The following is a 101,265-nucleotide window of genomic DNA, read 5'->3' on the forward strand; positions in this document are numbered from 1 at the left end:
CGGACGCTGCGCAGGTCGTGATGCAGGATGCTCGAAGCTTTCGAAGAAATCCTCGTCGGAAAAGTCCGTGTAGCGGATCGGCTTGTCTTTGCTGTTCCGCGACTTGCTGACTATCGTAGTCTCTTCGAATCTGCGGTCAGGCGCAGGTCTGCGGTTCCTGCGCTTTTTAGGCGCGGGAGCGGCCTTCGGAACGGCGCGGAATATCTCTTCCGGATCCTCCATTCCTCCGCCTTCGAGTTCCTGTTCGAATTCGCCCTTCTTGTCGAGCCGTATCGCAAAGCTGGCGTTCTGCCGTGTATCCGCGGCTTTAAGGAATGCCAGCAGTCCCCACGAGGCGATCATACTTGTTCCTCCCGACGATACGAAAGGGAAGGTGACGCCGGTCAGCGGGAGCAGGTCTACAGATCCGAACACGTTGAGTATTGCCTGGAAGATGAACATCGAGGTAGCAGCACAGGCTGCGATGCTGTAATACGTGGATCTTCCGGCGATTATCGCTCTTACTGCAAAGACGCCGAGCGTTATTATGCAGAGTACTGTGAGTATCGCTATTATCAGTCCCCATTCTTCACTGAGCAGGCCGAATACCAGGTCAGTGCTGGCGGCAGCCACATCGCTGAGGTTGCCTTCGCCTGCGCCCAGTCCCGGCAGTCCGCCGCTGGCGGCAGCCGTCATCGTCTGCACCTGCTGGAAACCGCCGCCTGTAGGATCGTCCCACACGTGGCCCCACGTTGCAAAACGCGCGCCGATATAAGGTTTGAATCGGAGCACCATGAGCCCCATCAGACCGGCAGCTCCGACGATCAGTATCAGCTTTGAGAAGTCGCCGCTTCGCAGGAACGAGATCACGAGGAAGGTCACGAAGAATATTATCGCGGTACCGAAGTCGCCCATGATCGCGAGACATCCCAGACAGAAGACGGAAAACGCCATGAATATTGTCAGGTTTTTCTTCTGCTGCAGTTCGTCAAGCGTTGCAGCACCTACATATACGAAGACTATCTTTACGAGCTCCGAAGGCTGGAACGAGAACCCTCCGATCTGCACCCAGTTCTGAGCTCCGTATTTTATAGTTCCGAGGGCGAGGTTGATTATCAGCAGGAACACGCTGACGCCCATGAGTATGTACGTTATTTTCTTTGCTCTGTTAAGATCGCGCAGATACCAGCAGAGCCCGAAGAACAGGGCAAGTCCCAGTACAACGCAGACTGCCTGCTTGAACACCGATCCCGGATATGAGGAGGCGGTGACCGCAAGACTCAGCGTAGAGAGGAAAAATGCGATGATCTCCATCTCGAAACCGACTCTCCTGAGCATGCGCATGAAGATCACATAGAACCACATCAGTCCGCATAGCAGGAAAAATGCCATCGGCAGGTTCGCAGGGAAGTCTTCTCCGAGCGAGACCTTGAACTGCATGATCGTCAGCATCTGGAATATCGTCAGTGCGATGAGCGACGGCCACGGTGATACCGGGCGGCTTTTTCGCTTTCTCTTCTCGATGTTGGCCATGCGCTCCTGCAGACTTACAGGGTAGAGCGTGAAGTCCGAGCCTCCGATGCTCAGTATGTCGCCTGCCTTGAGGACGGTAGGCTCCGAGACGGGTCTGCCGTTGATCCTTGAGCCGTTTTTCGAATCGAGATCGTTATACTTCCAGACGCCCTCGGAGTCTCTTATCAATGTGGCGTGGCTCCTGGAAACGCTGTTGAGATTCAGGATGATATCGCATCCGCGGCCTCGTCCGATCAGGTTTTCCCAGTGAGTCAGCGGCACGCTGGAGCCGTCGGGGCAGCCCAGATAGGCCCAGATCTCAGACGGGTTGCGTGCCTGTAGCAGCGATCGTATCTGCCGCATCAGTATGAATGCCGCGAGGATCAGGAAGATCCAGCGGGCAGCTGTTGTAAAGTATATCCCGGCCATGCCGGCCGCTGTATTTAGGAGTCCCATATGCATTCTCCTTACTTTTCTCTAAAACACATTATATATCAGTAATTATAATAAAGATTTTTGTCGGTGCTGTGATGATACAGAAAAGTACGGACTTGCGAAGGGGAGGACAAAATGTTAATATATGTTAAAAGGTCTGGGAGTGGCAGATATCGGAAATGATCACAGGTTATATTCAGAGAGGTGTTTATGTTCAAGTTTGCGTTTTTTATAAATGTGCCGGGTGTTTCACCGGAGACGTATTCGAAGGTGTTTGAGAATGAGGAATGTTATGGTCTGGTGGCCGGTGTGGATGGCGTCGATGCTGCGAAGCAGTATGCTTCAAGGCTGGCCGGAGACGGATTCATGGCGCTCGATCTGAGCGGGAATTTCAGCAGTAAGGCAGTTGAGGAGATAAGCGAGGCAGCGGGAGAGAGCATCAGAGTCTGCAAAGCGCAGTACACGATAAACGGGCTCACGAGACTGAGTCATATCACTTCGGCAAAGGAGTACGGTGTGATCGTGAAGGTGGACGGCCTGGAAAAGCCGCGCGGTGTCATGATGAAATCCGATAAGAAATGCACGACGGTGATCTTTGTGAACGATATGGCTCAGGCGAAAAAGGCTGCCGTAAAGCTTGTGGCGATGCGTGTGTCATATATAGAGCTATGCAGCTGGTTCGACCAGCTCAGGATGGAAGCGCTGGACAGGATCATAGGATCCGCGGTGCCGATCGGAACGTGTGGGGAAGTGTATCTCAGCCGCAAGGCAGAAAGAGACTGAGTGGCCTGCATTTGCAGCACGGAACTGCAGATGCAGCACCGCATACGGCATCATGCAGAGTGATACTGATGATAGGTCACGGATAATGAAACAACGAAAAAAGCTCCTGCCGGAGCGGTCAGCACAGTGTGCCGACCTTTGCCGGGGGAGCTTTTTCCTATGATTAAAGCTTTCGTATATATGCTGTGTCAGGACTACTTGTAGTGGAGGAGTCTGTGAGCGTTGTGGCCCGACAGGATAGCGCCGTCTTTGTAAAGCGCTTCTACTACAGGGTTTGCCTGTGATGTACGAACATTCGACATCTTATCCGCATTGTATATTCCTTCTGATCTCTCAGGTCTTGCTCTGCCGATAACGAACGGCTGGCCTGCGCCTGCGATACATCCGCCCTGGCATGCCATTACTTCGACGAAATCATAGTAAGCTTCGCCTGCCTGTATCGACTGGATCAGATTTTCTGTGTTTTTCAGACCGTTTACGATAGCGATCGAGAGAGTAGGCTGATCGCCGTCTTCAGCAGGTTCGCCGAACGGCAGTTTGACTTCCTTGACTCCTTCGAGACCTCTCACGCCTGTGAATGCGATCTCGTCGAGTTCAGTTCTGTTCTGAGGATCGACTACATTTCTGATAACGGCTTCAGTTACACCGCCTGTAACACCGAAGATGACGCCGGCGCCGCTTCCGATACCGAACGGCATGTCCACAGCTTCAGGCTCGATATCTTCGAAGTTGAGTCCTGCCTCGATGATCAGTGAAGCGAGTTCCTGAGTAGTGATAGTCAGATCCACCGCACGTTCGCCGTCAAGCAGGAGATTTTCTCTGCCGACTTCGTATTTCTTTGCAGTACAAGGCATGATAGCTATATTCTTTACGACCTTTGCCTTTTTCTTGTCAGTGTTGTTCGCAGCGTCGAGCTTAGCTCTTTCCTTGAGCAGTGAACCGAACATCTCCATAGGCGATTTGCAGCTCGAAATGTTGTCGAGGAGCTCAGGGTGCTTGTTTTCTGCGTATTTCACCCATGCAGGACAGCATGATGTAAAGAGTGGCAGCTTGCCGCCTTTCTGCAGTCTTTCCACGAACTCCTTAGCCTCTTCGATAACTGTGAGGTCGGCACTTGTAGTAGTGTCGTAAACTTCATCGAATCCGAGCTTTCTGAGTGCCGCAACGATCTTGCCCATCACGTTTGTTCCGTGAGGGAAGTTGAATTCGTCGCCGAGAGCTACTCTTACCGCAGGAGCCACCTGTGCCTGAACGATAGTGTTTTCGTCGTTCAGCATTTCCCATACTTCCTGGACGTTGCTCTTGATAGTGATGGCAGCTGTAGGACATACGGCTGCACACTGTCCGCAGTTCACGCAGTCTGTTTCAGCGAGAGGCATGTCGAATGCAGGACCTACGCCCATTCTTGAACCTCTGTCCGTGAAATCTATAGCGCCGACATTCTGGATCTCGTCGCATATACGGATACAGTCACCGCATAAGATGCACTTGTCAGGGTGTCTGATGATGGCAGGGGACGACATGTCTTTTGTTCCGTCCATGCTGTAGGTTTCGAATCTTACAGTATCCACTCCGAAACGTTTTGCGAGATTGAGAAGTTCGCAGTCACGTCTCTTTTCACAAGTGACGCAGTCTCTGTTGTGGTCTGCGAGCATGAGCTCGAGGATCATCTTCCTGTATTCTCTGATCTTAGGTGTGTTTGTCTTTATTTCCATTCCTGCTTTTGGAGGAGTGGAGCATGAAGCGATGATGCTTCCTCTTTTATCTTCAACTATGCACATTCTGCATGCGCCGAATGTCGAAAGATGTGAATGGTAGCACAGTGTTGGTACTTCGAAACCGGCCTTGCGGATAAGATCCAGAAGGTTTTTCTCGCCCTCGATAGGAACGGGCCTTCCGTTTACGGTCATAGTTTTTTTATTATTAATCGTACTCATCTTTAGCCCTCCTTAATGGCGTTGAACTTACATTTTTCCATACATGCACCGCACTTGATACATTTAGCCGGATCGATCTCGAACGGTTCCTTGACCTTTCCGGAGATAGCGTCCACAGGACATACTCTTGAGCAGAGTGAGCAGCCCTTGCACAGATCTTTTTCGATGTAGATAGTCTTCAGTGCCTGGCAGTTCTTAGTTCTGCACTTCTTCTCGACGATGTGTTCGATGTATTCGTCTCTGAAGAACTGGATCGTTGATTTTACAGGGTTTGCAGCGGTTTTTCCGAGTCCGCAGAGAGCTGTCGCAGTAACTGTGTCAGCCAGCTGCTCCAGTGTTTCGAGATCGGAAAGCTCGCCGTTTCCTGCAACGATCTTTTCGAGGATGTCGAGCATTCTTCTTGTACCTTCACGGCAAGGCACGCATTTACCGCATGACTCGTTCTGAGTGAAGTTCATGAAGAATCTTGCAACTTCTACCATGCATGTGTCTTCGTCCATAACTACCAGACCGCCTGAACCGATCATAGCGCCTGCCTTTTTGAGGCTGTCGAAGTCGAGCGGGAGATCGAGGTGTTCTTCTGTCAGACATCCGCCGGAAGGTCCGCCGATCTGTACGGCCTTGAATTTCTTGCCGCCTCTGATGCCGCCGCCGATATCGTAGATTACCTGTCTTAAAGTAGTTCCCATAGGTACTTCGATAAGACCTGTGTTCACGATGTTACCGGTCAGTGCGAACGCCTTTGTTCCGGGGCTCTTTTCAGGTCCGATCGACTTGTACCAGTCTGCACCCTTCTGGATGATGATAGGTACGTTTGCAAATGTTTCAACGTTGTTGAGGAGTGTAGGCTTGCCGAAAAGTCCGTGTTCAACAGTACGCGGAGGCTTTACACGAGGCATACCTCTGTTTCCTTCTATAGATGTAGTCAGGGCACTTCCTTCACCGCAAACGAATGCGCCTGCGCCCTTTACGATATGTAAATCAAAGCAGAAGTCGGTTCCCAGGATATTGTCTCCGAGAAGCCCGATCTCTCTTGCCTGCTTGATGGCATTGTCGAGTCTCTCTACTGCGAGAGGATATTCAGCTCTTACATAGATGTAGCCTTCTTTTGCTCCTGAAACGTAGCCGGCGATCATCATACCTTCGAGCATCTTGTGAGGGTCGCCTTCCATGATACTTCTGTCCATGAATGCGCCGGGGTCTCCCTCGTCTCCGTTACATACGACGTATTTCTCAGCTGATTTCTGGTTCTTCACCTGCGACCATTTTCTGCCTGCAGGGAAGCCTGCGCCGCCTCTTCCTCTCAGGTTCGAATCAGTGATGATCTTGATAGTTTCATCAGGTGTCTGCTCGAACATTACTTTTTCGAGGGAAGTGTATCCGCCGTAAGCTATGTATTCCTTGATGGACTCAGCGTCGATCTGTCCGCAGTCCTCGAGGACGATCCTCGTCTGGTGCTTGTAGAACGGGATCTCTTCCTGTTCTGGATATTGTATACCGTCTCTGTGATAGATGAGTCTCTCTACTACGTCATCCCCTACGATGGATTTTTCAACGATCTCTTTACAGTCGTCTACTGTGACCTTGAGGTAGAAGAGCTTTGAAGGTTCTATCCTGAGTACAGGTCCCATTTCGCAGAAGCCGTGGCATCCGCTCTTCTTGAGGCCTATACTGCTCTGACAGGCGTCTGAATCGAGAGATACTTCGCAGTTGAGGCCTGCTTCTTCAACGAGTTTTTTTATTTCCTCATAGATATCCATCGATCCGCCGGCAACGCATCCTGTTCCGCCGCAGACATAGATCTTCTTTTTCTGTGTGTCTATGTGGCTCAGAAATTCTTTTCTGTATTTGTCTAAATGACTTCTATCTGTTATTTTCATGCGTTCCTCCTATTCCAGTTCTTCCAGTAAGGCTGTAGCCGATTCGGGGGTCATTGCAGGATATACCTTATCGTTTACGGTCATTACAGGAGCAAGTCCGCATGCTCCGAGACATGAAACCGTTTCAACGGTAAAGAGTCCGTCGTCCGTAGTCTTCTTGTCATTTGAAAGATTGAGACTGTTTCTGAGCGCGTTTAAAATAGGAATGGATTTTCTGACATGACATGCAGTTCCATCGCATATTTTGATAACGTATTTTCCTTTTGGTTCTAATGAGAAGTTTTCATAGAATGTTGCAACGCTGTAGATCTTGGCAAGACTTACATTGATTTTCGCTGCAAGATACACAAGCGCTTCTTTCGGAAGGTATCTGTACTCTTCCTGGATGTCCTGTAAAATAGCGACAATTGGTTTTCGGTCGCTGTGACGAGCAACTATTTCGTCGATCGTCGCGGTCATTTTTTCGTGATCCATGTTGGTTTGCCCTTTCTGCATTGAAGTTTGTTAACGGTGTTCTGAGTTTTCAATAAACTTTGATAAATGATAATACAAAAATATTTTACAGTATAGTTAAAAAATTGTCTATAGTTTTACTCGGAAATGTTAATTTTCTTGCGCAAAAATTGCAATTAAAGGTATTGAGTTGCGGTGCGGAAACTACTTTTCTGGGTTAGCGAAGGCTTAAAGTCGCACAGAAATCTCTCCTGAGGTCAGAGTTTCACGTTTTCCGTCGGTATAGATCACTTCAAGACCACCGTCGTCATCGATGCCGAGCACTTTAGCAGGCATGCCTTCGAGCTCTTTTTCCGGCGCGACGCTGTAGACTCCTTTGTACACTGTGACGTTTTTTCCGATCACCATGCTTCGCTTTCGATAATCCTGAATGAATTCACGGGATTCTATATTTTCTGCAAAATTGAGCATCCTTGATATTATTTCGGCGGTGAGAGCAGATCTTGAGTAGTCCCCGTCGACAGCTCCGACAGTATCGCGGAGCTCGTCAGGGAAATCTTTGACAGAAGTGTTAACGCCGATCCCGATGACGAGCGATTCGATGTGACCGGTCTCAAAATCTGAGATGCCTTCGGTAAGTGTGCCGCAGATCTTTTTTCCATCAAGATAAACGTCGTTCACCCATTTTATCTGGGCATGTCTGCCGCATACGCTTTCGATGGCCTGTGCGACTGCGACTGCTGCTGCTGCTGTGACGAGCACGGATTTACTGAGGTCGAATGTCGGTTTGATGATGATACTGAGATATATGCCTTCGCGCGGTGAGAAGAAGCTCCTGCCGAGACGACCCTTGCCGGCAGTCTGCTGCATGGCAATGACTGTGGTGCCGTGAGGTGCGTTTTCCAGCGCGAGCTGCTTGGCGCGGTTGTTTGTTGAATCCAGTGTATCGTAAATATACAGTCTGTTATTTTTATATCTTGTGAAAAGGTGCTCTCGGAGGCTTTTTTCGGTTATTACGTCTTCTTCATGGATCAGATGGTATCCGCGGTTCGTCACAGCCTTTATGGTGTAGCCTTCATCGCGGAGTATGCGGATGGCTTTCCATACGGCGGTGCGCGATATGCCGAGCTCTTCGGAAAGCGCTTCTCCTGACAGATAATTTTCGCCGCTGCGCTGCAGGGCTTCTAATACGAGGTCTTTAGTTGCCATGTTTTTCTCCTTGAAAAATTGATTTCGTTCATGTGAGCTGCGTATGGTCACAGACGGTATGTTATACCGGCGCCCGGCAGCCTGCCGTCAGGCGATCGGGCAGCCGGACGATCGGACGATTGAACAGCCTGCGGCCTGCGGCACACAGCCTGCACTCGCGAACGGGTGCGCTTTGCATATGATCAGTCGAGCTCCTGCTGGAGCATCTCCAGGAATTTCCCTGCTGCCGCGGAAAAGAACTGGTATTTTTTCCACGCGATGAACAGCTCTGCGTCTATAGCCGGCTCGAAAGGGCGGAAGCAGACCGCGCTTTCGCCTGACGTGTCCAGCAGCTTGTCGATGCATACCGCGCAGCCGAGACCTTCCTCGACCATGATCGCGGCGTTGTATATCAGGTTGTATGTCCCGGCCGGATTGAGTTCTTCGAACGGCCGGCCGAGCCATCCGGAGAGCTCGTTCTGGATCAGCGCCTGCCGCGAGCACAGGATCGGGACGTTCATCAGCATTTCGGGCGTTACAGCTTCGTGAGCTGCGAGAGGATCGTCCTTGCGGAGTATCAGTCCCCAGCGGTGATGATAGGGAAGTTTGAGATAGTCGTACTTTTTCAGATCGGTCATGCCGACGAACAGCGCGAAGTCGATGAGCCCCTTGTCGAGGCGATCGGACACATCCTCGCCGTTGCCGCTGAACAGGTGGAAGCGTATGCCGGGATAGCGGCTGCGCATTTTGTAAAGCGTCCTGCCGAGGTAGCGCACGGCTCCGGTCTCTCCGCTGCCTATGAATATGTCGCCTGAAATGGAGCCTACTCCCGCGGCGAAATCGGCTTCTGTCTTGTCCGCGAGCTCTACGATCTCCTGGGCGCGCTTCCTGAGGAACATGCCTTCCTCGGTGAGCGTGATCTTCCGGTTGCCTCTGGTGAAAAGCTTCTTGCCGAGCTCTTCTTCTAGCTCCCGTAGCTGTTTGGACAGGGTAGGCTGTGTGATATGGAGTGTTTCGGCGGCGGCGGTGATGCTCTGCTCCCGTGCCACTGCGAGAAAATATCTCAAAACGCGAAGTTCCATGGGCGGTCTCCTCTCTGAAAATTTTTCTATACATTATTATAAGTATTCATATCAGCTATGACAAGCCATACTTTATAAGTATTTGTTATTGCGCGGCGGCGGGGTTAAAATACCGGTGTAGGAGGCAGAAGATGAGATCGATGGAAGGAAAAACTGACAAGATCAGGCAGATCCTGGCGGATGCAGGATGTGACGCTGACGAAATAGAAGCTTTTATCGACTGTCACCGCAGCTGCAGCGCAGACGAGCAGATGAGGATGCTCTGCAGGTACAGGAAGGATCTGCTGTGCAGGACGCACGAGGCTCAGCGGCAGCTTGAGTGTATGGATCATTTCATATACCAGATGGAAAACGGCGGCCCGGGCGTCTGCGAGACTGTGTGCGGCACGTCGTGTGACGGCAGAGAAGGCAGAAAGAAAAGCCGCGATAAAAAGAAGAAAAACGATAATAATGAAAATGATAAAGAGGAAGATGAGGAGGGAGCGGAATGAAACCGTATGAAGAGAGCAGCATTTTCCCGGTTGGTGGGGAGAACACAGCGTTTGCACAGTATTTTGACGGCACGAGCTATCTCAACATGCTGTCGCTGGAGCAGGTGGTCGTAGGAAATGTGACGTTCGAGCCGGGCTGCCGCAATCACTGGCATATACACAAGGCGTCGGAAGGCGGCGGTCAGATACTGCTGGTGACGGCAGGTCGAGGATATTACCAGGAATGGGGCGAGGAGCCTCAGGAGCTTCACCCGGGAGATGTAGTGAATATCTCGCCGAATGTAAAGCACTGGCACGGAGCAGCGCCGGACAGCGCATTCCAGCATCTGGCGATAGAAGTGCCGGGCAAAGACACAGCGAGCGAGTGGTGTGAACCGGTAGATGAGGCTTTTTACAAAAGCCTGAAATAATATCGGAAGGCGGCGCAGCAGGCTCCGCCAGTGTAATGTGCTGAATTCAGAACAGCGGCGCAGGCACATTGTGCTGAAGTCGAAGCAGCGCATGCAGCGGCACGGCAGGTGCCGCAGGCATTCCGGCTCCCGTCAGGGAGGCGGTACCGAAGTGAGGAGGTAATGACATGGTAAAACAGACAGCAGGAAGAGACGCGCTTGGCGAATTTGCACCTAAATTCGCAGAGCTTAACGATGACGTATTATTTGGAGAGGTGTGGAGCCGCGAAAGCGAATTATCACTGCGCGACCGCAGCATCGTGACTGTGGTTTCGCTGATGGCGCAGGGGCTGGTGGATTCATCATTTGAATATCATCTGCAGTCCGCAAAGAAAAACGGCGTGACTAAGACTGAGATCGCGGAGATAATCACACACGCAGCGTTTTACGCCGGCTGGCCGAAAGCATGGGCAGCATTCAACATGGCGAAAAAAGTGTGGACTGACGAGGAATAATAAAACAGGCGGCATGGCCGTGGCGGCCGCAGCTTCAGCAGTCGCGGCGGCCGGGAAGAATGATCGCAAATAGTAAAAACGGAGGAAACTATGATATATAAGGATTTTCAGGGGAAAAAGCTTTCGACGCTCGGAATGGGCGCGATGAGACTGCCGGTGATCGACGGTGACGACACTAAAGTCGACAATGACAAGGTAAAAGAGATGGTGGCGTATGCCATGGAAAAGGGCGTAAATTACTACGACACCGCGTGGGGCTATCACGGCGGCAATTCGGAGCTGGCGATGGGCGAGGCGCTGAGCGCATATCCGAGGGAGAGCTTCTATCTTGCGGATAAATTCCCCGGATACGATCTTTCCAATATGGACAAGGTGGAGGAGATATTCGAGAAACAGCTGGAGAAGTGCCAGGTGGAGTATTTTGATTTTTATCTCTTCCATAATGTATGCGAGATGAATATCGAGCAGTATCTCGACGAAAGCCACGGTATAATGGATTATCTGTGGAAGCAGAAGCAGAACGGCAGGATAAAGCACCTGGGATTTTCCGTACACGGCAGCTTTGATGTAGCTCAGAAATTTCTCGAAAAGTACGGCGACAGGATGGAGTTCTGCCAGGTGCAGCTGAATTATCTGGATCTGACGTTCCAGAAGGCTGATGCAAAGCTTGAGCTGCTCAAGGAGCGCGGCATTCCTGTATGGGTCATGGAACCGCTCCGCGGAGGTCGTCTGGCAGAGCTTTCCGAAGAGCATACTGCAAAGCTCAAGGCTCTCAGACCTGACGAGACCGTTCCTGCATGGGCGTTCAGATTCCTGCAGTCGTTCCCGGAAGTAGTAGTGACGCTGTCAGGTATGTCGAATTTCGATCAGCTCAAGGCCAACATCGATACGTTCGAAACGGACGCACCGCTTGATGAAAAGGAAATGGAAACTATCTCGAAGATCGCTGAGGAGATGCTGAGCGTGGAGACTCTGCCTTGCACTGCATGTCACTACTGTACGAGCCACTGTCCGAAGGGCCTCGATATCCCTGAACTTCTCAAGCTGTACAATGAGCACAGCTTCACGGGCGGCGGGTTCCTGGCCCCGATGGCTGTAAGTGCTCTGCCGAAAGACAAGCAGCCGGGCGCATGCATCGGATGCAGGAGATGCGAGAAGGTCTGTCCTCAGCAGATCAAGATCTCAGAAGCGCTGGCTGATTTCGCGGAAAAGCTCGGGAAGAAATAAGAAGACAGGAGACTGCAAGTCGCGGGCTGCGAGATGGCAAAGCGGGCGCGGGAGTCGCTGGATCTCTGAGGCGTTGCTTTGCGGATCATGAAGCCGGGCTCGTGTGGATATGCGAGCATGCAGTATCGCCGGGTGCCACAGGATTTATGTGAAAACCAAAAATCATTTGCCGGATGGCTGTTGTTGGTAAAAACAGCAGTTATCCGGTTGTTTTTTTGATTGTGAATACCAAGAATGAAAAATTGATGAGCTGTTCTTGGTATTTTTCATGCAAAAATGCCGAGATTTTCATGAGAAAGTTACCAAAAAATCGCAGGTCAAATCAGCATCTTGGTAAACGGCTTTTGCATAAAATTCAAAACGGTCCTTGACTATACGGTAACCGTACAGTTTAAAATTTACGCAGGAGTTTTAAAAAAGGAATTTTTTCACAAAAAATCTTGCAGAAAGGATGATATTGTTTGTTAGAGAAATTAGCGGGAAAGCACGGATCTTCGATAGGAGTGACGTGTCTTATAGTGTCTGCTCTTTTATGGGGCGGAGAGTATGTGGTAGCAAAGGACGTGCTGGACGTGATCCCGCCGAACTGGAGTAACGCGATCAGAGCGTTTTTTACGACTGTGTTTGCAGTCATAATATGGCGGAAGCATTTTAAAGAGGCTAAACTTCAGGACTGGATAAGAGGACTCGTATGCGGCCTGTTTTTCGGTATGGGCTCGGCGCTGCAGTTCATGGGCCTCGAGATGATAAATGCCGGCGTCAATGCGTTCATCGCTTCGGCGTATGTCGTGATGGTGCCGTTCATGGTATGGGCGGTGGACAGGAAAAGGCCTGCGGGCAAGGTGTTCATCAGTGCGCTGGTCGGGATCAGCGGAGTGACGATAATGTCCGTGACGGGATTTTCGACGGGCAGTCTGCACATAGGTCTGGGCGAGATACTGACGCTGCTGAGCGCGATCGGATACGGAGGTGCGATGGTGACTGCGGATTATTTCACGGAAAAGACGAGCGTGGAGTTCATCACGGCGTGCCAGTTCATCATGACGTGCGTGATCGGACTGGTTTTCGGACTGGCGATGGAAGAATTCCCGCATGTGGCGCTGACTACGCCGATAGCGCTGGAATTCATATACCTCGTGCTGTTCGGGACGTTCGCGACGCAGCTGCTGTTCACGTTTGGCGTGAAATACGCTTCTGCAAATCAGGCGGGCGTGATCTTCCCGCTGGAGTCGGTGTCGGCGACGGTATTCGGGTGTCTGTGCCTGCATGAGCAGCTCAAAGCAGTGCAGGTGATAGGCGGCCTGCTGATCATCGCTGCTGTAGTAATCAGCAATGTTTCATTCGGAAAGTCGCAGGAGCCGAAGCTGCCGGCGGAGCAGTAGAGGCCGCGGGGACTGATGGCTACGCGGACTGAGGCGATGTGAGGGCAGCCCGGAAAGCTGATGATCGAAAATACGGCAGCGCGAAGAGCTGGCGGGCCCGAAACTGAAGACTTTGATAAAATAATAAAAAGTGCCGGGCTCCGGGAAATGAGGTAATCCTCAAGTTCCCGGGGCACCGGCACTTCTCAGTTTCCGTCTGACGTCAGGCGCTGTGCTGCTGACACAGCGCGTGCGCATTATTGCCTGCAGCTGTCGTCTGTCAGGCGGTTGTTCGATGTATGCATCTGCCAGTGCATCATCGCCTGCCGCTTTGCCTGGCAGAGCGCTGTCTCCAGCCTTTGCAGGACCTACAGCATGCCTTTCTTGCCTGTCATATGATCGATAGTGAGCTCGTAAGCAACAGAACCGCAGCCCTTGCTGATCAGCTCTTTGCCGCTTTCCATGAACTCAGCCGAATACTTGCCGACCATGGCCTCGAGCACAGGGATCTTTTCTTCCATAGTATCAATGACTCTGATGGTTCCGAAAGCTATCACGCTTGAGAACAGCGTCGTGAAGTTTTCCTTCGCGATGTCATCCTTGCCGATAACGCTGAATGAAACGTGCGGATCCTTTTTCATGCAGTCGAGCTTGTAGCCCTCAGCTGCGCCGTGGAAATAGATCTTGCCGTCTGAATATACGAAATTCACCGGTACGGAGTAAGGGTAGCCGTTTTCGCCGTAAAGCGCCAGCGTTCCGTTTGGTGAAGTCTTCAGGATGTTTTCGACTTCTTCATTTGTCAGCATGTTTGCTTTTGATCTCATTTCTCTGAACATAGTTTTTCTCCTTTTTAATAAATTCTATAAATGATCGGAAATGCAGGCGGTCGAGTGTGAGCTGCGGTTTTACATGAGCTCGTCGCCGTCTCCCCATGCATCACCGACTTTTTCGCCTATCCTGTAGTAGCCGCTGCCGAACGGATCGAATGCGAATGCATTGAGCTTTGAGATGTCTACGATACCGTCTTCATCGAGGACTTTTTCATCTGCGAGCACGTCTACGATCTCGCCGACGACTCTGAATCCGGAGATACCGTGCTGGAGCTCTGCGACCCTGCACTCGAGCGTCAGCGGGAATTCTTCCACGACAGGAGCATCGACTTTTTCGCTCTTCACTGCGTGAAGTCCGCTTCTCTCGAACTTGTCATCCATGTCGTTGCCGCTGGCGATGCCGAAGAAATCAGCTTCTTTCAGGTGATCGACGTCAGCGATGCTGAGCGTGAATGCCATTCTTTCCTTTATGTTCTGCGAAGTTTTGTGCGTTTCCGTGATGTTGAGCGCTACCATGTTGTTCGCGCACACGCCGCCCCATGCCATGTTCATTACATCGACCTTTTCGTCAGCGCCGTAAGTCGCGATCATCAGCACCGGCATCGGGAATGTGTAAGGGTTTGCACCAAGACTCTTTTTCATTGAGATCCCTCCTTGAATATTACTGTTATCTATACTACCATCATAATTTAAAAAAATATCAAAAGCAAGTGAAATGATACATCACATTTCCCACGCATCGTGCAGCTTAGCCATGATCCCGGGGAAGGCCGCTCCCGGCTCTGGCGGTGATGTAACCCTCGCCTGCAGGCTGTCGCTCTCGCAACCGGCTCCTGCGAAATATTTGCAACTGGCTCTTTCGATGGGTACGATTTTATTGTACTATAAAACAGAGAAGAGAGGAAGAATGTGGAGGTGGATGCTTGAATTTTTACGGCGTTGTGATCGCAGTGATCACATTTATGATAATAGGAGTGTTTCATCCGATAGTGATAAAAGCTGAATATCATCTGACCGAAAGGTGCTGGCCGCTTTTTCTGGCGGCGGGGATCGTGCTGATCGGGGGCAGCGTGCTGGCGTCGAACACGATGCTTTCGTGCGTGCTCGGCGTGACGGGATGCAGCTGTATGTGGAGCATAAAGGAGCTGCGGGAACAGAAGGAAAGAGTCAGAAAAGGCTGGTTCCCGGCAAACCCGGCGAGAAATGGAGATGCAAAACGGCAGGACGCCGGCAGATCCGGATGTGACGGCACATCGTCATGTAGCGAAGGAATGGCAGAGGAGTACGCGGATAACGCGGTGAACTGCCGTAATGATAACGAAAAGAAAGGAAGTAAGGTCATGGAAATGAGAAGAAAAGAAAAAATGATATCGCAGGAAGAGATCATGGAAGTGCTTGAAAAGGCCGAATACGGCGTGCTTTCCACGGTGAGCGGAGACGGTATCCCGTACGGGACTCCGGTAAACTTCGTATTCATGGACGGAGCGATATATTTTCACTGCGCGACTGAGGGCCACAGGCTCGATAACATCGCGGCAAACGACAATGTATGTTTCACAGTCGTGGATTCGGTCGAACTCATGCCGGAGCAGTTCAACACGAGATACTGTTCGGTGATCGCGTTCGGCAAAGCCGAGGTGCTGGAAAACGAAGAAGAGAAAAAGGCTGCACTGCTCGGCATCGTGAAAAAGCTGAGCCCGGGATTCATCGAGAGCGGCATGAAATACATAGATTCCAGCGTGAACGAGGCGCATGTGATCAGGATCTGCGTTTCAGAGATGACAGGCAAAGCGACGCGATAGAGCGGCACCACAACGGAGGTATATCACCGCGGCAACACATATTATCCTTGATTACAACAGATCCAGGTGCTAAAATTCAAGAGTGAAAAACAGCGGCACGCAGCTTTACATTTGTCTGCATGCCGCTTACTACAGGAAATGGAGAATTTGAAATGAAAGAAGAAATAATGGAAATACTGACCGGCGTAAGAAGCGATGTGGATTTTGAAAACAGCACAAAGCTGATAGACGATGGGATCCTTGAATCCCTTGATATCGTAGCTATCGTCGGCGAATTCAATGAGACTTTCGACGTGGAAATATCGGTGGAGGACCTCGTTCCGGAAAACTTCAATTCCGTGGATGCGATGGTCGAGCTGATAACCAGAGCGCAGGAATAGACGGGTGATGCAGGAAAGGGAGAACTGTTAAATGGCATTTACTTCGTTGTATTTTCTGATTTTTGTCGCAGCGGTCACCGGCTGCTACTATGCTGTGCCGCAGAAGAACAGATGGGTCGTGCTGCTGGCAGCCAGCTACGTGTTCTATCTTATATCGAGCCCGAAAACTTTTGTTTTCATACTATTCACGACGGTCGTGACCTTCTTCGGAGGCAGGTACATAGGCAGGCTCAATACGGAGCACAAAGAATATCTTGCAGCCCACAAAAGTGAGCTTTCCAGAGATGATAAAAAAGAACTAAAAGCCGCAGTGAAAAAAAGGAAGAGAAAAATGGTCCTTCTCGTACTGCTGGCTGATTTTGGCGTACTCGCGGCGCTGAAATATTTCAGATACTACATAGAGATACTGGCACAGGCGTACGGTGGCGTGCAGCTCGATCTGGGAATACTGATCCCGCTGGGGATCTCGTTCTACACGTTCCAGTCGGCGGCATACATAATAGATCTGTACAGGAGCAAGATCGAGGCGGACAGCAGTCTGCCGCGATTTGCGCTGTTCCTTTCGTTTTTCCCGCAGATCGTACAGGGGCCTATCGCGCGCTATGACCAGCTCGCCGGGCAGCTTTACGAAGGGCACAGCTTCTCGTATACGAATTTCACGCACGGAATGCAGCTGATACTGTGGGGGTTTTTCAAGAAACTCGTGATCGCTGACCGGGTAGCGGTGCTGGTGAACCAGGTATTCGACAACTATGGAGACTATCACGGAGCGATAGTGTTCGTAGCGCTGCTCGGATACAGCGTGCAGATATATGCGGATTTTTCGGGCGGGATCGATATCGCCAGGGGAGTCGCAGGCATGATGGGCATAGAGATGTCACACAATTTCATGCGGCCGTATTTTTCGGACAGCATTTCGGAATTCTGGCGCAGATGGCACATGTCGCTGAGCTTCTGGTGCAGAGACTATATATTCTATCCGATATCGCTTTCGAAGTTTTTCGGAAAGGCCGGCAAGAGCCTGAGAAAGGTTTTCGGCGATCGCATAGGCAAGCTGTTCCCGGTGCTCGTCGCGCAGATGGCGACGTTCATCACGATCGGGATATGGCACGGCGCCGAGTTCAAATACATAGCGTACGGCCTTTACAACGGCGGGATCATAATCCTCGGACTGCTTCTCGAGCCTCAGCTGAAAAAACTCGTGCAGTTCTTTCATATAAATGTGCAGAGCGAGGGCTGGAAAGTGTTCTGCGTACTCAGGACGTTTTTCCTGATCGTCGTCGGAAGGATGTTCCCTAAAGCCGCGTCGTTCGGGGTGGCGATGTCGATGTATGCGTCGATATTCAGTTCCGGAGGAGGCAGTGACGCCGGGTTCTGGACAACGCTGATGTCGCTGGGCCTGAACTGGGGCGATCTCATTATCATCATCCTCGCATGCGCAGTCTGGTTCAGGATAAGCTGGCTGCAGGAAAAGGGCGTGAAGATACGCGAGTCGCTGGGAGAAATGGCATTAAAAAAGCGCTGGGCAATCCTGCTGCTGGGATTCGCAGCAGTGCTCGTACTGGGCGTATACGGCCCGGGGTACGATGCCAGCGCGTTCATATACCGTGGATTCTGATCGGGATCGGCGGAGTGCCGCTTAGGCACGGCAGACCGGTCACTGATCCTTATCGCGGTCTGTAAGCAGATTCCGTCTGATCTTCCCGTTGAAGGTCCGCGGGATCTCTTTTATTGTCTCTATATATTTCGGCTGTTTGTTTGCGTCCAGATGGGATGCGAGGAACGACTTGAATCCCTTCTTGTCATAGGAGGTCTCTCCGGCTTCGCTGAGTGCTATGTAAAGCTTCGGAGCCTGACCGGTAAGGGCATCCCTGACAGGCACGCAGGCGCAGTCCTTTATCAAAGGGTTCTGCATGACGATGCTCTCGATCTCTTCAGGCGAGATCTTGATGCCACCGTAGTTGATCACGTCGTCTTTCCTGCCGAGCATGTATATGTAGCCGTCTTTGTCGATGTAGCCCAGGTCTTTTGTGTAAATGTAGCCGTTCTGCATAGTCTCGGCGGTGAGCTCCGGTTCCCGGAAATACTCTTTCATGTTTATCGCGCCGGAGCTTGCGAGGAATCCCGGATTCTCCGGTGATGAAGCGATCTCTCTGCGGTCCTCATCGACGACGATGAACTGTGCGTTGACTGCAGGTTTTCCGATGCATCCCGGTCTTCCGGCCATCGAGTTGAAGTCGAGAAGGCATGAGCAGCCGGCTTCCGTGCTTCCGTAAAAATTGTAAAGTCTCGTATCGGGCAGTATCCTGCTCAGATGCAGCTTGTCCTCTTCGGGGAGCGGCGCCGAGCCGAGCTGGATGTAATCGAGCCTGTCCGCATATTCGCCCAGCCTGTCTTTTGAAAGCTTGAATATGATGGAAAGCATGCTCGGGGACAGATCCATCGCGGTCACGTGGTATTCGTCCATCAGCGTGAAGACTTTCTTGAGCAGTGTTACGCCGTCTGAGAATACTGCGGCGCTGCCGTTCACCATGTTGGCGTAAGTCCTTCGAAGTCCGTGCGAGTGGCTGAGCGGCATGGGGATCAGTTCGATGTTGTTCTTTTTCATGCCGACGCCGCACATCACGTTTTCGGCGATAGCCATGTCGTTTCCGTGCGTCAGGACGATACCCTTGGATTTGCCGGTGGTTCCGGTGGAAAACAGTATTTCCGCAGTCTGCTGTGCTTCGGGGAAGCTTATCTCTCCGAGAGGCGGGAGGTCTTCAGGTGTACATGCAAAGTCTGCAGCCCGGCTGATGTCCATGAATCCGGGAGTCGCGCTGTGCTGTGACGGTCCGCATGATGTCTGTATGGTATCGAGCGCGGCACTGAGCTTTGCAGCATCCTTCCCTATATAAAGGACAGCCTGTGTATCGCCCAGGATCTCTGCGAGCCTGCCGGCTGCAGCATTTTTCTCGATGGGCACGAATATACCGCCGAGAAGCTGTATGGCGAACTCGCATATCATGTATCCTGCGTTCTGGCTGCATTCGACTGCGACGCATCGTTCGCGCGTGACGCCCAGCTCCTGCAGCCTTTGCGAAAGTCCGTAGATCCTGCTCCAGACTTCGCCGTATGAAAAGGCGCTGCGGCTGTCTGCCATACAGAGCCGTTCGGGATCGGCATATGAATTGTGAGCTATGTGTTGTACGACTGACGGGTACAGTTTCATTCGGTTCCTCCTTGTGGCAGCTGCCTCAGAGACAGCTCTCCGTTTTCTTGCAGGACCATGATATCACATGGAGCCGTACATGACGTGGTTTTTTTGTGAAACTTCGATGTTATCCTACAAATTTTAAAATTGCTGTGATATTATATTCCGGTGATTACAGAACGATACACGAAGGGTTGCGGGATTGGATGATTTTTGGACTGTGCATGCTGTGCGGAGACGGCTGACAGAGCCGGTGCCTGAGATGGCTGAAAGGGCCGAGGCGGCAGAGCCGGCGGCAGGCGCAGAATATTTATCGGTAAAAGGTGGATAGTATGAAAAAAATCAGAAAAGCATTGGCGCTGCTGCTGGCGGCAGTGATGATAGCAGGACTTTCATCATGCGGCGGCAGCGGTGACGAGTCGGGTACGAAGCTCAAGATCGTCCAGCAGTATGGTATGGCATATGCTCCGTTCAAGATCATGCAGGAGAAGCAGCTGATAGAAAAGTATTATGACGGCGTCGAGGTGGAATGGAGTGTGCTCAACTCTGGACAGGCGATAAATGAAGGTTTTGCATCGGGGGACATCGATATCGGAGCCATGGGTCTGGCGCCGGTCATAACGGGAGTGACGAGCGGAGTTCCGTATAAGATATGTTCCGGTGTCTCTGCGCAGCCGAACCGGCTGATGACGAGCAGCAAAAAAGTAAAATCTCTGAAGGATATAGGTAAAAAGAAGATCGCCCTTGTGAATATAGGCAGTATCCAGCATATAATACTGGCGATGGCAGCTGAGAAGGAGCTCGGAGATGCGCATGCTCTGGATCACAACATCGTCGCAATGTCGCATCCTGACGGTATGTCGGCGCTGCTTTCGGGAAGCGTCGAGTGCCAGCTGACAACAGCGCCTTATGTATACAAGGAGGCGACTGATGACAGCATACATGAAGTTGAAGGCGTAGCTGACGCGTGGCCTGACGGTAATTCATTCATAGTGGCGGTCGCATCGACAAGTCTCAAAGAGAAGGATCCGGAGCTTTACGACGCATTCATAAAAGCCCTGGAAGAGGCGATAGACTATATAAACAACAACAAAGAGGAAGTCGCGCAGATGCTTTGCGCAGAAGAAGGCGTAGAAGCCGAAACGATGCTCGGATGGCTGAACGACCCTGCGTGCGTGTACTCGACGAAGACGAAGGGCGTGCTTTATATGGCGGATTTCATGAAGAAAAACGGATTTCTGGAAAATGAAGGCGTGGAGTCGCTGAGCGACCTGGCTTTTGATAATGTTGAAGGGGACTGATCGATGAAAGAAATAAGGACACAGATAATTTTTATCATTTGTTTTCTGGCGGTATGGCAGATTGTGTATCAGATGCAGGCGTTCCCGGAGCTGCTGTTCCCGTCTCTGAAGGAGATCGGCAGCAGTTTTGTCACGGGCTTTAAGGACAACAGTCTGCTGGAGTACACGCTTTATTCGATGTCGCTTATCGTAAAAGGCATGGGTATAGCCGTGGTGCTGGCATTCGTGTTTTCTGGACTTGCCGTAGTGAACGGGATATTCCATTCGATCTACAATCTGATAGTGTCTATCTGCGACCTGCTGCCCGGTGTGGCGCTGCTGCCGCTGGCTATCCTGTGGTTCGGTATCGGCGAGGGCACGATAATCTTCATAGTAGTGCATTCCATCCTGTGGCCCATGTCGCGCAGTATAATGGACGGCTTCAGCTCGGTGCCGGATATATATGTGGAAAGCGGCAGGAATATAGGTCTGCACGGGCTCTCGCTCGTAACGGGCGTTTATCTGCCTGCGGCATTCAGCAGTGTGCTTTCGGGTCTGAGAGTCGGCTGGGCGAGAGCCTGGAGAGGACTGCTCAGCGTAGAGATGATATTCGGCACGACCGGTGCGGGTGCGGGGATCGGATACTATATTTTTATGCGAAGGACGAATTTTGACATCGCCGGCGTATTCGCTTCGCTGATAGTGATCGTGATAATAGGCGTGATAATCGAATATGGCGTTTTCAGGATAATCGAGAAAAACACAGTGAGGAAATGGGGGATGGTGCGATGAGCAAACTGCTTGAAGTCAAAGGGATCACGAAGAATTACCATGATGCGCCGGGCTCGCGCAACATAATCAGCGACCTCGATCTTACCGTGGAAAAGGGCGATTTCATATGCATACTGGGACCGTCGGGCTGCGGCAAGACGACGCTGATACGCTGTATCGCAGGTTTTGAATCGTGTGAAGGCGAGATCCTTGTCGACGGGAAAAGGGTGGATGGACCGGGAACGGATCGTATAATGGTGTTCCAGGATTTCAACCAGCTGTTCCCGTGGAAGACGGTGAAGAAAAACATTCAGTATCCGCTGAAGATAAGCGGTATCAGGGATAAGGAAAAGCTCGAGCAGATCGCGCAGGAGCATCTTGAGCTGGTAGGCCTGGGTGACAAGGGGGATCTCTACCCGCATCAGCTTTCCGGCGGCATGAAGCAGCGCGTGGCGATCGCAAAGGGGCTGGCGCTCAATCCTAAGATGATCCTGATGGACGAACCGTTCGCAAGTCTCGATGCGATGACGAGGAACAAGCTGCAGGCGGAGCTCTGGAGGATAAAGGAAAAGGAAAACGCAACTGTCATTTTCATAACTCACAATATACAGGAGGCACTCGTACTCGGTACGAGAGTCATACTGATGTCGCGAAAGGGCGAGATCAAGATCGATATGAAAAACGACATACCGAAGCCGGTAACGCCTGCGTCGGAGGGTTACGGGCAGATGTGGAAAAAGTTCAATGATGCGTTATGGGAGGAAAGTGAGACAGATGTGTGATGCAAATGTGCAGAAACCGCTTTCGAAGAAGAAAATGCTACTGCGCGCAGTGATTTTTGCCGTGGCTGTGGTGCTGGTGTTTTTATATCTCAATGCGGTCTTCACGATACCTAACTCGGATCCGAACAGGCGCATATTCAATGCGTTTTATGCGGAAAAAAAGGATACGATCGATGCAGTGTATCTTGGGACGAGTGCGACCAACAGGTATTTCATAGGTCCGCTGGCATACGAGGAAACGGGACTTGCGGAGTTCGATCTGGCTGCTATGGGAATGCCTCTGATCTTCATGCAGAACCTGATGAAGGAAGTGGAAAAGACCCAGGATCCCGCGCTTTACATAATAGAACTGCGAGGAGTGCTGAAGGGCAGGGAAGATGTGGCGGATGCTCATATACGCAGGATAACGGACAGCATGCATATATCGTCGAACAAGTATGATACGATAAAGCTGGCGCTGGAGTATGCCGGTGGTGGCACTGATGCCGGCGATTCTGGTGATGACTCGGGGCAGACTATGTTCCTGTCAGGCGGCAGTGTGGATGACGGCCCGCTCGATTACTACGTGCCGATTTTGAAATATCACAATCGTATCACGGCCGGGAACCTTACTCCGAAGGATATTTTTCTGTGGAGGAGCAAAAATAAAGTAAAGGGCTATGTTATCGGTCCGAAGACGCTGACGAGCAAAGCTCAGAAAAAGCCTGTGTACTCTGATGAAAGGGCGGCGCTGGAGCCTGAGACGGAGCAGACGCTGAACGAGCTGCTGAATTACTGTGACAGCCTTGGTGATGACAAGCAGGTGCTGTTCGTGCTGTCTCCGTATTCTATGAAGAGTGGTGAAGCGGAGAAGTTCAACACAGCGGCGGACATAGTGCAGGCGAGAGGATATGATGTCCTCAACTGCAACCAGCCGGATATCGCTAAGGAAATCGGTCTGGACTGGAAAAAGGATTTTTACAACAGCAAGCATGTGAATTATATGGGTGCGGAGAAATACACGAAATATCTCGCAGAGTATATCAGCGAGCATTATGATATGCCTGACCGACGCGGTGATGAGAAATATGAGAGCTGGAGCGAGGCATACGAGCATTACAGGGAATTCGTTGCGCCGGGCATACAGCCGGAGGGTTCTGAGCTGCTGAAGTGATGTACTGCGGTTGCAGTCTGTGGAATGACTGTAAGATCGCGTGGTATGCGGTGAGCCGTAGTACGAATGTGAGGATGCCGGATCTGTTTCGGGGTTCAAAGCGTATGAGAAAGAATGCGTGAGGTGGAGCGCAGGATACAGAAATATGTAAAAGCAGTACCGACGCTTTGCCGGGCCCGTGCGAGCCGGTCGATGTTCGATGCGGATCGATAAAGATGATCGAATGATCGAAGTATAGAGTCTACGGGCCTCGGCTAAGCGGCGGTCAGCTCAGGCTTGCAACGGCTGCAGATGTCAGAGTGTTATCTGTAGTCGCTCCTGTGGTACTGCTCAGCTTTGCTGCGCTGATCCTTTTCGTTTCTTTCGCTCTTTTCGATTTTTTCATTGCGTTCGTTTTTTTCGTTACGCTCGCTTCTCTCGCTCTTCTCGTTGCGATACTTATTGTTCATTTTGTTGTTTTTCATGATCTATCCCTCCCGAATTTTATTGTGCTCTCAAATATTTTTAATATGTCAGGTAAATAATTGATTTTTTTGTTGACAAAGCATTCCCGAAGTGATAAAATTTATCTTGTTCGACGGCAAACGCTGAAGATAAAAACTTAAAACGGTGAGCACCATTAGCTCAGCTGGCAGAGCACCTGACTCTTAATCAGGGTGTCCAGGGTTCGAACCCCTGATGGTGTACCAAAACGTTCCTATTCGAACTACTACTTCTACAGACGTGGGTTTGCGACGATAGTATGGTTTGAGTAGGAGAGACAGAAGCGACAATAGAGTCGCTTTTTTCTTTTTTGAAATAGCAACGGGAGCCATATGACTCCCGTTAAATTTTAACAAAAATACTTTGTTAAAATCATTGTCAACTTCATTAAATCGCTTTCTTTAAGTCGTGATAGTTGAATCTCTTTTGCGATACATTCTCTTACCTTATTCTTTACAGTCTCATTTTCTGAAAGTGTTCGAATTATTTCTTCTTGCCAATTCAACAACCATACTACATCAAAATTGGTAAAATCGAACTTCTCAAATTCAATAAATAAGTCAAACATCGGACTACAATTTAAAAAGCTCGAGAAATCTTTTTTCTTTAAAGATCCGGTTCTACAAAAATAACCTACAAGGTTTAGTGCTGCAAAATAATCATGTTTAGGATATGTTTGTATAGGAGAATCTTTTGTAGAAAGTTCAATTTCTTTTTCTAAATACGTCGTTAGTGCTCCCAATGTTTTGGTATCAATTTTTGCATTATGGTTTACAAGAAACAAAAAATCGTCAAAGTTAAATTCCTTTGTCAAGTTCTCGCGAATCCATTTTATTACATTTCTCTTTTGCGCTACTGAAAGATGAGAATAATAATGCCATAAAATTTCTTTCTTGAACTGCATATATGAGTTTTGGATGATTTTCGTAATGCGGTATGCCAATTTTCTCGATTTGTAACCATCATTGGTATTAATGTAATGTATTAAATTCGGGTAGTTTAAACTTGAGTGTTTTGAATATAATTCGAATTTTTCGTTCCTGTTTATTGCTTCAATATGTTTGTCGATATAATAAGTCAGTTTATTTTCGATGATAGTGGCCGTTGATACACTACATCTCTTTCTTACCCATATTTGTGAGTCTAAAAAAAGTATTTTATCGCCAATGCAAATTTCGCGAAACTCATATTTGAAAATAAAATCACATATGAAGTCAACAAGTTCCTGAGAAATATCTATGTATCGCAATAAATTCAAACATCTTCCAATTTTATTTTCAACTGATAGAATCTCAAATTTATCATTTGTTTTTAGTGCTTCGGAATAGTAAGAAAAAAGATTTTTAACCGATTTCTCTATAATCTCGTTTCCTTCAAAATCTAATTTCTCTATTGAATGTTTCCGTAACAATCTATTGAATTGTTTAACATCAAAATATTCAACAAAACAATAAAAATCGATGTTATCAAACCAAATCTTATTAGAAGCTACTCCTAAGAAATCATCATCTGTGGATTTCTTCGTTTGGACTGAATATTTGTATATTAATGTTGACATCAAGTTTCGTATGGTTGTTTTGAATTCTTTAAACTCCTCCATATATAACCCGTTACCCAAGAAAAAATGAAGATTTTGATTTATTCTTGATATCACTTTATCTGTGCTAGTTAATCCCCACTCTTGAGTATTAGAGTCAATAGCATCTTGCAATTTCATCGCATCTAAAAATGAATAATACGAATTCTCATATAGCATATTGAAAGAAGCAATGTCTTTAAAACATCGAAACTCGTTTTTAAATTCAATTGGCAAATTTTCAAATATGCGCGCAACTTGTTCATCACTAAGGATGCCTCCTTTTAATCCTTCAAAATCAAAAGAGTCGTGATACATCAAATTGTTTTTTGCACTTTCCATAGCTTTATATACTACATAACGGTTTGCTTGTGCTAAAAAGTGTAATAAGTAATCATTTGCAATATATGCTTCCGTTGCCACACATACAAATAACTCATATGATTCTTTATAGCGATTAAGTTTTGCTAAATAGTATGCTTTTTTATAATTGTGATGATAATCTACATATTCTTCAGCAACATACTTTTGTAATTTTAAATAGTCAAATTGCATGCAATATGGATTGGCAAAAATTAAATCATCATTAGTAAATGTTCGCTGCTTATGATCGGGGCAAAAAATACTTTTAATTTGAGCTTTTGAAAGCACGGATATAATAATCTTATATTTTTGAATTGCATTGTTGCTAAGTTTTTCTCTTTCAAATTCATTCATATCAAATATCGATACAAAGCGTTTAAATAATAGATTTTCACCAAAAGGTATATTAATTTCTCCATGACTATCAATAACAACCTTATTATGCAGCTTCGCTTTTATATCTTGTATGCGAAGAGCTTCCATATTATCTAAAGGCGACAACCACTCATACAGCAATTCAAATGCTTGCATTTCGTCTTTCCCTTTTAATGAAATTGTTGAGCAATCATTTATACGATTCAAAACACATCTGTATCTATCAATGAAACTGACAGATGCATCTTCACCCTCAAGACAATGCCTATAGTCAATGACATACAATCCCTTAGATTCATGGTATCTCAATTCATCTTTTGACAGTTCTGATTCATCTGTATATATAAATATTGGCTTGTTAAACTTTTCCTTAAGGAGCGTCTTCGTCCAATTCAAGATGAGTTTAATATTGTAATCATTAAGCCCATAACCTATAAATACCACGGTATTTTGAGCAAAGATTGATTTTAAAAGAGTTTCTACTAATTTGAAATTATCACTATAATTAAGATAGTCCTCTTCTTTTAAAACAATATTTCTATGCTCCAAATCTCCATGCAACTTCAATATGAAGCGATTTCCACCAATTTGTGATATTTCATCATCACAAGCAACAACTTTAAAGGTTTGACAGTTTTCTGACGCTGCTTTTTCAATCAAATTATCAAAATTGGTTGTTATAAAAGCGCAGGGATTTAAGTCCAGTAACATTTTATGAATAGAGTTAGGAACAAGTTGTTTACCATCAAAACAATCATTTATAAAATCATAATACCGATTTTCATCTTGATTTATTGAATAATAGTACATTTGAGGTATGCTTAAATAGTCCTCATTGCTATAATTTTGTTTTTTTGTACGTCCAAGACTAACGCAAAACGCATCTATCAATTCGGACCATTTGGGTGCATCTGAAAGTTTTGATACGCCAGCACCAACAAAAAATACCAAAGATTCTGTTTGCGAAGCAACTATAATTCTTTTAAACAACTCTTGATACATATCGGTCTCCTTTATTCAGTTAGTTTTCGATACATCTTCATAAGTTCGGCCACACATCTATTCTCTGTCATTTTTTTTACATCAAAACCGTAAGCCTGCATAACAGCTCGGTCATTTGCTTGGTGAGCACGACGAAGCTCAAGCGGCATAGTAATTTCATCATAAAGATCAGCAAGAGAAGAACCTGGATAGAGTGCTCGCACATCAAGTATCGCTTGAGCAGTTTGTTTAATTTTTATTATTTGCTCTTCGGTAGGAGCAGGCCATGGAAAGTTGTTGTAAACAACATCTTTAGAGTAACGATAATCGCTCTTAATACGTCCACAAACAGCACGAGTCCAAGCCATGTGAACATTGGACATCATAACTCCGAAATGGTACAGATTCGCATTGGGTACTATTTGCACTGCATCGTTAACTATTATTTCAGGACTTACAAATCCAAACGGAATGTACCTTCTGTTTTCAGATGAGTGTCGCGGGATAATAATATACGAAGTGTCAGGCTGTCTAATTTCTTGAAATAATGTCGGAGTATCGGCGCTTCTACGAGTAGCCTCTTTATTGCTATTCAACCGAAAATCTCTTACTCTTTCAACTCTGTCTCGTATAAAAGCTGAGTTTCTCATTTCTACAGGTGAAATCCCAACAAGCCATAGACAGTAACGAATTTTATTGTTAATGTATTCGCTTGCACCATATATTTGACGCACATATTTAAACGCTACAGGATCATTAATCGCTAATTCATCTCGTTCTTTCGCAGTTAATAACAGATGTCCACCATCAGTTGGTTTATTTCCGTAAATCATTTGTGGAACATCGCACAAAGCCTTAGTTCTGCTTTCTATAAACACATTTGGAGCTTCTATTAAATATGCATTGATATTATCAACTAATTGCACTTTATCTGTCGAATATAATTGCTTTTGTTTCATGCTATATACTGTGCTAAAGTACAGTTTACAAGGGGCTACACAGGGTAGGTATCTGACGGGAGGGGTTCCGCCCGTCAGATTTTCCATGTGATATTCAAGCTGTCGCTTGTGGCGGCTACGGTGGTAATCATCAAATCCACCACACGCCGCTTGTCGTCAAAAGATACATTCTCCCAAGTGTCGAGGTAGCCGGAAATCTGATTGACCTGTTCCGGGCTGATGGCTTCCACCGTTAGTTCCGCTATCCTCGCCAGAAGTTCCTGTTTGCGCCCGTCCAGTTCTGCTATCTTCACATTCACATAGGAGAGCAGCACATTGTTTGCGCCCGTCAGACTGTCCACCAGCTTTTCAATCTCGCTGTCCACATGGAGAAGTTCCACTTGCAGGGCGGCAATTTTCGGGTTTGCCTTTGCCGCTTTCTTCCTGCCCGTCAGCGTCTTGTGCTTTTCCAGCTTTTTCACCATCTGCTGGTAAACCACCGCTTCCAGTTCCGAAGTGATGATTTTCCCGCACCCGGCACAGCTTTTATTGTCCAGCCGCTTTGTGCAGCGGAGATATTGCTTTCCCACAGGATTGTTAATGCTCATAAGGGCATACCCGCAGTTTCCGCACTTGATTTTTCCCGCCAGCCATGTATGGGTAGCTTTTCGGGCAGACTGGATTTTCATGTTGTTCATCAGCTTCTGCCAGATGTCGGAGGGAACAATGCCCTCATGGGGAGCCAGTACCAGCATTTGGTCTTTCAAGTCGTTCTTTTTGCTGGGCTTCACATCCCGCCCTTGATACAGATAGCAGCCATTCATGCCGGTAAAATCGGCAGCGTCATTGGCAATGACTGTCCCTTGACTTTTGAAAAATTCGTACACATCAAGGTCTGCCTGCACATAGACAGGATTGCGTAACATCTGCGCCAGCGTGGGGCGTATTAGTTCCTTGCCGTTGAATAAAATTCCCTGTTCGGCAAAGTACCGGGTAATGTCCCCGTAGGAGGTTGTGGGCTGGGCGTACATCTCGAACATCAGCCGGATATTTGCCGCTTCGTCTGGGCTTACCACCAGCTTCTTTGTGTTGATACCGTCCATCTTGATTGGCTCTGTATGGAAGCCGTAAGGGGCTTTTCCGCCCATCTTAAACCCTCGCTGGCTGCGGGAATAATAAGCGTCCGTCACCCGCTTCTGTATCGTTTCCCGTTCAAGCTGGGCGAACACGATACAGATATTCAGCATCGCCCGCCCCATCGGCGTGGAGGTGTCAAACTTCTCCGTAGAGGACACAAACTCTACATTGTACTGTTGGAACAGCTCCATCATATTGGCAAAGTCCAGAATGGAACGGCTGATACGGTCGAGCTTGTAAACCACGACTTTTGCAATCAAGCCCCGCTTGATGTCCCGCACCAGTTCTTGAAACTTCGGACGGTCTGTGTTCTTGCCGCTGTACCCCTTGTCTGTGTATTCCTTGCAGTTACCGCCTTTCAACTCGTATTTGCAAAATTCAATCTGGCTTTCAATGGAAATGCTGTCCTTTTTGTCCACCGATTGTCTTGCATAGATTGCGTCTATTCGATTATTCATATTGTCGCTCCTTTTCTTAAAAAAGAAACGGAGCTGCTGACAGCTTTATTATACCGCCAGCAGCCCCGCAAATCAACGATGGCTTTGGAAAACCTTATGCCCCGGCTTCCTCACTCTGCCGTTTGTCGGCATACTTGCGGAACACCTCATAAAGCTGCTGTTCCAGCTCTCGGCGTTTTGCCGCTTCCTGCTCCGGCGTGAACACCGGGGAGAGGTTTTCCAGCGTGATTTCCCTGCCTTGAAAAGTCACGACTTCCGTTTCCTTTTTGTATCTGATAGTGGTACTTATAAAATCACCTTTCCTTTCCATGCTGCCGCTGCTGCCGTTTCAGTTCCGCCAGTATATCCGGCGGGATACGGTCAACCAGCCGCTGTAAATTGTCCAGTTCGCTTTTCAGCTTTGCCCGTTCCATCGTATCTTTCATCTTGCCTTTTTCACTGGCTTTTGCCCTTGCTTCCAGCTTTTCATTTTCCGCTAACAGGTCATTGATTGTGACCTTGTATTTTTTCAACTGCCCGGAGAAATTCCCCATCTGTGGGAACCACTTTTTCAGCATGGAGAGGGCTTCCTCTTTTTTCTTTCCGGCATTCAGCGGGTTAATGCCGTCCAGCGTGGCTTCAATGGCTCTTGCCTGTTTGGATAGATTGACCGCCTGCTTGAACAGACGGGTGGGGATATGCTTGCTGGCGCTCTCCCCACGCTCCAAGTCGAGATATTTCTCCACCATATAGGCGTGAAAATCGTCCTGCCACTTTGTTAAATTCGCCCGGTTGCCTATGATTTCTTTAGCGCACAGGCGGTTGTCCTTAGTAAGCGGGACAAAGCTCAAATGCAGGTGGGGCGTTTTCTCGTCCATGTGTACCACAGCAGACACGATATTGTCCTGCCCTACTCTGTCAATGAGGAAATCAGCCGCCCTATGGAAAAATTCCTGTATCTCCTTTGGGGGCTTGCCCTTGAAAAACTCCGGGCTGGCGGTGACCAGCGTGTCCACAAACCGGGTGCTGTCCTTACGGGTGCGGCAGCCAGCCTGTTCAATGCGGTTTTGGATAAAGTGGTAATAGCGTCCCTCTGGCTTGACAATGTGGAAGTTGTACTTGCTCCGGCTGGTGTCAATATCCGGGTTGCTGGCATACTGCTCTTTCTGCCTTTCGTGATGGGCTTCCAGCGGTCTTGCCGGATTGCCCTTGTGTTTTTCAAATCGCAAAATTGCGTGTTGTGCCATAAACTCCTTTCCCCGTTCCTTTCCCTTCCGGGATTTTTTTCACAGGAAAATCCCGCAGAAAATATCTCGGATAGGAAGGGAATGGATAGAATATAAATCAATCTTTTTATCTTTGTATTTCTATATACCGTCCGATTTTCGTACTTCAAGAGGATTGATTATCGTACTCTATGAGTGCGGTTTTCAGTCCTCCGGCGTTCCATAACCGGATTTCTTGAAGTCGGTGTTTGAAACCGCTTCATAGGATTTTGGATAAATGCGGTTGGGTTTTCCACAGCCCTGCTTCTGAATCTCCACCAGTCCGGCGTATTGCAGCTCCCGCAGGGTGTTCACCGCCTTTTGCCGTCCGCAGTGAAGCAGCTCCACTACCTCGTTGATGGGATAGTAGAGGTAAATACGCCCGTATTCGTCCGCCCAGCCGTTTTTCCGGGACAGGTCTGTCCGGCTGATGAATATAAATCGTGTTTGTCATGGTGTGTTTTGTGGACGGTTAGAAGCCCGTTTTCCGGGGTAGTTAATACTTTATACTACCCGCCCCGGTTTGGGGCTTGCAAAGCCTTGTAAAACAAGGCTTTTTTCCTGCCTAACTGTCCACAGCAGACCTCCTTTTCCGTTCACTTTCTGTTTTCTGCCGCCTGTGAACTCTGGCGGCGCAGTCGGGGCAGTATTTCACCCGGTTGGACTTCGGGACGAACACTCTGCCGCAGACCGCACAGCGTTTTAGCTCCCTATCCCGGAAAATCTCCGCTTCCAGCGTCCCGTCCAGCGGCAAGACCGACCAGCGGAACCACTTACAGCAGACCGAGAAAGAAATGGTCTGGGGGCAGGTGTGGGTGTCCCCATCGTCAAGAACGATGCAGTTGCCGTCCTCACAGCAGCACTTCCGGCGTATCAGGCTGGCCGCCTGTTTCCTCTGTGCCGGTGTCATGCGGTAAAGGGAACCGTCCGGCCTGCGTTCCAGCGGGGGCAAGTCTTTATAGGGGTTATCTCTCATGTGTTCCCTCCATTTTTCGCTTTTGCCGTTCGCCCCGAAAAGGCTTCCTGCCCCATTCCTGCGGCGTGTTCCGGCGTTGGCACGCTCCCCGCAGCTTCTGGACACTTGTCCCGAAGTGACCTCTGGACAAAGTGTCCAGAAGTCCGGCTCCTTGCGATGCTTCCCCGGCCGGGGTATTCCTTTTCGGACGGTCATTCGGTTTTCAAGGTGCGGCTCACCGATGAACTACCCTAAGTCTACACCTAAAAGACAGCCCGTCCCGTATATCCGAAAGGTAGGAAATCCGCCAAAAAACTGCCTATTTCCACGCTCTCGGAATTGTGGTAGAATGAAAAAAAGATATGTAGCAGGAGGTGGAAATGAAATATATAACCTAAATTGGTCAAGAAGTGACCTCACCCGGCAAAAGCTGGGGACGTTCTGTGAATACTACGCAAAAATGTCATTAGCCTCTTATGGAGTGAGCATTTATACTTCCGAGGTTGATGACCATGGAATAGATTTTATTGCAGAAAGCAAGAGAGGATTTTTGAAGTTTCAAGTTAAAGCCATTCGCAAAGGAACAGGCTATGTTTTTATGCGGGAGGAATATTTTGATATTTCAGACCAATCACTTTACTTGTTCTTGCTTTTGCTAAATGATGGCGAACACCCCATAGAATATTTAATTCCTGCGACCACATGGGATAACGACAGTAGTAATACTTTTGTTTACCATTCATATGAGGGTAAAAAGTCGAAACCAGAATATGGCCTAAATATTTCTGCCAAGAACATTCCGCAGCTCGAAAGATTTAAGTTAGAAAATATGATAACGGCAATATAATGAGGAACAAAATATGGCTTTAACCATTCAAGAGCGCCTAAAAGACCTGCGTGTAGAGCGTGGGCTGACGCTGGAACAGCTTGCGGAGCAGACCCACCTCTCCAAGTCTGCGCTGGGCAGTTATGAAGCGGAGGATTTTAAGGACATCAGCCACTATGCCCTTATCAAGCTGGCGAAGTTTTACGGCGTGACCGCCGATTATCTGCTGGGGCTGTCTGAAACAAAAAATCACCCAAACGCCGATCTTGCAGACCTGTGTTTGAGTGACGATATGATTGAACTGCTGAAAAGCGGGCGAATTGATACCGCCCTATTGTGTGAACTGGCGGCGCACCCGGATTTTGTGAAGCTACTGGCCGATATACAGATTTATGTGGAGGGTATCTCCGCCACACAGATACAGAACCTAAACGCTTGGGTAGACGTGGCGAGGGCTGAAATCATGGAGAAGTACCAGCCGGGAGAGCATGACAAAACTGCCGGTGTGCTGCAAGCCGCCCATGTGCGGGAGGGCGACTATTTCAGCAGCCGGGTACATCACGATATTGACGCTATCATGGAGGACATACGGCAAGCCCACAGGGGCAGGAGCGACGGCGCCCCGGAGAATACCATTGTGGACGAACTCAAGCGGGATTTGGAGGAAGTGGCGAGTTTCAAAGGCAGCCGGGCGGAACAACTGCTGATAGTGTTCTGCAAGCAGACAAAGCTGCGCTATACCAAGCTGACAGAGGAAGAAAAACAATGGCTGACCCGGATTGTTCAAAAATCTGAACTGGCGAAAAGCTATGTGACACAGAGAGGTAAGAGAAAATAACAAGTACGCCTTAGGCGGATAAGGCGTACATAGATTATTTGACGAAGGAGGGGGCATCATGTCGGAAAAATATATTGTTGAGCTTATTCAAAGAATTAATACAGAAGAAACGTTTACAGACTCATCAACAACAACGACCAGCTGGAAGGCTCTTCGTGAGGCGGAAACTCTTTCTAATCCTGCTTTTTACCCAATTTTAAAAAAAATAATTTTAATAAACCCAAAACCGAAGGACAAAAAGATTCGTGATGCCGCATATTTCATTTTAGGAAAACTGCTGAAAAACGAGCCCTTAGATGAGCAAATTTGCTTCTACTTGCAACAGCTGGAAGTAGAAACCGATAAGTACATCCTCTCTGGCATGCTGGACAGAATAGCTGACATTAAAATTCCGTCGGATATTTCCGTTAAACCAATCGTCCGACTGGCGATGAATGAAAAATGGCTGATTCGCCACAGTGCAATTCGTGCGCTCGGCGCATCTGCAACACTGGAAAGTAAGCAAGCCCTTGCGTATTACATCAATCAAGAGGATGTAAAGCGCTACAAGTATGAAATAACCTATGCAAATGCTGCGCTCGGCGAAATTGGTTCTGTAGAAGATATTCCTCTTTTGGAGCAACATATAAATAACAGAATTAGCGATGTCCGTGGCAGTGCCGTTTTTGCGATTGAGCGAATTCAAGCACGAATAAAATGAGCATTTAACGTAGTGCGCCTTATTGGCAAAAGGCGTACTTGCATAGATGGGGAAATAGCAAAGCCAGCCGAGCCAGTCAACGGTCAAGATGAACGGCACATTTCATGCGCCGCCGTTGACAGTCCCGCCCATTTCAAAATTTAGAAAAATTTGGTTATGGAGGGAGTTGCAATGTGTGACTACTGTCATAATATTCAGAAATGGAAGAGATTTAACGCACCGAAAGATTATCTGGCGTGTATCAAATACATCCAACAGCTTGTGACAAATGGCGGTTTTGAACTGCTTGAGGAAGAATCCACTTGCCCGTTGAATCAGGTAAAGACCGAAGATGGATGGGCGGATGAAATTATGGTTCACATGGTACGGTGCAAACACTGTGGACAAGTCTTTACCTGTGTTGTCAACACTTATCGTGGTAGTGGTTCTTTCAAAAAGGGTAAAGGTTGACAAGTACGCTTGCTTATCAAAATGGTTCGGGACATTTTGTCCCGTAGTCCGGCGTGGGACGAGGGACGGGGGCTTTCATATCCGCCCTGTCTGCTGATGAAACCAGTCCTGCGCTTGCGGCTCCACGCCACGCAATCACAGCCCTGTTTTCCTGCCGTTTCAAATGCCCTTGCCCTCCCCGGCGGCAACGGCATTTTCGCAGCAACGCCGACAGAGCGTATAACACACTACACTTTGCAAGCAAAGTCGTGTGCCAAAGGGAAAGCCCCTTTGGAAACCCCGGACAACAAAACAGGCTGAATATCCCGCGCTTTCCCGGTGCTTGATATTCAGCCTTTATTTGTTGTCAGCAGCCCCCGTTTCGTGGTCTGCGTGTAGTTCCTTGTAAACTGACCTAAGTGGAATTGTAAGTATCATATAGTGTTTGCCCCAAAGTATCGTAGGAAAGTGATTTATTGAAAAATACGGGCTGACATTGGGAAGATATTAAGATTATTATGTGATCGAAAAGGAGTAGAGATCATTGAAGCCGAATGCTGTCCTGATCATATCCATATGTTGGTAAGAATACCGCCAAAGTATAGTGTTTCCTATATTGTTGGATATCTCAAAGGGAAAAGCTCACTGATGATTTTTGATAGACATGCAAATTTAAAATACAAGTATGGGAACAGACATTTCTGGTGTCGGGGTTACTATGTAGATACAGTTGGAAAAAACACAAAGAAAATAGAAGAATACATACGTACACAATTGCAGGAAGATATTGCTGAAGATCAAATATCCATGAAAGAGTATATAGATCCATTCGTGCAAAATAAGGAATAACCCTTTAGGGTTTGTAGAGAAGTTAGTGCAATTGGCGAACCAATTCAGTGCATCTTGAGATGCTGCTGGCAACAGACCCTTCCAGGGTCTAAACATACCGCCGACTCAGCCGGCGGTTATGATTCTATACCTTCTTCGGGTGTTGAATCGCTTTGACGATCACTCCTGCTGCATCATCTGCTGCTCCATGATATCATCCCATTCGAAACCGCAGTTTCTGCATCTGGTCATATGCGATGAAAGAAATCCTGCACACCCGCAGCTGACTACAGCAGTCCCGTCCTCGACCTCCTGTTTTATCTCTGGTATTACAAGTGCTTTTGCCGGCACTACTTTAACGAGTTTTTCCGAACCACATCTGAAACATTTTTTAGCCATATCTTCACCTCCCCTTCTGACCTTTTATTTTTCCCGGTATCCGCCGCATCATGATCTGGCGTACCATCCTGAAGAATATATCTAGATTATACACGAAAACAGCATGCCGCGCTCTGATTTTTCTGAATTTTCCTGACATAATAATAGAATTTTCTTCAGAAAAAGAGCTGAGAGATCTTCTGGGTCGTTAAGGCTTGTTATATGGAACAGAGATATGTATAATAAAACTCAAAAGTGAATTTTTATACATCATTTTATGAGCACGGCCACTTGCGTAACCTCGACTGTCGGCGCATCGTTATGCATTCCGGTGATGAAGTGCAGGGATACTTTTTTCGTGCCTTTTTTCGACAAATCCGACAATACGCATTTTTGTATACACTTTATGCACTTTTTTGCATATGTGTTTGAAATTATTCCCTGTCTATAGTATAATACAAGCGACTGTAATTATTGTGTAACTGTAGAGTTTGAACACATTTTACGATATTTTGATATAAGACATACTAAATAGGAGAATATTACATGACGACAATCATAGTTGTAGTTGTTGTGGCCTTGGTTTTTTTTGTTGCAGTATGTGTTGTGGCTTTTATGATCTGGAAACGAGAAGCAGAGATGCGAACGGACAGTATCAGGGCCATAGAGGAAAATCTGGAAAGGTTGACGCAGGAAATGTCTCCGGGGCAGGAGGCGCAGGACCGGCAGGGTTTTGCGGAAAAGGAAGCGGATATTTCGTATATGGAATCGCTTGTCGCGCAAAGTGCCGCAGGCAGGTCATCCGGCAGAAGGGCAAGGAGCCGCGTACAGGATCCTTTCGAATGGGTCAGAGCGAACGGCGAGACTGTCCGGAGCAGCAGCGGATCAGTGCAGGAAGAACCTTTTAGAATACATCCGGTATCGGCTTCTGAAGAAGAATGGCAGAAAACGCCGGATCGCGATGAAGAGTTCTACGTAACCACAGAACCTGTTGTGCATGAAATGGATAATGGTGACGGCATGGCAGGGATGCCGGCGGGCGATACAGATGTTTCTGAGACAGCAGATGGACAGCAGCCGTCAGAGGGACATGACAGATATGAAGATTCAGGCACTGGTGAGGATACATGCAGTGATGAAGGTGATCTTACAGAAAAAACGGAAACAGAGGTATGCAGGAAAAAGTCAGCTCTCACGGAAATGCATAAAATGCTGAAAGAGCTGGATGTGCCGGAGATGAGAAAGATGCCGGGAACGCCGGCAGATGAAGATGCGGCAGAACCTCCGGAAGCAGCAGGCGCCGAAGGAGAAGAAATGCAGGAAACCGCAGATGGAGATCATGATGATCGCGAAGAACAGCACGATGAAAAAGAAAGCTATGAGATCAGTCTGGATCTCATAGATGAAATGGATATAGACAGCGAGCAGGAACAGATGCCGGCAGCCCGGATGGGATACGACGTGGGGAGAAGCGGTCGTAAATACACGGCGTCAGAGCTGGAAAAACTGATCAAGGAATGATATCCAGAAGGAGGAATATATGTATTGTAAGAATTGCGGAAACGAGATCGCAGACAGCTCAAAGTTTTGCAGTCACTGCGGACAGCTTGTAGAACCGGAAACGTCCGTGCCGGATAATGCCCCGGCTGCTGCACAGAGACATAAAGCTGTGCAGACAGGAGCTGACAAGAACGAAGAAAACATCGGCAGCGCTTCTAAAAAGCCGATGTTTGAAGAGTTTCAGTGGAACGTGGATGACTATCCGGGAAGAAGAAAATACGAAAAGACCGAAGATGTGGATTTTGACTGGAATGCAAAGCCTCAGGATATACCTGATACAGTAACGGGACAGCCGGCCGTGCAGCAGAACGATGCAGCGATAGAAAGAAAAACGGCGGAACAGATAAGAACTGTGCAGAATTATGCATCAGCGGGCAAGACAGATGCAGCATCCGGGATCGGTAAAGCAGAAGAAGAACAGAAGCCGCTGAGCGCAGCAGACAGAATAGATAAATTCTATACTTTCAACAGGAAGAACGAAGAATTCCAGCAGCTCCTCAACAGAGAGTATGAAAAGGTCAAATCAGGGAACCCTATCAGGCAGGAACTGTCAGAGGCGGAGAAGCTCGCAGACAGGAGATTCGAAGCAAAACCTGAAGATCCGTCGATGGACGCTTTCCTTGAGAAGGAAGGGATAGTGAAACCTTATCAGCCTAAGGCATTCGAATCTGACGTGCTGCAGAGGATCGAAGCCCAGGAGGCAGAAAAAGAAGCGAAGAGACTTGAGGAAGAAGCAAGACTTGCCGCTATAGAAGCTGCGAAAAAAGAGGCTGAAGCCGAAGCAAAGAGAAAGGCGGAGGAAGAGGCAAGACTCGCAGCAGAAGAAGCAGAAAGACAGAGAGCGGCAGAAGAAGCACGCCGCGCCGAGGAAGCTAAAATCGCAGCTGCCGAGGAAGCCAGAAGAAAAGCGGAAGAAGAAGCTGCAAGGCTGGCCGAGATCGCAAGGCGCAATGCTGAAGAGGAAGCCCGCCGTGCAGAAGAAGCACGCGTGAAGGCGGCAGAGGAAGCAAGACTCCGTGAAGAGGAGGCTGCAAGACTTGCAGCTGAGGAGGAAGCAAGGAGAAAAGCTGAGGCTGAAGCTAAAGTAAAGGCTGCAGAAGAGGCCAGACTCAAGGCTGAAGCGGATCTCAGGGCTGCACAGGAAGCTGCAAAGATCAGAGCTCAGCAGGAAGCCAGAATGGCGGCTGAAGCTGAAGCAAGATTCAAGGCTCAGCAGGAAAAGAGACAGCTTGAGGCGATAGAGGCACAGAAACGTCTTGAAGCACAGAGAAAGAAACTTGAAGAAGAGGCTAACCAGGCGGTAGCAGAGGAAGAAGTTCGTCGTGTCATCGAGCAGACTACGAGAATGCGTGATGAGGAAGCGGCTAAGATAAGAGCTACAGTCGCTGCGATGAGAGAAGGCATAGATCAGATCAGAGAAGATGCTGTGAGCCGCGAAGTGACAGAAGCTCATCAGGCTACTAAGAACCAGATCGACGAGATGACGAAGGCAAGAAGCTCATTCTTTGCAGAGCTTGAAGAAGCTGACGGTCAGAACGCACCTATAGAAGCAGAAGCTGTAAATACACCTGAGGTGACTTTCGCAGAGGCGCCTGCAGCAGAAATTCCTGCAGTGGATATCCCGGCAGAACAGCCGGCGGCAGATTTCGTCCAGACAGATATATTTGCAGAAAAAGAAAGAACAGAAGACAATGTTACAGGAAGAGACACTCTCTTTTCGGAAAGCGAGTTCTTCCATACGAGAACAGTAGATAAAGCAGCTATCATGGCGGGCCTTAACGAGGACACCATAATAGCAAACAAGAGAACGACAGCTGCTCCGGCAAGCGATGAAGAGTTTTTCAACAGCCTCGATGAGGCAGCGGCACAGCCGACAGCACCGGAGGGATCGATTTTCGACAATGCAGCGCCGGCAGCAGGAATGGCAGCATTCGGAGCAGGTGCAGCTGATATGGCAGCACAGCAGGAGGCTCAGCCTATAGATTTCAGGACTGATATGGAAAGTGCGCCGGCAGCGGACAGTGCAGACGATCTGCTCACGCAGTTCGAAAACATCAGCATAGATGATCTGTCACAGTTCGAGCAGCCTCAGGAAGGACAGCCGGAAGCGCAGCAGGCAGTCGTTGAAGAATTCAGGATGAGCGACACTATCCAGGCAGGAAGCCTCGGCGACCAGTTCAGAACAGAACAGGGCGCAGCGCTGAATGACACAGTTGTGATGCCGCACAATGACAGCTTCAGCCAGATGCCGGCAGCCAACGATTTTGACAATTATGGAAATGAAGAGGCGGCAAATTACATAAGGCAGCAGCAGGAGCAGCAGAGCAGCGCAGCAGGCATGAATGAATTCTACGGCGACGGATTCTATGATGAAGAAGACGAGTCGCAGCTTTCCAAGAAGGAACTCAAGCGCAGAGCAAAAGAGCAGAAGAGACTCGAGCGCGAAAGAGCAAAAGAAGAAAAAATACTGGCAAAGAGAGACGCTGAATTTGACAACGAAACTTCAGATGAAGTTGAAGAATACGAGAAAAAAGGCGCAAAGGGCAGACTGGTGCTGAAGATAATCCTCGTTATACTGATCGTTATACTTGCAGTAGAAGTCATAGGCATGGCTATAAGGTTCATCGCACCGCAGAGTGGCGCAGCGACATTTATAGACAATCAGCTCAACAAGGTCATCCGCCTCATAACCGGGGATGCAGCAGACGGCAGCCAGGCAGACGGAACTGTATACAGCGCCGGAACGATGCAGATAACTGTAACGGATCCGGACAGCGGAACAGATATCACCATCGTTTAACACAGGCCGGGAGGTTTGTGAAACTTTAGAGGGAGGTACAGCGTACTGTGACAAAGGAGAAAAAGAAACGGACGGGCCTGCGTGTGATAATCGCGATCGTCATAATATTAGGATTGTTTCTGAGCCTTATAGGGTTCATCACAGATTTCATGTGGTTCAGAGAACTGGGCTATGTATCGGTGTTTTTTACGAAACTTTTTACCCAGATCAAAATAGGGGTGCCGACCTTTGTCGTAGTCACATTCCTTGCATACATTTATCTGAAATTCCTCAAACGGGGGTATTTCATAAAAGTATCTTCGGATGAGCCTGTGAACCACGGCAGGCTGAATCTCATATCGTGGGGACTTGCGGCAGCCTATGGTGCGATAACGACGTTCTTTACTGTTACAAAACTGTGGTTTGATTTTCTGCAGTTCATAAACAGTACGTCGTTCGGTAAAAAAGACCCCCTTTTCGATATGGATATTTCTTTCTATGCATTCAAGCTTGATTTCATAGAAGAAGTGAACCAGATCGTGCTGGTACTGCTGATCGCATTTGCAGTGCTGACAGTGATCTACTATTCGATACTGCTGACGGTGAGAACGCCTAAGATCTTTGAAGAAAAGGCGCAGACTGTCGATGAAGAAGAGGAACAGTCTCAGGCACAGGGCGGTGCCGGAAACGGATTCGACAACCTGAACGGCATGTTCGGCAAATTCACGGAAGCGTTTACAGGAAAGGCCGGAGGCGGCTTCAAGAGACCGTCGAGACCGCGCAAGTCGTTCGATAATCAGAACCTGAAAATGCTGGTGTCGATAGCGGAGAAACAGCTGATAATAGTCGGAGTGCTGTTTTTCCTGATGGTCGGAGTGAACTTTTTCCTCAAGCAGTACGACCTGCTGTTCGGCAGCACTGGAGCGGTACATGGTGCGGGATTCACTGATGTGAACATCACGCTGTGGATGTACAGGATAATAATGGTGCTTGCAGTATTTGCGGCAGTGGGATTCGCGGTCGGAATAAGCAGGAGACATATAAAGCCTGCAGTTGTGGCGCCGATCATAATGATAATCATTGGAGTGGCAGGAACAGGCGCAGCCCTTGTAGTGCAGAATCTGGTGGTCACTCCGGACGAGATCAACAAAGAAAGCAGGTATCTGGAAAGAAACATAGAATATACTCAGACTGCATACGGACTAAACGATGTAAATAAAAAGGAGTTCGCAGCGAGCAATGATCTGACCGGAGAAGATATAAGCAACAACGATGAGACGATATCGAACATACGAATAAATGATTATGAACCTGCGAAGACGTTCTACAATCAGACACAGAGCATCAAGCAGTATTATTCGTTCAACGATGTCAATGTCGACAGATATAATATAAACGGCGAATATACGCAGACGTTCCTGTCGGCCAGGGAGATCGATGAGAACTCGATAAATGACACATGGCTGAACAAGCATCTGAAATATACTCACGGCTACGGCATAACTCTTTCGCGTGTAGACAAGATAACAGCCAGCGGACAGCCGGATATGCTGATAGGCGGCATTCCACCGGTATCTGACGTCGACGAGATCAAGATCACCAGACCGGAGATCTACTACGGCGAGCTGACAAACAACTATGTTCTGACAAATACGTCGGAGGAAGAGTTCGACTACCCTGACGGCAACGAGAACAAATACACGACTTACGAAGGAGATGCAGGCATCAAGCTGAACCCGCTCAACAGATTCATGTTCGCGGTAAAGGAAAGAAGCCTCAAGCTTCTCGTATCAGGGAATGTGAAGAGCTCCTCTAAGATCCTGATCAACAGGAACATCAAAGAGAGAGTGAAGCAGATAATGCCGTATCTGGAATATGACAAGTCGCCTTACATGGTAACTGTCGACGGCAAGCTGTACTGGATCATAGATGCATACACATACACGAACAGATATCCTTATTCGGAACCTTTCAGCGATACTTCCGATACGAACTATATAAGGAACTCTGTAAAAGTGGTGATCGATGCATACAACGGCACGACAGACTACTACATCGTGGATGATACGGATCCGATAGCGCAGAACTTCAAGAAGATATATCCTGATCTTTTCAAAGACATAAAGGATATGCCGGAAGGTATAAAGGCGCACATAAGATATCCGAGCACGCTGCTCAACATACAGGCGCAGGTATATCAGAGATATCACATGAACGACGTGAAAGTCTTCTATCAGAATGAGGACCTGTGGCAGATATCCAGCGAGATATACGGCACAGAGGAGCAGACGATGTCTCCGAACTACTACATCATGAAGCTTCCTGGTGAAGACAGTGCGGAATTCGTGAATTCCATACCGTTAACACCGAAAGACAAAAAGAATCTGATGGGACTGTTCGTAGCGAGAAATGATGGCGGAAACTACGGCGAACTGATACTTTACCAGATGCCTAAGAGCCAGACGGTATACGGCCCGATGCAGATAGAAGCTCAGATAGACCAGAACACTGAGATCTCGAAGGAATTCTCACTGTGGAATTCGTCCGGTTCGAAATACAGCAGAGGAAACATGTTCGTGGTTCCGATCGAAGATTCGCTGCTCTATATAGAGCCTGTATATCTGGAAGCGACGAATTCGAGCATACCGGAAGTAAAGAGAGTCATCGTTGTATACGGTGACAATATCGCATATGAAGCGACGCTTGCGGAGGCTCTCAATTCCATGTTCGGAGAGGGCAGCGCATACGAGCGCGAGGACAGCGGCAATACAGATACTACATCAGGTGGAAATGGTGACGAACTTAGTCAAACTGAAATAATAAAGAGGGCTCAGGATGCATTCGACAATGCACAGAATGCGCAGAAGAACGGCGACTGGGCGAAGTACGGCGAATATCTTAATGAACTGGATAAGTATTTAAATATGTTAAGTAAATAGGATTATTGTTCAGGACATTCCCTTTGCTCCGAGTAGGTTTGACGGGAATGTTCTGTCGTATTCTGACTGTAAAATAAACTAAACTAGGGAGGAGACAGCTATATGTTAAAGTATGATTTGGATAAGATGCTCTATGTCATACCTGCGGACAGGCACAGTCCGGAAGAGGTAAGCGGCATACTGAAAGAGCATCCCGAAGTGAAATTCGTATCACTTGTCGGAATTGATATAGGAGGACATGACACTGACGAGAAGATCCCGGTGGAGGAATTCCTCGGAAATATAGAAAAATTCATGAAACATGGTGTTCAGACAGACGGATCCAGTGTAGTGCTTCCGAAGATAGCTGAGCTGAACAACGCGAAGGTAGATATCATACCTGACGCAAAGGTGAACTGGTTCGTAGACCACAATTTCAACTATCCCGATCAGAAGACAGGGCTGCCTGTCGGCACGCTGAGGATCCCTTCGTCACTGGTGCATAACGATTCAGCAAGAGTGGGATCCAGAGTCATCCTCAGAGATGCGATACACAACTTCAAGAAAGATCTGATGCAGCTGCTGAGAGCTAATCCGTATGTTTTCGAATATCTCGATGCGGACAGCGTGGATGACATAGACCAGCTTGTGATAACTGCTGCGACAGAGCTCGAATTCTGGGTAAAGACTCCGGATGACGATGCGGACAGAGAGCAGCTTTCCACGGCACAGATGTTAAAAGAACAGTACTGGAAGAGAACTACAGGAACTGTCAGAACGGCGCTGGAAGAAGTGATGCTGGTACTGCAGAAGTATGGATTCGACATGGAAATGGGCCACAAGGAAGTTGGTGGCGTAAAAGCAAATCTCAGCAATTCAGGAAGCTATGACCATGTAATGGAGCAGCTCGAGATCGACTGGAAATACTCGACGGCTGTCCAGGCGGCAGATAATGAGAATCAGATAAAATACGTCGTAAGAGATATATTCAGGACATACGGACTCGACGTGACGTTTATGGCGAAACCTGTGGAGGGTGTTGCAGGAAACGGCGAGCACACTCATATGGGTGTAGCTGCAAAGCTCAAGGACGGCAGGATGATAAACCTGTTTGCACCTTCAGACCCGGAAAATGAATTCATGAGCCCGGTAGGATTCGGAGCACTTATGGGAATACTCAAAAACTATGATGTGATAAATCCGTTCGTAAGTGCTACAAACGATTCGCTGAACAGACTCAAGCCCGGATATGAAGCACCGGTCTGCACGGTAACATCGCTCGGACACAGCGCGAAGCTCCCTTCCAGAAACAGAACGGTACTCGTCGGACTCGTAAGAGAAGTGGGCAACCAGATGGCAACGAGATTCGAGCTCAGAGCGCCGAACCCTAAGAGCAATACATACCTCGTACTGGCAGCGTCGTACATGGCGATGCTCGACGGTATAAAGGAAGCCCTGGAGAACGGTAAAACGCCTGCAGATCTTGAAAAGTCGATCTCAAAGGATTACGGAGAAGATGACTTCTACCTGGATACAGACAGGATCTACAGAAGCGAAAAGAACGTGTTCGATGAATATACAGAAGAAGAGAGAAGCAGATATTTCGGCAGAGCGCCGAGAACCGTATGGGAAAATATACAGGCGTTCGAAGATTATCCTGAAAAGCTCGATATATTCAGGAGAGACGACGTTATGAGCGATATCGCTCTCGCATCATACAAGGAAGCGATCAGAGCTCAGTGGGCGACAGAGCTCCATGACAGGATAATACCTGACACGATGGACTTCGTGAGAGAATGCTGCAAGGCGCATGACGACCTCGACTGCGTGGATTATGACAGATATTACTGGGGCAAGATACAGCGTCTCAGAAACGAGCTGGGAAGAGATACGCTCGACGAGTTCTGTCTGCTGACGAGGATCAAGCGAGCTCTCGACAGAGGAGAATACGATCAGGCATCCGCTATGCAGATAGAGATGCAGCAGAAGGTCATCGAGCTGACAGACCTTTACATTACATATAAAAAGAATTTATTTTAATTTTTGAAAAAGGAGAAGAATATGCTGGATATCAAGAGAATAAGAGAGGATTTTGATAACGTAAAGAAAGCTGTTGAGTCGAGAGGACAGGGAGACTTCGGAATAGATAATGTTATAACGCTTGACAAAAAAAGAAGAGAACTGCTTGCTGAAGTAGAGCAGATGAAGAACAGGCAGAGCGTTTCTTCGAAACAGATCCCTGTGATGAAAAAAGAAGGAAAAGACACGACTGAACTCATGGCAGAGATGAAGAATCTTTCGGATGAGATAAAAGTCCTCGATGCAGAAGTGGGGCAGGTTGAGGCGGATCTGCGCGACGCACTGCTCAACATCCCTAACACACCGTACAAAGACGTTCAGGTGGGAGCAGACGACAGCGCAAATGTCGAGCTGAGAAAATGGGGAGAGCCGAAGGAGTTCGATTTTGAAGAAAAAGCACACTGGGACATCGGTACAGATCTTGATATCCTGGACTTTGAAAGAGCTGCAAAGATCGCAGGTACGAGATTCACGGTCTACAAGGGACTCGGTGCGAGACTGGAAAGATCGGTTATCAACTTCATGCTCAACCTTCACACTGAAGAACACGGATTCACAGAAATACTGCCGCCTTTCATGGTAAACAGAGATGCTATGACAGGAACGGGACAGCTTCCTAAATTCGAAGACGACATGTTCCACGTGCCGGCAAAGGATTTCTTCCTGATCCCTACAGCAGAAGTTCCTGTAACGAATCTGAGAGACAACGAGATAATAGACGAGGCAGAACTGCCTATTTACTACACTGCATACACACCATGCTTCAGAAAAGAGGCTGGATCGGCAGGAAGAGACACCAGAGGCCTCATCAGACAGCATCAGTTCAACAAGGTGGAGCTGGTAAAATTCGTAAAGCCTGAGACTTCATACGATGAGCTCGAATCTCTGACAAAGGCTGCAGAGACAGTTCTCCAGAAGCTAGAGATCCCTTACAGAGTCGTTAGACTGTCGACAGGAGACCTGGGATTCTCATCAGCGATGACATACGACATCGAAGTATGGATGCCTAGCTACGGCAGATACGTTGAGATATCATCGTGCAGCAACTTTGAGAATTTCCAGGCAAGAAGAGGAAACATCAGATTCAGACCTGCAGAAAAAGGCAAGCCTGAATTCGTTCACACTCTCAACGGCTCAGGACTCGCAGTAGGCAGAACAGTAGCAGCTATACTGGAAAACTACCAGCAGGCAGACGGATCAGTAGTGATCCCTGAAGCACTGAGACCTTACATGGGCGTTGACAAGATCGAGAAAAAATAAGACAGACAGGAACGGATACACAATATGACATTTAAACTAGGTGAATATATCGAACCGGATTTTTCGCAGAAGCTTTTCAGGAAAGCTCCGGAAGCAAGGCTCGCCGAAGCTCCCAAGGACATGACTGCGCCTGAGGGCTTCCATGCGACGTCCATATATCCTGAATATTTCAAGCTCGACGGCAGATGGATACTTCCGAAGGATTCGCGCATGGACTGCGTTGCGGTCTACGAGGACGGGGATATCCATATCCGCGAGTTCAGGAATATAAAGAAAGGCGATCTCGTTGTCCTAGGCAGGACGGAGAAATGTGAGGATGGTATTTATGTAAATGAGAACAGCTTCAGGTTTCCCGATCAGGATACGGACGAACAGACGACCTTTTCATTCAGGCAGGGACGAAGCCGTGAAACTGCTTTCTCATACGACTACAGCAGCCTTTATGAACTGCTCAGATACGAGCGCGACCATGGACATATCACATGGGTGCTGGGGCCGGCATGCGCTTTCGATGCGGAGGCGAGGAATGCGTTTGCGAAACTCGTAGAGGGCGGGTATGTACACTCGCTGCTGGCAGGCAATGCACTTGCCACACACGACCTGGAAGCAGGATATCTCGGAACTGCGCTCGGTCAGAACGTCAGGACGCAGAAGCCGCATTTCAACGGTCACTACAATCATATCGACACGATAAACAAAGTGAACCTTTACGGATCGATACCTAAATTCATAGAAGAAGAGCACATAACCGACGGTATAATATACAGCTGTGTGAAAAACAACGTGCCTTTTGTGCTGAACGGTTCGATAAGAGACGACGGCCCTCTGCCTGAAGTGTATGAGCATACATACGTAGGGCAGGATGCGATCAGGAGCCACGTCAGAAGATCGACGACCGTTATCGGTATGGCGACAGTGCTGCACACTATCGCGACCGGCAACATGACGCCGAGCTACAGAGTACTCGAGGATGGAACAGTACGTCCCGTGTATTTCTACGTGGTTGACACGTCCGAGTTTGCGGTAAACAAGCTGTCCGACCGCGGCAGTCTTTCTGCAAAGGGCATCGTGACGAACGTGCAGGATTTCGTGTGCAACCTGGCAAAGAATCTGTAGCAGGACATATAAGCAAGATTGAAAGGAAAGATATTTAATGATAGCAGAAAAGATGAAACCTCTTATGGCTAACAACTCGGCTATAAGAACGATGTTTGAGGAAGGCGACAAGATGAGAGCCAGGTACGGCGCTGAAAACGTATTCGACTTCAGTCTCGGCAATCCTGATGCACCGGTCCCTGCAGAGATAAAGCAGGCGATAATAGATGTGCTCAATGAAGAAGAGCCGAGCGTGCTCCACGGATACATGAGCAATGCGGGGTTTGAAGACGTCAGAGCTGCGATCGCTGATTCACTGAACAGAAGATTCGGCACATCGTTCGGAAGCGGCAATATCCTGATGACTGTAGGAGCGGCGAGCGGCCTGAACGTAGCGCTCAAGACGATCCTCAATCCGGGCGAGGAAGTCATCATATTCGCACCTTACTTCCTCGAGTACAACTGGTACGTGAACAACTACGACGGCAAAGTCGTGCAGGCGCCTACGGACAAAGAGACGTTCTATCCTGATCTCGAGAGCTTCGAGAAGCTGATCACGGACAAGACGAGAGTCGTTCTGATCAATACGCCGAACAATCCGACAGGCGTGATATACAGCGAGGACACTATAAAGAAGATCGCAGAGATCATGGACAGAAAGCAGAAAGAACTCGGAAGGACGATATTCCTGATCTCCGACGAGCCTTACCGTGAGCTGGCGTTCGGCGGAGCCGAGGTCCCTTACGTTACAAAGTATTACGATAACACGATCGTTGCATATTCATACAGCAAATCGCTGTCACTGCCGGGCGAGAGGATAGGATATCTCGTTATACCATCGGAGCTTGAGGAAAGCGAGCTGGTGTTCGACACGGCATCGAATGCGAACAGGATAATCGGATGTGTAAATGCGCCGTCACTCCAGCAGAAAGTCATCGGCAGATGTGTGGACGTCCAGGTGGATCTCGACTACTATGACAGAAACAGGACAGCGCTTTACGAAGGACTTAAAGAATGCGGATTCGACTGCGTCAAGCCGGAGGGGGCATTCTACATGTTCCTCAAGTCGCCGGTCGAGGACGAAAACGAATTCTGCGCGGCAGCCAAGAAGTACAACATCCTGATGGTTCCGGGAACGGCATTTGCATGCCCGGGATATGTGCGTCTGGCATACTGCGTATCTCACGAAAGCATCGTGAACTCGATGCCGGGATTCAGAAAGCTCGCTGAAGAATACGGCCTGAGATAGGTCTGCGCATGCATGCAGATACTGTGCGCGTTTGCAGTACACACAGATAAACAAATATTCTGAATAAGAACGCAACTTGAAGTTTATGTGAAAATGGCACCCCATCGGTTCAACCAGGGGTGCCATTGCTGTATAATGTACAGGTATTGTTTTATGATACAGCAGACGCAGAAGGAATTTCAATGGAGAGGAAACTATGATTTCAAGTTTGAAGAATTACAGAAAATTGCTTATCGCGGCACTCGTGGTAATTCTGGCGATTGCATCAGTGGTTGTCCTGGATTTCACAAAGCCGTATGCAGTATATGCGAAAAGCGGGAAAAAAGTAGAAGATCCGTATGCAGTAAAGGCCGGAGGCGAGGAACTTTTCCTCGTGAAGGATGAGAAGACTGCAGAAAAAGTAATAGAAGAAGTACTTAATGAATATACGCCGGAAGGAGCCCAGGTGGTATCGGTTTCTGTAGACAAGAAGCTGAGCACCGAGGACAAGAGCCTCAAGCGCAGCGGGGAACCGCCGGCAGTGCTCACGGAAAAAGAAGCCGTGAACTATATACTGGAGCAGAACAGCACGGAGGATCCGCTGTTTTCTGTGACTATCGATGCAGAGATCGGCTCGGTAGAGAAGATCGAAGCAGGTACTTCGTATGAAGACAATGCAGAGCTTTACGAGGGTGAGAGCGAGGTAAAGAGCGAAGGAACTGACGGCGATCAGATCGTTACTAATCAGGTGACATGCGTCAACGGCAAGATACTTTCTTCGCAGGTCGTGGATACGACAGTGATAAACGAGTCGGTAGACAAGATAGTGTACAAGGGCACCAAGGCAAAGAGCAAGGATACTGACAGCAGCAGCTCCGGCGGGGCTGTGATGGGCAGCGGCAGCGGGACTGACGTTGTGAACTTTGCGCTTCAGTTCGTCGGCAACCCGTACGTTTACGGCGGCACAAGCCTTACGGACGGCGCAGACTGTTCGGGATTCGTGCAGAGCGTCTATGCGCATTTCGGGATATCGCTTCCGAGAACAGTGCCGTATCAGGCGCAGTGCGGCAAAGCTGTTTCGTACAGTGACGCTCAGCCGGGAGATCTGATCTGCTTTTCGGGTCATATCGGCATCTATGTCGGCGGCGGCAAGATGGTCCACGCATCGGATTATGATACAGGCATCATCGTGACGAGCACGAGCTACTCAGGAACGGTAGTGTCAGTCAGAAGGATCATAGAATAAAACGCACAGCAGGAGCTCGCGGCACGGCGCGAGATACGTGGCCGGCATGGCTGCAAAAACAAAAAAGAAAACATACAGGCTGTCTTCTGATCGTCTAAAAGATCAGCAAGGCAGCTTTTTGCATGAAAATCTTCCCGCGGATATAGAGTCTCGCGGGAAGTGGTGGTATGATATATAGAAGAAATCACACGAGGATCGGAGGCAGGAGATGAACAGCTTATTTTGCAGGATATACCAGGGGGCGATGAAGGTCGGGATGTACATGCTTCCGTGGCATACGCCTGAAGTGATAGAAGACAGGGCTGACAGCGACAGACTGCTGGAAGATATAAAACGCAGGGAAGTGGAAAGGCTGCTCGTGGTCATGGGGCCGAACATGATGAAGCGCGGGCTTCCTGTGCCGATGCTGGAAAAGCTGCGGGCGAACGGGATCGAATGTGAGGTGTTCGATCGACTCACGTCGGATCCGACGGATGCGCAGGTCGAGGAAGGCGTCAGGCTCTATAATGAGAAAAACGCACAGGGGATAATACTGTTTGGCGGGGGCTCGCCGATGGACTGCGGCAAAGCCATCGCAGCGCGTATAGCGAGACCGGACAGGACGATCGCGGAGCTTCAGGGCGTGCTCAAGGTGCGTTCGAGGAGAAAAGTGCCTGTGATGTGGGCGATACCAACGACTTCGGGAACAGGCTCAGAGGCGACGATGGCAGCAGTGATAACGGATCATGAAACACATCGAAAAAAGTCGATAAACGATATGGCGATAATCCCGCACGTGTGTGTGCTGGATGCCGGGCTGACAGCGGGACTGCCGCCGGATATAACCGCATATACCGGAATGGATGCACTGTGTCATGCAGTCGAAGCTTATACCAACAACGCTTATAATACGGCTCTGGAGAAGAAGATGGCAAAGGATGCCGTAAAGCTCATATATGAAAATCTTGAGGGCGCTTACGAGAACGGCAGCGATATGGAAAAGCGCCAGAATATGCAGAGAGCGGCGTTTTATGCCGGCAGGGCGTTCACGAGAGGGTGCGTCGGATATGTGCACGCGATAGGACATGCCGTGGGAGGTCTGTATGGCGTTCCTCACGGAAAGGCTATGGCGATACTGCTGCCGCATGTGCTGAAGGCATTCGGAAGCAGCGCAGAGGCGAAGCTTGCGGAGCTGGCGGATCACTGCGGACTTTCCGCAGAATACGGAGTAGATCATGACGACCGGACAGGCGGATGCGCCTGCCCGGCATATGGCGCGATGAAAGGGAAGACTACGAATAACGGAAAAGCGCGCCTTTTCATAGAATGGATAGAAAATACGAAACGCAGCATGGATATTCCGGACAGATTCGACTGTATAAAGGAAGAAGATGTCGAAACTATCGCGAAATGGGCCGATGCTGAAGCGAATCCGCTGTATCCCGTTCCGAAGATATTCGACAGGAAACAGCTCGAAGATCTCGTGAGATCTGTCATGTGATCCGATGAGGATCTCCTGGACGCGCCAGGGCAGGGCCTGCCGAGCGTCGGATGTGCATTTCGCTGTGTTATGCCCTGATGCGCCGGCATGCAGATAGTGTGAAGTGTCATGGCGCATCGCCTGAGTGGCCGTAAGCTGCGGACAGCAGTCATATCTGCAGCTGGCATATCGACTGTATGTCGTTGTTTATGCAAAAAAGCAGAGCGAGGATGTCGTATGACAGGATGAACAGTCGCTCTGCTATGTGCTGTCTGAGCAGATCTTCCAGCGATATCACATGCGAATAAAGAGATGTGAATCCCAGCATGCCGGCGAGGCCTTTTATGGAATGACAAAGGACGGCGGCATCGCTGTACTGGTCTGTATCTATCATTTCACGCAGACGCAGAGAAAGGTCGGCGTTGTTGTGTTTGAAATTATTGAAGTGCTTCAGAAAGAGCCTGGGACTGTTGCCCATGTTTTCTATAGCGGTATGTATGTCGCATACGTCGGGATCCAGGCCCGGGAAGCTGCTGTCCCGGTGTGCGCAGGAGCCGGAGCATGACGCCGTGAGCAGTGCGGATCTGACATATGGCGAGATCGCTGTGTAAAATGACGTGGAATTGAACGGTTTGAAAAGTATCATGTCAAATATACTTTCCGTTTCAGCCTGCCGTATCCTGTCTTCGTTTTTGCTCGATGCCGTCACGGCGATCACCGGGGTATCGATACCCAGACTGCGGATCCTGCGGACGGTCTCTATACCGTTCATGCACGGCAGGTTTATATCCATCAGTATCAGTGAATAATAATTTTTGTCGACAGAATTGCACATAGTGACAGCTTCGAGACCATCGAATGCGCTTTCACATTTTACGCCTATATCGTTCAGGAATGTCTGTATTACTTCGTGGTTTGCTGATGTGTCGTCGACTATCAGCACAGTATCTCTGTCCCTTGTTGAAACATTTTTCATATTCAATACCTCCTTTGGTGTGCAACTGTACCACTGTTTTGATTCTATACCAAAAAGGACTCTTTTTTTATATCTAATGTACGACGGCATTCTCCACAATACGACAAAAAAATCAAAATAATATTGTGGTTAAAAAAGGAAATTGATAGAATAAGAGCAATAAAGGAGGAATATTGAGATGCTGGTGATTATCATAAAAGTGGCTGCAAGCATAGTGCTAGGCGTCCTGGCGGGGTTTGCGGCAGTATATATATTCAATAAAATGCCTGCGGGCTGGCTGTGCGATTACGGGGAAAAGCCTGGACCGGAGCTGACGGATCCGCACATACAGAGAGTGAAGGGTTATCCGTGGCGATGGATATATGCGGCAGGCTTTGCATGTCTTCTCGTCAGGCTTTCCTTCTGTGATATACAGTTTGCCGCGGCAGGGGTATTCGCGTGCTGGGCGATGCTGATCATCGGCCTGGCAGACCTGAAATACATGGTGATACCCGATCAGTTCGTGATAATGCTGGCTCTGAGCGCGTTCGGCTTCATACCTTTTCACAGTTCAGTCTGGCAGCCTCTGCTGGGGGCGATTGTCGGCGGAGGCGCGATGCTGGCGGTCGCAGGCATAGGAAGCCTGATATTCCATAGAGAAGTGATGGGCTTCGGAGATGTGAAGCTGTTCGCGTCGCTTGGTCTGGTGCTCGGACTGAAGGGGACCGTGGCGGTGCTCCTGGGAGCTTCCCTGGCGAGCGGGATAGCAGCTGCGGCGGGTCTGGCATCGGGGCGGTACCGCAGGAACGATGAGCGGCCGCTGGGACCGTATATATGCGGCTGCGGGTGTCTCTATATTTTCGCTGCCTGGCCGCTGATGATGTGACGAGCATCTGAATTATGACTAATAAATGTGGCACGCGGCTTTGAAATAATATATAATTAGAAAAGGTGTACGATGAAAAAGAATATACTTCTTACAATAGAATACGATGGATCGGTGTTTCACGGCTGGCAGCGACAGCCGGACAAGCCCACGGTGCAGGGACATCTGGAGCAGACGCTGTCATCGCTTCTGGGCAGCAGTATCACGCTGAACGGCACGAGCCGGACGGACGCGGGGGTGCATGCATACGCTCAGCGCGCATCGTTTGCAGCCGATGTGAAGATCCCTGTGGAAAAGCTGGCTATGGTCGTGAATAACAGCCTCGCGAGCAGAGAGAAGGGATCGTTCGCGGCGTCACCTGTGAGGATCGTAAAGGCTGAGGAAAAGCCTGCGGATTTTCACGCCAGATTCGACTCGAAAGGCAAGAAGTATATCTACAGGATACTCAATGCAGAAAGTGCAGATGTCTTCGTGAGGAATTACGTCTATCATGTTGCAAAGCCGCTGGATACGGACGCCATGCGGCGCGCGGCGGAATATCTGAAGGGCACGCATGACTTCAAGTCGTTCGAGGCGGCGGGAGGGACTCCGCGTGAGACCACCGTCAGGACGATATATGATATAAGCGTCACCGGAGACAGGAACATAGAGATACACGTGAGCGGCGACGGGTTCCTTTACAATATGGTAAGGATAATAACGGGAACGCTGACTGATATAGGAGCGGGAAAGATCGCGCCGGAACAGATGAAAGCTATTATCGATGCAGCAGACAGATCAGCTGCAGGACATACAGCCCCGCCTTACGGGCTGTACCTTGCAGAAGTGTACTACTGATATTTGCATGATCAAGGAGAAACGTATGGACAACAGACCAAGCTGGGATGAATATTTTATGGAAATGGCAGTGCTCACAGCCAAACGTTCCACGTGTCTTAGACGGCATGTAGGCGCTGTGATCGTAAAGGACAGGCATATCGTCGCCACCGGGTACAACGGTGCGCCGAGAGGTCTGGAGCACTGCGGTGAGCGCGAAGGCGGATGCCTGAGGCAGCAGCTGGGGATACCGTCGGGCGAGAAGCATGAGCTGTGCAGAGCGCTGCATGCCGAACAGAACGCGATAATACAGGCGGCCACGCTGGGTCAGAGCATCGAGGGCGCGACGATATATATCACGCATCAGCCGTGCGTGATATGCGCGAAGATGATAATAAATTCAGGAATAAGCAAGATCATAGTAAAAGAAGGATATCCGGACCAGCTGTCTGTTGACATACTGGATGAAGCCGGACTCAAAATAGTAATGTTAGGAGAAATCAAGTGACAGCTACCAGCATAGAATTATGGGGGCCGCTTCTGGTCGCCTTTGTCGTGGCAGCGGCAGTTACACCTGCGGCGATAAAGATCGCACCTAAAATAGGCGCAATGGACATCCCGAAAGATGAAAGGCGGATGCATAAAAAGCCGATGCCGAGATTCGGGGGCATCGCGATATATCTCGGGATAATGGCCGCACTTGCAGTCTTTGCACTCAAAGACAAAGGGATAACGAGCGTTATGACCGGATGCACTCTGATATACATGCTCGGTCTGATCGATGATCTGAAGGATCTGAAACCGCTGGTAAAGCTGTGCGGACAGATAGTATGCGCTACGGTGGTGTATATCATGGGAGTCAGGATCGAGTTCATCACGAATTACTTCGGTCCGGGCAATATGGCGTTCGGTGACGTGGCATGTTTCATCATCACGGTATTGTGGCTGATAGCTATCACGAATGCTGTGAATCTGATAGACGGACTCGACGGACTGGCTGCAGGTATCGTAGCGATATCCGCGCTCTGTATAGGATACGTCGCATATATCCACGGGCAGTATGTGCCTACGCTGGCAATGATGGCTATAGCGGGCGCGGCGCTTGGATTCCTGCCGTACAATTTCAATCCCGCGAAGATATTCATGGGAGACAGCGGTTCGGAGCTGCTGGGATTTTCGATAGCGGCGGTATCGATACTGGGTACCGTCAAAAGTGCTACGATAGTAGTCGTGATAATTCCTGCGCTGGTGCTGGGGCTTCCGATATTCGACACGGTCATGGCTATATTCAGAAGGCTGGCGAAGCATCAGTCGATAGGTACGGCGGACAAGGATCATCTGCATCACAGGATCATGAAGGCCGGATTCGGCCAGAAGCGTGCGGTGATGATCCTTTACTGCATCAGCGGCATCATGGGCATAGTCGCCGTGCTCTACAGCAGGGGGCTCACAGTGGAATACCTCGGGCTTACAGCGGTCGCTATAATGCTGATATACGTGCTGCTTTCCGATACGGGAAACAGGAACATCAGCCTGAAAGCAGACAAGATAAAAAAAGAAAGACCGGATAAAAAAGAGGAAAAAAACAAGCAGGACAAACATATAGAGAAAGGCAGTGACAATAAATGATAAAAACAGAGAATCTGGAGACTATAAGAAATCGGGAACTTTTTTCGATGATGGGCAAGGTGGCGCTGCCTATAGCGCTGCAGAGCCTGATAGGCTCCAGCCTCAGCTTTATCGACAATCTGATGGTGGGAAGTCTGGGAGAGCTTGAGCTGAATGCGGTAGGTGTATCAGTCCAGGTGTTTTTCATATACTGGATGCTGCTTTTTGGATTCACGGGAGGTATGGGTACATTCATATCACAGTTTTACGGTGTGATGGATTTTAAGAACATAAGGAAAACGACAGGCTTTGCACTGTCTGCGGCAGCAGGCGTCAGCCTGCTCTTTTTTGTTGCAGGATTCTTCTTTCCTGAATATATACTGAGGATATTCACGAAGTACCCGGAAGTTATCGAAGCGGGGGTCGGATATGTCAGGATCTGTTCGTTCACGTTCCTGTTTCTGGCAGTGACGCAGCCGTTTACTGTGGCACTGAGGGCTACCCAGCAATCTGCGCTGCCTCTCGCAGCGAGCGTGATCGCATTTGCTACCAATACATTCCTGAACTGGGTGTTCATTTTCGGAAAGCTGGGTGCGCCTGCTCTGGGAGTCGAAGGTGCAGCGCTGGCAACAGCTATAGCGCGTCTTCTGGAAATGCTGATAATACTGTTCGAGGTGTTCGTGCTCAAAAACAGGATCGCAGGGCATTTCAGAGAGTTTTTCAGTTATAACAGGGAGCTGGCTGCGCGTATAATAAGGAATGCGCTGCCGACTACAGCAAATGAAACACTCTGGGGGATAGGAACTTCGATGTATGTTGCGGCATTTGCGAGGATAGGCATCTCGGAAGGGGCTGCGGTACAGGCCTGCAATACTATAAACAATATGTTCGCACTGGCTGCGTTCAGCATCGGAGATGCAGTGCTGATACTTGTCGGTCAGAAGCTCGGAGAGGGAAAGACGGAACTGGCATACAACATGTCGCGCAAGATGATCAGGATGGGACTCATAGTGGGAGCAGTCTTTGGAGCGGGCGTGATAATAGCGGGGGAACCGCTGCTCAGTCTGTTCAGCTTCTCGGAGCAGGGGGCCGCGTATGCGTTCAGGATACTGATCGTATACGGAGCCACAATGTGGCTGACACTTTACAATGCCATCCATGTCACGGGAACGCTGCGCTGCGGGGGCGACACGAAGTTCGCGATGATCACGGAAACCGGCACGGTGTGGCTTATAGGCGTGCCGCTGGCGTTCATCACGTCGCTGTATCTGCATATGCCTATATATCTGGCAGTGCTGGCAGTCAAGATCGAAGAAGTAGTCAAGGCCGTATTCCTGACTAAACGGTATTACAGCCGCAAATGGCTCAAAACCGTAATAAAGGGCATCGACGATTGACGATGTTTTAAGGAAAGAACATATTGATAACAAAGAAGTACAAGAAAATACAAATTTTTTACAATTATAAAAAATTATAATTTTTGGGCAAAACCACGAAAGTGTTGAAAACAGTGAGATTGTTAAAAAATGAATTTAAAAAAACTGTTTCACAATTGCCGCAAATCGGTGTATAATGTGTAGTCATAAGAGAGGAGATGAGTGAGATTTGACTTATGTTTTCGGCTCGATCGCAGGTCTGATCGCAGGCGGGCTTGCAGGGTACCTCAAAAATCGCTTCCTGTGGCAGAAGTATATGGCGGACAGCTCGTCGTCAGATGCCGGGGCAGGTCAGGCGGGAGGTATCTATGCGAGGTCAATGATCAGTTATGCTGTCAATATAGTGACGCTGCTGCTGGTTTTCCTCGTGAGGGATATAGTGCCGTTTGACGATACGGCTTTTCTCATAGGAACGGCAGCTGCGCTTGTAGCGATGAACAAGGTGCTGGTTTTCAAACAGAAGAAAGCACTGTGACCTGGAAGGGAGGCAGGCGATAATGATAGAGACACTTAATTCTTTTGGGATATCCAACGGGATGATAACGAGTACAGTCATTACGGTCATACTGTGTGTGCTGGCTGTAGTTGCGGGCCGCAGGCTGCAGACTGTGCCGTCAGGCTTTCAGAATTTTGCAGAGTGGGCTGTGGAGAGTCTGTATGATTTCTTTTCGGATATCATGGGCGGCAAAGCATGTCGGAAGTATTTCCCGCTTGTAGCGACGCTGTTCATATATATACTGATATGCAACTACAGCGGACTGCTGCCGGGTTCGGGGCATGTAAAGGGGCTGGCGGCTCCGACAAGCTCGATAAACTGCACTATGGCGCTGGCGATAATAGTGTTCGTAGCGATACAGGTGATAGGCATCAGAGAATCTCACGGCCTGAGATTCTACAAGCACCTGCTGCAGCCGTTTGCGTTCCTGCTGCCGCTGATGCTGCTGGAGGATCTGGTAAAACCGGTGTCGCTGACGCTGCGACTTTACGGTAATATTTTCGGGGAAGAAACGGTAACGTCATCGTTTTTCGATCTCGTACCGATAGGGCTGCCTGTGGTGATGCAGATGCTGAGTGTACTGATGGGGCTGGTGCAGGCACTTGTGTTCGCACTGCTTACAGGCATATATATAAAGGAGGCGCTTCCGGAGGAGGAAGAGCATTTGTAAACTGCAGGCCGGCAGGCATGAAGTTTATAAGTCGATCGTAAACGGAGCGACAGAAAACGTTTCGATAATGATATAAATGATAAGATTGTTTATAGTGAAAGGAGATATGTTATGGGTTTAATTGCAATAGGAGCAGCACTGGCTATAGGACTGGCTACTATAGGGCCTGGGATAGGACAGGGGATAGCGGCAGCGAAGGGACTGGAAGGTATGGCACGTCAGCCGGAAGCGGCAGGAATGCTTCGTACGAATATGATTCTCTCGTTTGCTTTTATGGAATCGCTTAGCATATACGGCCTTCTCATTGCGTTTATGCTGTTCTCAAAGATATAGAGAATTTCATTGCCTTCGGGCATGTAAAAACGCAGTGAAAGGGAGACGGTAATATGGTTGAAGCATTGGGAATAAGTCTTAAAGAATTTATATTTTACCTGATCAACTTCCTGATACTGATGGGAGTGCTCACCAGGTTTTTATATAAGCCTTTCTTGAACATGCTGGCTGCCAGGAAGCAGTCCATAAAAGACGCGCTCGACAACGCAGAGCTTACCAACAGGAGAGCCGATGAGAAAATGGAGCAGTACAGCAAAAGGATCTCAAAGGTCGAAGAGGAAAGCAGAGAGATCATCAGAACTGCGAAGATCAAAGCGGATGCACAGGCGCGCGACATCATAGAGGACGCCCGCAAAGAAGCCGGCGATATCATCGCAAAGGCGGAAAAGACTATAGAAAAAGAAAAAGAAAAGGCTATGGAAGAAATGAAACAGGAAATCGCTGTTCTCGCTGTAATGGCCGCTGAAAAGATCGTGGAACGCGAGATACAGCGTGCCGGACAGGAGGCCATAGTTGAAGAGGTTATCAGACAGGCAAGGAGTACAGGATGGAGGAACTGACCATTGATCTGACTTACGGCACTGCTTTGTTCGAGGCTGCCAGGGAAACCGGCAAGACTGACCTCATAAACGAAGAGGCGGGACAGCTGATAGAGCTGTTCGGACAGGAACCGGATCTTCACAAATTTGTCAACACTCCGGGGATCTCGGCTGAGGAAAAGAAAAACGTACTCGAAAATGTCTTCAGAGGAAGGATATGCGATGAGCTTCTGAACTTCCTCTTTATTCTTGCAGACAAAGGCAGGATGATGCATTTCGAAAAAATGATAAAGACCTACAGAAAACTCCTGGATAAGCAGGAGGGAGTATCGTACGGTACTGTTTTTTCGGCGGCTCCGCTTAATGATGAACATATCAGAGAGCTTGAAGAGGATGCATCGAAGCTTTTCAGAGTTAATGTGAAGCTTGTAAATGAAATAGATCCCAAACTGATCGGAGGCGTGAAGCTGCTGGTAGAAGGCAAGCTGATCGACGCTTCCGTCAGAAAGCGATTTGACGATCTAAGCAGTCAGATCAGAATGAGTTAGGGAGGAAAAGAAATGAATTTGAGACCGGAAGAAATCAGTGCGGTAATAAAAGAACAGATAAAAAATTACAAAAACAGACTGGAGATTTCCGATTTCGGCACGGTTATACAGGTCGGCGACGGTATAGCGCGAGTTTACGGCCTGGAAAACTGCATGGCGGGGGAACTCCTGGAGTTTACAGGAAACACCTACGGCATGGCTCTCAATCTCGAAGAGGATAACGTAGGTGCCGTAATACTGGGATCTGACAGGGACATCCGCGAAGGCGATATAGTAAAGCCTATGGGCAGAGTCGTGGAAGTACCGGTCGGAGAGAATATGCTGGGACGTGTAGTCAATGCGCTGGGACAGCCGATAGACGGAAAAGGCACTATCGTTACGAAGGAGAGCCGTCCGATAGAATGCGCAGCGCCCGGCGTTTTGCAGAGAAAATCGGTAAATCAGCCGCTGCAGACAGGCATCAAGGCGATAGATTCCATGATACCGATCGGCAGAGGACAGCGTGAGCTGATCATCGGAGACAGACAGACCGGTAAGACAGCTATCGCGATAGATACTATACTCAATCAGAAAGATGAGGATGTGATCTGCATATATGTAGCTATCGGACAGAAGGCGTCCACGGTGGCACAGCTAGTGCAGAATCTTGAAAACAAAGGTGCGATGGAGTATACGATCGTGGTGTCGGCGACGGCTTCAGATGTGGCGCCGCTGCAGTACATCGCCCCGTATGCAGGGTGTGCGATCGCGGAATACTTTATGTATCAGGGAAAAGACGTGCTGATCGTTTATGACGATCTTTCAAAGCATGCCGTGGCATACAGAGCGATGTCGCTGCTGCTGAGAAGACCGCCCGGCAGAGAAGCATATCCCGGAGACGTGTTCTATCTCCATTCGAGATTGCTGGAAAGAGCTGCGAGACTTTCCGATGAACTCGGCGGCGGCTCGATCACGGCGTTGCCTATCATAGAGACGCAGGCCGGCGATGTATCGGCATATATCCCGACGAACGTGATATCGATCACCGACGGACAGATATTCCTGGAGTCGGAGCTGTTTTTCACAGGACAGAGACCGGCTGTAAATGCAGGTATCTCGGTATCTCGTGTAGGAGGAAATGCGCAGATAAAGGCGATGAAAAAAGTAGCAAGTTCGGTAAAGCTCGATCTTGCACAGTACAGGGAGCTGGCAAATTTTGCACAGTTCGGATCTGATGTGGACAATGAGACCAAGGAGAGACTCGATCACGGACGAATGCTGATGGAGATCCTCAAGCAGCCTCAGTACCAGCCTGTTCCTGTAGAGCGGCAGATAATGATAATCTTTGCGGCGATAAACAAGTATCTTGCGGACATAGAGATCGTGGACATAAAGCAGTTCGAAAAAGAACTCTATGAATTCATGTCGACACAGTATCCTCATGTGGAGCGTGCGATAAAGGAGACCGGCGAGATCAGCGAAGATACGGAGAAGCAGCTTCGTGAGGGCATAGAAGTGTTCAGGAAGGGTTTCATAAAACGCACAGGTCGCGGAGAGACGGCAGATGAGGCAGGAAGCGAGACGAAATAGGAGGTACGGGAATGTCAGCAAATAACATGCGGGACATAAAGAGACGTATAAAAAGCGTTTCCAGTACGGAACATATCACGAATGCCATGAAACTGGTGTCTGCCGGCAAGCTGAGAAAGGCGAAAGCGATATTTGAGAAGACGAATGCGAATCTGCATTACATCACACAGACCATCGCCGAGATCTTTCACAACAGCCAGGATATACCGCAGGAATACCTTGCCGGTAACAGAGAGATAAAGACGACATGCTATATAGTAGTAACGAGCGGACGCGGCCTTTGCGGAGGATTCAATTCGGCTATCCTCAAGGAAGCGCAGCGCGAGATAGATACCGACTGGGAGGAGCCTGTCATATACGCGATAGGATCGAAGGGCAAGGAGTACTTCGAAAAGCGCGGATATAAGATCTGCGGAGATTATCTGGCTCCGCCTGAGAACATATCGTTCCTGGAGACGCGTGAAATGAGCAAGCCTATCATAGAAATGTATGATAAAGGCGAGATCGACGAGGTCGTACTCATATATACGTCGTTCATAAGCTCCATGCAGCAGGAAGTGAAGAATGTGGTGCTGCTGCCTTTCGAAGTCGAGGAAGATTCGGAAGATGTAATAACGACGAACAAGCAGGTGGAATACGAGCCTTCCGTTGAAGCGGTATTCAACTACCTGGTGCCTAAATATGTAGAGATGATGATCTATTCTGCTGTGGTAGAGTCTGCTACGTGTGAGCATGCGGCGAGGAGAAACGCGATGGAAAACGCTACTGACAATGCCAGGGAGATGCTGGATCAGCTGTCTCTCTACTACAACAGAGCAAGACAGTCTGCGATCACAGACGAGATCATAGAAATCGTGGCCGGTTCCGAGGCACAGAAATAGGAGGCGAAAATGAACAAAGGAAGAATACATCAGATCATAGGCCCCGTAATAGATATAAAATTCAGTGAGGATCAGATGCCTGAGCTGCTAAATGCAGTAGATATAAAGTTCGGCGACAAGGTCATAGTGACGGAGGTCGCTCAGCATATAGGTGATGATGTCGCAAGATGCGTGGCGCTGTCATCGACTGACGGTCTCAGACGAGGCATGGAAGCCGTGGATACCGGAGAGCCTATAAAGGTGCCTGTCGGTAAAGAGGTCCTGGGCAGGATGTTCAACGTTATCGGAGAGACGATAGATGAAAAGGGCCCTGTGGAGACAGAGCTCAGAGCAGCTATACACAGAGCAGCGCCTCCGTTTGAAGAACAGGATACGTCAGCTCAGATATTCGAGACCGGCATCAAGGTAATCGACCTTATCGCACCGTATACGCGAGGCGGTAAAGTAGGTCTCTTCGGGGGAGCAGGCGTAGGAAAGACGGTCCTGATCCAGGAGCTGATAAGCAATATCGCCAGAGAGCACGGAGGTATATCCGTATTTGCGGGCGTAGGAGAAAGAACCAGAGAAGGAAACGATCTTTATTATGAGATGATCGAGTCAGGAGTTATAAAGAATACAGCGATGGTATTCGGACAGATGAACGAACCGCCGGGCGCCAGAATGCGAGTTGCGCTGACGGGTCTTACGATGGCCGAATATTTCAGAGACAGGGAGAACCAGGACGTTCTGCTGTTCATAGACAACATATTCAGGTTCACTCAGGCGGGTTCGGAAGTATCTGCGCTGCTGGGGCGTGTCCCTTCGGCAGTAGGATATCAGCCGACGCTGGCTACTGAGATGGGTGCTCTGCAGGAGAGGATCACGTCGACAAAGAAAGGGTCGATCACATCGGTACAGGCCGTATATGTGCCTGCGGATGACCTTACAGACCCGGCTCCTGCTACGACGTTCGCGCATCTGGATGCTACGACGGTACTTTCCAGGTCGATCACTGAGCTCGGTATCTATCCGGCTGTAGACCCTCTGGAATCGACTTCCCGAATAATGGATCCGCTGATCCTGGGAGAAGAGCATTATCAGACTGCCAGAGGCGTGCAGGAGGTGCTCCAGAGGTATAAAGATCTGCAGGACATCATCGCTATACTCGGTATGGATGAGCTTTCGGATTCCGACAAGCTGATAGTTTCCAGAGCAAGAAGGATACAGAGATTCCTTTCGCAGCCGTTCAGCGTTGCTGCGCAGTTCACAGGAATGGAAGGAAAGTATCTGCCGCTCAAGGAAACTGTAAGAGGCTTCAAGGAGATACTGGAAGGCAAGCATGATGATATTCCGGAGCAGATGTTCCTGTTCGCAGGAAGCATCGACGAAGTTGTCGAAAAGTATGAGAACAGTAAGAAATAGCAGGAGATCGTCATGGCAAACAGTGTGAAATTAGAGATAATAACACCTTCAAAGCTGTTTTACAGAGGATATGTGGATATCGTCATCACTACTACACTGGAAGGCGATGAGGGCTTTATGTACGGACATTCATGGGCGTGCAAGCTGCTGGACATCGGCGAGCTGTGGATACAGGAGGCCGGTGCAGGCAAGGATGAGTACCGCGTTGCCGCGATAGCAGGCGGATTTATCGATGTCAGAGACAGCATCATCATATACACGGACGCTGTTGAGTGGTCCGAAGATATAGACATGGAAAGAGTCCTCAGTGAAAAGGCGAAGGCTGAAGACTGGCTGACGCACCATGAAAAGGATGCGGACCCTAACGATGTGACGAAAGCGAAGATCGCCATTTCAAAAGCGATCACGAGATCCCACGTGGCAGAGGGCGGATACAGACGCGGACACTGATGAGAAGCATGGAGGTGGCATATGTGCGATGAAAAAAGGATAGCGCTGATAGGCGTTATAGTGGAGAATCAGGATGCGGTGGAGGAAATGAATCATCTGCTTCACGATTACCGCGAACATATAATCGGCAGGATGGGGATCCCTCATCCGGAGAAAAAACTTTCGATCATCAGTCTCGCTGTTGAGTCCGATCAGGACACGATCAGTGCGCTGTCGGGCAAGCTCGGCGCGCTCGACGGTGTCAGCACGAAGACGGTGTACTCGAAAAAATAGCGTTAGAAAAAAACAGAGATTTTTATGCCGGCAGTTTTGGGAGATCCTGAAATTTGTCGGCATCATTATAAGGAAAATATTGGCGAAGCATCATAATAATGGTATAACGAACCTGGAGAAGCCAGAGACACGGTGGACGGAAGCTCCCTGGAAAGGGAGGTGATACTATGATTACATATGAAGCCTTGAGTGCGTTCTGCACTGCCGGACTTTTGATAGTCGCAGTTATTGCCTTGTTGAAAGACAAGCATTAGTTTTTACAGGAAGTAAAAACTCCGTCCATGATTTCCCAGTCGCGACGGAGTTTTACTTCTAACGATTAAGGGAGCAGCCGTTCATCGGCTTCTCTTTCTATATCAAAACTATACCTCTTTCTCGATTCTGTGTCAACGGTTGTGCCGGTATTTAAAGGAAAATGCCTGCACATATCTGAAGGGCGACGCGTGATGCTTTGCGCTCACAGATGACAGAAGATATTGTAGATCATGAAGCACACGCTCCATGCGAGCAGTATGTGGCCGAAACACATTATGATGCTGCAGCGCCAGCTGCCCGTCTCTTTTCGAACGGTAGCCAGTGTGGCGATACATGGAACGTATAGCAGACAGAAGACCATGAATGAAATAGCGCCGGCAGGTGTGAAAATGCTGCTGAGCAGTGAGAACGAGGACATTCCGGAGCTGCTGGCGATCACGGAGAATGTACTGATGATCGCTTCTTTTGCGGAAAGTCCGGCGATCATCGCAGATGCGGCCTGCCAGCTGCCGAATCCCAGCGGCTCGAAGAAAGGTGCAACGGAGCGTCCTAAAAATACCAGTATGCTTTCACGGCAGTCGGAAACCATGTGAAGACTGCAGTCGAACGACTGCAGGAACCATATGACTACCGAAGCGGCCAGGATCACAGAAAAGGCTTTTTTTACAAAACCAAGTGAATTTGTGAGAACGATATCAAGTACATAAGATATACGCGGCGGCTTCAGGGAGGGAGTGGTGAAATGTCCACCTCCCGTTCTTGTTTTGTGCCCGGCGCTGTATCCGGAGCCACGCTGGCAGCGGCAGTTCGAACTGCTCAAGTTATTCGGTCTGCGGCCGTCCGCGATTTTACCGGCAAGACCGGCGCATATCATAGCGGTCGTGATCCCGGTGAGATAAATGAACCAGACGACGATCGCGCGGTGATCTTCGAAGAAAGCAGAGATGAGCACAGAGTATACGGGCAGCCTGGCGCTGCATGACATGAACGGTATCATGAATATAGTGCGCAGTTTTTTGTTGCCTTCTAGCATCGATGATGCGCTCATCACGGCGGGCACTGCACAGCCGAAACCCATGATGAGCGGCACGATGCACTGGCCTGAAAGTCCGAGTCGTGACATGCCGCTGTCGAACAGTGCGGCAGCATACGAGAAATAGCCGCAGTCCTCAAGTATTGCCAGCAGGCAGAACAGTACAGCGATGAGCGGCACGAATGACAGCACGCTGCCGATGCCGGGGCAGATCCCGTATATCAGCAGATCGTGCAGAGGGCGGCATGTTCCGGCGGTGAGGAGGATATGATCGAGCCGGGCGGTACAGATATCAAGCGCAGTGGCCAGCAGAACGCTCAATGATCTGCCGACGGTATCGAAGGTCAGATGAAAAACCGTGAACATCACAGCTGCAAAAATCGGAAGACCTGTTATCTTCCCGGAAAGGAGCCGGCGGGCAATGCTGTTGTGCATCAGAGGATCCCCGGCTTTTGAGGTCCGTGCACTTTGTGCAGTACGCGAGGCCTGAGTGGTGTATACGCCCTTTTTTGCAAAGTGGCTGCACAGTTTTTTTATTTTGTAAAAAATATCGCTTTTATATTTCATGAATATCACCAGCATCACAATGTGGATGATGGTGAACGAGATCGCTGCAGTTTTTAACATCAAAACACCTCCGCGGATGCGAACGTCTGAATTTTACTTAAAAGGTACACTTACGCGCGTCAAATATGATATAATCATAAAAATACTGAACGCCGGGGCGGGCGTACGGATGTTCAAGCATATGCGCGGCATGCCGGACAGATTACAGGAAAGGGCGCAGCGCAGAGATATTTACATATATAAGGAGTGAAATATGGAGAGAACTTTCAGGATAGGACCTATCAGACCGCCGAGTGAAGCGGAGAGCCTGCTGCTGCAGGTGACGAACGGATGCACGTGGAATAAATGCAAATTCTGTCAGCTGTACAGGCATACAAAGTTCAAAGCCTACAGCGCGGACAGCATCAAAGCAGACATAGACAATATGGTATACCAGGCGCAGATCGTCGAACAGTACAGGAACGGCGACGGGACGTGGGATATAGACGGAATCAACGCAGAGCTGATGAAAGGAACGGAAGACGAAAGACAGTGCCTTTACATGATGGCCAACTGGATCATAGACGGAGCGGAAAACGTCTTCCTGCAGGACGGCAACACTACGGCGCTGAGCAGCGGCAGACTCAGCGATGTGCTGATATATCTCAGGCAGGCGTTCCCGTCGATAAGGCGTATAACATCCTACGGGCGAGCAGAAAACCTTTCGAAAGTAAGCGCGGAGGAATTTGCAGAGCTGAAAAAAGCGGGGCTGGACAGGATCCATTCCGGATTTGAAACCGGCTCGGACGCCGTGCTGAAGAAGATAAACAAAGGCGTGACGCAGGAGCAGGAAATAACGGCAGGAAAGAATGTAAAGGCCGGGGGCATCGAGCTTTCGGTGTATTTCATGCCGGGGGCAGGCGGAAAGGAGCTCACGAGTGAAAATGCTGAGGAGACGGCATACGTCATAAATGAAGTGGATCCTGATTTTCTGCGTATCAGGACTGCTGCAGTCAAACCGGGAACGGAGCTGTATGATGATTTCAGAAGAGGCGAATTCACGCTTTGCAGCGACGATGAGAAGCTCATCGAGCTGAGGACTGTCATCGAGAAAGCTGAAGGCGTGGATACGAGGCTGGTCAGCGATCATATGATCAACCTTCTGCAGGATGTAGAGGGCAGTCTCAGAAATGAGAAAAGCCGGATGCTGGGACTTATAGATGGATATTTTGCCATGTCGGAGCGTGAAAGGCGCATGTATCAGGCTGCGCGCAGGATGGTGCGCGTGAGCAAGCCTGCCGATATGTCGAGACTGAGGCCGCAGGAACTGGAACGGATCGGACGTATGGTCGATGAAGTGAAAGATCCTTATCAGTGGGAGATACAGATGAATGCGCTGATATCGCGTTATATTTAAGGTTTTGCAGGGTGAGGCGGCGTTTTTCCGGCCGTGATAAAAATGCGGAGAAAAACCGCAAACAAAAAACAACGGAGTTTTTTGACAAATTAGAAGAATCGGTATTAATCCGAAAAAGTGTATCAAAAATGATAACGAATCTCAAAAACGATACACAAATCCACTAAAAAATACAGTATACACAGTGTCAAAGCTTAATGTCCATAAAAAAACATGTAAAAACATGAAAAATGAAAGGCTTGAAACTACAAGGAAAGAGCGACTTTTTCAGAAAATTCAATTCTCTGAAAAACAAAATAATCAAAATTCTGAATTAGTTGGCACGGATATTGAATATATAGTAGGCAGAAGTTACATCGATTGCCGCTAATAATAGAGCGGTGAAAGAAAAAACAAAACCTAAGTAAAAAGGGAGGATAATTATGACTGAAAGAAACATGAAATTAGCTTTAGAAGAAGCTAAAAGAGTTGTTGGCATGATCGAAGCTGACGAGCTCACAGAAGAGCAGAAAGCTGCTATCATTACAGATTCGATCGCAAACTTCAATGAAAACTACAACCCGGGTTGGTTAGAATACAGAAAATCAGTATCAACTGACTCCGCATTCGTTGAATGGGGTGACGGCGGTGAAGACGGTTCATTATTCGTAGACGTATACGGAAACGAATTCATCGACTGCTTAGGCGGATTCGGTATCTATGCTTGCGGACACAACAATCCTGAGATCAAGAAGACTGTAAGAGCTCAGTTAGACAGATACTGCTTACACTCACAGGAACTGGTTGACCCGTTAAGAGGTTACCTCTGCAAATTATTAGCACTGATCACACCGGGAGATCTGCAGTACTCATTCTTAACAAACGGTGGTGCAGAAGCTATCGAAATGGCTCTGAAGCTTGCTAGACTGGCTACAGGCGGAAGATGGTACATCTCAACTGTAAACGCATTCCACGGAAAATCAATGGGAGCTATCTCATTAGGCGGCAAGGGCGCTTACAGAGAAGACTATATCCCTATGGTACAGCAGGTACAGCACGTTGAATATGGTAACGCTGACGCTACAAGAGCTGCAGTTAAGAACCTTATCGCTGTTGGTGAAAAAGTTGCTGCTATCATCGTTGAGCCTATCCAGGGTGAAGGCGGAGTTATCATTCCACCGGATGGTTACCTCAAAGAGCTCAGAGCTATCGCTGACGAATATGGCTGCTGCCTGATCTTCGACGAAATCCAGACTGGTCTCGGAAGAACTGGTACAATGTGGAGATGCGATCACGAAGGCGTTACACCTGATATCATGACATTCGGTAAGGCTTCATCAGGTGGTGTAGTTCCTATCACAGGTATCATCGCTAGACCTTGGACTTATGAAAAGTCAGGCGTAGGTACTGGTACATCAGGAAAGATGTTTGACAATCCATGGATCTTAGGATCACCTACATTCGGTGGTAACCCACTCGCTTGCGCAGCAATGATCGCTACTATCAAGTACATGCTCGAGCATGATATCCCTGGTCAGATGAAGGCTAAGGGCGACTACTACATGGAAGGTCTTAAGAAGTTACAGGCTAAGTACCCTACAGTTCTGATCGACATCAGAGGTGCTGGACTCCTTATCTGCATGGAATTCCCAGAAGCAGAAGTTGGACACGAAGTAACTAAGGGCCTGTTCGCAAGAAAGGTTATGACTGCTGGTACATTAGTAAATGCTAAGACAGTAAGAATCGAACCACCTGCAACTCAGAGCTATGAAACTATCGACAAGGTATTAACTGCTCTTGACGAGTCGATCGCAGAAGTTAAGGCTGCTTACAAGCTGTAAGTCGGTATAAAAAAGTAGATTAGAATATCGGTGTAATATTCATCTAAATACCTCAAGGCTCCGCCATTATGGCGGGGTCTTGATTTTTTGCAGAAAACTTCCGGCCCGGCCGCTCCTGGTATCCGGGCATGTGCTGCCCGATGCTCAGGCTGTTTCGTGAGACATCAAGCGCCGGCGTTTGTGGCGCCGCCATGGGGGCTTTATGGAGTTGCTGTGAGTCGTTTTATCTTGAGCGGAGCTCACCTTGTGTGGTACAATAGCATGTGTCTGCGGGTCTGCAGATGCAGGGAGGAACGATGGGATATCGTGTGAAGCTCGATGTGTTCGAAGGACCGTTCGATCTGATGGTCTATCTGATAGAACACGCACAGATGAGTATATATGATATAAGGATATCTGAGATAACAGATCAGTATATGGAATATGTGGGCTCGATGCAGGAGGCGGATGTAAATGTATATTCGGAATTCATGGTACTTGCAGCGGCCCTTCTTGAGATAAAATCGAAAATGCTGCTCCCAAGAAGCGTGCCGGAAAACGATTCCGGAGAGGTGCCGGAGGATCCGAGGACCGAGCTGGTGGCAAAGCTGGTAGAGTACAAAAAATTCAAGACGATCTCGGAAATGCTGGAGGAAAGGTGGGAAAGTGCGTCTTTGCACCTGGAAAAACCGCAGGAAGACCTTGCGGAGTATACGGGAGAGCCTGACGAGTATCTTTCGCTGGACATAGAGCAGTTCATAGCGGCGTTTGAAAAATTCCTGAACAGAAAGAAAAAGCTTGAGGAGATAAAGGCGCATCACAGGAGAAGTGAAAAACAGCGGATAACCAACGAGACGAGGATGAATGATATAAGAAGTTTCTTTGTCGAGTCGGGTCTGAAGCAGGCGGATTTCATGGAACTGGTGCCGGAAAAAAACGACAGATACGATACTGCGGTGACGTTCTCCTCGGTGCTTGAGATGATGAAGCAGCGCAGACTCGACGCTCAGCAGCAGTACATTTTCGGCGACATCACAGTCACTGCGACAGATGAGCTGTTTGAAGAAGATAAGGAGAATGGCGATGGCAGGTAGGAAAACTATAAAATCCGCGATAGAATCCATGATGTTCGTCTGGGGCAAACCTCTGGATGTAAAGGAAATGGCGGAGATCTTCAACGAAGACAGAAAAGAGATATATGCATGCTGCAAAGAGCTGCAGGCTGAGTATGAGCAGGAAGGCAGAGGGATCGTCATACGGGAAGTGAACAAGAGCTTTCAGTTCGTGACCAGAAAAGAGAATCTGAGCTACATAGAGAGACTGTGCACCCCTGTAAAGCACAAGCGTCTGACTCAGTCGGCGCTGGAGGTGCTGGCGATAGTCGCATACAAACAACCTGTGACAAAGGGCGAGATCGAAGCAGTCAGAGGTATAAAGTGCGACAGAGTGATAGAAGGGCTTGCCAAAAAAGGGCTGGTCGCGGAGGTCGGCAGATCAGATGCGGTCGGCAGACCGATCCTGTACGGTACTACAGATGAATTTCTCAAGCAGTTCGGATTCGAGACACTGAAGGAACTGCCGGGAATAGAAGATATAGAGGGTATCATGGCTGAGGAGGACCAGATGGTTTCAGATATGGACAGCTCATATGCACAGCAGATATCACTCGATCTGACAAAAAACAAGTAATAAATCCCCCTTTTGGCGCGTATGGTGACAAAGGGGATTTTTTTATGAAAAAAGGCAAACTTATATTCATAACAGCGGTGGCAGTCGCAGTGTGCATGGGGATAGGCTTTTATGTACAGAAACATGGGTTCACGGACGCCACATCTGTGGAAATAGGGATCTCGGCAGGGCAGGCGCTGCTGATGGATGCGGATACAGGCGAGGTGCTTTATGAAAAATGTGCGGATCAGAAGGCGTATCCGGCGAGCACGACGAAAATAATGACTGCGCTGGTGACGCTGGAGACAATGGAGGAATACGACAGCCCTCTCGAGCAGAAAGTACGGGTGCCGGAAGTGGCTGAAGGAGTGGAGGGTTCGTCCATCTATCTTAAAGCCGGTGAAGAAATATCGGTGCAGGATCTTTTGTATGGACTGATGCTCGTTTCGGGAAATGATGCGGCGGTGGCACTCGCTGAAATAATCGGAGGCGATCAGGAGCATTTTGTGGAGATGATGAATGACAGAGCGGCAGAGCTCGGATGCAGCAGTACGCATTTTGCCAATCCGAACGGACTCTTTGACGAAGATCACTATACGACGGCTCGCGATCTTGCCGTGATCTCTGCGGCAGCTATGAAAAACGGGACTTTTCGGGAGATCGTTTCGACTGTGGACTGGAAAGCGGAGCGTGAGGAAAGCACGTATCTCACATTTCACAACAAGAATAAAACGATCACTGAGTTTGAGGGCGGCAGCGGCATCAAGATCGGATATACGAAGGATTCGGGCAGGACGCTGGCGGCTTCGGCTGAGCGTGACGGCAGGACTATGATAGCGGTCGTGATGAGCGCGCCGGACTGGTTCAACGACGCTTACCGCCTGATGGAGTTCGGCTTCAGGCAGTGAGCCGGTATTGTGGTGACGGCTGCGGTATGCCGTAGCCTGGGCAGGGTGCTGCACATGAGTGCCGAATAAAGCGTGCCTGCAGTTTTGCATGATCATCTGTCTGGGCAGATCCGGCGAACCCATCGACCTCGATATGCATAATATGAGAGTATAAAAAGGCAGAGTTGTGACAGGCTTTGCCTCAATATGTGCATATTTGGAGGCGTGACATGACATACATGAATGGTTTATGCGTCGATGCCGGAACGGACAACTGCCCCTGCCCGCTCGCCGAGACAGGGGACTGCCTCGTCTGCAGCAGACTGGCGGGCAGACAGGAATGCGACTGCAGCTGGGCCGGCGTCTGTGTATATAACGAGTTTGTACAGAATGGAAAAACAGTGAGACAACAGCGCAGGAACAAGCCTGTGGATATCATAAAAAAAGTATGGTACGACAGCGATTTGCTGGTGATCGTGCTGAAGGTGTCCCGGGGGTTTGCGCTCAAAGCTGCGCAGCCGGGCTCGTTCGTATTCGTAAATGCCGTGGGCAGGAGCGAGTTATCAAACGTGCCGGTATCGGTGATGCGGAGCGATGTGGAAAACGGCAGGCTGTTTCTTGCGCTGAAGGTGATATCTGCGAAAACAAAGGCTGTGGCGGAGGCTGGCGCTCAGCTCGTGCTGAGAGGGGTTTACAGAAACGGACTTATAGGCGGAGGTGTCTCAGGGCTGAAAGAAGATCTGAGCGGTATCACACAGGGAAACCCGGAGCCGCGCTGGCTGATAATGACCAAGGGGACGGGGTTCGCGCCGGCTGTCAACCTGCTGAGCGCAGCCGGCGGCAGGATAGCCGCGGATCTTCTGATTGACAGTGAGAAGGTCTGCGATGAGATCGTGGCAGACAGTATGAGAGACATTTCGAGTGAAAAACTTTCGGTCAGGAAAGTTTCACTGCAGGAACTCACCGCGGCGGCGATATCTGAACGTGCTAAAGGCAGGCCGGGCCATCTGGCCGGTATCTACAGAGCAGACGATTACGACAGGATCATCATAATGGCTTCTGACTATTATATAAAAACTCTTGCGGACTGCATGGAAATACCTGCGGGCAAGCTGGTTTTCTGCAATAATTTCAGGATGTGCTGCGGTGAAGGGATCTGCGGCGCATGCGGACATACGGATGAGAACGGCAGTGTCAGCAAGATGTGCAAATGCCGCAGTGCAGATGTGACAGGACTGCTTTGAGCACGTCCGTGGGCGCAAAGATCGAATGCTGTAAAAAAATGTATATAAGTGCAAATTTATATTGACTGATGCATAAATATACGGTAAAATAAATAAGTGCTGTTTCGGCACTTGTTTGTTTTTTGCGAGAGTTTTGATTAAGGAGAAGTAACGAAATGGAAAACGAAAAAGAAAAAAACAGAACGCCAAGGACTCCTAAGATCTATCATCCGCTTATAACTTTCGCTATACTCATTGCAGTAATGGCTATAGCTATAGTTAAATACGGTGTGGATGTCCATGTGCCTATGTTCATAGGAGTCATCGCGGCGGCATGTATGGCTCTGTATCTCGGCAATGCCTGGGATGCCATAGAAAGGGCCATGATGAATGGTATATACAACGCGCTTCAGTCTGTAATGATCCTGATGATAGTGGGTATACTGATCGGGGTATGGATCGTCGGCGGTATAGTGCCGTCTATGATATATTACGGCCTCAAGCTGCTGTCGCCGTCAGTGTTCCTGGTGGCTGCAGTGCTGATCTGCTCGATCACATCACTGGCTACAGGCACATCGTGGGGAACTATGGGAACGATGGGCCTTGCCCTCATAGGTATCGCGATCGGACTTGGCATACCGGCTCCGATGGCTGCGGGTGCGATCATATCCGGCGCGTATTTCGGAGACAAGATGTCACCGCTTTCGGATACTACGAATCTGGCGCCTGCGATGGCCGGCACAGACGTGTTCACCCATGTAAAATTCATGCTGCTGCCTACGGGCATAGCATACGGCATAACGCTCGTGGTATTCGCGATCATGGGATTCACTCATGTAAAGAGCGGCAATTCTGCGGATCTTTCGGCCGTGCAGGAAATGAGCAATGGACTTGCGGAGAATTTCCACATCAGTCCGCTTCTTCTGATTCCACCGCTTATCGTTATCGTTGCGGTAGCGCTCAAGGTACCGGCTATCCCGGGAATAACTCTGGGTATCATTGCAGGCGGCATCATGGGAGCGCTGTTCCAGGGCGAATCAGCTTCGCTGGGAGTGCTGCTTGATGCGGGAATGAACGGAAATGTAAGCGAAACAGGAGTGGCAGCGATCGATGAACTGCTTACGTCAGGTGGTATCACTAATATGATGAGCTCGATAGCGCTGACGATAATCGCGATGATGTTCGGCGGCATCATGGAAGAGACGGGGCAGCTGGATGTACTGGTGCAGAAGATCATCGGCCTGGCAAAGAGACCGGGCGGTCTTGTAGTAACTACAGAAGCGACATGCATACTGAGCAATGCGGCAATGCCTGAGCAGTACATATCGATAGTTATACCGGGCAGGATGTATGCAGACACTTACAAGAAAATGGGCCTTCATCCGAAGACTCTTTCTAATGCACTGGAAAGCGCAGGTACGGTAACGTCCGCACTTATCCCGTGGAACACATGCGGTGTGTTCATTTACGCAACGCTTAACGTTGCAACTTCAGAATATCTGCCATATGCGATTTTCAATATCGCTATGCCGATAATCGTAGCGATCATGGCATACATGGGATATACTGTTGCTGACAAGGACGGTGTGCGTATGACGAAGAGAGCTCAGGCAAAGAAGAAGGCACAGCTTAAGGAACAGGCGTAGCATGTGATCCGTCACAGTGACGGTACAGTATAGACATACTGGGAAAGTTCACCGGCCTTAAGTGACGAAATCAATAATCCATAGACCCTGCAGGAGACTGCAGGGTCTTTTTTGTAGCACAAAAGTTGTTGAAGTCACTCAAAAGTCCCTCGAAAAAGTTTGTGGTTTTGGCGAAAAGTGGTTTGAAAAAGTTGATAGTGTTATAAAAAAGTCCCTTGAAAAAGTTATATTATTGAGTTACTCTGTTAATAATAGTTTATATAGAGACAAGGAGGAACTTGGGATGCTAAAAAGAAAGATTGAACATCGTCTTATTGAATGGAAAAACTCAGTTAATAAAAAACCATTATTAATAAAGGGGTGCAGGCAGTGTGGCAAAACATTTTCTGTGCTTGAATTCGCAAAGAAAAATTATGACAATGTTGTCTATCTGAATTTCTTTGAAAATCCTGATTACTGTTCTGTTTTTGAAGGCTCATTGGAAATCGACAATATTATCATGCTTTTATCTGCATTGCTTGGTGATGCAGCAGTGTTTGAAGCCGGGAGCACCATAATAGTATTAGATGAAATACAGGAATGTCCCGGTGCGAGAACTGCTCTTAAATTCTTTCACCTTGACGGGCGTTTTGACGTGATCGGAACTGGATCGCTTCTGGGGGTGCGGGGTTACGGTAAAGAACCAAAATCTGTCCCGGTAGGCTATGAAAGAATAATTGACATGTATCCTTTAGATTTCGAGGAGTTCTTGTGGGCCAATGGCATTTCAGATGCTATTATCAAAAATTTAAAAAAATATATAAGTGATACAGCACCGGTTCCCGAAGCTTTGCATAACAGAATGAGGCAATTACTCTTGCAATATACTGTCGTTGGAGGTATGCCTGATGTAGTTCAAACTTTTATCGATACTAAACAGATGGATGAAGTTTTAAGACTTCAAAGGGATATTGTCCGTTCGTATGAAGATGATATGATAAAATATGCGGAGAAAAAAGATAAATCGAGCATTATTGAGTGTTTTCAGTCTATCCCGAAACAATTGAGTAAAGAAAACAAGAAATTCCAGTATTCTGTTGTTAAGAAGGGATCGACTTCATCTAAATATGCAGGGAGCCTGCAGTGGATAGAAGACGCAGGAATAATATCCAGATGCTATAATCTCAGAATTACAGAACTTCCTCTGGATGGAAATGCGCAGGAAAACATCTTTAAGGTATATATGTGCGACTGTGGTCTTTTCGTAAGCATGCTTGAAGATGGTACTCAATATGACATACTGCAGGGTAATCTATACGGGTATAAAGGCGCCATTTTTGAAAATCTGATTGCAGATATTTTTGCGAAAATGGGGCGTAAGCTGTATTATTTTCATAAAGATTCCGGATTGGAAGTGGATTTTGTGATTAGATACAAAGGAGAGTGTACTCTGGTGGAAGTAAAAGCATCTTCAGGCAATACTAAAAGCACAAGGACAATACTGAAGCATCCTGAAAAATATCATGTATATTCTGCAATAAAGCTTGGTGATTATAATGTAGGAAAAGCTGATGAGATACTCACGCTGCCGCTTTATATGGCTTTCCTGCTCACGGAAGTGTAGCCTTGGTGTATTAATTAAAGTATGGCACAACCATAAGAACGCAGGCGTGAATGTATGATAGATATACGGTTCTGCTTATAAAAAGAGAAGCTGATGCACTGCGGACATCTTTTGCTTATCAATAAGTCTGCAGTGCACAATGCACTTAAAACTTTGCAGTTATCGCTACCCTTGCCGGGGGGCATCCATCTACAGTGCGTCTGGCTTCTTATTAATACTGTTAATGCTGGAATAGAATCGTATCAATTATTTTGAAAATTTCATTCCGACAGGAAAATCGGCATTGAGTTTCAACTTACCAAATTCTCCCTCAAATGGGTCATAAAATTTTGCTTTGTTTATTTTGATTTTGTATTTAACGCCTTTTGTTACATTTGCCCAAAATAGTTTTTTTGTATTATCGGTATCAAATTTGACATTTGACTTTTTTAAAACCCATTTTCCATTTTGGTACTTATAAATAGTTGCAGTTCCTGTTACGTGGGCCCCGTCGCCACTCAAATTACAACAGTCAGTCATTCTGAAGTAATTTAGCCCGTTTTTTGTTGTTGTCGCGCAAAATGAATTCCCTGCTTTTATGTCAGTTACTTTAGTTGCCTTAACAGTCATGGCGAAAGCGCCTGTAGGCATGAGAGATATCAACATTGCAACTGCAATGAAAGCAATTAATAGTTTTTTTGACTTTCTCATATTTTCTTCTCCTCAAATATATCCTCTCTGAATTTTTAATGAAAAATTCTGTTTCCAGCATATAGTATCTCTAAAATAAACTTGCTTTTTTGAAATGGTATTTTAACTTAAAATTAGCTTCGTTAGTTCTGCTGTTTTATAAACATTTTTGAGATACCTGGTCGCGATCAAAAATTCTTAGTTAAACAAAATGATTATATCATTTTAAAATTTTTTTGTGTTGCATCATGGAATAAAAATCCATTTTAATGTAATGTTTATCCATCACACGCGTAAGGAATTTTGTTTTGGTAAAAAAGTGAAAATATGGTATACTTTAAGCACTATGGATAAATCACTGGTAAAAGCGATATGCATCATAACGGCTTTTTCGATGACTGCAGCTCTGATAATAGGGTCGATAGCGACGCTTAGGAGTACCGCCATCCTTGCGGCCGAGATAGATGAAAAGATCGTTGCAACAACTGAAAAATACGCCAATGACTTCAGTGCGGAATTCAACCATATGGAAGGCCTGACGAACTCCCTGGCGTCGTATGACAGAACGACTTTTGATGTGGAGGCATTCGAAAATGATCGTGAAGGATATATTGACGCGTACAAGGAGGAGCTGGCACAGCTGATAAAGAACGACCTTTCGTCGATCAAAAGCACGCACAGCCTTTACGTGACATTCAATCCGGAATTGACGAACAGAGATGAAGAAGTCTGGTATTCGGCGATGGACGGTGAGATAAAAGCGATCACTGCGGATTTTAAGAAGAACAAAAGGGATTTCACGCTGCCGTATGACAAGGAGATGGAGTATTTCTTCAAGCCGCAGGGCAAGGATCACGGCGTCTGGGTCTCTTCATACTACGACAAGGACATCGATAAAGAAGTGTTCTCGTATTCGGATGCGATATATGTCGACGGATTGTTTGTCGGCGTTGCCGGGGCGGACATAAATGCCGAGTATATGCTCAAGGTCATAAAGGAGATGAGTCTGTACAAAGGCGGCGCGTCAGCTCTGATAGATGAGAATTACGAGTTTATCGTGCATAATGATGACGATTCGGCCGCGGAGGAAGAACAGATCATCAGCCTTCTTAAAGCTGAGTATGAGAAAAACGACGGAAGCGATGCAGGCTATATCATTTATAATTTCATGGGCACCGGAAAGATAATGGGTTACTGTAAAATGCAGAACGGGTGGATATTTATCACTACGCAGCCTGCTGATGTTGTGTACAAACCGATCGGATCGCTTCGCAGCACGATGATAATACTCGGTGTCGTCCTGCTGTTTGTTTTCATTGCATTCCTGATAGCTTTTTCGAAGCCTATGATCAAGAAAACGAGTGCGCTGGAGGAAGAAAACCGTCGTAAAGAGATCATCATCATATATCAGTCCAGGCAGGCCAAGATCGGCGAAATGGTCGGTAATATAACACATCAGTGGAAGCAGCCGCTGAATACTATCAATCTGATATTAGGAAACCTGCTTGACAGCTACCGGTACGGTGATCTTGACGAAAAACGCCTTGAAAAAAGTGTTAACAAGGTCGAGAATATCGTCGAGAAAATGTCCGAGACTATCACAGATTTTTCGGGATTTCTCAAGCCTGCGAAGGAAAAAGTCTATTTCGATGTCAGAGACTGTATAAAGAGCGCCATCGCACTGATGGAGGAAAGCATAAATGTAAAACGCATAAAGCTTGAGCTCAGCTGTGATACAGAAAAGAAAGCATACGGATATGACAACGAGACGACACATGTGATATTCAATCTGCTCAACAATGCGAGAGATGCAGTGGTGGAATCCGGGGTCGCAGACAGGAGGATAAGCATAGACGTTTCCGAGGAAGATGAGATGATCAGAGTGGACGTGACGAACAACGGCAGACAGATACCGGAAGAAGCATTTGAACATATATATGAACCGTATTTCACAACGCGAGACGACACCGGAGGCACAGGCCTGGGGCTTTACATATCAAAGCAGATAATAGAGGACCGCATGGGTGGAAAGCTGCAGGTGCAGAACATAGACGGCGGTGTCAGGAGCACGGTACTGATACCGGAGACCGGACAGGAAGATGGAAAAGAGGATAAAAATGAATTCTGATGAAATGCTGAGAAATCTCAAGATACTGTATGTTGAAGACGATGACGAGGCACGCGAGGAGCTTATCGATGTACTGAAGCGGCGCGTAGGGCGTGTATTCGCATGTGAGAACGGTGTGCGCGGTCTGGAGCTTTACAATGATTTCAAGCCGGATATCATAATCGCTGATTACTATATGCCCGAAATGAACGGCATAGAAATGATAAAACAGATACACCGGCAGGGCGAGGAGACTGCGGCGATAGTGATCTCTGCGGTAAGCGAAGTGGATGCGATCCTCAGCGCGATAGACGCGGGTATCCATAAATACATACTGAAGCCAGTGAATGTGCAGGAACTGCTGGAAGTGCTGGGAGAGCTGGCGTCAGAGCTTTACGAAAAGCGAAAAAGAAAATCTGCGGCGCTTCCGGAGAACAAGAAAAAAGTGGAAGATGAGATAAAGCGCGAATTTTCCGCGATGCTCAAGGCTATGACGGGAAAAGGGCCGAAAAACGTGAGCGTTTTTATGAATGGCGACAGCATAGAAATGGTCGCATCGGAAGTTCTTACGACCTTTGAAAAAAATCTTCTTGACAATAATCGAAATATTGCTATAATTAAGCACGTTAGAGAATTGTTTTTCTCAGTGAAGGAAAAAGAGCTGTGCCAGATGATCCTGAAAGTAGCAGGCTGCGGGGTCGCACTGTCGAAAGTCATAATAAGTGTTGAGAAAGACAAGAACAAATTGATATTTACTGTCGATCAGAGCGAATGAAGCCTGGGCAATCAGAGCGAGTGCCGAGAGAAGCGCACCGGGAGACGGTAGTAAACTGATTTGTACGCTTAAGCGGATAATATTTAAGGCTGTTTAGGACCATACAATTTATTTTGTATGGTCCTTTTTCTATAATAAATCAGGAAAGAGATATGCAGGGGCTTGCAAACAAAGGTATCGCACCTGAGTTATAAAGATAGTTACACCGAACGAAAACCCTCGAAACTTTATATGGCTCACGACAGGATGCATGTGGGTCATCGTGATAAAGGGACTCGTATCGCAGATCACAGGTGAGATCGAAACACTGTTTGCGAGCCTGTTGTCTCTTGCAGGATCCGTAGGATTGATAAATATGCCTTAAAGCAATAGTGAATGACAAGCTGTCATGGTTGTCGCTGGTTGCTGCATTGATACAAATCGTGGTTCTGGTAATGCTTGTGATTGAAGACCAGCTTGTGTTCAGCACCGCGGCAGCTTGTACCATAGTTTATATGGTCATTAAACATATAGAGGAACGATTTGACTTAAAACACCTCAAAAACAATATATAAATAGATTGAACGAAAGCGTTTTTGCCCTTTGCTGCGGGTCGAAGCGCTTTTGTTCTGTAACGGCAAATAACCGCAAGATTGTGTATTTACAATTCTGTGATTGTATTTTATTATATAGTCAGAAAGTTATAAATTTAACAAAGGAGATTTTATGAGAATTTTTGACACCAAAGTACAAGAGTTGAAGTACACAGTTCTGATGGAGCTGGCCTGGCAGACATGGCGAGGCAATGATGCCTTTTCGGTGTTCAATGAAATAGCAAACGAGATAGTCAAGAAGGATGAACCACCGAGGAGCTGCTGTATCTACAAGGACAGAGCGATTGTTGCGGAGAGGATAAGGATAGCCCTGGGCGGCAACAAAAACAATCCGAATGTCATACAGGTAATAGATATTTCATGCGATGAATGTCCCGAGGCGGGACACGTGGTAACGGATCTGTGCAGAGGATGCGTAGCTCACAGATGTGCAGACGCGTGCAAGCCGGGGGCGATAAAGTTCGACGATGAGCAGAGGGCGCATATAGACAAGAGTAAATGCGTGGAGTGCGGCAGATGTGCAGCGGTATGTCCGTACAGCGCGATCACGAATTTCAAGAGACCTTGCGAAAGAGCGTGCAAAGTGGATGCGATCAGCATGGGGCCTGACGGTGTTGCGATGATAGACAGTGAAAAGTGCATCGCATGCGGCTCATGCGTGTATCAGTGTCCGTTCGGAGCAACACTGGATGTATCGAGCATAACAGACGTTATAAAAACGATAATGGAGAGCGAGAACAATGAGAAGTTCAAGGTCTATGCAGTGGTAGCGCCGGCGATAGCGAGCCAGTTCACGTATGCGAAGACCGGCCAGATCATCACTGCGATAAAGAAGATCGGATTCTATGCAGTCGAGGAAGCGGCACTCGGTGCGGATATCGTCGCATACAATGAAGCGGCAGAGCTGCAGGAGCGTGATCTGATGACTTCGTCCTGCTGTCCGGCGTTCGTGAAATACATAAAGACGAAATTCCCGGATCTGACTGAAAACATATCATCAAGCCTGTCGCCGATGGCGGAGACAGGAAAGTTCATAAAACAGCATGATCCCGATGCGAAGGTAGTATTCATAGGACCATGCACAGCGAAAAAGGCAGAGGTGAAGGATCCTGAAGTGGCGAAGTATATCGACTATGTCCTGACGTTCGAGGAGCTGCAGGCGCTGATAGACAGCAAGGATCTTGAAGTGGAGAAGCTTGAGGAGACTACTCTCGACAATGCTTCATGCTTCGGCAGGAACTTCGCGCGTTCGGGTGGTGTTACGGATGCAGTGACAGAAGCTGCGTATGAGAAACTCGGTGAAGACGTCAGGATAGATCCTATCGTATGTGACGGCATCGACAAGTGCAAATCTGCACTGCTCAGAGCAAACAGAGGTGTGCTTCCGAACAACTTCATCGAAGGAATGGTATGCTCAGGCGGATGCATAGGAGGCGCTGCGTGTCTGACTCACGGAGACGCCAATAAGCGAAGCATAGAGAAGTACGGCATCAGTGCGACGATCAAAGGTATACAGGAATCCGTGGAAAAGGCAAAAAGCAGAGAGTATTAAAACGCACATAAAGGGGTATGAGCGCTTGTGAAAATGCCTGACAGACTGACTGACGGAATGTCGCACTGAGCTTTACGGCTCGCTGAAATGAAGAGTAAATGAAGAACAGCGGAATGTGCCGGAGCGGCTGTATAGCCTTGCAGACCGGCGGAAAGCGTAAAAGTTTATAAAAGGGCGCAATAAAGTTGGTAATCGTATACGGAATTTTTTGAAATTGCGCATAAAATGTGAACGTTTGACTGAAATAGATGGTCAAACGTTCATTTTTTGTGTATAATGATAGATGGCGCTGCTGTGAAGCTTTTCACAAAATCGCGAAGCGGAGCATGCAGTTAAGTTATCATATTTGTTATTGTTATTTTATTATTTTTTGAGGTGATTTTTTATGTTGGAAACATTGCACTCAGGTATCTCGGCGGTCAGCAACGTGCTGTATCAGCCGTGGTTCGTGCCGCTTCTGCTGATGGCCGGCGGCGTTTATTTTACTTTCAGATCCAAATTCATTCAGGGCAGGCTGTTCAAAGAGTCGATTAAAGTCGTTATGGAAAAACCTGTCGAAGACAACGGAGTCTCGTCATTCGGAGCACTCATGGTTTCTACCGCATCGAGAGTGGGAACGGGAAACATCATCGGTGTTGCCACTGCGATATGCCTGGGAGGTCCCGGAGCAGTATTCTGGATGTGGATAACTGCGATAATAGGCGGAGCGACAGCATTCATCGAATCTACGCTTGCACAGATATACAAGAAGAGAGCTGACGACGGCACATGCTACGGCGGACCTGCGTTTTACATGCAGCACGCGCTCAAGCAGAGATGGCTAGGAGTTATCTTCTCGGTGCTGATAATACTTATATATGCGGTCGGATACAATATGCTGGCAGCTTACAATCTCCAGTCGGCATTCGCTGTATTTGATTTCTATGACGCGGGCGTTACGCCTAAGATCATCGGACTGATCCTCGCGGTACTGTTCGGCATCATCGTTCTCGGCGGTGCAAAGAGACTGATAAAGGTAACGGAAGTGCTGGTGCCTCTGATGGGTATAATATATGTACTTGTTTCACTTGTGATAATGGCTATCAATATCACAGCTCTTCCTGGAATGATCGCAGGCATCTTCCGCAGCGCGTTCGACTTCTCGTCGATGGCCGGCGGCTTTGCAGGCTCATGTATCATGTGGGGTATCAAGAGAGGTCTGTATTCGAATGAAGCAGGTATGGGTTCTGCGCCGAATGCAGCTGCAAGAGCTGATATCTCTCACCCGGCAAAACAGGGCCTCGTTCAGATGCTTTCAGTATTCATCGATACACTGCTCATCTGTACAGCAACAGCATTCATGTGCCTGAGCACATCGGTCGATCCGGCAGGATATGTTGCAGACGGCAGTGCCGATGCAGCAGGATATGTTCAGAACTCGATAGCTGATTCACTGGGAACTTTCGGACCGGTATTCCTCACAGTAGCTCTTTCGCTGTTCGCGTTCACTACGCTGATCGGAAACTATTCGTACTGCGAAGGCTGCCTCGAGTTCATCATCAACAGAGATGCGCCGAAGCCTAGCCTGATAGCATTCAGACTGATCGCTACAGTCCTGGTTTACGTCGGAGCGACTGCAAGCGCAGGATTCGTATGGGATACTGCGGACATGCTCCAGGCTATGATCGTCGTTGTAAATATTCCTGTGATCGTGATACTTGGAAATACGGCGCTGAAGTGTCTCAACGACTACACGCAGCAGCGCAAGGAAGGAAAGAATCCTGTATTCCTCGCAAAGAACATCGGGCTGAAGCAGGATACTGATTACTGGAAATAGCCTGTGCGCTTTATGCAAAGGCCTGCAGTGCTGTATGCCTGAGGTGAAGGCGAGTGCTGCAGTTTTACAGAAAAATATGGAAAAAATTGAGATGAGTTTTAGCTTGCAATAGTGTGATATATGTGATAACATGAATCGTTAGTAAAATTACCTGCGGCCCGGTCGGTCGAAACTCCGACGACGACTCAGCAGCAGGCGGATTGTATCAAGGAGGAAATCAAATGATCACTACTGAAAAGAAAGCAGAAATCATCAAAGAGTACCAGTTAAAAGAAGGAGATACAGGTTCTCCTGAGGTTCAGATCGCAATACTGACTTACAGAATCAACGACCTGAATGAGCATCTTCAGGTTCACAAGAAGGACCATCACTCAAGAAGAGGCCTTTTAAAGATGGTAGGACAGAGAAGAAATCTTCTTAATTACCTGAAAGAGAAGGATCTGGAAAGATACAGAGATCTTATCGCTCGTTTAGGTTTAAGAAAGTAAACAGAACTTAAAGATTTAAGCGGGGCACAGACACGACCCCGCTTGATTTTTTTTATGAGTTGCCCGTATCTATGATACGGCAGAAAGCGACTGCGCGATACGGCGCATCTTTCAAACGCGAGAGGAAATAAACAGGAGGTAGTTGTTTATTATGAAATTCACAGATTACAGAACATTCAAGACAGCCATAGGCGGCAAGCTGCTCGAGCTCGAGATCGGCAAGGTATGCGAAATGGCAAACGGGCAGGTAATGGTAAGATATGGGGACACAGTTGTGAATGTCACTGCTGTAGCATCCAAGGAACCGAGACCTGACATCGACTTTTTCCCGTTATCATGCGATTATGAGGAAAAAATGTACGCCGCAGGCAAGATACCTGGCGGCTTTATAAAAAGAGAAGGAAGACCTAGTGAAAAGGCGATCCTGAACTCGAGACTGATGGACAGACCTTTGAGGCCGCTGTTCCCGAAGGGATTCTTCAATGACGTGCAGGTAGTGGCGACAGTTATGTGTGTCGACAACGATGCACCGTCAGAGATCGCAGCAATGATAGGTTCATCGGTAGCGCTGGCTATATCCGATATCCCTTGGGACGGTCCGACAGGATCAGTACTTATCGGCATGGTGGACGGGCAGTTCGTAGTTAACCCGTCGCTTGCGCAGAGAGAGCAGAGCAGTATGCATCTGGTAGTATCCGGAACGAAGGAAGCTATCATGATGGTAGAGGCAGGAGCAAACGAAGTTCCGGAAGAAACCATCCTCGATGCGATCATGTTCGCACATGAAGAGATAAAGAAGATCGTCGAGTTCATCGAAGAGATCGTTAAGGAAGTCGGCAAGCCTAAGATGGAGATCGAACTTTACAAGGTCCCTGAAGATATCGAGGCTGCAGTGAGAGAATACGCTGAAGACAAGATGAGAGCCGCTATCCAGACTTACGACAAGATGGAAAGACTCGACAACATGGACGCTGTTGAAGCAGAGACAAAAGAGCACTTTGCAGAGATCTACCCTGACAACGGCAAAGATATCGGCAACGTTCTCTACGCTATAACAAAGGAACAGGTAAGAAGTCTCATCCTCGACGATGAGATCAGACCTGACAACAGAAAGAGAACTGAGATCAGACCTATCTGGTGTGATACAGGACTGCTCCCGAGAACGCACGGTTCCGGGCTTTTCAAGAGAGGACAGACTCAGGTAATGTCGATCGCGACACTCGGACCTCTCAGCGAAGCGCAGACTATCGACGGCATCACAGAGCAGACTGAGAAGAGATACATGCATCATTATAACTTCCCTCCTTACTCAGTAGGCGAAGCAAGGCCGATGAGAAGTCCGGGCAGAAGAGAGATCGGCCACGGTGCTCTTGCGGAAAGAGCGCTCATTCCGGTGCTCCCTAGCGAAGAAGAATTCCCTTATGCTATCAGAGTCGTATCGGAAGTCCTCTCATCGAACGGATCGACATCACAGGCGTCAGTATGCGGCAGCTGTCTGGCACTGATGGATGCAGGCGTTCCGATCAAAGCTCCTGTAGCAGGTATCGCTATGGGACTCATCGAGAGAGTAGAAGAGGACGGAAGCAGCAAGATGGCTATCCTTTCCGACATCCAGGGAATGGAAGACTTCCTCGGAGACATGGACTTCAAGGTTGCCGGAACGGCAAAGGGCGTGACTGCTATCCAGATGGATATCAAGGTGCACGGACTTTCAAAGGAAGTACTGCAGAACGCACTCAAGCAGGCTTATGAAGGCAGGATGCATATAATGAAGGAAATGCTCGACGAGCTTCCTGAGCCTAGAAAAGAGCTTTCACCTTATGCTCCTAGGATCATCTCGATGCAGATCGAACCTGATCAGATCAGAACAGTCATCGGACCGGGAGGAAAGACTATCAACAGGATCATCGCAGACACAGGCGTCAAGATCGACATCGATGACACTGGTCTTGTATATATCGCAGCACCTGATATGGAATCAGCTCAGGCAGGTATCAGAGAGATCGAACTGCTTCTCAAGGAGCCTGAACCGGGCGAGATCTATGAAGGAAAGGTAACGAGAGTGATGCCTTTCGGAGCATTCATAGAGATCCTTCCTGGAAAAGAAGGCCTGCTGCACATCTCGAAGATGGCAAAGGAAAGAGTCGAGAAAGTCGAAGACGTGATGAACGTCGGCGATGTTGTAAAAGTAAAGGTGACGGAGATCGACAGCCAGAACAGGATCAACCTTTCACGAAAAGAGCTGCTTAAATAAGAACTGAATCGCATGTTTCGGGTCGAAGCGCAGATCGAACCGTCTGGCAACCGCAGAGTCGCCGCTATGCAAAGCGGCAGGCGCCGGGCAAAGCAGACAAATATGATAAACAGACAGAGACCGGGAGAAATCCCGGTCTTTTGTGTGTTTAGCTTTAGCGAAGGATCCGACGAGCGATAGGGAGGAGGGTCAATAATCCCCCGGCTATGCCGGGGAGATTAAAAGGCTTTAGCTTTCAGTATAATTTAATAAATCCTCCTGTGTTAATATGGATGTGGTCGGCCAACCGCATTCAAAACAAAGGAGGAAGTATTAGTGAAAATCAATAATAATGATATTGCAAGTTTAGCACATTCAAAATGGCGTTGCCAGTACCATATCGTTTTTTCGCCCAAATATAGACGACAGGAAATCTATGGAAAGATAAAAACGGATATTGGAAAAATTTTAAGGCAATTATGCTATCAAAAGGGTGTGGAAATTATCGAAGCAGAATTGTGTCCCGATCATATTCATATGTTGGTGAGTATTCCGCCGAAATACAGCGTTGCGAGTTTTGTAGGATATTTGAAAGGGAAAAGTTCTTTGATGATTTTTGACAGGCATGCTAATTTAAAATATAAATATGGAAATAGACATTTCTGGTGTCGAGGATATTATGTAGATACAGTTGGACGAAACAAAAAAGCGATAGAAGAGTACATCAGAAATCAACTGCAGGAGGACATCGCAAATGATCAGATAAGTATGAAAGATGGCAATCATAGGAACAGGCGCTGCACCGGGCATGATGTGTGTTGCGACAAAGAGCACCATGAGATATCTTGATACATGCGACGATATACTGATGATGGTATACGAAGGAGTGGAAGCTAAAAGGTTCCTGCCGTTCTGGTGGTCACCGTTCACTGCTCTTTCGGATATGACCGACCCTACGTTCGCATTGAAAGACGGAGTGCTGGTTGAGACAGAGCCTCATTCACTGCCTGTGAAGAGACACTTCAAGGGATGTGAAAAAGAGGTGACTCTTGTAGAACATGCTCATGATGAGACTGTATATATGGGCCTCAACAAGGATATTCACTTCAAGGGGGCTAAGAACATAAACTTCAAATACGGAGGAGTGGGAATAGAGTTTTCCACACCGCTATATAGAGCCGGGCTGCTCAAGAGGGAAGAGGAAACATATAAGGGGCACACATTCATACCGTTCGATGTTATCGTATCCCATCTTCCTCCTGCACCCAAATATTACGATGAGATCAAGGAGATACTTGATGAAGGGCTTGTAAGAGACGAAGGAGCATTCGTGGTCGAAGCTACAGGCACGAAAGATGGGAAAAAGGTAATGGTGGAAACATATCTTTATGCACCGGGATGCCGTGAGAGCTTCGAAAGGGCCGGTATAACTGGAGAGCAGTATCTTACCGGGCAATGCGGATCGCTGTTCACTAAGATGTTCGTAAATGACGACTATACTCAGACAGGGCTGATATCCTCTGATATGCTGACATACGAGGAATGCGACAAATACATTGCATATGCTGAAAAACTGGATATTACCCTTGAGACTGAAGTCAAGCCTCTTTTATAAATAAATATATATAAGTGTGAGGGCTGTGGCAGCATGCTGTGGCCCTATTTTAGTAGCTGTGAACGTATAACACACAAGTTTGGTACCAAAAAATGAGTTCTTATTAAAATTTGGCGAAGATATTGTAAAAGTCGGTTTTTGTGAATGGTGAAAACGATTATGTGTGACAGATATGTAATTAAAAGCCGCTCGGATTTGATAACAATGAAAAATGGTTTGGAAAGTAGATGAATTATTGTGAATTTTAATGTTTTTTTACTATAAAAGAGGTATTTAATTTTCATGCAATAGAATTTATGATATACGCAATAAAGGTATCGGAATAGTCTGAAATTACAAGGAGTGGAGTATGCAGAAAAACGGAAAATGCGGAAATATTAAAGCGGATATGGTACTGATAAACGGTAGAGTGTATTCACCTACAGAAAATAACAAAGTAGTGAGAGGTGAAGCAGTGATCGTCGAAGGCGGTCTGATAAAAGCAATATGTAGTGATAACGAGGCAAAAAATTATATAGATTCGGATACCGAGATCATTGATTGTTGTGGTAATAGCATATTGCCCGGATTGTGTGACGCGCACTGTCATCCGAATTGGTCAGCCGGAGTATTCGAGTCATGCCAGTTGTTTGATATAACGGGTTCAGCACATGATACGGTGTATGAAGTTATCGACAGATATTTGGAAAAAATGCGAGAATATGTTTTGGAGCATGATGATATCGGAGTTATAAGAGGAACGGGGTGGAACAGAGCATTTTTTTCCGGAGCGTGCAGTGATATTGGTTGGCCTACACGTCATGATCTTGATAAAGTGTGCAGCGATAGACCGGTGATAATGGAATCCTATTGTCAACATGCGTTGTGGGTAAATACGAAAGCGATAGAAATGGCAGGTCTTTCGAAAGACACTTCTGATCCGGATTTAGGAAGGTTTACGAGGGAAGCAGACGGCTATCCGGCAGGTTTGTTCTTTGAGATGGAGGGGAAGGCTCTGATAGAGAACAACCTTCCGGGGCACGATTATTCAGTCGAACAGTATAAACGATCTATACTCAGATATCAGGATGAAATAGCGATGCCGTTGGGGCTGACGCTGATAAACGACTGTCTGCATACGGAAAACGCTACGCTTGCGTATAAGGAATTGGCTGAGGAAGGCAAAATGAATATGAGAGTCAGGGGAGTATATCACTTCGCCGATTGTTCCAATCTGGACGAACTGGATGTTATAAAGAAGAAAATCGGTCAATATGACGTCGATGACATATTCGTGATAAATACGATAAAGATATTCATGGAAGGCGAATTTATGACGTTAGAGCCTTATGAAGAAGGTTATCTGAAAGAACATGGATTGCCTGAAAGATATAGAGGTACTGAGTTCTACGATGATATCACAGCGAAAAGAGCAGTGGCCGCAGCTATGGAAACAGGGCTACAGATACATATTCATGCTATGGGAGACAGAGCCGTGAGACAGGCAGTAGACAGCATAGTGTATGGACAGGAGCAGACGGGAAAGAAAAACAGGAATGTGATTGCGCATGTTATGCTCATAAATGAGGAAGATAAAGTGAGAATGGGTCAAAACGGGATCATAGCCAGTTGTCAGCCTAGATGGATGATATACGATTCCGATACCAACGATTTTTATCAGATGATGTTTGGAAAGAGGAAGGCTCTCGAATGTTATCCTAATAAGAGTCTGATAGATGCCGGATGTATAGTAGCTTATGGTACTGATTTTCCTGTTACTCCGCCGCCCAATCCTTTTCATGGGATGCAATGTGCGATAACAAGGAGTGTTTTTGAGGGAGACAAAACTGAGTACGGCACGTATAAGGATACTGTATTGGGGCCGGAAGATAATCCAGCAAAAGAGTGTGTATCGCTTAAGGAAGCAGTAAAAGGCAGTTCATGGAGCGGGGCATATCAGATGTTTTTAGAAGATGTGACAGGCAGTATAGAACCGGGAAAATCGGCGGAGCTCATAGTGCTGGATCGTGACATAGAACAGTGTTCGGTAGAAGAGATTTATGATATTAAAGTTAAAGCGACGGTATTCAAGGGAAGAAAAGTGTATTCAATGTGATCATATTATAAATTGATATAACGCAATAATTAAAGAAAAAATGAAAGGAGAAGTTGTAATGAGTCAAAACATTACCAACAGTCCTGCACAGGGCGTAGCAGGATTGCAAAAGAAAAGAATGAGCATGTGGGCAGTCGCTTTTATAATTTACTGTATGACTGCGGCAGGTGCTTTCGGTATAGAAGCAATGATACCAGCATGCGGACCGGGAATGACTATTCTGATACTGGCGGCGTTGCCGATTGTATGGGTGATACCGATTTGTCTGGCAGTATCGGAGCTGTCGGCATTCATGCCTGAAGAAAGTGGCATGTATGTGTGGACTAAGGAAGCTTTCGGAGAATGCTGGGGATTCTGTATGGGATGGTGGGGATCTCTGTCGGTATATCTCGGCATGGCTTCGTATGTGGTTTTGGTAGTCGGATATGTAGAGAAATTCATATCACTCAGTCCTACAGCTGCTATGTGCGTCAAGGTAGGAATGGTGCTGATATTTACTATAGTTAACCTTTTAGGGATAAAAGAGGTAGGCATAATCAGTACAATATTCTCAATTGTCATTCTTGCGGCATTTGCTATGATAACGGTAGTGGGGGTTGCCAATTGGAACTACAATCCGGTAACGCCGTTCATACCAGAAGGGGCGGGTATACTGGATAGCGTAGGTACAGGTATATGCATAGGTATATGGATGTACTGTGGGTATGCTGTCGTATCCAATATGGCCGGCGAGATAGAAAATCCCAAAGTGATACCTAAAGCATTCAAGGTGATTATACCGATAATCGCTCTCAGTTATATACTTCCTACGCTGGCAGGACTGGCATCGGTAGGAAACTGGCAGATGTGGGGAATAGATACTGGAAAAGGAGGGTATGATTATGCCAGTGTTCTTACCGTTAACCTGGGGCAGGGATGGGGGATTATCTTCCTCATATGTGCCATTATAGCGCAATGCGCTATATTTAACTCATATATAACGGCGGGATCGAGGAGCTTTTTTGTACTGGGCGATGATAGGCTGTGTCCTCACTTTATGACTAAGCTTTCAAAAAACAGAAAGATACCGTACTGGCCTATTCTTATACTGGCGGCGATAACGATGCTACTGATGAATCTAGATTTTTCAATGCTGCTGACCATCATAGCACCACTGGGACTGATATGCTATGTCGTACTGTCGTTCGTGTTTATAAAGATGAGAAAAAAGTACCCAGTGGAGAGTAGAGGCGATGTGTATTATGCCAAAGGCGGTAAAGCTATTGAGGCATATATTGTGATTTGCCCTATACTGGTCGGTATCCTCGCATTGTTCGTTAACGGGACCGAATACTTCCTGATAGGATTCATATCGATAATATCCGGAGTTGTATTTTACGTGATATTCAAGCTCATATATGGCGGAATGGCGAAAGTGGATCCTGAAAAGTATCCTCTCAATAATAAGACGAGACTTGCAAAAGGCGATACGGTTCGCATAGGTACATTTCTTATGCTGTTCGGTATATTGCTATGTGCTGGAGGCTTCTTCCTTAGCTGGTATGAAGGCGACTGGGGTCCTGCATACTATGAGGCGATGTATGGTACGGGTTTTATGAGTGACTTTACACTTATGGTGAACGTCTCTAAGATAGGAGGTGCTGTGATGTTGGCAGTTGGAGGGATACTTTATCTGATTGGAAAGAAGAAAGATCCGGTTATAGAGTAACATAGCAAAAGTTATCAGAGAGATAGTCCTTTACAAGGTTTTCACATATCTCATGTTCTATTAAAGGCAGAGCTTCGGCGGAAGATAATATGTAAATTTCGTTAAGGAGCTCTGCTTTTTTTAAGCATAATTTCCTGTGCTGTAACGGCGTTGTTCCCCAGAAAAATTTAAAATATTTATGAAAGTATTTTTTTGATGAGAATCCGCAGGAGTCGGAAATATCCTGTATTGACATATCGGTTGTAAGTAGGAGTTTTTCGGCTTCAAAGCAGCGGATGTAATTTATCATATAGGTAAATGAATGGAATGGTGTGCGCTTTATGAATTGAGATAAATAATTCTCGTTTATATATTCGTTATGGGATATCAGAGACAGAGTTATTTTATCTTTGAAATGCTTCTGCATGTAGGCCAATATGCGAGTGAGGCGCTCTTTGAATGCTTTGTTTTCTTCGGATACGAAGTCTTCTATGGCAAACCACGTAAAATATTCCACCAGTATATTGACAAGTCTATAGGCAGTGTTCGTGTAAATATGTGTATCGTGTTCATGTTTCGATGTGTAAAGATAGGACAGAATTAGCAGGATGTTGCGTATATCATGGAATCTGACAGTTTGATATGGCTTGCACAGTTCCGTGGCGCATGAAAAGTACATATATTGTATGATATCGGAATCGTGTCCACAGTTATTTATATTTATATGTATGATCAGTAATATGTTATCCTCAGATGAGGAAATGGAATGAAAATTCTTATGTTCGATGAGAACGAGTTCGCCTTTGTTAAGATGCATTTTTTCATGGGATATGGTGAAATCCACGCTGCCGGAAAGGCAGTAAACAAATTCAAGAGCATTTTCGTGATAATGAGGAGCATATCGATTAACTGATATAAGTGTTATGGACATCGGTGTTTCAGATATGTATTCCGGTATTTCGTTATTTATATGCATGGAGGCCTCCTTTGGACATTTTGTTAATTGCCATATATGTCAGGCTCAGAACGATGCCATCGTTGAGATAATTAGTTGAATTAAATTGGACTTATCTAGCGACAGATACTGAATAATAGCTGATTGTGAGAAATACTTTCGTGAGTCGTATACTTCTACGATTCCGCTCTGAACTCTTTATTATATGTTCTGTTATCGGATATTCATGTATATTGTTAAAATCTCCTTATATTATAAGGCTTTTATGCTGCAAAGACTATAATATTTCACATTTTATCGTACGTTTTTTTTTTGCAGGAATAACGTAGAAAGTGTACCGGATTGATTGTATAAAATCATAAACAAAATCATGATAAACTTTCAAAAGACGGCTTAATCTGGGAATATAAATTCATGGGATATCGGCTATAAAGAGCGTGTGAGAAAAAATCTGTAAAAGCGAACCTCTTATGGTAGTATTAGTTAAGTACCATAGGAGGTTTTATTATGGCACGGAAGAAGAAAGAAGTTTATCACGTAAAGCCACTGACAGAAGGAAAGAAGAATATCATATCGGCTCTGATTGACGAATATGATATTGAAACAGCCGAGGACATTCAGGATGCCCTTCGGGATTTGCCGGGAGGCACCATTAAGTCCATGATGGAAGCGGAGATGTCAGAACATCTGGGTTATGAGAAATCCGAGCGCTTTGATTCCGATAATTACCGTAACGGAACGAAAACCAAGAAGGTTCGCAGTAAATACGGTGAGATGTCGGTTGATGTTCCAAAGGATCGCAATGGAACCTTTGAGCCTCAGGTAGTTAAGAATCGGCAGAAGGATATATCCTCTATTGATGATATTATTATCGGTATGTATGCCCGAGGACTTACGACAAGACAGATTTCGGATCAGATTGAAGATATCTACGGATTTGAATGCAGTGAGAGCTTTATTTCGAATGTGACGGATAAAATCCTTACCGAGATTGAGGATTGGCAAACCCGTCCGCTTGATAGCGTCTACCCAATTGTTTTCATCGATGCCGTACATTTCTCAGTGCGGGATAATGGAATTGTTCGAAAGCTTGCAGCCTATGTAATGCTTGGAATTAACTGCGATGGAGAAAAGGACATCATTAGTCTTAGCATTGGGGAGAATGAAAGTGCGAAATATTGGCTTGGGGTTCTAAACGAGTTAAAGAATCGAGACGTGCAGGATATTATGGTGATTTGTGCCGACGGGTTAACGGGAATTAAAGAGGCAAATTCTACTGCTTTTCCAAAGACCGAGTACCAGAGATGTATCGTTCACATGGTTCGAAATACGCTGAAACACGTGTCTTACAAGGATATGAAGGCCTTTGCTACAGACCTAAAGTCCATCTACCTGGCCCCGACGGAGGAGAAGGCACGAACGAATTTAGATGCAGTTTCTGAAAAGAGGAGTGCAAAATACCCGCATTCAATGAACCGCTGGTACGATAACCGGGATGCCGTTTGCCCGATTTTCAAGTTCTCCATGGAGGTCCGGAAGGTGATTTACACCACGAACGCCATCGAAAGTGTCAACAGCACCTACAAGAAGCTGAACCGCCAGAGAAGCGTATTTCCAAGCCCTACAGCCCTGATGAAGACGCTGTACTTGTCTACAATGCAGGTTACCAGAAGATGGTCTCAGCCCCTCAGAAACCGGGGAACTGTGTACGGTGAATTTTGCATCATGTACGGCGATCGGATGCCGGATTAGATTAAGAAAGAGAAGCCTGTGCCGGGCTCCCCATGGCCCGGCTGGCTTCTCTTGCAATAAATCCTGGATACAGTATTCTATACCGTAAGGAGCAAATTTGCTCATACTTATGTTTGATGTGTTCCATGCCTTTTGATTCCGGTTTTGCCGCTTCCTTGGCAACCTTCATTCGAAGTTCTCTGCTGTATTTCTTTTTTGACATTGTGTGTCCTCCTATCTGTTTACATTATACCATGTTTTAACAAACTCTACTTTTTGGGGGACACGTCATTATTTGGAATTAATGTTGCTTTACCGATCTCTTTATATGCATATTCCAAAGAGCTGTATGATATTACCTGTTTTTTTGGAAAAGCCCCGATTTTTTCATTTGCTAAGTGACTGCTATTTTTGAGAAATCACCGTATCCCTCAAAAACCATTCGGTAATATATTTTTCAAGAAATTCAAAGCATTCCTGCCGATTAGGATAGTACATATCCGTTTCCTGCTTCATGAAATCTCGGTACCAGTTGCGATGCTCCTTTGGCGTGCGTCCGTACCATTCTTTGAAAGCCGGGTAAAAGTATTTAGGGTCTGAAAAGCCGCAGGCGTAGGAGGCTTCGGCTATGGAAATATCGTCGGTAAGCATCAGATGCTCGGTTTCGTATAAGCGGATGAACTTGAGTATGCTGCTGAAGCTCTTGACATTGGTTTTTCGTAGGAATTGGGAAGCATAGTTTTTACTTATGTTTTCTCTTTTTGCAATCTGTGATATGTTTATCTTCTTGTGGAAATTTTTATGACAGTAGGCCAGCATACGCTGAAAACGCTCATACATAACATCGTTAAAGTATCCGTCGCTGTTAAAGTAGGTATAATAATTAAAATATCGCATCATAACTGCAATTATTTCATCTGCGGTCTTGCCGTAATCCGGATAAAAACCCACATCATCGCCGTATTTCACATAGGCAAAGGAGAGAAGGGTACGTTCAAGCCATTTCAGGGAAGACTGCTGATAGGGATAGCTGTTGAAGCTTTCACAGGCAAAAAATACATATTGTAAAAAGTCAAAGGGTTTGCTGACATTTGAAAGATTTATATGGCAAAAAAGTATAAGATTATCTTCATCCGAATGAAGGCAGTGTATATCCCTTGAATCTATGGAGCATATCTGATTTTCTTCAATAGTGAATTTTTGAAAGTTGGTAAACAGTGATACTTTACCTTTGAGACAGTACACAAATTCAAGAGACTTTTCGTGAAAATGCGGATTCATATGACGTACGCTGCATAGTTCTATATGTATCGGTGAGTTGTCGTATTTGATTTCTATATCCTTAATATCCATAACAATATTTTAAATCAAAGGACATTTATAGTCAAATATTATCAAAATAAAAGAATAATACAAAAAATTGACTATAGCTTTAAGCCTTTTCTTAAATGATAATTAAAGAAGAAAATTGAAAATTTTTATTTATCGAACTAATTCAATTACTTTTAAGGAGGTATCTTATGGAAAATCAAAATTCCGATTTGAGACAAAGTGGAGTTGCCGGACTTAAAAAACACAAAATGAGACCTATACAGATCGCATTTATGTTATTCTGTCTGGTTGCGGCGGGAGCTTTCGGTATCGAGGATATTATATCCACCAGCGGCCCCGGACTCACCATCGCTATGCTGGTAATATTCGCCATTATTTGGGCGCATCCAATAAGTCAGGTAGTATCCGAGCTTAGCGCCATCATGCCGGATGAAGGCGGTATCTATGTGTGGGTAAAGGCTGCTCTGGGAGAATTCTGGGGCTTTTGTATGGGCTGGTGGGGAACACTGTCCATATACCTGTCAACGGCAGTGTATGTTGTACTTATAACAGACTACGCTTCTGATTTTATACCTATACTTCAGGACGAGTGGATAGCATTTTTATTTAAGCTTGCAATCGTATGCGTATTTATTATCATAAACCTGATGGGTCTTAAAGAAGTAAGCGCTGTAAACACCATACTATCTATTCTTATACTTGTAGCCTTTGGACTGGTAACTGTAGTGGGATTTGCCAACTGGGAATACAGCCCTGTTAAACCATTCACACCGGAAGGAATGTCGGTACTTGATTGTCTTGGAGGCAGTATATGCGTGGTTATCTGGATGTACTGCGGATATGAATGCGTATCCAATATGGCGGGAGAGATAGAGAATCCTGAGGTAATTCCAAAGGGCTTTAGAATAGCCATGCCACTTATAGCCATAACCTACATACTTCCGACTATCGCAGGTCTTGTTTCCGTAGGAACCTGGCAGGACTGGGGAACGGAAGGTCTGGGATACGGCGATGTTCTCACTCAGTGCTTAGGATATGGCTGGGGAGTTGCGTTCCTTATAGTTGCAGTTGCATCACAGGCAGCTATCTTCAACTCATATATTGCCGCAGGCTCGAGAGGATTCTTCGTTATGGCGGATGACAATCTTTGCCCTAAATTCCTCGCAAAAGTCAGCAAGAAAAGAGGAGTTCCTGTGCTTTCCATACTGCTTCTTGCAGTAATGACCATAGCAATGATGCAGTTTGACTTCTCTGTACTGCTGGTTATCGTAGGACCTTTGGCGCTTATGGTATATGTAATACTGGGTATTGCATTGCTGAAAATCAGAAAAACGCATCCTGTAGAAGAAAGAAACTGCTGGTATATCAAGGGTAGCGATTTCAAAATAAAGGTATATGCGCTGGCTCCTATGATGATAGCCATTATCGGACTTCTTGTAAACGGTACGGAATACTTCCTTTTAGGCTTCGTATCCATCGGTTCAGCCGTAGTATTCTACATCATATTCAAGCTGATGTACGGCGGTATGTATAAGATAGATCCGGAAAAATATCCGATAAACCCTAAGACAAGATTGGCAAAGGGAGATTTGCAGAGATTTGGCGCTTTTCTGCTGGCATTCGGAATTTATGCTCTGGTGGGAAGTGCATTCCTGACATGGTATGAAGGATCATGGGGACCTGAATACTATCTTGAAATGTACGGTTCGGGACTTATGAGCAATTTCTGGCTTATGATAAAGGTAAGCGTAATCGGAGGCATTATAGGTACAGCAGCAGGAGCCATACTTATGATAATAGGCAAAAAGACGGATTCGACAAAATAAATGATATATTAAAAGGAGACCATCATGGAAAAAGCAAAATACATATTATATAACGGACGCTTTTACATTAGCAATGAAGAAAAGACATATGCCGAGGCTGTGGCGGTAGGAGACGGAAAATTCCTATGTGTGGGAACACTGCAGGAATGTGAGACCTATAAAGACGATGTAACTGAGATGAAAGACATGGAGGGCAGGCTTATCCTGCCCGGTCTCATCGACGGTCATACTCACCCCGAAACCATTGCCAAGAGCCGCTGGCGTGTTCAGATGCCGGAGTTTGAGACGAAGGAGGAACTGCTGGAATTCGTAAAGGACTACTGCGATAAGCATCCTGTCAGCGAGGTTCCGTATTTCTTCGGGGAGTGCTATCCATCGACTATGTTTGATGAAAAGGGTCCCAGAAAGGAATGGATAGACGAGTATGTAAGCGACAGACCTGTTAGACTTCAGGATTTTACGGATCATGCCTGCTGGTATAATTCCAAGGCGCTGGAGCTTATGGGGATAACGGCGGATACTCCTGAAAAGGGTATTGCTCCGTTTTATCAGCGTGATGAAAACAATGAACCGACGGGCTGGGTTTTGGAGCCGATTCCGACAGATGGAGCTGAGGAGGTTATGTTTGATAAGATTGGCTGGCATCCTCCTACAGAGGTGACCGAAGAAACCATTATGCCGTTTCTGGATTTTCTCAATGATTACGGAGTGATAGCCTTGATGGACGGCATAACCGAAGGCGAAGAGGCAATGAAGCTTTTCTATGAGCTGGACAAGGCGGGAAAGCTCAATATGTATTACGAAGGAACCTGTATGCTGGATGAATTCGACAAGCTTGACGAATGTATAGCCGAAATCAGAAAATGGCAGGAAAACTATACAAGCGATCATGTAAGAATACATACCATGAAATTTTTCCTGGATCAAACCAACGAGATGGGTACCGGAGCTTCGCTGGAGCCTCACAGAAACGATCCGACGGGTCAGAATTACGGTGAGCTTAACATGGGTGAAGAAGAACTGACAAAGGTACTTTTAAGACTCAACAGGGAAGGAATAGATCTGCATATACATGTAGTATGCGACCGTGGCTTCAGAACAGCATGCAATGCCTATGAGCGTGCAAAAGAGCAGGCGGCGGCAGTCAATGAGCCGTGGAAGATATATATGGAGCTTGCTCACTGTGAGCTTGTTCATCCTGATGATATGGTAAGACCTGCGAAGCTGGGCATCATTATCAACTGGTCAACTCACTGGGCAGGTGGATATTTCGGTGAAGCGGCCATAGAATATCTGGGTAAAGAACGCTGGAACACTATGTACGACATGACTAAATTCATAGAAACGGGAGCTGTCGTAACATACAGCAGTGATGTTATAGGAATGAATGAGGAGCATCGAGGAAACCCTTACTTCGGTATGGAAATATCGGCTACAAGAGTAGATCTTGAAGACCCGCTGGATCCCGAGCAGTATCCGGGAAGTGTAAGGCAGCCGGAGAGCGCAAAGCTTTCCGTTGAGGAAATGATAAGAGGTTATACGAGATACGGTGCAATACCTCTTCGCCTTGAGGATAAGCTGGGGACCATAGAAAAAGGCAAGATGGCAAACCTTGTAGTATTGGATAAGGATATCCTTACTATACCAAAGACGGACATACATACAATAAAGCCGGAAGCAGTTATGTTTGACGGTAAATTCATCAGATAAATACCGTCTAAACAAAAGCAGACGGAATGTAAAATATATGCTGTAACGGTATATGGCAAATCAGAGAAAAGGCTTAATGCTCTCTGATTTGCCGGGAATTATAGTCGATTGTTATGTAAATAGCTGTTTTTTTGAAAAGAAATAGCTGTTTAATAGATAAAAAATCTAATTATATTGAATAATAAAGACCTATTTATGAAGCAGAAAAGGAGTGAAAGTAATTATGGGAAAGAAAATTCTTGTACTTGGAACAGGAGCACAGGGCTCAACGGTAGCTCAGAGAATGGATGAAGAAGCAAACGTTGAAAAAATCATCTGTGCCGATGCGGATCATAAGGCAGTAGACGAGCTTGTTAAGATTTTAAAGAAGGCGGAAGGTGCATATGTTGACGCCAACGATGTTGACAGCATCATCAAGGCTGCCGAGGGCGTAGACCTTATCGTAAACGCTCTGCCTATCAGATTTGCACCTAAGGTTCTTGATGCGGCTCTTGCTGTAAAGGCAAACTATCAGGACTTTGCTGCAACCGACGTGCTTGACGAGTGGTGGCCTACCTGCGTACAGATTATGTATGACGAATACGGAAAGAAATTTAAGGAAATCGGCAAGATGGCAATTATCGGAACAGGCTCAGCTCCGGGAATGATGTGCGTAGCTACAAAGAGCAGCATGAGATATCTTGATACATGCGACGATATTCTGATGATGGTATACGAAGGCGTAGAAGCCAAGAGATTCTTACCGTTCTGGTGGTCGCCGTTTACAGCATTATCGGATATGACAGACCCTACCTTTGCACTGAAGGACGGAGTTTTGGTTGAAACAGAGCCACATTCACTGCCTGTAACGAGACACTTCAAGGGCTGTGAAAAGCCTGTAACCCTTGTAGAGCATGCTCATGACGAGACGGTATACATGGGACTTAACAAGGATACACACTTTAAGGGAGCAAAGAACATAAACTTCAAGTACGGCGGAGTGGGAATCGAATTTTCAACACCGCTTTACAGAGCAGGACTTCTCAAAAGAGAAGAAGAGACATACAAGGGACATACATTCATCCCATTTGATGTAATCGTAAGCCACTTACCGCCTGCACCTAAGTATCACAATGAGATAAAGGAGATACTTGATGAAGGACTTGTAAAGGACGAAGGAGCCTTCGTAGTAGAGGCAACGGGAACCAAGGACGGAAAGAATGTCATGGTAGAAACATACCTTTATGCGCCGGGATGCGTAGAGTCCTTTGAGAGAGCAGGAATTACAGGCGAACAGTACCTGACAGGACAGTGCGGATCGCTCTTTACGAAGATGTTCGTAAACGACGATTACACTCAGACAGGACTGATATCATCGGATATGCTGACATACGATGAATGCGATAAGTACATTGCATATGCGGCAGAGCTTGATATCACTCTCGAAACAGAGGTTAAGCCGCTCTCTCTGTAAGGGCGTGTCCAAAAATGTCTGTAAATAAAAATCCTATGGTAGCTAACTAACATAAGTATGAGCAAATTTGCTCCTTACGGTATAGAATACTGTATCCAGGATTTATTGCAAGAGAAGCCAGCCGGGCCATGGGG

General features: G+C 47.4%; 86 protein-coding genes, 1 tRNA gene and 2 pseudogenes (1 of these 89 cut by a window edge). 65 read left to right on the forward strand and 24 right to left on the reverse strand.

Going from position 1 to position 101,265, the window contains the following annotated elements:
* Positions 1 to 1,947 carry the 5' portion of an FtsW/RodA/SpoVE family cell cycle protein gene (locus tag OCV59_RS04805; protein ID WP_262584119.1) on the reverse strand. Its footprint begins 267 nt before the window's first position, so 1,947 of the gene's 2,214 nt are visible here — the first part of the coding sequence; it begins with the start codon at positions 1,945 to 1,947; the stop codon falls past the left edge of the window.
* Positions 1,948 to 2,136: 189 nt separating this feature from the next.
* Here OCV59_RS04805 and OCV59_RS04810 point away from each other — a divergent pair, with 189 nt between their 5' ends.
* On the forward strand, positions 2,137 to 2,709 hold the full coding sequence (locus tag OCV59_RS04810; RefSeq protein ID WP_147593364.1) for a DUF6506 family protein: 573 nt from the start codon (positions 2,137 to 2,139) through the stop codon (positions 2,707 to 2,709).
* 194 nt (positions 2,710 to 2,903) lie between these two features.
* Here the strand turns inward: OCV59_RS04810 and OCV59_RS04815 are convergent, their stop codons facing one another.
* From OCV59_RS04815 to OCV59_RS04835, 5 genes are all read right to left on the reverse strand, one after another.
* Positions 2,904 to 4,646: a [FeFe] hydrogenase, group A gene (locus OCV59_RS04815; protein WP_147593365.1), complete on the reverse strand. Its 1,743-nt coding sequence runs from the start codon at positions 4,644 to 4,646 to the stop codon at positions 2,904 to 2,906.
* Between the two features lie 2 nt (positions 4,647 to 4,648).
* Complete coding sequence (locus tag OCV59_RS04820) at positions 4,649 to 6,526, reverse strand: NADH-quinone oxidoreductase subunit NuoF (RefSeq protein ID WP_147593366.1); 1,878 nt, start codon at positions 6,524 to 6,526, stop codon at positions 4,649 to 4,651.
* Positions 6,527 to 6,535: 9 nt separating this feature from the next.
* A complete protein-coding gene (locus OCV59_RS04825; RefSeq protein ID WP_394802998.1) occupies positions 6,536 to 6,985 on the reverse strand; it encodes an NADH-quinone oxidoreductase subunit NuoE family protein in 450 nt (149 codons plus the stop codon).
* Between the two features lie 222 nt (positions 6,986 to 7,207).
* The gene (locus tag OCV59_RS04830; protein WP_147593368.1) at positions 7,208 to 8,188 is read right to left on the reverse strand and encodes a biotin--[acetyl-CoA-carboxylase] ligase; all 981 of its coding nucleotides are present in this window, start codon (positions 8,186 to 8,188) and stop codon (positions 7,208 to 7,210) included.
* Positions 8,189 to 8,370: 182 nt separating this feature from the next.
* Positions 8,371 to 9,249 (reverse strand): LysR family transcriptional regulator, encoded by an 879-nt coding sequence (locus tag OCV59_RS04835; RefSeq protein WP_147593369.1) that lies wholly within the window; start codon positions 9,247 to 9,249, stop codon positions 8,371 to 8,373.
* 131 nt (positions 9,250 to 9,380) lie between these two features.
* Here OCV59_RS04835 and OCV59_RS04840 point away from each other — a divergent pair, with 131 nt between their 5' ends.
* From OCV59_RS04840 to OCV59_RS04860, 5 genes are all read left to right on the forward strand, one after another.
* Positions 9,381 to 9,740, forward strand: coding sequence for a hypothetical protein (locus OCV59_RS04840; RefSeq protein WP_147593370.1), 360 nt, complete (start codon positions 9,381 to 9,383; stop codon positions 9,738 to 9,740).
* Positions 9,737 to 10,150 carry a cupin domain-containing protein gene (locus tag OCV59_RS04845; protein WP_147593371.1) on the forward strand — a complete coding sequence of 138 codons (414 nt, stop codon included), beginning with the start codon at positions 9,737 to 9,739 and terminating at the stop codon, positions 10,148 to 10,150. Before OCV59_RS04840 ends, OCV59_RS04845 begins: the two co-directional genes overlap by 4 nt.
* Positions 10,151 to 10,317: 167 nt before the next feature.
* Positions 10,318 to 10,644, forward strand: coding sequence for a carboxymuconolactone decarboxylase family protein (locus OCV59_RS04850; RefSeq protein WP_147593372.1), 327 nt, complete (start codon positions 10,318 to 10,320; stop codon positions 10,642 to 10,644).
* 90 nt (positions 10,645 to 10,734) lie between these two features.
* Positions 10,735 to 11,871 (forward strand): aldo/keto reductase, encoded by a 1,137-nt coding sequence (locus tag OCV59_RS04855; RefSeq protein WP_147593373.1) that lies wholly within the window; start codon positions 10,735 to 10,737, stop codon positions 11,869 to 11,871.
* 461 nt (positions 11,872 to 12,332) lie between these two features.
* Positions 12,333 to 13,253, forward strand: a complete 921-nt coding sequence (locus tag OCV59_RS04860; RefSeq protein WP_147593374.1) for a DMT family transporter — start codon at positions 12,333 to 12,335, stop codon at positions 13,251 to 13,253.
* A 347-nt stretch (positions 13,254 to 13,600) separates the two neighbouring features.
* On the opposite strand, the gene OCV59_RS04865 is transcribed toward OCV59_RS04860, so the two are convergent.
* Both OCV59_RS04865 and OCV59_RS04870 read right to left on the reverse strand, forming a co-directional pair.
* The gene (locus tag OCV59_RS04865) at positions 13,601 to 14,068 is read right to left on the reverse strand and encodes a pyridoxamine 5'-phosphate oxidase family protein (protein ID WP_147593375.1); all 468 of its coding nucleotides are present in this window, start codon (positions 14,066 to 14,068) and stop codon (positions 13,601 to 13,603) included.
* A 69-nt stretch (positions 14,069 to 14,137) separates the two neighbouring features.
* Positions 14,138 to 14,704 (reverse strand): flavin reductase family protein, encoded by a 567-nt coding sequence (locus OCV59_RS04870; RefSeq protein ID WP_147593376.1) that lies wholly within the window; start codon positions 14,702 to 14,704, stop codon positions 14,138 to 14,140.
* Positions 14,705 to 14,985: 281 nt separating this feature from the next.
* Here OCV59_RS04870 and OCV59_RS11975 point away from each other — a divergent pair, with 281 nt between their 5' ends.
* From OCV59_RS11975 to OCV59_RS04890, 3 genes are all read left to right on the forward strand, one after another.
* The gene (locus OCV59_RS11975; RefSeq protein ID WP_147593377.1) at positions 14,986 to 15,864 is read left to right on the forward strand and encodes a DUF4491 family protein; all 879 of its coding nucleotides are present in this window, start codon (positions 14,986 to 14,988) and stop codon (positions 15,862 to 15,864) included.
* A 152-nt stretch (positions 15,865 to 16,016) separates the two neighbouring features.
* The gene (locus tag OCV59_RS04885; protein ID WP_147593378.1) at positions 16,017 to 16,244 is read left to right on the forward strand and encodes a phosphopantetheine-binding protein; all 228 of its coding nucleotides are present in this window, start codon (positions 16,017 to 16,019) and stop codon (positions 16,242 to 16,244) included.
* A gap of 31 nt (positions 16,245 to 16,275) precedes the next feature.
* Entirely contained in the window at positions 16,276 to 17,862 is a 1,587-nt protein-coding gene (locus OCV59_RS04890; RefSeq protein ID WP_147593379.1) for an MBOAT family O-acyltransferase, read from the forward strand.
* Between the two features lie 39 nt (positions 17,863 to 17,901).
* Here the strand turns inward: OCV59_RS04890 and OCV59_RS04895 are convergent, their stop codons facing one another.
* On the reverse strand, positions 17,902 to 19,455 hold the full coding sequence (locus OCV59_RS04895; RefSeq protein WP_147593380.1) for a class I adenylate-forming enzyme family protein: 1,554 nt from the start codon (positions 19,453 to 19,455) through the stop codon (positions 17,902 to 17,904).
* 314 nt (positions 19,456 to 19,769) lie between these two features.
* On the opposite strand from OCV59_RS04895, the gene OCV59_RS04900 reads away from it, so the two are divergent.
* Genes OCV59_RS04900 through OCV59_RS04915 form a run of 4 tightly spaced genes read left to right on the forward strand, consistent with a single transcriptional unit; the run spans position 19,770 to position 23,423 of the window.
* On the forward strand, positions 19,770 to 20,738 hold the full coding sequence (locus OCV59_RS04900) for an ABC transporter substrate-binding protein (RefSeq protein WP_147593381.1): 969 nt from the start codon (positions 19,770 to 19,772) through the stop codon (positions 20,736 to 20,738).
* Positions 20,739 to 20,741: 3 nt separating this feature from the next.
* The gene (locus OCV59_RS04905) at positions 20,742 to 21,509 is read left to right on the forward strand and encodes an ABC transporter permease (RefSeq protein ID WP_262584120.1); all 768 of its coding nucleotides are present in this window, start codon (positions 20,742 to 20,744) and stop codon (positions 21,507 to 21,509) included.
* Positions 21,506 to 22,270, forward strand: coding sequence for an ABC transporter ATP-binding protein (locus OCV59_RS04910; protein ID WP_147593382.1), 765 nt, complete (start codon positions 21,506 to 21,508; stop codon positions 22,268 to 22,270). The genes OCV59_RS04905 and OCV59_RS04910 overlap by 4 nt, the downstream gene beginning before the upstream one ends.
* Positions 22,263 to 23,423 carry a hypothetical protein gene (locus tag OCV59_RS04915; protein ID WP_147593383.1) on the forward strand — a complete coding sequence of 387 codons (1,161 nt, stop codon included), beginning with the start codon at positions 22,263 to 22,265 and terminating at the stop codon, positions 23,421 to 23,423. Before OCV59_RS04910 ends, OCV59_RS04915 begins: the two co-directional genes overlap by 8 nt.
* 302 nt (positions 23,424 to 23,725) lie before the next feature.
* Here the strand turns inward: OCV59_RS04915 and OCV59_RS04920 are convergent, their stop codons facing one another.
* Entirely contained in the window at positions 23,726 to 23,887 is a 162-nt protein-coding gene (locus OCV59_RS04920; protein WP_262584121.1) for a hypothetical protein, read from the reverse strand.
* 149 nt (positions 23,888 to 24,036) lie between these two features.
* Here OCV59_RS04920 and OCV59_RS04925 point away from each other — a divergent pair.
* A tRNA-Lys gene (locus tag OCV59_RS04925) sits at positions 24,037 to 24,112 on the forward strand.
* Between the two features lie 143 nt (positions 24,113 to 24,255).
* Here OCV59_RS04925 and OCV59_RS04930 read toward each other — a convergent pair.
* The 7 genes and pseudogenes from OCV59_RS04930 to OCV59_RS04960 form a co-directional block, all read right to left on the reverse strand.
* Positions 24,256 to 27,222 carry an SIR2 family protein gene (locus tag OCV59_RS04930; RefSeq protein ID WP_147593384.1) on the reverse strand — a complete coding sequence of 989 codons (2,967 nt, stop codon included), beginning with the start codon at positions 27,220 to 27,222 and terminating at the stop codon, positions 24,256 to 24,258.
* Between the two features lie 11 nt (positions 27,223 to 27,233).
* Positions 27,234 to 28,160, reverse strand: coding sequence for a type IIL restriction-modification enzyme MmeI (locus tag OCV59_RS04935; protein ID WP_147593385.1), 927 nt, complete (start codon positions 28,158 to 28,160; stop codon positions 27,234 to 27,236).
* A gap of 74 nt (positions 28,161 to 28,234) precedes the next feature.
* Positions 28,235 to 29,734, reverse strand: coding sequence for a recombinase family protein (locus OCV59_RS04940; RefSeq protein WP_147593386.1), 1,500 nt, complete (start codon positions 29,732 to 29,734; stop codon positions 28,235 to 28,237).
* Positions 29,735 to 29,828: 94 nt separating this feature from the next.
* Positions 29,829 to 30,044, reverse strand: a complete 216-nt coding sequence (locus tag OCV59_RS04945; protein WP_006772915.1) for a hypothetical protein — start codon at positions 30,042 to 30,044, stop codon at positions 29,829 to 29,831.
* Positions 30,028 to 30,960 carry a MobV family relaxase gene (mobV, locus tag OCV59_RS04950; protein WP_147593387.1) on the reverse strand — a complete coding sequence of 311 codons (933 nt, stop codon included), beginning with the start codon at positions 30,958 to 30,960 and terminating at the stop codon, positions 30,028 to 30,030. Before mobV ends, OCV59_RS04945 begins: the two co-directional genes overlap by 17 nt.
* A 183-nt stretch (positions 30,961 to 31,143) precedes the next feature.
* Positions 31,144 to 31,410 (reverse strand): annotated as a pseudogene (locus tag OCV59_RS04955) (replication initiator protein A); the annotation flags it as partial.
* A gap of 133 nt (positions 31,411 to 31,543) precedes the next feature.
* Positions 31,544 to 31,954, reverse strand: a complete 411-nt coding sequence (locus OCV59_RS04960) for a cysteine-rich VLP domain-containing protein (RefSeq protein ID WP_147593388.1) — start codon at positions 31,952 to 31,954, stop codon at positions 31,544 to 31,546.
* A 328-nt stretch (positions 31,955 to 32,282) separates the two neighbouring features.
* Here OCV59_RS04960 and OCV59_RS04965 point away from each other — a divergent pair, with 328 nt between their 5' ends.
* The 5 genes and pseudogenes from OCV59_RS04965 to tnpA (OCV59_RS04985) form a co-directional block, all read left to right on the forward strand.
* The gene (locus OCV59_RS04965) at positions 32,283 to 32,780 is read left to right on the forward strand and encodes a hypothetical protein (protein ID WP_147593389.1); all 498 of its coding nucleotides are present in this window, start codon (positions 32,283 to 32,285) and stop codon (positions 32,778 to 32,780) included.
* Positions 32,781 to 32,793: 13 nt separating this feature from the next.
* Positions 32,794 to 33,597 (forward strand): helix-turn-helix domain-containing protein, encoded by an 804-nt coding sequence (locus tag OCV59_RS04970; protein WP_147593390.1) that lies wholly within the window; start codon positions 32,794 to 32,796, stop codon positions 33,595 to 33,597.
* A 58-nt stretch (positions 33,598 to 33,655) separates the two neighbouring features.
* Positions 33,656 to 34,297 carry a HEAT repeat domain-containing protein gene (locus OCV59_RS04975; protein WP_147593391.1) on the forward strand — a complete coding sequence of 214 codons (642 nt, stop codon included), beginning with the start codon at positions 33,656 to 33,658 and terminating at the stop codon, positions 34,295 to 34,297.
* 171 nt (positions 34,298 to 34,468) lie between these two features.
* On the forward strand, positions 34,469 to 34,747 hold the full coding sequence (locus tag OCV59_RS04980; RefSeq protein ID WP_147593392.1) for a hypothetical protein: 279 nt from the start codon (positions 34,469 to 34,471) through the stop codon (positions 34,745 to 34,747).
* 396 nt (positions 34,748 to 35,143) lie between these two features.
* Positions 35,144 to 35,575: pseudogene (tnpA, locus tag OCV59_RS04985) on the forward strand (IS200/IS605 family transposase); the annotation flags it as partial.
* 159 nt (positions 35,576 to 35,734) lie between these two features.
* On the opposite strand, the gene OCV59_RS04990 reads toward tnpA (OCV59_RS04985), so the two are convergent.
* Positions 35,735 to 35,953 carry a hypothetical protein gene (locus OCV59_RS04990; protein ID WP_147593393.1) on the reverse strand — a complete coding sequence of 73 codons (219 nt, stop codon included), beginning with the start codon at positions 35,951 to 35,953 and terminating at the stop codon, positions 35,735 to 35,737.
* Positions 35,954 to 36,478: 525 nt separating this feature from the next.
* Between OCV59_RS04990 and OCV59_RS04995 the strand changes: the two genes are divergently transcribed.
* From OCV59_RS04995 to OCV59_RS05040, 9 genes are all read left to right on the forward strand, one after another.
* Positions 36,479 to 37,453 (forward strand): hypothetical protein, encoded by a 975-nt coding sequence (locus OCV59_RS04995; protein WP_147593394.1) that lies wholly within the window; start codon positions 36,479 to 36,481, stop codon positions 37,451 to 37,453.
* 19 nt (positions 37,454 to 37,472) lie between these two features.
* The gene (locus OCV59_RS05000) at positions 37,473 to 40,292 is read left to right on the forward strand and encodes a zinc ribbon domain-containing protein (RefSeq protein WP_147593395.1); all 2,820 of its coding nucleotides are present in this window, start codon (positions 37,473 to 37,475) and stop codon (positions 40,290 to 40,292) included.
* Between the two features lie 47 nt (positions 40,293 to 40,339).
* A complete protein-coding gene (locus OCV59_RS05005; protein WP_147593396.1) occupies positions 40,340 to 43,210 on the forward strand; it encodes a UPF0182 family membrane protein in 2,871 nt (956 codons plus the stop codon).
* Between the two features lie 102 nt (positions 43,211 to 43,312).
* Complete coding sequence (locus tag OCV59_RS05010) at positions 43,313 to 45,229, forward strand: type I glutamate--ammonia ligase (protein ID WP_147593397.1); 1,917 nt, start codon at positions 43,313 to 43,315, stop codon at positions 45,227 to 45,229.
* Positions 45,230 to 45,250: 21 nt separating this feature from the next.
* Positions 45,251 to 46,528 carry a serine--tRNA ligase gene (gene serS / locus OCV59_RS05015; RefSeq protein ID WP_147593398.1) on the forward strand — a complete coding sequence of 426 codons (1,278 nt, stop codon included), beginning with the start codon at positions 45,251 to 45,253 and terminating at the stop codon, positions 46,526 to 46,528.
* Positions 46,529 to 46,552: 24 nt separating this feature from the next.
* Positions 46,553 to 47,644 (forward strand): ornithine cyclodeaminase family domain, encoded by a 1,092-nt coding sequence (locus OCV59_RS05020; protein ID WP_147593399.1) that lies wholly within the window; start codon positions 46,553 to 46,555, stop codon positions 47,642 to 47,644.
* Positions 47,645 to 47,681: 37 nt separating this feature from the next.
* Positions 47,682 to 48,872, forward strand: a complete 1,191-nt coding sequence (locus OCV59_RS05025; RefSeq protein WP_147593400.1) for a pyridoxal phosphate-dependent aminotransferase — start codon at positions 47,682 to 47,684, stop codon at positions 48,870 to 48,872.
* Positions 48,873 to 49,068: 196 nt separating this feature from the next.
* Positions 49,069 to 50,097 (forward strand): NlpC/P60 family protein, encoded by a 1,029-nt coding sequence (locus OCV59_RS11980; RefSeq protein ID WP_147593401.1) that lies wholly within the window; start codon positions 49,069 to 49,071, stop codon positions 50,095 to 50,097.
* A 208-nt stretch (positions 50,098 to 50,305) separates the two neighbouring features.
* Positions 50,306 to 51,577 carry an iron-containing alcohol dehydrogenase gene (locus tag OCV59_RS05040; RefSeq protein ID WP_147593402.1) on the forward strand — a complete coding sequence of 424 codons (1,272 nt, stop codon included), beginning with the start codon at positions 50,306 to 50,308 and terminating at the stop codon, positions 51,575 to 51,577.
* A 148-nt stretch (positions 51,578 to 51,725) separates the two neighbouring features.
* On the opposite strand, the gene OCV59_RS05045 is transcribed toward OCV59_RS05040, so the two are convergent.
* Complete coding sequence (locus OCV59_RS05045; protein WP_262584122.1) at positions 51,726 to 52,532, reverse strand: response regulator; 807 nt, start codon at positions 52,530 to 52,532, stop codon at positions 51,726 to 51,728.
* A gap of 178 nt (positions 52,533 to 52,710) precedes the next feature.
* Here OCV59_RS05045 and OCV59_RS05050 point away from each other — a divergent pair, with 178 nt between their 5' ends.
* The 15 genes from OCV59_RS05050 (at position 52,711) to OCV59_RS05120 (ending at position 64,417) form a co-directional block, all read left to right on the forward strand.
* Positions 52,711 to 53,397, forward strand: a complete 687-nt coding sequence (locus OCV59_RS05050; RefSeq protein WP_147593404.1) for a prepilin peptidase — start codon at positions 52,711 to 52,713, stop codon at positions 53,395 to 53,397.
* Between the two features lie 72 nt (positions 53,398 to 53,469).
* Positions 53,470 to 54,234 carry a tRNA pseudouridine(38-40) synthase TruA gene (gene truA, locus OCV59_RS05055; RefSeq protein WP_147593405.1) on the forward strand — a complete coding sequence of 255 codons (765 nt, stop codon included), beginning with the start codon at positions 53,470 to 53,472 and terminating at the stop codon, positions 54,232 to 54,234.
* Between the two features lie 25 nt (positions 54,235 to 54,259).
* Complete coding sequence (locus OCV59_RS05060; protein ID WP_147593406.1) at positions 54,260 to 54,721, forward strand: deoxycytidylate deaminase; 462 nt, start codon at positions 54,260 to 54,262, stop codon at positions 54,719 to 54,721.
* Positions 54,718 to 55,842: an MraY family glycosyltransferase gene (locus OCV59_RS05065; protein ID WP_262584123.1), complete on the forward strand. Its 1,125-nt coding sequence runs from the start codon at positions 54,718 to 54,720 to the stop codon at positions 55,840 to 55,842. Before OCV59_RS05060 ends, OCV59_RS05065 begins: the two co-directional genes overlap by 4 nt.
* The gene (locus OCV59_RS05070; protein ID WP_147593408.1) at positions 55,839 to 57,218 is read left to right on the forward strand and encodes an MATE family efflux transporter; all 1,380 of its coding nucleotides are present in this window, start codon (positions 55,839 to 55,841) and stop codon (positions 57,216 to 57,218) included. Before OCV59_RS05065 ends, OCV59_RS05070 begins: the two co-directional genes overlap by 4 nt.
* Before the next feature lie 208 nt (positions 57,219 to 57,426).
* Positions 57,427 to 57,732, forward strand: coding sequence for a hypothetical protein (locus OCV59_RS05075; protein WP_147593409.1), 306 nt, complete (start codon positions 57,427 to 57,429; stop codon positions 57,730 to 57,732).
* 22 nt (positions 57,733 to 57,754) lie between these two features.
* On the forward strand, positions 57,755 to 58,423 hold the full coding sequence (gene atpB, locus OCV59_RS05080) for a F0F1 ATP synthase subunit A (RefSeq protein ID WP_147593410.1): 669 nt from the start codon (positions 57,755 to 57,757) through the stop codon (positions 58,421 to 58,423).
* A gap of 111 nt (positions 58,424 to 58,534) precedes the next feature.
* Positions 58,535 to 58,756: an ATP synthase F0 subunit C gene (gene atpE / locus OCV59_RS05085; RefSeq protein ID WP_147593411.1), complete on the forward strand. Its 222-nt coding sequence runs from the start codon at positions 58,535 to 58,537 to the stop codon at positions 58,754 to 58,756.
* Between the two features lie 53 nt (positions 58,757 to 58,809).
* Positions 58,810 to 59,316 (forward strand): F0F1 ATP synthase subunit B, encoded by a 507-nt coding sequence (gene atpF / locus OCV59_RS05090; RefSeq protein WP_147593412.1) that lies wholly within the window; start codon positions 58,810 to 58,812, stop codon positions 59,314 to 59,316.
* Positions 59,304 to 59,843, forward strand: a complete 540-nt coding sequence (gene atpH, locus OCV59_RS05095) for an ATP synthase F1 subunit delta (RefSeq protein ID WP_147593413.1) — start codon at positions 59,304 to 59,306, stop codon at positions 59,841 to 59,843. The genes atpF and atpH overlap by 13 nt, the downstream gene beginning before the upstream one ends.
* Positions 59,844 to 59,855: 12 nt before the next feature.
* Positions 59,856 to 61,412 carry a F0F1 ATP synthase subunit alpha gene (atpA, locus tag OCV59_RS05100; protein WP_147593414.1) on the forward strand — a complete coding sequence of 519 codons (1,557 nt, stop codon included), beginning with the start codon at positions 59,856 to 59,858 and terminating at the stop codon, positions 61,410 to 61,412.
* Positions 61,413 to 61,486: 74 nt separating this feature from the next.
* A complete protein-coding gene (gene atpG / locus OCV59_RS05105; RefSeq protein WP_394802999.1) occupies positions 61,487 to 62,293 on the forward strand; it encodes an ATP synthase F1 subunit gamma in 807 nt (268 codons plus the stop codon).
* Positions 62,294 to 62,302: 9 nt separating this feature from the next.
* Positions 62,303 to 63,694, forward strand: coding sequence for a F0F1 ATP synthase subunit beta (gene atpD / locus OCV59_RS05110; RefSeq protein WP_147593416.1), 1,392 nt, complete (start codon positions 62,303 to 62,305; stop codon positions 63,692 to 63,694).
* Between the two features lie 12 nt (positions 63,695 to 63,706).
* On the forward strand, positions 63,707 to 64,144 hold the full coding sequence (locus tag OCV59_RS05115; protein ID WP_147593417.1) for a F0F1 ATP synthase subunit epsilon: 438 nt from the start codon (positions 63,707 to 63,709) through the stop codon (positions 64,142 to 64,144).
* Positions 64,145 to 64,165: 21 nt separating this feature from the next.
* A complete protein-coding gene (locus OCV59_RS05120; RefSeq protein ID WP_147593418.1) occupies positions 64,166 to 64,417 on the forward strand; it encodes a TM1266 family iron-only hydrogenase system putative regulator in 252 nt (83 codons plus the stop codon).
* A 457-nt stretch (positions 64,418 to 64,874) separates the two neighbouring features.
* On the opposite strand, the gene OCV59_RS05125 is transcribed toward OCV59_RS05120, so the two are convergent.
* Positions 64,875 to 66,332, reverse strand: a complete 1,458-nt coding sequence (locus tag OCV59_RS05125; RefSeq protein WP_147593419.1) for a ferrous iron transporter B — start codon at positions 66,330 to 66,332, stop codon at positions 64,875 to 64,877.
* Positions 66,333 to 66,525: 193 nt separating this feature from the next.
* Here OCV59_RS05125 and OCV59_RS05130 point away from each other — a divergent pair, with 193 nt between their 5' ends.
* The 8 genes from OCV59_RS05130 to OCV59_RS05165 all read left to right on the forward strand — a co-directional run bounded on the left by OCV59_RS05130 (position 66,526) and on the right by OCV59_RS05165 (position 76,494).
* Positions 66,526 to 67,668 (forward strand): radical SAM protein, encoded by a 1,143-nt coding sequence (locus OCV59_RS05130; RefSeq protein ID WP_147593420.1) that lies wholly within the window; start codon positions 66,526 to 66,528, stop codon positions 67,666 to 67,668.
* A 422-nt stretch (positions 67,669 to 68,090) separates the two neighbouring features.
* Positions 68,091 to 69,488, forward strand: a complete 1,398-nt coding sequence (locus tag OCV59_RS05135; RefSeq protein ID WP_147593421.1) for a putrescine aminotransferase — start codon at positions 68,091 to 68,093, stop codon at positions 69,486 to 69,488.
* A gap of 296 nt (positions 69,489 to 69,784) precedes the next feature.
* Entirely contained in the window at positions 69,785 to 70,561 is a 777-nt protein-coding gene (locus OCV59_RS05140) for a segregation and condensation protein A (protein ID WP_147593422.1), read from the forward strand.
* Entirely contained in the window at positions 70,551 to 71,156 is a 606-nt protein-coding gene (gene scpB, locus OCV59_RS05145) for an SMC-Scp complex subunit ScpB (protein ID WP_147593423.1), read from the forward strand. Before OCV59_RS05140 ends, scpB begins: the two co-directional genes overlap by 11 nt.
* Before the next feature lie 44 nt (positions 71,157 to 71,200).
* Complete coding sequence (locus tag OCV59_RS05150; RefSeq protein ID WP_147593424.1) at positions 71,201 to 72,043, forward strand: D-alanyl-D-alanine carboxypeptidase family protein; 843 nt, start codon at positions 71,201 to 71,203, stop codon at positions 72,041 to 72,043.
* Positions 72,044 to 72,252: 209 nt separating this feature from the next.
* Entirely contained in the window at positions 72,253 to 73,266 is a 1,014-nt protein-coding gene (locus tag OCV59_RS05155) for a hypothetical protein (protein WP_147593425.1), read from the forward strand.
* A 155-nt stretch (positions 73,267 to 73,421) separates the two neighbouring features.
* On the forward strand, positions 73,422 to 74,891 hold the full coding sequence (gene nhaC / locus OCV59_RS05160; RefSeq protein WP_147593426.1) for a Na+/H+ antiporter NhaC: 1,470 nt from the start codon (positions 73,422 to 73,424) through the stop codon (positions 74,889 to 74,891).
* 61 nt (positions 74,892 to 74,952) lie between these two features.
* The gene (locus OCV59_RS05165; protein WP_262584124.1) at positions 74,953 to 76,494 is read left to right on the forward strand and encodes an ATP-binding protein; all 1,542 of its coding nucleotides are present in this window, start codon (positions 74,953 to 74,955) and stop codon (positions 76,492 to 76,494) included.
* Positions 76,495 to 76,740: 246 nt separating this feature from the next.
* On the opposite strand, the gene OCV59_RS05170 is transcribed toward OCV59_RS05165, so the two are convergent.
* Positions 76,741 to 77,184, reverse strand: coding sequence for a hypothetical protein (locus OCV59_RS05170; RefSeq protein ID WP_147593427.1), 444 nt, complete (start codon positions 77,182 to 77,184; stop codon positions 76,741 to 76,743).
* A gap of 325 nt (positions 77,185 to 77,509) precedes the next feature.
* Between OCV59_RS05170 and OCV59_RS05175 the strand changes: the two genes are divergently transcribed.
* The 10 genes from OCV59_RS05175 to OCV59_RS05220 all read left to right on the forward strand — a co-directional run bounded on the left by OCV59_RS05175 (position 77,510) and on the right by OCV59_RS05220 (position 92,145).
* Entirely contained in the window at positions 77,510 to 79,291 is a 1,782-nt protein-coding gene (locus tag OCV59_RS05175) for a sensor histidine kinase (RefSeq protein WP_262584125.1), read from the forward strand.
* Positions 79,281 to 80,045, forward strand: a complete 765-nt coding sequence (locus OCV59_RS05180; protein ID WP_262584126.1) for a Na-translocating system protein MpsC family protein — start codon at positions 79,281 to 79,283, stop codon at positions 80,043 to 80,045. The genes OCV59_RS05175 and OCV59_RS05180 overlap by 11 nt, the downstream gene beginning before the upstream one ends.
* Before the next feature lie 705 nt (positions 80,046 to 80,750).
* Complete coding sequence (locus tag OCV59_RS05185) at positions 80,751 to 82,190, forward strand: 4Fe-4S dicluster domain-containing protein (protein WP_147593430.1); 1,440 nt, start codon at positions 80,751 to 80,753, stop codon at positions 82,188 to 82,190.
* A 385-nt stretch (positions 82,191 to 82,575) separates the two neighbouring features.
* Entirely contained in the window at positions 82,576 to 84,006 is a 1,431-nt protein-coding gene (locus OCV59_RS05190) for an alanine/glycine:cation symporter family protein (RefSeq protein WP_147593431.1), read from the forward strand.
* 221 nt (positions 84,007 to 84,227) lie between these two features.
* Entirely contained in the window at positions 84,228 to 84,494 is a 267-nt protein-coding gene (gene rpsO / locus OCV59_RS05195) for a 30S ribosomal protein S15 (protein WP_147593432.1), read from the forward strand.
* A 151-nt stretch (positions 84,495 to 84,645) separates the two neighbouring features.
* Positions 84,646 to 86,748 (forward strand): polyribonucleotide nucleotidyltransferase, encoded by a 2,103-nt coding sequence (locus OCV59_RS05200; protein WP_147593433.1) that lies wholly within the window; start codon positions 84,646 to 84,648, stop codon positions 86,746 to 86,748.
* A 321-nt stretch (positions 86,749 to 87,069) separates the two neighbouring features.
* Positions 87,070 to 87,576: an IS200/IS605 family transposase gene (tnpA, locus tag OCV59_RS05205; RefSeq protein WP_262584129.1), complete on the forward strand. Its 507-nt coding sequence runs from the start codon at positions 87,070 to 87,072 to the stop codon at positions 87,574 to 87,576.
* Positions 87,503 to 88,342 carry a saccharopine dehydrogenase family protein gene (locus tag OCV59_RS05210; RefSeq protein ID WP_147593434.1) on the forward strand — a complete coding sequence of 280 codons (840 nt, stop codon included), beginning with the start codon at positions 87,503 to 87,505 and terminating at the stop codon, positions 88,340 to 88,342. Before tnpA (OCV59_RS05205) ends, OCV59_RS05210 begins: the two co-directional genes overlap by 74 nt.
* A gap of 349 nt (positions 88,343 to 88,691) precedes the next feature.
* Positions 88,692 to 90,437 carry an amidohydrolase gene (locus tag OCV59_RS05215; RefSeq protein WP_147593435.1) on the forward strand — a complete coding sequence of 582 codons (1,746 nt, stop codon included), beginning with the start codon at positions 88,692 to 88,694 and terminating at the stop codon, positions 90,435 to 90,437.
* Positions 90,438 to 90,495: 58 nt separating this feature from the next.
* Complete coding sequence (locus OCV59_RS05220; RefSeq protein ID WP_262584127.1) at positions 90,496 to 92,145, forward strand: APC family permease; 1,650 nt, start codon at positions 90,496 to 90,498, stop codon at positions 92,143 to 92,145.
* Here OCV59_RS05220 and OCV59_RS05225 read toward each other — a convergent pair.
* A complete protein-coding gene (locus tag OCV59_RS05225) occupies positions 92,135 to 93,100 on the reverse strand; it encodes a helix-turn-helix domain-containing protein (protein WP_147593437.1) in 966 nt (321 codons plus the stop codon). The two genes, OCV59_RS05220 and OCV59_RS05225, sit on opposite strands and share 11 nt — an antisense overlap.
* A 486-nt stretch (positions 93,101 to 93,586) precedes the next feature.
* Between OCV59_RS05225 and OCV59_RS05230 the strand changes: the two genes are divergently transcribed.
* Positions 93,587 to 94,831, forward strand: coding sequence for an IS256 family transposase (locus tag OCV59_RS05230; RefSeq protein WP_147593438.1), 1,245 nt, complete (start codon positions 93,587 to 93,589; stop codon positions 94,829 to 94,831).
* 1 nt (position 94,832) lies between these two features.
* Here the strand turns inward: OCV59_RS05230 and OCV59_RS05235 are convergent, their stop codons facing one another.
* Complete coding sequence (locus tag OCV59_RS05235) at positions 94,833 to 95,033, reverse strand: hypothetical protein (protein ID WP_147593439.1); 201 nt, start codon at positions 95,031 to 95,033, stop codon at positions 94,833 to 94,835.
* Positions 95,034 to 95,215: 182 nt separating this feature from the next.
* A complete protein-coding gene (locus tag OCV59_RS05240) occupies positions 95,216 to 96,163 on the reverse strand; it encodes an AraC family transcriptional regulator (protein ID WP_147593440.1) in 948 nt (315 codons plus the stop codon).
* Positions 96,164 to 96,330: 167 nt separating this feature from the next.
* Here OCV59_RS05240 and OCV59_RS05245 point away from each other — a divergent pair, with 167 nt between their 5' ends.
* The 3 genes from OCV59_RS05245 to OCV59_RS05255 all read left to right on the forward strand — a co-directional run bounded on the left by OCV59_RS05245 (position 96,331) and on the right by OCV59_RS05255 (position 101,131).
* Positions 96,331 to 97,968 (forward strand): APC family permease, encoded by a 1,638-nt coding sequence (locus tag OCV59_RS05245; protein WP_147593441.1) that lies wholly within the window; start codon positions 96,331 to 96,333, stop codon positions 97,966 to 97,968.
* A 24-nt stretch (positions 97,969 to 97,992) separates the two neighbouring features.
* A complete protein-coding gene (locus tag OCV59_RS05250; RefSeq protein ID WP_147593442.1) occupies positions 97,993 to 99,678 on the forward strand; it encodes an amidohydrolase in 1,686 nt (561 codons plus the stop codon).
* A gap of 223 nt (positions 99,679 to 99,901) precedes the next feature.
* Positions 99,902 to 101,131, forward strand: a complete 1,230-nt coding sequence (locus OCV59_RS05255) for a saccharopine dehydrogenase family protein (RefSeq protein WP_147593443.1) — start codon at positions 99,902 to 99,904, stop codon at positions 101,129 to 101,131.
* Positions 101,132 to 101,265 lie beyond the last annotated feature (134 nt).

Source organism: Brotomerdimonas butyrica, from assembly GCF_025567305.1.
GTDB lineage: Bacteria > Bacillota > Clostridia > Peptostreptococcales > Anaerovoracaceae > Lentihominibacter > Lentihominibacter butyricus.

Coding starts and splice junctions, on each gene's coding strand:
- OCV59_RS04810 (WP_147593364.1), top strand. CDS start 2,137: ATGTTCAAGTTTGCGTTTTTTATAAATGTGCCGGGTGTTTCACCGGAG.
- OCV59_RS04815 (WP_147593365.1), bottom strand. CDS start 4,646: ATGAGTACGATTAATAATAAAAAAACTATGACCGTAAACGGAAGGCCC.
- OCV59_RS04820 (WP_147593366.1), bottom strand. CDS start 6,526: ATGAAAATAACAGATAGAAGTCATTTAGACAAATACAGAAAAGAATTT.
- OCV59_RS04825 (WP_394802998.1), bottom strand. CDS start 6,985: ATGACCGCGACGATCGACGAAATAGTTGCTCGTCACAGCGACCGAAAA.
- OCV59_RS04830 (WP_147593368.1), bottom strand. CDS start 8,188: ATGGCAACTAAAGACCTCGTATTAGAAGCCCTGCAGCGCAGCGGCGAA.
- OCV59_RS04835 (WP_147593369.1), bottom strand. CDS start 9,249: ATGGAACTTCGCGTTTTGAGATATTTTCTCGCAGTGGCACGGGAGCAG.
- OCV59_RS04840 (WP_147593370.1), top strand. CDS start 9,381: ATGAGATCGATGGAAGGAAAAACTGACAAGATCAGGCAGATCCTGGCG.
- OCV59_RS04845 (WP_147593371.1), top strand. CDS start 9,737: ATGAAACCGTATGAAGAGAGCAGCATTTTCCCGGTTGGTGGGGAGAAC.
- OCV59_RS04850 (WP_147593372.1), top strand. CDS start 10,318: ATGGTAAAACAGACAGCAGGAAGAGACGCGCTTGGCGAATTTGCACCT.
- OCV59_RS04855 (WP_147593373.1), top strand. CDS start 10,735: ATGATATATAAGGATTTTCAGGGGAAAAAGCTTTCGACGCTCGGAATG.
- OCV59_RS04865 (WP_147593375.1), bottom strand. CDS start 14,068: ATGTTCAGAGAAATGAGATCAAAAGCAAACATGCTGACAAATGAAGAA.
- OCV59_RS04870 (WP_147593376.1), bottom strand. CDS start 14,704: ATGAAAAAGAGTCTTGGTGCAAACCCTTACACATTCCCGATGCCGGTG.
- OCV59_RS04885 (WP_147593378.1), top strand. CDS start 16,017: ATGAAAGAAGAAATAATGGAAATACTGACCGGCGTAAGAAGCGATGTG.
- OCV59_RS04890 (WP_147593379.1), top strand. CDS start 16,276: ATGGCATTTACTTCGTTGTATTTTCTGATTTTTGTCGCAGCGGTCACC.
- OCV59_RS04895 (WP_147593380.1), bottom strand. CDS start 19,455: ATGAAACTGTACCCGTCAGTCGTACAACACATAGCTCACAATTCATAT.
- OCV59_RS04900 (WP_147593381.1), top strand. CDS start 19,770: ATGAAAAAAATCAGAAAAGCATTGGCGCTGCTGCTGGCGGCAGTGATG.
- OCV59_RS04905 (WP_262584120.1), top strand. CDS start 20,742: ATGAAAGAAATAAGGACACAGATAATTTTTATCATTTGTTTTCTGGCG.
- OCV59_RS04910 (WP_147593382.1), top strand. CDS start 21,506: ATGAGCAAACTGCTTGAAGTCAAAGGGATCACGAAGAATTACCATGAT.
- OCV59_RS04915 (WP_147593383.1), top strand. CDS start 22,263: ATGTGTGATGCAAATGTGCAGAAACCGCTTTCGAAGAAGAAAATGCTA.
- OCV59_RS04920 (WP_262584121.1), bottom strand. CDS start 23,887: ATGAAAAACAACAAAATGAACAATAAGTATCGCAACGAGAAGAGCGAG.
- OCV59_RS04930 (WP_147593384.1), bottom strand. CDS start 27,222: ATGTATCAAGAGTTGTTTAAAAGAATTATAGTTGCTTCGCAAACAGAA.
- OCV59_RS04935 (WP_147593385.1), bottom strand. CDS start 28,160: ATGAAACAAAAGCAATTATATTCGACAGATAAAGTGCAATTAGTTGAT.
- OCV59_RS04940 (WP_147593386.1), bottom strand. CDS start 29,734: ATGAATAATCGAATAGACGCAATCTATGCAAGACAATCGGTGGACAAA.
- OCV59_RS04945 (WP_006772915.1), bottom strand. CDS start 30,044: ATGGAAAGGAAAGGTGATTTTATAAGTACCACTATCAGATACAAAAAG.
- mobV (WP_147593387.1), bottom strand. CDS start 30,960: ATGGCACAACACGCAATTTTGCGATTTGAAAAACACAAGGGCAATCCG.
- OCV59_RS04960 (WP_147593388.1), bottom strand. CDS start 31,954: ATGAGAGATAACCCCTATAAAGACTTGCCCCCGCTGGAACGCAGGCCG.
- OCV59_RS04965 (WP_147593389.1), top strand. CDS start 32,283: ATGAAAAAAAGATATGTAGCAGGAGGTGGAAATGAAATATATAACCTA.
- OCV59_RS04970 (WP_147593390.1), top strand. CDS start 32,794: ATGGCTTTAACCATTCAAGAGCGCCTAAAAGACCTGCGTGTAGAGCGT.
- OCV59_RS04975 (WP_147593391.1), top strand. CDS start 33,656: ATGTCGGAAAAATATATTGTTGAGCTTATTCAAAGAATTAATACAGAA.
- OCV59_RS04980 (WP_147593392.1), top strand. CDS start 34,469: ATGTGTGACTACTGTCATAATATTCAGAAATGGAAGAGATTTAACGCA.
- OCV59_RS04990 (WP_147593393.1), bottom strand. CDS start 35,953: ATGGCTAAAAAATGTTTCAGATGTGGTTCGGAAAAACTCGTTAAAGTA.
- OCV59_RS04995 (WP_147593394.1), top strand. CDS start 36,479: ATGACGACAATCATAGTTGTAGTTGTTGTGGCCTTGGTTTTTTTTGTT.
- OCV59_RS05000 (WP_147593395.1), top strand. CDS start 37,473: ATGTATTGTAAGAATTGCGGAAACGAGATCGCAGACAGCTCAAAGTTT.
- OCV59_RS05010 (WP_147593397.1), top strand. CDS start 43,313: ATGTTAAAGTATGATTTGGATAAGATGCTCTATGTCATACCTGCGGAC.
- serS (WP_147593398.1), top strand. CDS start 45,251: ATGCTGGATATCAAGAGAATAAGAGAGGATTTTGATAACGTAAAGAAA.
- OCV59_RS05020 (WP_147593399.1), top strand. CDS start 46,553: ATGACATTTAAACTAGGTGAATATATCGAACCGGATTTTTCGCAGAAG.
- OCV59_RS05025 (WP_147593400.1), top strand. CDS start 47,682: ATGATAGCAGAAAAGATGAAACCTCTTATGGCTAACAACTCGGCTATA.
- OCV59_RS11980 (WP_147593401.1), top strand. CDS start 49,069: ATGATTTCAAGTTTGAAGAATTACAGAAAATTGCTTATCGCGGCACTC.
- OCV59_RS05040 (WP_147593402.1), top strand. CDS start 50,306: ATGAACAGCTTATTTTGCAGGATATACCAGGGGGCGATGAAGGTCGGG.
- OCV59_RS05045 (WP_262584122.1), bottom strand. CDS start 52,532: ATGAAAAATGTTTCAACAAGGGACAGAGATACTGTGCTGATAGTCGAC.
- OCV59_RS05050 (WP_147593404.1), top strand. CDS start 52,711: ATGCTGGTGATTATCATAAAAGTGGCTGCAAGCATAGTGCTAGGCGTC.
- truA (WP_147593405.1), top strand. CDS start 53,470: ATGAAAAAGAATATACTTCTTACAATAGAATACGATGGATCGGTGTTT.
- OCV59_RS05060 (WP_147593406.1), top strand. CDS start 54,260: ATGGACAACAGACCAAGCTGGGATGAATATTTTATGGAAATGGCAGTG.
- OCV59_RS05070 (WP_147593408.1), top strand. CDS start 55,839: ATGATAAAAACAGAGAATCTGGAGACTATAAGAAATCGGGAACTTTTT.
- atpB (WP_147593410.1), top strand. CDS start 57,755: ATGATAGAGACACTTAATTCTTTTGGGATATCCAACGGGATGATAACG.
- atpE (WP_147593411.1), top strand. CDS start 58,535: ATGGGTTTAATTGCAATAGGAGCAGCACTGGCTATAGGACTGGCTACT.
- atpF (WP_147593412.1), top strand. CDS start 58,810: ATGGTTGAAGCATTGGGAATAAGTCTTAAAGAATTTATATTTTACCTG.
- atpH (WP_147593413.1), top strand. CDS start 59,304: ATGGAGGAACTGACCATTGATCTGACTTACGGCACTGCTTTGTTCGAG.
- atpA (WP_147593414.1), top strand. CDS start 59,856: ATGAATTTGAGACCGGAAGAAATCAGTGCGGTAATAAAAGAACAGATA.
- atpD (WP_147593416.1), top strand. CDS start 62,303: ATGAACAAAGGAAGAATACATCAGATCATAGGCCCCGTAATAGATATA.
- OCV59_RS05115 (WP_147593417.1), top strand. CDS start 63,707: ATGGCAAACAGTGTGAAATTAGAGATAATAACACCTTCAAAGCTGTTT.
- OCV59_RS05120 (WP_147593418.1), top strand. CDS start 64,166: ATGTGCGATGAAAAAAGGATAGCGCTGATAGGCGTTATAGTGGAGAAT.
- OCV59_RS05125 (WP_147593419.1), bottom strand. CDS start 66,332: ATGTTAAAAACTGCAGCGATCTCGTTCACCATCATCCACATTGTGATG.
- OCV59_RS05130 (WP_147593420.1), top strand. CDS start 66,526: ATGGAGAGAACTTTCAGGATAGGACCTATCAGACCGCCGAGTGAAGCG.
- OCV59_RS05135 (WP_147593421.1), top strand. CDS start 68,091: ATGACTGAAAGAAACATGAAATTAGCTTTAGAAGAAGCTAAAAGAGTT.
- OCV59_RS05140 (WP_147593422.1), top strand. CDS start 69,785: ATGGGATATCGTGTGAAGCTCGATGTGTTCGAAGGACCGTTCGATCTG.
- scpB (WP_147593423.1), top strand. CDS start 70,551: ATGGCAGGTAGGAAAACTATAAAATCCGCGATAGAATCCATGATGTTC.
- OCV59_RS05150 (WP_147593424.1), top strand. CDS start 71,201: ATGAAAAAAGGCAAACTTATATTCATAACAGCGGTGGCAGTCGCAGTG.
- OCV59_RS05155 (WP_147593425.1), top strand. CDS start 72,253: ATGACATACATGAATGGTTTATGCGTCGATGCCGGAACGGACAACTGC.
- nhaC (WP_147593426.1), top strand. CDS start 73,422: ATGGAAAACGAAAAAGAAAAAAACAGAACGCCAAGGACTCCTAAGATC.
- OCV59_RS05170 (WP_147593427.1), bottom strand. CDS start 77,184: ATGAGAAAGTCAAAAAAACTATTAATTGCTTTCATTGCAGTTGCAATG.
- OCV59_RS05175 (WP_262584125.1), top strand. CDS start 77,510: ATGGATAAATCACTGGTAAAAGCGATATGCATCATAACGGCTTTTTCG.
- OCV59_RS05180 (WP_262584126.1), top strand. CDS start 79,281: ATGAATTCTGATGAAATGCTGAGAAATCTCAAGATACTGTATGTTGAA.
- OCV59_RS05185 (WP_147593430.1), top strand. CDS start 80,751: ATGAGAATTTTTGACACCAAAGTACAAGAGTTGAAGTACACAGTTCTG.
- OCV59_RS05190 (WP_147593431.1), top strand. CDS start 82,576: ATGTTGGAAACATTGCACTCAGGTATCTCGGCGGTCAGCAACGTGCTG.
- rpsO (WP_147593432.1), top strand. CDS start 84,228: ATGATCACTACTGAAAAGAAAGCAGAAATCATCAAAGAGTACCAGTTA.
- OCV59_RS05200 (WP_147593433.1), top strand. CDS start 84,646: ATGAAATTCACAGATTACAGAACATTCAAGACAGCCATAGGCGGCAAG.
- OCV59_RS05210 (WP_147593434.1), top strand. CDS start 87,503: ATGGCAATCATAGGAACAGGCGCTGCACCGGGCATGATGTGTGTTGCG.
- OCV59_RS05215 (WP_147593435.1), top strand. CDS start 88,692: ATGCAGAAAAACGGAAAATGCGGAAATATTAAAGCGGATATGGTACTG.
- OCV59_RS05220 (WP_262584127.1), top strand. CDS start 90,496: ATGAGTCAAAACATTACCAACAGTCCTGCACAGGGCGTAGCAGGATTG.
- OCV59_RS05225 (WP_147593437.1), bottom strand. CDS start 93,100: ATGCATATAAATAACGAAATACCGGAATACATATCTGAAACACCGATG.
- OCV59_RS05230 (WP_147593438.1), top strand. CDS start 93,587: ATGGCACGGAAGAAGAAAGAAGTTTATCACGTAAAGCCACTGACAGAA.
- OCV59_RS05235 (WP_147593439.1), bottom strand. CDS start 95,033: ATGTCAAAAAAGAAATACAGCAGAGAACTTCGAATGAAGGTTGCCAAG.
- OCV59_RS05240 (WP_147593440.1), bottom strand. CDS start 96,163: ATGGATATTAAGGATATAGAAATCAAATACGACAACTCACCGATACAT.
- OCV59_RS05245 (WP_147593441.1), top strand. CDS start 96,331: ATGGAAAATCAAAATTCCGATTTGAGACAAAGTGGAGTTGCCGGACTT.
- OCV59_RS05250 (WP_147593442.1), top strand. CDS start 97,993: ATGGAAAAAGCAAAATACATATTATATAACGGACGCTTTTACATTAGC.
- OCV59_RS05255 (WP_147593443.1), top strand. CDS start 99,902: ATGGGAAAGAAAATTCTTGTACTTGGAACAGGAGCACAGGGCTCAACG.